The organism is Cognaticolwellia mytili (assembly GCF_002104475.1).
In the GTDB taxonomy this organism is placed as follows: Bacteria; Pseudomonadota; Gammaproteobacteria; order Enterobacterales; family Alteromonadaceae; genus Cognaticolwellia; species Cognaticolwellia mytili.
Window position 1 is genome coordinate 346,029 of record NZ_NBOF01000004.1, and the last position, 115,343, is coordinate 461,371.

General features: G+C 38.0%; 99 protein-coding genes and 2 tRNA genes (2 of these 101 cut by a window edge). 73 read left to right on the top strand and 28 right to left on the bottom strand.

Annotation, left to right across the window (positions count from 1 at the left end; all coding sequences use genetic code 11):
• The 9 genes from recC to B7C41_RS15120 form a co-directional block, all read left to right on the top strand.
• A protein-coding gene (gene recC / locus B7C41_RS15080; RefSeq protein WP_268875406.1) for an exodeoxyribonuclease V subunit gamma crosses the window boundary here: on the top strand, window positions 1-2,758 show its 3' portion. It extends 1,034 nt beyond the left edge of the window; only the last 2,758 of its 3,792 coding nucleotides appear in the window; its start codon lies off the left edge, out of view; its stop codon occupies window positions 2,756-2,758.
• Window positions 2,758-6,441: an exodeoxyribonuclease V subunit beta gene (gene recB / locus B7C41_RS15085; RefSeq protein WP_085299776.1), complete on the top strand. Its 3,684-nt coding sequence runs from the start codon at window positions 2,758-2,760 to the stop codon at window positions 6,439-6,441. The genes recC and recB overlap by 1 nt, the downstream gene beginning before the upstream one ends.
• Entirely contained in the window at window positions 6,434-8,563 is a 2,130-nt protein-coding gene (gene recD / locus B7C41_RS15090; protein WP_085299777.1) for an exodeoxyribonuclease V subunit alpha, read from the top strand. Before recB ends, recD begins: the two co-directional genes overlap by 8 nt.
• 69 nt (window positions 8,564-8,632) lie before the next feature.
• Complete coding sequence (locus tag B7C41_RS15095; RefSeq protein WP_085299778.1) at window positions 8,633-9,205, top strand: DUF3087 family protein; 573 nt, start codon at window positions 8,633-8,635, stop codon at window positions 9,203-9,205.
• 97 nt (window positions 9,206-9,302) lie between these two features.
• Entirely contained in the window at window positions 9,303-9,689 is a 387-nt protein-coding gene (locus B7C41_RS15100; protein ID WP_085299779.1) for a VOC family protein, read from the top strand.
• Window positions 9,690-9,827: 138 nt separating this feature from the next.
• Window positions 9,828-10,088 (top strand): DUF5062 family protein, encoded by a 261-nt coding sequence (locus tag B7C41_RS15105; protein ID WP_085299780.1) that lies wholly within the window; start codon window positions 9,828-9,830, stop codon window positions 10,086-10,088.
• A 198-nt stretch (window positions 10,089-10,286) separates the two neighbouring features.
• Window positions 10,287-10,514, top strand: a complete 228-nt coding sequence (locus B7C41_RS15110; RefSeq protein ID WP_085299781.1) for a DUF2986 domain-containing protein — start codon at window positions 10,287-10,289, stop codon at window positions 10,512-10,514.
• Between the two features lie 39 nt (window positions 10,515-10,553).
• Window positions 10,554-11,075 carry a P-loop NTPase family protein gene (locus tag B7C41_RS15115; RefSeq protein WP_085299782.1) on the top strand — a complete coding sequence of 174 codons (522 nt, stop codon included), beginning with the start codon at window positions 10,554-10,556 and terminating at the stop codon, window positions 11,073-11,075.
• A gap of 159 nt (window positions 11,076-11,234) precedes the next feature.
• Window positions 11,235-12,773 carry a hypothetical protein gene (locus B7C41_RS15120; RefSeq protein ID WP_143764413.1) on the top strand — a complete coding sequence of 513 codons (1,539 nt, stop codon included), beginning with the start codon at window positions 11,235-11,237 and terminating at the stop codon, window positions 12,771-12,773.
• A 143-nt stretch (window positions 12,774-12,916) separates the two neighbouring features.
• Here the strand turns inward: B7C41_RS15120 and B7C41_RS15125 are convergent, their stop codons facing one another.
• Together B7C41_RS15125 and B7C41_RS15130 are read right to left on the bottom strand one after the other, a co-directional pair.
• Window positions 12,917-13,372 (bottom strand): GNAT family N-acetyltransferase, encoded by a 456-nt coding sequence (locus tag B7C41_RS15125; protein WP_085299784.1) that lies wholly within the window; start codon window positions 13,370-13,372, stop codon window positions 12,917-12,919.
• Window positions 13,373-13,435: 63 nt separating this feature from the next.
• Entirely contained in the window at window positions 13,436-14,245 is an 810-nt protein-coding gene (locus B7C41_RS15130; RefSeq protein WP_085299785.1) for a crotonase/enoyl-CoA hydratase family protein, read from the bottom strand.
• Between the two features lie 219 nt (window positions 14,246-14,464).
• On the opposite strand from B7C41_RS15130, the gene B7C41_RS15135 reads away from it, so the two are divergent.
• The 6 genes from B7C41_RS15135 (at window position 14,465) to B7C41_RS15160 (ending at window position 22,083) form a co-directional block, all read left to right on the top strand.
• Complete coding sequence (locus B7C41_RS15135) at window positions 14,465-15,511, top strand: isoaspartyl peptidase/L-asparaginase family protein (protein WP_085299786.1); 1,047 nt, start codon at window positions 14,465-14,467, stop codon at window positions 15,509-15,511.
• A 91-nt stretch (window positions 15,512-15,602) separates the two neighbouring features.
• Window positions 15,603-16,049, top strand: a complete 447-nt coding sequence (locus B7C41_RS15140; RefSeq protein ID WP_085299908.1) for a CreA family protein — start codon at window positions 15,603-15,605, stop codon at window positions 16,047-16,049.
• Window positions 16,050-16,170: 121 nt separating this feature from the next.
• Entirely contained in the window at window positions 16,171-16,953 is a 783-nt protein-coding gene (locus tag B7C41_RS15145) for a hypothetical protein (RefSeq protein ID WP_085299787.1), read from the top strand.
• A 158-nt stretch (window positions 16,954-17,111) separates the two neighbouring features.
• Window positions 17,112-17,525, top strand: coding sequence for a CBS domain-containing protein (locus B7C41_RS15150; RefSeq protein WP_085299788.1), 414 nt, complete (start codon window positions 17,112-17,114; stop codon window positions 17,523-17,525).
• Window positions 17,526-17,756: 231 nt separating this feature from the next.
• Window positions 17,757-21,704, top strand: coding sequence for an ATP-dependent RNA helicase HrpA (hrpA, locus tag B7C41_RS15155; RefSeq protein WP_085299909.1), 3,948 nt, complete (start codon window positions 17,757-17,759; stop codon window positions 21,702-21,704).
• 79 nt (window positions 21,705-21,783) lie between these two features.
• Complete coding sequence (locus tag B7C41_RS15160) at window positions 21,784-22,083, top strand: PilZ domain-containing protein (protein ID WP_085299789.1); 300 nt, start codon at window positions 21,784-21,786, stop codon at window positions 22,081-22,083.
• Between the two features lie 117 nt (window positions 22,084-22,200).
• On the opposite strand, the gene nhaD is transcribed toward B7C41_RS15160, so the two are convergent.
• The 3 genes from nhaD to B7C41_RS15170 form a co-directional block, all read right to left on the bottom strand.
• The gene (gene nhaD / locus B7C41_RS15165; RefSeq protein WP_085299790.1) at window positions 22,201-23,445 is read right to left on the bottom strand and encodes a sodium:proton antiporter NhaD; all 1,245 of its coding nucleotides are present in this window, start codon (window positions 23,443-23,445) and stop codon (window positions 22,201-22,203) included.
• A gap of 181 nt (window positions 23,446-23,626) precedes the next feature.
• Window positions 23,627-23,935 carry a hypothetical protein gene (locus B7C41_RS20085; RefSeq protein ID WP_143764414.1) on the bottom strand — a complete coding sequence of 103 codons (309 nt, stop codon included), beginning with the start codon at window positions 23,933-23,935 and terminating at the stop codon, window positions 23,627-23,629.
• A gap of 112 nt (window positions 23,936-24,047) precedes the next feature.
• Window positions 24,048-25,238, bottom strand: a complete 1,191-nt coding sequence (locus tag B7C41_RS15170) for a class I SAM-dependent methyltransferase (protein WP_085299791.1) — start codon at window positions 25,236-25,238, stop codon at window positions 24,048-24,050.
• Window positions 25,239-25,398: 160 nt separating this feature from the next.
• On the opposite strand from B7C41_RS15170, the gene B7C41_RS15175 reads away from it, so the two are divergent.
• Together B7C41_RS15175 and B7C41_RS15180 are read left to right on the top strand one after the other, a co-directional pair.
• Window positions 25,399-25,668 carry an acylphosphatase gene (locus B7C41_RS15175; RefSeq protein ID WP_085299792.1) on the top strand — a complete coding sequence of 90 codons (270 nt, stop codon included), beginning with the start codon at window positions 25,399-25,401 and terminating at the stop codon, window positions 25,666-25,668.
• Window positions 25,669-25,779: 111 nt separating this feature from the next.
• Window positions 25,780-26,760 carry an NAD(P)H-quinone oxidoreductase gene (locus B7C41_RS15180; RefSeq protein WP_085299793.1) on the top strand — a complete coding sequence of 327 codons (981 nt, stop codon included), beginning with the start codon at window positions 25,780-25,782 and terminating at the stop codon, window positions 26,758-26,760.
• A gap of 54 nt (window positions 26,761-26,814) precedes the next feature.
• Here the strand turns inward: B7C41_RS15180 and B7C41_RS15185 are convergent, their stop codons facing one another.
• The 6 genes from B7C41_RS15185 to moaC all read right to left on the bottom strand — a co-directional run bounded on the left by B7C41_RS15185 (window position 26,815) and on the right by moaC (window position 29,628).
• Window positions 26,815-27,150, bottom strand: a complete 336-nt coding sequence (locus tag B7C41_RS15185) for an outer membrane protein assembly factor BamB family protein (RefSeq protein WP_085299794.1) — start codon at window positions 27,148-27,150, stop codon at window positions 26,815-26,817.
• 31 nt (window positions 27,151-27,181) lie between these two features.
• Window positions 27,182-27,757 (bottom strand): GNAT family N-acetyltransferase, encoded by a 576-nt coding sequence (locus B7C41_RS15190; RefSeq protein WP_158089144.1) that lies wholly within the window; start codon window positions 27,755-27,757, stop codon window positions 27,182-27,184.
• 409 nt (window positions 27,758-28,166) lie between these two features.
• Window positions 28,167-28,382, bottom strand: coding sequence for a DUF1653 domain-containing protein (locus B7C41_RS15195; protein WP_085299796.1), 216 nt, complete (start codon window positions 28,380-28,382; stop codon window positions 28,167-28,169).
• Window positions 28,383-28,417: 35 nt separating this feature from the next.
• Window positions 28,418-28,876, bottom strand: coding sequence for a molybdopterin synthase catalytic subunit MoaE (gene moaE / locus B7C41_RS15200; protein WP_085299797.1), 459 nt, complete (start codon window positions 28,874-28,876; stop codon window positions 28,418-28,420).
• Entirely contained in the window at window positions 28,877-29,125 is a 249-nt protein-coding gene (gene moaD, locus B7C41_RS15205; RefSeq protein ID WP_085299798.1) for a molybdopterin synthase sulfur carrier subunit, read from the bottom strand.
• Between the two features lie 11 nt (window positions 29,126-29,136).
• Window positions 29,137-29,628 (bottom strand): cyclic pyranopterin monophosphate synthase MoaC, encoded by a 492-nt coding sequence (gene moaC, locus B7C41_RS15210; protein ID WP_085299799.1) that lies wholly within the window; start codon window positions 29,626-29,628, stop codon window positions 29,137-29,139.
• A gap of 493 nt (window positions 29,629-30,121) precedes the next feature.
• Between moaC and B7C41_RS15215 the strand changes: the two genes are divergently transcribed.
• From B7C41_RS15215 to purU, 9 genes are all read left to right on the top strand, one after another.
• Window positions 30,122-30,667 (top strand): PEP-CTERM sorting domain-containing protein, encoded by a 546-nt coding sequence (locus tag B7C41_RS15215; RefSeq protein WP_085299800.1) that lies wholly within the window; start codon window positions 30,122-30,124, stop codon window positions 30,665-30,667.
• A 287-nt stretch (window positions 30,668-30,954) separates the two neighbouring features.
• Window positions 30,955-34,578, top strand: coding sequence for an Ig-like domain-containing protein (locus B7C41_RS15220; RefSeq protein WP_085299801.1), 3,624 nt, complete (start codon window positions 30,955-30,957; stop codon window positions 34,576-34,578).
• Window positions 34,579-34,673: 95 nt separating this feature from the next.
• Window positions 34,674-36,848 (top strand): type I secretion system permease/ATPase, encoded by a 2,175-nt coding sequence (locus tag B7C41_RS15225; RefSeq protein WP_085299802.1) that lies wholly within the window; start codon window positions 34,674-34,676, stop codon window positions 36,846-36,848.
• Window positions 36,845-38,218 carry an HlyD family type I secretion periplasmic adaptor subunit gene (locus B7C41_RS15230; RefSeq protein WP_085299803.1) on the top strand — a complete coding sequence of 458 codons (1,374 nt, stop codon included), beginning with the start codon at window positions 36,845-36,847 and terminating at the stop codon, window positions 38,216-38,218. The genes B7C41_RS15225 and B7C41_RS15230 overlap by 4 nt, the downstream gene beginning before the upstream one ends.
• A 43-nt stretch (window positions 38,219-38,261) precedes the next feature.
• Window positions 38,262-39,641, top strand: a complete 1,380-nt coding sequence (locus B7C41_RS15235; protein ID WP_085299804.1) for a TolC family outer membrane protein — start codon at window positions 38,262-38,264, stop codon at window positions 39,639-39,641.
• Window positions 39,634-40,284 (top strand): OmpA family protein, encoded by a 651-nt coding sequence (locus B7C41_RS15240; protein WP_235839733.1) that lies wholly within the window; start codon window positions 39,634-39,636, stop codon window positions 40,282-40,284. Before B7C41_RS15235 ends, B7C41_RS15240 begins: the two co-directional genes overlap by 8 nt.
• Window positions 40,285-40,298: 14 nt before the next feature.
• Entirely contained in the window at window positions 40,299-41,006 is a 708-nt protein-coding gene (locus B7C41_RS15245) for a transglutaminase-like cysteine peptidase (protein ID WP_085299806.1), read from the top strand.
• Between the two features lie 4 nt (window positions 41,007-41,010).
• On the top strand, window positions 41,011-42,933 hold the full coding sequence (locus B7C41_RS15250) for a bifunctional diguanylate cyclase/phosphodiesterase (RefSeq protein WP_085299807.1): 1,923 nt from the start codon (window positions 41,011-41,013) through the stop codon (window positions 42,931-42,933).
• Between the two features lie 225 nt (window positions 42,934-43,158).
• Window positions 43,159-44,037 (top strand): formyltetrahydrofolate deformylase, encoded by an 879-nt coding sequence (gene purU / locus B7C41_RS15255; protein ID WP_085299808.1) that lies wholly within the window; start codon window positions 43,159-43,161, stop codon window positions 44,035-44,037.
• Between the two features lie 686 nt (window positions 44,038-44,723).
• Here purU and B7C41_RS15260 read toward each other — a convergent pair.
• Window positions 44,724-44,800, bottom strand: a tRNA-Met gene (locus B7C41_RS15260).
• 190 nt (window positions 44,801-44,990) lie between these two features.
• Window positions 44,991-45,067 (bottom strand) — tRNA-Met (locus B7C41_RS15265).
• Window positions 45,068-45,416: 349 nt separating this feature from the next.
• Here B7C41_RS15265 and rlmKL point away from each other — a divergent pair.
• Genes rlmKL through B7C41_RS15285 form a run of 4 tightly spaced genes read left to right on the top strand, consistent with a single transcriptional unit; the run spans window position 45,417 to window position 51,487 of the window.
• On the top strand, window positions 45,417-47,546 hold the full coding sequence (gene rlmKL / locus B7C41_RS15270) for a bifunctional 23S rRNA (guanine(2069)-N(7))-methyltransferase RlmK/23S rRNA (guanine(2445)-N(2))-methyltransferase RlmL (RefSeq protein ID WP_085299809.1): 2,130 nt from the start codon (window positions 45,417-45,419) through the stop codon (window positions 47,544-47,546).
• A gap of 1 nt (window position 47,547) precedes the next feature.
• Complete coding sequence (locus B7C41_RS15275; protein ID WP_235839734.1) at window positions 47,548-47,778, top strand: glutaredoxin family protein; 231 nt, start codon at window positions 47,548-47,550, stop codon at window positions 47,776-47,778.
• Between the two features lie 3 nt (window positions 47,779-47,781).
• Complete coding sequence (uup, locus tag B7C41_RS15280; protein WP_085299810.1) at window positions 47,782-49,701, top strand: ATP-binding cassette ATPase Uup; 1,920 nt, start codon at window positions 47,782-47,784, stop codon at window positions 49,699-49,701.
• A gap of 25 nt (window positions 49,702-49,726) precedes the next feature.
• The gene (locus tag B7C41_RS15285) at window positions 49,727-51,487 is read left to right on the top strand and encodes a DUF3466 family protein (protein WP_085299911.1); all 1,761 of its coding nucleotides are present in this window, start codon (window positions 49,727-49,729) and stop codon (window positions 51,485-51,487) included.
• Between the two features lie 80 nt (window positions 51,488-51,567).
• Here the strand turns inward: B7C41_RS15285 and ilvN are convergent, their stop codons facing one another.
• Together ilvN and B7C41_RS15295 are read right to left on the bottom strand one after the other, a co-directional pair.
• On the bottom strand, window positions 51,568-52,068 hold the full coding sequence (gene ilvN, locus B7C41_RS15290; RefSeq protein ID WP_085299811.1) for an acetolactate synthase small subunit: 501 nt from the start codon (window positions 52,066-52,068) through the stop codon (window positions 51,568-51,570).
• Entirely contained in the window at window positions 52,068-53,798 is a 1,731-nt protein-coding gene (locus tag B7C41_RS15295; RefSeq protein WP_085299812.1) for an acetolactate synthase 3 large subunit, read from the bottom strand. Before B7C41_RS15295 ends, ilvN begins: the two co-directional genes overlap by 1 nt.
• Window positions 53,799-54,321: 523 nt before the next feature.
• Here B7C41_RS15295 and B7C41_RS15300 point away from each other — a divergent pair.
• Window positions 54,322-54,882, top strand: coding sequence for a DUF4136 domain-containing protein (locus B7C41_RS15300; protein ID WP_085299813.1), 561 nt, complete (start codon window positions 54,322-54,324; stop codon window positions 54,880-54,882).
• Window positions 54,883-55,236: 354 nt separating this feature from the next.
• Here the strand turns inward: B7C41_RS15300 and B7C41_RS15305 are convergent, their stop codons facing one another.
• On the bottom strand, window positions 55,237-55,740 hold the full coding sequence (locus tag B7C41_RS15305; protein ID WP_235839735.1) for a VOC family protein: 504 nt from the start codon (window positions 55,738-55,740) through the stop codon (window positions 55,237-55,239).
• 325 nt (window positions 55,741-56,065) lie between these two features.
• Between B7C41_RS15305 and B7C41_RS15310 the strand changes: the two genes are divergently transcribed.
• Both B7C41_RS15310 and B7C41_RS15315 read left to right on the top strand, forming a co-directional pair.
• On the top strand, window positions 56,066-56,746 hold the full coding sequence (locus B7C41_RS15310; RefSeq protein ID WP_085299814.1) for a hypothetical protein: 681 nt from the start codon (window positions 56,066-56,068) through the stop codon (window positions 56,744-56,746).
• An 83-nt stretch (window positions 56,747-56,829) separates the two neighbouring features.
• Window positions 56,830-57,177, top strand: a complete 348-nt coding sequence (locus B7C41_RS15315; RefSeq protein WP_085299815.1) for a DUF3718 domain-containing protein — start codon at window positions 56,830-56,832, stop codon at window positions 57,175-57,177.
• 21 nt (window positions 57,178-57,198) lie between these two features.
• Here B7C41_RS15315 and B7C41_RS15320 read toward each other — a convergent pair whose 3' ends face one another.
• The 3 genes from B7C41_RS15320 to B7C41_RS15330 all read right to left on the bottom strand — a co-directional run bounded on the left by B7C41_RS15320 (window position 57,199) and on the right by B7C41_RS15330 (window position 60,112).
• A complete protein-coding gene (locus tag B7C41_RS15320; RefSeq protein ID WP_085299816.1) occupies window positions 57,199-58,239 on the bottom strand; it encodes an energy transducer TonB in 1,041 nt (346 codons plus the stop codon).
• Between the two features lie 78 nt (window positions 58,240-58,317).
• Window positions 58,318-59,043, bottom strand: coding sequence for a substrate-binding periplasmic protein (locus tag B7C41_RS15325; RefSeq protein ID WP_085299817.1), 726 nt, complete (start codon window positions 59,041-59,043; stop codon window positions 58,318-58,320).
• Between the two features lie 130 nt (window positions 59,044-59,173).
• Window positions 59,174-60,112: an alpha/beta fold hydrolase gene (locus B7C41_RS15330; protein ID WP_085299818.1), complete on the bottom strand. Its 939-nt coding sequence runs from the start codon at window positions 60,110-60,112 to the stop codon at window positions 59,174-59,176.
• Window positions 60,113-60,324: 212 nt separating this feature from the next.
• Between B7C41_RS15330 and B7C41_RS15335 the strand changes: the two genes are divergently transcribed.
• From B7C41_RS15335 to B7C41_RS15350, 4 genes are all read left to right on the top strand, one after another.
• Window positions 60,325-61,278: a DUF2785 domain-containing protein gene (locus B7C41_RS15335; protein ID WP_085299819.1), complete on the top strand. Its 954-nt coding sequence runs from the start codon at window positions 60,325-60,327 to the stop codon at window positions 61,276-61,278.
• 161 nt (window positions 61,279-61,439) lie between these two features.
• Complete coding sequence (glnS, locus tag B7C41_RS15340) at window positions 61,440-63,122, top strand: glutamine--tRNA ligase (protein ID WP_085299820.1); 1,683 nt, start codon at window positions 61,440-61,442, stop codon at window positions 63,120-63,122.
• A gap of 428 nt (window positions 63,123-63,550) precedes the next feature.
• Window positions 63,551-64,525 carry a transposase gene (locus B7C41_RS15345; protein WP_085299821.1) on the top strand — a complete coding sequence of 325 codons (975 nt, stop codon included), beginning with the start codon at window positions 63,551-63,553 and terminating at the stop codon, window positions 64,523-64,525.
• Between the two features lie 344 nt (window positions 64,526-64,869).
• Window positions 64,870-65,763, top strand: a complete 894-nt coding sequence (locus tag B7C41_RS15350) for an MBL fold metallo-hydrolase (RefSeq protein WP_158089145.1) — start codon at window positions 64,870-64,872, stop codon at window positions 65,761-65,763.
• 115 nt (window positions 65,764-65,878) lie between these two features.
• Here B7C41_RS15350 and trpA read toward each other — a convergent pair whose 3' ends face one another.
• The 6 genes from trpA to B7C41_RS15380 form a co-directional block, all read right to left on the bottom strand.
• Window positions 65,879-66,706, bottom strand: coding sequence for a tryptophan synthase subunit alpha (gene trpA, locus B7C41_RS15355; RefSeq protein WP_085299823.1), 828 nt, complete (start codon window positions 66,704-66,706; stop codon window positions 65,879-65,881).
• Window positions 66,706-67,962 carry a tryptophan synthase subunit beta gene (trpB, locus tag B7C41_RS15360; RefSeq protein ID WP_085299824.1) on the bottom strand — a complete coding sequence of 419 codons (1,257 nt, stop codon included), beginning with the start codon at window positions 67,960-67,962 and terminating at the stop codon, window positions 66,706-66,708. The genes trpA and trpB overlap by 1 nt, the downstream gene beginning before the upstream one ends.
• Before the next feature lies 1 nt (window position 67,963).
• The gene (trpCF, locus tag B7C41_RS15365) at window positions 67,964-69,352 is read right to left on the bottom strand and encodes a bifunctional indole-3-glycerol-phosphate synthase TrpC/phosphoribosylanthranilate isomerase TrpF (RefSeq protein ID WP_085299825.1); all 1,389 of its coding nucleotides are present in this window, start codon (window positions 69,350-69,352) and stop codon (window positions 67,964-67,966) included.
• A gap of 8 nt (window positions 69,353-69,360) precedes the next feature.
• Complete coding sequence (gene trpD, locus B7C41_RS15370) at window positions 69,361-70,392, bottom strand: anthranilate phosphoribosyltransferase (RefSeq protein WP_085299826.1); 1,032 nt, start codon at window positions 70,390-70,392, stop codon at window positions 69,361-69,363.
• Window positions 70,393-70,394: 2 nt separating this feature from the next.
• Entirely contained in the window at window positions 70,395-71,021 is a 627-nt protein-coding gene (locus tag B7C41_RS15375) for an aminodeoxychorismate/anthranilate synthase component II (RefSeq protein WP_235839745.1), read from the bottom strand.
• Window positions 71,022-71,086: 65 nt separating this feature from the next.
• Complete coding sequence (locus tag B7C41_RS15380) at window positions 71,087-72,763, bottom strand: anthranilate synthase component 1 (RefSeq protein WP_085299828.1); 1,677 nt, start codon at window positions 72,761-72,763, stop codon at window positions 71,087-71,089.
• Window positions 72,764-73,145: 382 nt separating this feature from the next.
• On the opposite strand from B7C41_RS15380, the gene rnm reads away from it, so the two are divergent.
• From rnm to B7C41_RS15445, 13 genes are all read left to right on the top strand, one after another.
• Window positions 73,146-74,018, top strand: coding sequence for an RNase RNM (gene rnm, locus B7C41_RS15385; RefSeq protein ID WP_085299829.1), 873 nt, complete (start codon window positions 73,146-73,148; stop codon window positions 74,016-74,018).
• Window positions 74,019-74,064: 46 nt separating this feature from the next.
• The gene (locus tag B7C41_RS15390; protein ID WP_085299830.1) at window positions 74,065-74,685 is read left to right on the top strand and encodes an L-threonylcarbamoyladenylate synthase; all 621 of its coding nucleotides are present in this window, start codon (window positions 74,065-74,067) and stop codon (window positions 74,683-74,685) included.
• Between the two features lie 23 nt (window positions 74,686-74,708).
• On the top strand, window positions 74,709-75,578 hold the full coding sequence (locus B7C41_RS15395) for a segregation and condensation protein A (RefSeq protein WP_085299831.1): 870 nt from the start codon (window positions 74,709-74,711) through the stop codon (window positions 75,576-75,578).
• Window positions 75,579-75,628: 50 nt separating this feature from the next.
• On the top strand, window positions 75,629-76,204 hold the full coding sequence (scpB, locus tag B7C41_RS15400) for an SMC-Scp complex subunit ScpB (protein WP_085299832.1): 576 nt from the start codon (window positions 75,629-75,631) through the stop codon (window positions 76,202-76,204).
• Window positions 76,205-76,372: 168 nt separating this feature from the next.
• On the top strand, window positions 76,373-77,242 hold the full coding sequence (rluB, locus tag B7C41_RS15405; protein ID WP_085299833.1) for a 23S rRNA pseudouridine(2605) synthase RluB: 870 nt from the start codon (window positions 76,373-76,375) through the stop codon (window positions 77,240-77,242).
• 187 nt (window positions 77,243-77,429) lie between these two features.
• Window positions 77,430-78,581 (top strand): ribonuclease D, encoded by a 1,152-nt coding sequence (rnd, locus tag B7C41_RS15410; RefSeq protein WP_235839736.1) that lies wholly within the window; start codon window positions 77,430-77,432, stop codon window positions 78,579-78,581.
• 219 nt (window positions 78,582-78,800) lie between these two features.
• A complete protein-coding gene (locus tag B7C41_RS15415) occupies window positions 78,801-79,106 on the top strand; it encodes a YcgL domain-containing protein (protein WP_085299834.1) in 306 nt (101 codons plus the stop codon).
• Between the two features lie 3 nt (window positions 79,107-79,109).
• The gene (locus B7C41_RS15420) at window positions 79,110-80,216 is read left to right on the top strand and encodes a lytic murein transglycosylase (RefSeq protein WP_235839737.1); all 1,107 of its coding nucleotides are present in this window, start codon (window positions 79,110-79,112) and stop codon (window positions 80,214-80,216) included.
• Window positions 80,217-80,234: 18 nt separating this feature from the next.
• The gene (locus B7C41_RS15425; RefSeq protein ID WP_085299835.1) at window positions 80,235-80,777 is read left to right on the top strand and encodes a YcgN family cysteine cluster protein; all 543 of its coding nucleotides are present in this window, start codon (window positions 80,235-80,237) and stop codon (window positions 80,775-80,777) included.
• An 85-nt stretch (window positions 80,778-80,862) separates the two neighbouring features.
• Window positions 80,863-81,123 (top strand): DnaJ domain-containing protein, encoded by a 261-nt coding sequence (locus B7C41_RS15430; RefSeq protein WP_085299836.1) that lies wholly within the window; start codon window positions 80,863-80,865, stop codon window positions 81,121-81,123.
• 104 nt (window positions 81,124-81,227) lie between these two features.
• A complete protein-coding gene (locus B7C41_RS15435) occupies window positions 81,228-81,689 on the top strand; it encodes a hypothetical protein (RefSeq protein ID WP_085299837.1) in 462 nt (153 codons plus the stop codon).
• Between the two features lie 55 nt (window positions 81,690-81,744).
• Window positions 81,745-82,392 (top strand): hypothetical protein, encoded by a 648-nt coding sequence (locus B7C41_RS15440; RefSeq protein WP_085299838.1) that lies wholly within the window; start codon window positions 81,745-81,747, stop codon window positions 82,390-82,392.
• A gap of 64 nt (window positions 82,393-82,456) precedes the next feature.
• The gene (locus B7C41_RS15445; RefSeq protein ID WP_085299839.1) at window positions 82,457-83,377 is read left to right on the top strand and encodes a DUF6178 family protein; all 921 of its coding nucleotides are present in this window, start codon (window positions 82,457-82,459) and stop codon (window positions 83,375-83,377) included.
• A gap of 172 nt (window positions 83,378-83,549) precedes the next feature.
• Here B7C41_RS15445 and B7C41_RS15450 read toward each other — a convergent pair whose 3' ends face one another.
• Window positions 83,550-84,071 (bottom strand): gamma carbonic anhydrase family protein, encoded by a 522-nt coding sequence (locus B7C41_RS15450; RefSeq protein WP_085299840.1) that lies wholly within the window; start codon window positions 84,069-84,071, stop codon window positions 83,550-83,552.
• A gap of 597 nt (window positions 84,072-84,668) precedes the next feature.
• On the opposite strand from B7C41_RS15450, the gene B7C41_RS15460 reads away from it, so the two are divergent.
• From B7C41_RS15460 to def, 4 genes are all read left to right on the top strand, one after another.
• A complete protein-coding gene (locus B7C41_RS15460; RefSeq protein WP_085299842.1) occupies window positions 84,669-86,219 on the top strand; it encodes a Re/Si-specific NAD(P)(+) transhydrogenase subunit alpha in 1,551 nt (516 codons plus the stop codon).
• A gap of 11 nt (window positions 86,220-86,230) precedes the next feature.
• A complete protein-coding gene (pntB, locus tag B7C41_RS15465) occupies window positions 86,231-87,634 on the top strand; it encodes a Re/Si-specific NAD(P)(+) transhydrogenase subunit beta (RefSeq protein ID WP_085299843.1) in 1,404 nt (467 codons plus the stop codon).
• Window positions 87,635-88,017: 383 nt separating this feature from the next.
• Window positions 88,018-88,470, top strand: a complete 453-nt coding sequence (locus tag B7C41_RS15470; protein ID WP_085299844.1) for a GNAT family N-acetyltransferase — start codon at window positions 88,018-88,020, stop codon at window positions 88,468-88,470.
• A 116-nt stretch (window positions 88,471-88,586) separates the two neighbouring features.
• Window positions 88,587-89,090: a peptide deformylase gene (gene def / locus B7C41_RS15475; RefSeq protein WP_085299845.1), complete on the top strand. Its 504-nt coding sequence runs from the start codon at window positions 88,587-88,589 to the stop codon at window positions 89,088-89,090.
• Between the two features lie 55 nt (window positions 89,091-89,145).
• Here def and B7C41_RS15480 read toward each other — a convergent pair whose 3' ends face one another.
• On the bottom strand, window positions 89,146-89,961 hold the full coding sequence (locus B7C41_RS15480; protein ID WP_085299846.1) for a tetratricopeptide repeat protein: 816 nt from the start codon (window positions 89,959-89,961) through the stop codon (window positions 89,146-89,148).
• A gap of 374 nt (window positions 89,962-90,335) precedes the next feature.
• On the opposite strand from B7C41_RS15480, the gene B7C41_RS15485 reads away from it, so the two are divergent.
• From B7C41_RS15485 to B7C41_RS15570, 18 genes are all read left to right on the top strand, one after another.
• Window positions 90,336-90,611, top strand: coding sequence for an STAS domain-containing protein (locus B7C41_RS15485; RefSeq protein WP_085299847.1), 276 nt, complete (start codon window positions 90,336-90,338; stop codon window positions 90,609-90,611).
• A gap of 35 nt (window positions 90,612-90,646) precedes the next feature.
• Window positions 90,647-91,009, top strand: coding sequence for a response regulator (locus B7C41_RS15490; RefSeq protein ID WP_085299848.1), 363 nt, complete (start codon window positions 90,647-90,649; stop codon window positions 91,007-91,009).
• 5 nt (window positions 91,010-91,014) lie between these two features.
• Window positions 91,015-93,138: a chemotaxis protein CheA gene (locus B7C41_RS15495; protein ID WP_085299849.1), complete on the top strand. Its 2,124-nt coding sequence runs from the start codon at window positions 91,015-91,017 to the stop codon at window positions 93,136-93,138.
• Window positions 93,138-93,665, top strand: coding sequence for a chemotaxis protein CheW (locus B7C41_RS15500; RefSeq protein WP_085299850.1), 528 nt, complete (start codon window positions 93,138-93,140; stop codon window positions 93,663-93,665). Before B7C41_RS15495 ends, B7C41_RS15500 begins: the two co-directional genes overlap by 1 nt.
• 11 nt (window positions 93,666-93,676) lie before the next feature.
• Window positions 93,677-94,165, top strand: a complete 489-nt coding sequence (locus B7C41_RS15505) for a chemotaxis protein CheW (RefSeq protein ID WP_235839738.1) — start codon at window positions 93,677-93,679, stop codon at window positions 94,163-94,165.
• 25 nt (window positions 94,166-94,190) lie between these two features.
• The gene (locus tag B7C41_RS15510) at window positions 94,191-97,205 is read left to right on the top strand and encodes a PAS domain-containing protein (RefSeq protein WP_456236522.1); all 3,015 of its coding nucleotides are present in this window, start codon (window positions 94,191-94,193) and stop codon (window positions 97,203-97,205) included.
• 7 nt (window positions 97,206-97,212) lie between these two features.
• A complete protein-coding gene (locus tag B7C41_RS15515) occupies window positions 97,213-98,061 on the top strand; it encodes a CheR family methyltransferase (RefSeq protein WP_085299852.1) in 849 nt (282 codons plus the stop codon).
• Between the two features lie 29 nt (window positions 98,062-98,090).
• The gene (gene cheD / locus B7C41_RS15520) at window positions 98,091-98,756 is read left to right on the top strand and encodes a chemoreceptor glutamine deamidase CheD (RefSeq protein ID WP_085299853.1); all 666 of its coding nucleotides are present in this window, start codon (window positions 98,091-98,093) and stop codon (window positions 98,754-98,756) included.
• Window positions 98,757-98,772: 16 nt separating this feature from the next.
• Window positions 98,773-99,861 (top strand): protein-glutamate methylesterase/protein-glutamine glutaminase, encoded by a 1,089-nt coding sequence (locus B7C41_RS15525; protein ID WP_085299854.1) that lies wholly within the window; start codon window positions 98,773-98,775, stop codon window positions 99,859-99,861.
• On the top strand, window positions 99,848-101,041 hold the full coding sequence (locus tag B7C41_RS15530) for a methyl-accepting chemotaxis protein (RefSeq protein WP_158089146.1): 1,194 nt from the start codon (window positions 99,848-99,850) through the stop codon (window positions 101,039-101,041). The genes B7C41_RS15525 and B7C41_RS15530 overlap by 14 nt, the downstream gene beginning before the upstream one ends.
• Before the next feature lie 41 nt (window positions 101,042-101,082).
• Window positions 101,083-101,391: an STAS domain-containing protein gene (locus B7C41_RS15535; RefSeq protein WP_085299856.1), complete on the top strand. Its 309-nt coding sequence runs from the start codon at window positions 101,083-101,085 to the stop codon at window positions 101,389-101,391.
• Between the two features lie 3 nt (window positions 101,392-101,394).
• A complete protein-coding gene (locus B7C41_RS15540) occupies window positions 101,395-103,131 on the top strand; it encodes a fused response regulator/phosphatase (protein ID WP_235839739.1) in 1,737 nt (578 codons plus the stop codon).
• Window positions 103,132-103,365: 234 nt separating this feature from the next.
• Window positions 103,366-104,292: a GGDEF domain-containing response regulator gene (locus B7C41_RS15545; RefSeq protein WP_085299857.1), complete on the top strand. Its 927-nt coding sequence runs from the start codon at window positions 103,366-103,368 to the stop codon at window positions 104,290-104,292.
• A gap of 82 nt (window positions 104,293-104,374) precedes the next feature.
• Complete coding sequence (locus B7C41_RS15550) at window positions 104,375-105,535, top strand: response regulator transcription factor (protein ID WP_085299858.1); 1,161 nt, start codon at window positions 104,375-104,377, stop codon at window positions 105,533-105,535.
• Between the two features lie 2 nt (window positions 105,536-105,537).
• A complete protein-coding gene (locus B7C41_RS15555; RefSeq protein ID WP_085299859.1) occupies window positions 105,538-108,066 on the top strand; it encodes a hybrid sensor histidine kinase/response regulator in 2,529 nt (842 codons plus the stop codon).
• Between the two features lie 490 nt (window positions 108,067-108,556).
• A complete protein-coding gene (locus B7C41_RS15560) occupies window positions 108,557-109,993 on the top strand; it encodes an alanine/glycine:cation symporter family protein (RefSeq protein ID WP_235839740.1) in 1,437 nt (478 codons plus the stop codon).
• 121 nt (window positions 109,994-110,114) lie between these two features.
• Window positions 110,115-111,443, top strand: a complete 1,329-nt coding sequence (locus tag B7C41_RS15565; RefSeq protein WP_085299860.1) for a DEAD/DEAH box helicase — start codon at window positions 110,115-110,117, stop codon at window positions 111,441-111,443.
• 43 nt (window positions 111,444-111,486) lie between these two features.
• Window positions 111,487-112,140 (top strand): hypothetical protein, encoded by a 654-nt coding sequence (locus B7C41_RS15570; RefSeq protein WP_085299861.1) that lies wholly within the window; start codon window positions 111,487-111,489, stop codon window positions 112,138-112,140.
• Here the strand turns inward: B7C41_RS15570 and B7C41_RS15575 are convergent.
• On the bottom strand, window positions 112,137-113,039 hold the full coding sequence (locus B7C41_RS15575; RefSeq protein WP_085299862.1) for a GGDEF domain-containing protein: 903 nt from the start codon (window positions 113,037-113,039) through the stop codon (window positions 112,137-112,139). The two genes, B7C41_RS15570 and B7C41_RS15575, sit on opposite strands and share 4 nt — an antisense overlap.
• A gap of 429 nt (window positions 113,040-113,468) precedes the next feature.
• Between B7C41_RS15575 and B7C41_RS15580 the strand changes: the two genes are divergently transcribed.
• Window positions 113,469-115,343 carry the 5' portion of a monovalent cation:proton antiporter family protein gene (locus tag B7C41_RS15580; RefSeq protein WP_169712445.1) on the top strand. The gene runs 66 nt beyond the window's last position, so 1,875 of the gene's 1,941 nt are visible here — the first part of the coding sequence; its start codon is at window positions 113,469-113,471; its stop codon lies off the right edge, out of view.

Below are 115,343 nucleotides of genomic sequence, written 5' to 3' on the forward strand. Positions count from 1 at the left end.
GGTAAATATTGATGTTTTTGAGTCAGCCGTTGAAGACATAAATGTCAAAAAAAGTGACAGTGCTCAACCCCTTGAAACTTCTTTTGAAGAAAAAACTACAAGTAATATTTTAGCGCGAGTACAACAAGATATTCTGTCTTTGTCTGATGCTCGACCTAACGAACAAAAAGCCGAACAAAAGGCCAATGAAAAGGTTGAAGAAAAATCGACACTCATTGATGATTCAATCATCATCACTAGCGCTCACAGTGCTTTACGTGAAGTTCAAGGTTTACATGATTGGCTATTGCATCAATTTAATGATGATAAAAGCTTAACACCAAAAGACGTGTTAGTGATGTGTCCGCAAGTTGAGCAATACGCGCCATATGTTAATGCCGTGTTTACCCGTGGTTGGCAAGATATTGCAGACGAAGTACCGCCACTGCCTTGTTCTATTGCCGACAGGGTGAGTAAAGATGCTGAACCATTAGTTGCCGCTTTTGCCGAATTATTAAAGCTACCAGATAGCCGTTTTCAGGTTTCAAGTTTAATTGCCTTGTTGCGCTTACCGGCAATGCAAAATCGTTTTAGCATTAATTTAGAAGCTATTGAAAAAATTACCCATTGGCTTGAAGCCGCTTCAGTGCATTGGGGATTAGATAAAGCACATAAACAACAAATACTAGCGCAAAGCCAAGCAAAGAGTGGGCATGACTCTAGTACTGGTAATTCTTCTTCAGGTGGTGTTAATGGTACAAGCGATAGCTTTACGTGGCAGCAAGGATTAACTCGCTTAATGCGTGGTTTTGCTTTTGGTGATCACAGCGTGATTTATCAAGATCAAATGCTGTTACCTAATATTGAAGGTAGTGACAGCGAATTGCTCGGTAAGCTAATGCTGATTATTGAGCAACTGCAATTATCAGCCATAAGCATGTCAAAAGCGCGTAGTGCCGCACAATGGCAGCAGTTTTTATTCGATTTATTACAACAATTGTTTGAAGACGACAATGACAATGGCTTGAGTATTGTGCGCACAGCAACAGAGTCGTTGGTGGAATATTGTCAACATGCTGGTTATGACTGTGAAATTAGCTTGTCGGTTATTCGTGATTACTTAAATGCTCACTTTAGTCAGCCCGATCCCGGTCGTCAGTTTATGGTCGGGCAAGTAACGTTTTGTTCTATGTTACCTATGCGTAGTATTCCGTTTAAAATTATAGCGGTGTTGGGCTTGAACGACGGTGAGTTTCCGCGTCAACGTCAACCGCTAAGTTTTGATTTAATGTCGACAACACCTGCACAATTGGGTGATAGATCACGCCGTGGTGATGACAGATATTTATTCTTAGAAGCAATTATTTCTGCCAGACGGGCGTTGTATTTAAGTTTCCAAGGCCGAAATATTAAAAATAATAAAGAACGCCAACCGTCATTAGTACTAAAAGAGTTAATGGAGTACCTTGCTCGTGGTTACGGCTGGCGCTTGCTTGGCTTAAATGAAGAGGTGGATAAAGAGTCAGGTGAAGCGTTAGCTGAACACATCAGGCAGTTACCGATGCAGGCGTTTAGTGAGCAAAATTACCTTGGCCGTTATGCAAGTTTTGACGCCAATTGGTTAAATCTAAAACGAGCAAGCTCAGTTCAAGAAACTGATGCTACATTGAACTTACCTGAAGATAATGAACTAACTGACAGCGCAGTATTTGATAGTGCTAAAGTGGACAGTGCAATGATGGATAACGCTTCAGCAAGCGATATCGTTCGTTTTTATCAGCACCCAGCCCGTTATTATGGCCAGCGCTCACTTTACTTATATTTAGAGCAACATAATACCCTGATTAATGATATTGAACCTTTTGTGCCTGACAGGCTTGATAGTTATCTTTTAAGACAAGACTTACTCAATTACTATTTGTCGCCATCGCAAAGTAAGCAAAGCTGTGAAGATCTTTTACTAACAGCAAAACTTTCAGGAAACTTACCTGACTTACCGACCACTGATGATTTAATTCAAGGCTGGCAGAAAGACAGCGAAGACTTTAGTCACTTCATTCTTAACGAGGTAGCCGCGAATGAAGTTGCTAGCGTAGAATCAAGTGCAGAAATAGCCATTGAACCGATAGATTGCAGTGTTACCGTCGATTTAAGCGCAAGCAATACGCAGGTTTTTGATACGGATTTATATTCTGACGCTGAGTTAGAGACCTTAAAAACCGTGCTTCCCAAAAGTGTCACCGTTAATACTAAATTGCTTATTATTGCCGGTAAGTTAGTGTTTTATCGCAGCAGTAGTGCGAAAGCGAAAGACTTATTCACCTTGTACTTGCATCAACTTATTTTACAAGTTGCTCAAGCGGATGAGTCACAAACACACGCTGATGTTTTAGGTACGGTAGTTTCAAGCCATGGTTATTATTTTGATACTAAAACGCAAAAGCCAAGCGAGTTTTATTTCAGCGATATTGTTGATGCCAAATTACAATTGCAGCGTTTAATTGCAACGTTTTATTTAGGTCAGCATCAGCCATTATTACTTAACGGTGATATTGTCGAAAAAATGAGAAAAAGCAAAGTTTTTGAACAAGCTCAATTTGAACAGTTTTGGTCAGACAGCAACACCTTCCAAGCCTTTGGTGAAGATGCTTACATGCAATACTTTTGGCCAACATGCCCAAACTATGATGATATTTCACTGAAGTTACTCAGCTTATACCAACCTATGTTAGATGCCCTACAAGTGGTTAAGTCTTCAGTGAAGAAAGGAGCTAAGTAATGAGTAATGTAATGAAAAACTTAAATGCTAGTTCAATTGCACTGCAGGGAAAACACCTAATTGAAGCCAGTGCAGGCACAGGGAAAACTCATAACATTACTCGCATATTCCTGCGTTTATTACTGGAACGGGCATTACCCATAGAGCAAATATTGGTGATGACGTTTACCAAAGATGCCACTGAAGAAATTCGTGGGCGAATTGATGACTTTATTCGAGAAAGCTTACATAACTGGGATGATCTAATTGTTGCGGATGAGTATTTTATCGCGCTTAGTCAAAACTTAGCCGCAAATGGTATCGGCGGTGCAGAAGTTAAAGCACGTTTAACACAGGCATTACTGTACATAGATGAAGCGGCAATTTTCACTATTCATGGTTTTTGTAAACGGGTATTAAACCAATATGCTTTTGCTAGTGGCGTAAGTTTTAATGCCCAAATGGAAACCGACACTCAAGATATTACCTTAGAAGCTTGCCAAGATTGGTACCGTGTTCTTGCGCTAGGAACAGACACATCAGTAACTAATGAAACTAAAACAAGCCATTCAGATTTTAATCTAGTGACTGAGTTTTGGCCTGAGCCCAATAGTTTTATTAGCCAATTCTCGAAAGCACTCAATGGTCACAACGCCTTAAATGTGCAAGCGCCAGAAAATATTAGTGTTGAATTTAAAAGCTTGGTTGAACAAGCCATTGCTAGCTTAAATCAGCATAAAGACATGCTAACCGCATCGCTAATTGATGTTAAAAAGGGTGCAGACAGAGAAAAACGCCAGCAAGAGTTAGATGTACTGTTATCGTGGTTAGCCGAGCTTTCAGCCGATGTTGAAGGTCAACATGGCAAAATGCCTGACGCCTTTATTGATGGCAGGCGCTTTGCGCGTTCAAAAGTTAAAAGTGAATTAGTGGAAATATTTAGTTTTGTGAATGCGGTAAAGAAACAGCATCCTGCATTGGCTAAACACATTAATCGTGCGAAAGCATTATTAGTTGTCAGAATCGGTATTTACCAAATTCGCGAACAAATTATCCGTAAAAAGCTGCAAGCGAATGTTTTGGGTTTTGACGACCTGATTACCACGTTGAATAATTGCCTCAGTAACGAAAAGCTAAATGAACAGTCAGGTGAAAGTGATCAGGCATTAGCGAATAGTATCTTCAGCCAATTTCCTGTCGCACTGATTGATGAATTTCAAGATACCGATCCGCAGCAATTTTCGATATTAAAAGCGATTTATTACCATCAAGCACAAAGCGCTTTGTATATGATTGGCGACCCAAAACAAGCGATTTATGGTTTTCGCGGTGGTGATATATTTGCGTATTTATCGGCACGTGACGATTGTGATTATCAATGGCTAATGGATACCAACTGGCGTTCAAGTGCGGAAATGATCACCGGCTACAATCGCTTGTTTTATGGCAATAGCTTAACAGCGGCAGCGAATGACGTTTTTGGCTATAACATTCCATATCTACCTGTTAATGCATCGCCGAAAGCGGCAGGTAAAGTCTTTGCAGATAAAGAGTTTAATGCACTTCAGCTTGTGCATTTTAATGTTGAACAAGAAAGTAAATCTGGCAAAGATAAAGCCGTTAAGCAAAGCTATCGCGCCAATATGGCCAGCTGGTGCGCCAACGAAATAGTGCGCCTATTAGCTTGCCCTGAATTATCAATTGCCAGTGGCGATATTGCGTTACTAGTGCGTGACGGCACCGAAGCGGCCAACATTAAGCAAGCATTGAATGATTACGGTTTAGCCAGCGTGTTTATGAGTAATAGAGCCAATTTATTACAAAGTGAACAAACTAAGCAGTTGCTACAAGTGCTACAAGGCATTTTGTTTTTAGAAAACGATCGGTTATATACCGCGGCGCTAGCAAGCCCGCTAATGGGCTTTAATCGTGAAAAGTTAATTCAATTGCAGCACGATGAACAACAATGGCAACAGTTAAAAATTAGCTTTGAAAAGTTACGTAACGAATGGCAATTTAAAGGCTTTATCAGTATGGCGTTGCAGCTAATGCATCAGCACTTTCATATTGATGTTGAAGCGCATGACAACAGTAAAGCCGACCGAGCCTTAACCAACTTGCTGCATTTATTTGAGCTGTTGCAAAGTGCTAGCCAGCGCCATCGTCAACCGCAAGAATTACTGTTTTGGTTCGAACAACAAAGTCAGGTTGATAACCCTGAAGTTGAAGCCGAACTGCGTTTAGAAAGCGACGAAAACTTAATTCGTATTATCACTCAGCATGGTTCAAAAGGCATGGAATATCCGGTAGTTTTTGTGCCATTTGCTACGCGTCATAAAGACCCGCTTAAATTTGGCAATAAGAACGTTAGCTTAATTGAATTTCATGATAAAAACGGCGTGCTGCAACACAGCCTTGATGGTAATGAAGAAGCTAAGGCGGGCATGGCGGCAGAAGCTTATGCAGAAGCCATTCGCTTATTGTATGTTGCGGTTACTCGTGCTGAAAAACGTTGTTATATTTTAAGTACCGCGTTTGAACATTTTGATAAATCGCCGCTAGGGAAAACCTTAAAATGGTCAAGCGATACAGATATTGCTGCTGGCTTAGTGCTATTAGCACAAGACAACCCTAACGAAATTGCCGTAGAAGTTTTAGATGACTACATGGGCGATACTGAAGCTCAACTACAAGTAGCACATGATGTAAAACCTGACAGTGAACCGTTAGCCAGTGTTGCGCAATTTAACGGCAAAATTGAACGCGATTGGTGGCTAAGCTCATTCTCGGCGCTAAGCAAAAATTTACGCCATGATGGTGTTTCAGCACCAGATCGTGATAATCAAGAAGCTTCACCTGTCTCGAATGAATTGGATTATGGCAATAGTGCAATTGTGGAGAGCCGCAATGAATTGCGTTTCACCTTAACCAAGGGCGCGCAAACCGGTAATTTATTACATGACATTTTAGAGCACACCGACTTTTCAGCGCCAGATTGGCAAAAAAGTTGTCATTGGCCATTGCTTAAATATGGCGTTATTGATGTTGCAGAGGGAATTTTATCAGCACAAACGAACGGTGAAGAACTGCTAGTTCAGTGGCTAGAAGAAGTATTGCAAACACCATTTACCGGTAATCATCATTTGTCGTTAGCGCAGCTTGAGCAACAAGACACCTTGCGTGAAACTGAATTTTACTACCCAATGCAATCGGCAAGTAGCGGGCAGTTAACAAAACTGTTGACCGAACATCGTAATAATTACGCAGAGCCGAATAACGGTGCGAATGCACGGAAAAATCAACGAGTGCACTTACCGTCTTATCAACAGTTAAAAGGTATGATGCATGGTTTTATCGATTTAGTCTTTCAAGCCGATGGTAAGTTTTATGTTTGTGATTACAAGTCGAGCCATTTGGGTGATCAGTATAGCGACTACAGTCATGATGCAATGCGAGAAAATATTGAGAAGAGTCATTATGACTTGCAGTATCTTATTTATTCATTAGCACTGCATCGACATCTTAAATATGCCATGGCTGATTACGACCCTAAGTTGCATTTTGGCGGTGTTTATTATTTTTATTTACGTGGCATGAGCGATAAAGCAGAGCATCGAAATTGTGGCGTTTACTATCGTCAAATTTCACTGTCAGAATTACAGCAACTTGATGATATTTTTGCCGGAGAAACTACCAATGCCTGAACTAGCCGCTAATACCGCAACTGTCGACACTGGCATTAATCATACTGGCATTAATCACACTGCTATGAATAAAACACAGGTATATTCATCATTTAGCCATGCAGCAAAAACCTTAGCGGGTTTAGTTGCTGTCGATTACTTTTTTGCGAAAGAAATCATTCAATGCTTGCCGTTAACGTCGCTATCATCAGCGTCAACGTCGTCAAACCAACAGTGCTTTCATTTACTTGTTGCGCTTAGCGCTAGCTTGCGTGATGGTCATAGCTGTTTACCGCTAGATGCCGTGGCGAATAAACGCTTATTTGTTGACTTAGTTCGCCAACAAATAAGCCAAGTACCTTTTGGCTTAGCAGAGCAAGAACAACCAGCGATTAACAATGGCTTTTTGTTTGAAAGTACCACGGTGTTAACTGCCTTACTTGAACAATTATCTTTGGGTGAAGGTGCACAACAGCCAATCGTATTTAACAATGGTCGTTTGTATTTACGACGCTATTACCATTTTGAACAAGAGCTAAAACAAGCGGTTGCTGCGCGTAGAACTATCAAACCAATGTCTGAGCGTCAGGCACAAGAACAAGTAGAACTGATCAAAAATATTATTGCTCAGTTGTTTCCTGATTCAGTTAACAGCGATTCGAATGCAAGCATAACTGAAGACATTGACTGGCAAGCACTTGCTGTCGCTAATGCCATTAACAAAGACTTTGCTATTATTGCCGGCGGGCCAGGTACGGGTAAAACCTATACCGTTACTAAATTATTAGCGGCCTTGCTGATGTTGTCGTTAAATACTAAAGGCGATGAATCAACGCCAAGAATTTCATTAGTTGCACCAACAGGCAAGGCGGCACAGCGTTTGTCCGAATCAATTATTAATGCCGTACAAGGTTTTCGCGGTAGTATTGCTGATGATGTTTTAGATCTTATTCCTGAAAGCGCACAAACCCTGCATCGGTTACTTGGCGTTATTCCTGAGCAAGTAAATTTCCGTCATCATCAAGACAATTTACTGCCTGTAGATATTTTGCTAATTGATGAAGTCTCAATGGTTGATTTACCTATGATGACGCGGGTTTTTCGTGCTTTACCTGCCCATACAAAAGTTATTTTATTAGGGGATGCCGACCAATTGCCTTCGGTTGCTGTTGGTAGTGTTTTAGCTGACTTTGCGCCACGTCCTCATCCTGGCTTTAGTGACATTAATCATCAATACTTAACGCAAGTTACTGGCTTTGAAAGCCTAGCTAAACAAGCTGAAGATGCTGAATTAGCAGAGCAAAGCGCTGAGAAAAACTCAGAACAATGCCTAAAGCATTATAGTGTGGCTGATTGCGTAACCTTTTTAATGAAAAGCCGACGATTCGACGGTAAAGGCGGTATAGGTAGAATCGCTAATTATGTTATCAAAGGGCAATATCAAGAAAGTTGGCAATTACTAAAAGAAAGTAGTGAAGTTACAAGTAACGCGATAGACAGCGAACAGAAACAATTAACCTTGCTAAATGGCTCTGTAGAAGCTTGGTTAGCACCGTTAGTTAGCCAGTACTATCAACCACTGAGCGAATGTAAAAATATCGCTGATGCTTTTGATTTGTTAGCTAAGTTTAGAATTTTATCGTCAACGCGCAAAGGCCCACAAGGTGTTGAAAACTTGAATGCTTTGGTGATAGAAATACTACGAAATAAAAAAGCTATCCCTTATAAAAACTTTGCAGCAAGTAGTGATTTGTATCCGACACAGCCGATTATGATCAGTGAAAATGATTATCGCTTGGGCGTTTATAATGGTGATATCGGCTTGTTATGGCGTAATAGCCAAGGCCATTTAATGGCGGTATTTGAAAATGCTTCAGGAGAGTATGATTGGATCATGCCATCGCGTTTACCTAAATTTGAAACCGTATATGCGATGACGATACATAAAACCCAAGGCAGCGAGTTTGATCACGTTGCTATGGTGCTCCCTGAGCAAAAAGACAATAAACTATTGTCTCGTGAATTATTATATACTGGCATCACCCGAGCCAAGTCAAAGCTAAGTATCGCAAGCGCTGAAGGCATTTGGCAAAGTGGTGTTAGCCAGCAGGTGATACGCTATTCAGGGCTCGCCTTAGACTAAACACCGAAACATTATCGTCGTAAATAATAAGTAATTTTTTAGCAGTAATTAAGAGAATTTAGCATAATCATGATTTTAAAAGACATTGAAAAAGCCATTTACCGTAAACGCCTTAATATCGTTATTGTAAGTTTTATCGCCAGTTTATTAGTTTTATCGCTAGCTTATGGGCAAGGATTAATCGCTTTGTTTGCTGACAGCGTTAATATGCCCGTACCAGTAGCACCTGTAACCGAAGCTGCTGTTGAGTTATCGCCTGCAGCAGCACCAGAAAATAACTTTAAGCTTAACTTTTTCGGCGTATTAATGGCATTGTTAACGTGTGTATTTGCTTTACATCGCTTAAAAACTAGCGAGTTTTTTACTGAGGTTTATTATGTTTGGCAAGTAAAACAACAACAAAATTATATCTACCGTAAATTGAAAAAAATCAAAGCGGCTGCTAAAAATGATGATGTAGATGCGCTGATTATATTGAATTTTTATTATGCGAGTTTGAAACAAATCTACGTTTTAGATGACAATACCCTAACAATGTCTAAGCTCAATAAAGATATAGCTGAATTAGATGCGCAAATTCAAAGCAAGCAATTAACTATTTCAACAGAACAATATCAACAAGCAATGTTGGCTGCCTACTAACTTTATTAGTGAGATGATTTATTAGCAAAAATGCTTCATTAATTTGTCGGTGTTAGTATGCTTTCCATTACTAAATGCAATAAATAAGGAATATGCAATGATAGGTTACGTTACTTTAGGTACCAATGATTTAGACAGAGCTGTAGCTTTTTATGATGAATTATTTGCCACAATAGGTGCAGGTCGTTTTTTTGAAACTGAGCAATTTGTTGCGTGGTCAAAAGGGCCAGATCAAGCTGGTATTTCTGTTACCAAACCTGCCGATGGCCAACCAGCTACCGTAGGCAATGGCGTTATGGTTGCTGTCCAAATGAATTCTACTGATGAAGTTGACGCCTTTTACCAAAAAGCACTTGAGCTTGGCGCTACCTGTGAAGGTTCAGCAGGACCACGTGGTGAAATGACCGGTTTTTATGCGGGCTACTTCAGAGACTTAGACGGCAATAAACTTAATGCGTTTTATTTAGACATGCCAGGTGCTTAACGTTAGTATCAGTGGTATAACTTGAGTGTAATTTGTTAGCTATCAAGCCCAGCTATAATTAACCTTGAGCTTGTGCTTTAAAGCGTAATGATGAAGCTGATTATCAAAGCTAAAATAATAAAGGAAAATATACCGCGAATGAAGAAGTTAAAAAATGAGAGTGAACTATTAAAAAAAGCCATTGTTATTGGTGAAGGTTACGCAAAAAATCGTGGTTATAAAGGCTTTTCAGCTACCAATGCAGCGAAAGAGAAAATAGAAGCTTTATATCGTTTACTGGTAAATGATAAACTTATTCAGCCTTTACCAAAAGACGGTGAAGACTTAGCAAGCATGAAGCACAAATTAGCTTTATGGATTGCAAAACAATTACCTGCTGATCACCCTTTACTTAAATAAGCTAAATAAGCTAAATAAGCTAAATAAGCTAAATAAGCTAAATAAGCTAAGTAATTTCGATAGGTCAGTAATGGTTATTATACCAATTGAATCGGCGTAATAAGCCTATTCAATTTCCCAATTTGTACTAGCTAAATACAAGTAAGCTAAACACAAATTAAGTTAAATACATGCAAACAAAAGAAGCAAACCTGTTCTATGAATCGTAAAAAGAAAATCAATCAAGTCTTAAAAGCCAAGGTTAAAAAGATGAATGCTAAACAGCAAAAATCTAATAAGCCTAAGTATGTCTCTAAGGCTGAACGCGCTGCTATTGCAGCGAAAGAAGCTCAAGAAAACGCAACAGAGTCGAATGAAACTAGGTCGAACGAAACCGAATCGAGCACAACAGAAGCCAGCTCTGAAGCGACTTCAGTAGAAAGCTAAAGCTTTCAATGGTAGTGAAAATACAAGTAGGGCGGTTTTATGAAAATTGATAACAATCAAGTAAAGAAAATCGTCATATTTGGCAACTCGGCATCAGGTAAATCTAGCCTAGCCAAAAAACTTGCTTCAACACAGCAACTAGCCCATCTAGATTTAGACACCTTGGCTTGGCTTCCGCCGTCAGCATCGAAGTCAGCACTACCACCACAACGTCAAAGCATTGCTGTATCAATTGCTGAAATTAATGTCTTTATCAGCCAGAATCAAAGTTGGGTGATAGAAGGCTGTTACAGTGATTTGTTAACGCATACGCTAGCGGAATGTAGCGAAGTTGTTTTTATGAACCTTGCTGTTGAACTGTGTATCGAAAATGCAAAAAAACGCCCTTGGGAACCCCATAAATACGAGAGCAAAACAGCGCAAGATGCCAATTTAACTATGCTAATAGACTGGATAGCGCAATATAACCAGCGCTCTGATACCTTTTCAAAGTCAGCACACCAGAAGCTATTTGATGAATTTTTTGGCAAGAAAACTCAATATATAAGCAACCAACAATAGTCATTTACTAATCATTATAAGTATATGTTCCTAATGCTTTGAAATTATGTAATATTTATAATAAATAAATGTCATAGAACGAATTTTATTCGTGAATTTATACAACACACCGCTATTTTTAAACTTTTATTCATAAATCCGGCAACTTAGATCATGGTTTTGAAAAGACAATTAACTGAGGTGGATGCAGATCTACTTTCCAAGCTTATTTCAAATGATTCGAATCGTAATCAAAAAAAGGATTGGTCCCAAGAGAACCATGAATATTATTCTATAAATGAAAAAAATTCATTCCAGTATGATTACGAATCTTATATTAGGCGATTACGAAAATTAAGCATGGAAGAAAATTTTGATTCAAATATTGATTTTCATCAGCTTGTTGAACCTGAAATAATTGAAGAGAATAATTACAAATATTTAGTAAAGTATCGAATCACTATTCGGAATATGATCGTAAAGTGTAGGAGAAATCAGTTCATTATTCATGGTCTAGGTATGGATGAAATGATCGTTGAAGGATCAGTACTCAGTAAAGATCAGTATAAAGGTGGAATTTATTTATGCTTTGAAAATGTACTATTTGAGCCTTTAGTTCCTGATAAAAATAGTCATATAGTTGTTTCTTTGGGGGATGACTGTAGAACTCATTTTGAAAGCTGTGTATTTGATGATGTTGACTTGTATTTCAAAGCAGATGGCAAAAATATATTTGCGCACTTTGTAAAAAATAAATTCTTAAATCGACATACTACGTTAAACGGTGCTGCAAATTATGAAACTGAACGAGGTTATAGTTCGAATAATTATCGTATAAAAGCTGAAAGCCAATCAAAAATTTATGCTGCAAATAGGTTATGTGAGTTTGTCTATCAAAATGAAATGAAGGATGATGTTTATTCGAAACTTGCTATAGAAACAATGAATAAAATAGAGTCAGGAGATGATATTAATCAGAATGATGTACTAGCGTATTTCATCGATCAAGATCGAAGAGTTAAGATTGATTCCAATGATGTAGAATATGCAGGAAATAAGTCAGTCATTATTTCTCTAAGGGACAACATTGTTTCTGAATTGAAAATCGGTGGTAAAAGTTTTTACCTAATCGGTAAAAATAAGATAGACAAAATAACAATGAATTCTTCGCCTGAACATATTTACTACGGCCCATACAATGAACTGGATAAACTGGGAGTAAATGCGAGATCACATAAATCTATATTAATCTATTGGAAAGAATACGCTTTAAGAAGTAAAGACAAGTCCCAGGAGTTGATATTAAATCGTGAAATAATGAAAGCAGAAAGGCACCTTCTCCGGTTTGAAAAGACATCTTCATGTTTTCCATTCGATCCATCAAGTAAAGATCGTTTTATTCTTTGGTTTAATGAGTTTTCTAGCGATTTTGGAACAAATTGGTTTCGGCCAGTATATATAATAATGACTCTTAATCTGATTTTTGTAGCAGTACTATTTGGTGGGCTTGGATATTCTTTAAACACTTCTCTTCCAGTGATTCTAGATACGATAGGTATGTATTTTGAGCTTGTACTTCCAACTAAATCGGTTGCTGATGTACTTAAAGTTGAAGACCTAAATAGAGGTTGGGAAGCATTGAATATTGTTAAAAACATTATTGCTTCTGCATTTCTATATCAAATGGTTGTGGCATTTAGAAAATATGGAAGCAAATAATAAGCTTTCCAAGTGATCGTATTCTGTGGCTGTGAATAAGGGTGTTCGAAATATGTCTCAAGCTGTTCTATTAGTAATTCTAGCGTATAGCTGCTACTACTAAATAATAACCTCTTTAAGTTACAGTATCTGTTAAATATAAATTAAACATTACGCATCATAAATCGACTATTTTCATCTAATTGATAATCACCAAACGGCCCACAATATTCAAAACCAAAATTTTTATAAAGCGCTCTCGCAGGTTTGAAAAAATCCATCGAGCCTGTTTCTAAACTTATTTTTTTATAACCACGCTCGGTTGCGACACTTAATAAGTGTTTTAGTAAGGTTGAAGCGACACCAAGGTTTCGAGCATTAGTGGCTGTTCGCATTGATTTTAGTTCAACATGGTTTGCATTAAGTTCTCGCAGGGCCGCACAGCCTAATAACTCACCATTTTGCCAACAGCTGTAAAAGGTTATGGTTGGGTCTTTCAAGGCGTCTACATCAAGCGCATGCACGCTTTCTGCTGGCGATGTGGCGTACATATCCGTTAAATGCTCTTCAAGTAAGCGGATGACTTCACCACCCGCCAAATCATCACGTTTTATTTCCATAGTCTTATTTAAATACACCAATTTTATAGCTGCTAACTTAGTTCATTCCGACAAACGATAAACTTACCATTTTTTACGTGGTAAGAATGGCTTTTGTTGCTCTGCATCATGTGTTTGATTATAAACTTTTCGATGAACGTTTTTCCCCATTAACACTTTAAGCTGATAGTAAGACTCTCGAAATAAAGCCCAGCCTTTGCTACCTTGCCAACTTTTGTTATAAAGCTTTTTATTGGCGGCAAGTGCATCAGGTGATTTTGTCAGTAATGACTCGGCAAACGCTTGTGCATCAGCCAGTGGTGTTTCTGTTATTTCTGTTACTAGGTTTAGTGCTAGTGCTTGTTGGCCGGTAAATTCTTCTGCTGTCATGGCCAATTTTTTGGCTTGGTCAATCGGTATTAAATCACGCAGGGCAATAGTGCCACCCATATCTGGAATAAGCCCCCATTTTCCTTCTAGAATAGATAATGAACTGTCAGCTGTGGCAAATCTAAAATCAGCGCCTAGGGCTATTTGTAAGCCACCACCCCAACATCGACCATGAATGGCGCAAATAACAGGGGCGGGAATATCTCGCCAACCGGTGGAAACTATTTGGGCCAAATTCGCGCGCCAAGGCAAGGCTTTAAACAAAAGCTTTACCATACTGCTTGATGATTTCATGATTGATTTTACATCTAACCCTGAGCAAAAATCATCACCATTACCTGATACGATTACCGCACGAATACTACGATTTTTTTGTAATGCTTTGATAGCACTACGAATAGCAAGAAACATTACCATATCCAATGCATTAAGCTTGTCTGCACGGTTAAGCTTAACGTGGGCGATGTTATCGATAACTTCTACATTGACTCGTTGCTCGGTCATGGGCGTCCTTGTATTCCATTGTTAATTGGCAAATATGATTAAATTGTTAGTAATTAGTTTGATGATTTAACCATTGGTATGACCAGTACCTTAGCGAAAGTCGCTATTGATGTCTACTTTCTAGCAGCTAACCTTAAAGCGAATACTTGTAAATAAAGCTGATTTGTCGCACATTGTCGCTAGACCTTTATTTACAATCATTTTTCATGGCGAAATATAATGAATAAAAAGCTGCTTTTATCCAGTATTTTAACTTTAGTTAGCGCGCAATTATTTTTAGGTAACGCTGCGCAAGCTCATCAAGAACAAGCTTTTGCTATCGCAATTCATGGCGGCGCTGGCACAATAAATAGAAATAAAATGACTGATGAAAAACGCTTAGCCTATGAAACTAAGTTAAAACAGGCACGAGATGCAGGTTATGCTTTATTGGCTAAAGGTAAGTCTAGCCAAGCAGCAGTCATTGCCGCTATTCAAATATTAGAAGATTCACCGTTATTTAACGCTGGAAAGGGGGCCGTTTATACTTTTGAAGGCGAGCATGAGCTTGACGCTTCAATCATGAACGGTAAAACCTTAAATGCCGGTGCAGTATCTGGTGTAAAAACCGTTAAAAGCCCAATTGCCTTAGCCGAAAAGGTGATGGAAAAGTCAGTTCATGTCATGCTAAGTGGTGAGGGCGCTGATACCTTTGCTAAACAACAAGGATTAGCAAGCGTTGAAAATAGCTATTTTGATACTGATGCTCGATATCAGTCATTACTTCGAGCGAAAAAGAAGTTGGCTGAAAAGGAAAAAGAACTAAAAGATTTTCAAGCAGCCCATCAAACACTGGCTAATGAATACAAATATGGCACTGTTGGCGCCGTAGCGCTTGATAAATCAGGCACATTAACTGCCGGCACTAGCACAGGCGGCATGACCGCAAAACGTTTTGGACGTATTGGCGATGCACCGATTATTGGAGCGGGTACGTATGCGAATAATGACAGCTGTGCTGTTTCTGCCACGGGGCATGGTGAGTATTTTATTCGTTATCATGTTGCTGCAGATATTTGTGCGCGTATGCAATATCAGGGCATTAGCCTTGAAAAAGCAGCCGATGTTGTTATTAATGATGTATTAGTTGAAGCTGGTGGCTCAGGCGGCATTATTGCCATCGACCCTGCAGGCAATATTACTATGCCGTTTAATAGCACAGGTATGTATCGCGCGAGTAAGTCGTCAACAGGAGAAGAATTTGTTGGAATATTTAAAGATGATTAATAAAAACATAAACTTGAAAATAGGCGTTGCTGCAAAAAAATCAAACACGCTTGTAAAAGCATGTAATTTAAAAATTGCTGCGGCGGTGTTGATGTCAATGGCGCTAACGGGTTGTTCAGATGATGTTGGTAAAGTCAGTTTAGGCTTATTTACCACCAAAGATGTGGTGATTAACGCTAAGCAAGACCCAATTGTAAAAGGCGTAACTTGTCACATCAGTCATGTTGAAGCTGATTTAGACTTTTCTGATCCGTCAGACATGAGCATAGCTTGTCGACAAACCGGTGAAATATCAGCACAAGATTTGGCGCAAATTGATCGTTCAAAAAATGGTGAAGTGGTTTTTAAAGAATCAAAAAGTATTTTATTTAAAAGCCTAAAAGTCAGACGTATTTACGATGCTGAACATAAAACCCTTATTTACCTGTCTTATTCAACGAAGGAATCATCGGGTAGCCATCATCATTCCTTGTCTACTGTGCCTTTATATAATACCAAGGCGTGGGATTGGGCATTGGCACAAGATGTAAAAAATTAACCGTTGTGCTTTTAAAACTTAAAAGTAAGCGTCATAAATTAACCAAAAATGACTTTTATATTTCCGCCGTACCAGGCTGAAAATGAATATAAAACTCACTAAATGACAAGTAGTAAAAATTATGTTGGCAAACCTGTTTAGCCCGAAAGCAATTATTGATGAAAACACTAAAAACTGGATCCACGACACCTTTGCATGGGCTGTGGAAAATTTTGATATTAATGTGCTAAAAAATGACGCACGTTTGGTGCTACCGACTAATGATTTTTATCCGGGTAGTGTTAGTAGTATTGATGAAATGGCGCAAGCTATGTTCACTAATACCAAAAAATATGCTGGTATGCAGCAGTGGCCGGTACAAATTACCTCACGCGCAGCAGAAAGCCAGACTGCTATTGAAGATTTAACTTTAGGGAAAGTGGTTCGTGGTGATAACGCAGAGGTAGCACTAAGCGAAGGGAATGACGCCTTGAAATTAGGTTTCACACCTAATCAAGTGAACCAACCACAAGATTTAATTGCCGGTATTAGCCAAGCGCTTGCCAGTATTTTAGTGGTTTCTAATAAAGTATTACCGCCGGGTGGAAAAGAGTATTTACCGCAAGCGATTGACTTAGTTGCCTGCTTTATGGGCTTTGGCGTTATATTTGCTAATACGGCTTATCAATTTAAAGGCGGCTGTGGCTCGTGTAATAACGCCAGTTTGAATCGCCAAGCAGCGCTTACCGAGCCTGAAACATTATATGCTTTAGCGCTATTTTGTGTTTTGAAAAAAGAACCAATGAAAAATGTTAAAGGTCACTTAAAATCGCACTTACGAAAAGATTTTGTTAATGCTTATAAAGGTATTGAGAAGTCAATTTCTACCAGTACACAACCAGCCTTATTGGCGGTATTGAATTAATTAAGCCTTCGAAGAGTAGTAGGAATAAAAAATTTAGAAATAATTAGCTAAATGGATGATTTATTTGCAAATGCGTCTACAGTTAATGTTATATATTAGTGCTATTAAATATATTTGTACTTTTTTTGGGTATTTATCTTAATTTTTAGGAAACCTTCATGGAATCATTACAAGTAAAAGAATATATGAACCATTACCCTGTAACTTTCACCCCCGAAATGATGGTTGAAGAGGCAGCTTTACGTTTTTTAAAAACCAAACAAATTGGTGGCCCTGTCATTGATAGCAATAACCAATTAATGGGGTTCTTATCAGAAAGTGATGTTTTAGCTAAAATGATTGAAACTATTTACTATAATGAGCATATTACTGATGTTGCTGGTTTAATGCGAAAAGATGTATTGACCGTAAAACCCTATGACAGCGTTATTGAGCTTGGTCAGCAAATATTGAAAAATAAGCCTAAGGTATACCCAGTTGTCGATGATGATGAAAACTTACTTGGCACTATCTCTCGAAATGATGTACTTCGTGCTATCGATTTACATTTACGCTCAGGCTATAAAAGCTAGTTGATTTTGCGTTAATCAGTAATTATTACTGATAGCGCTTTATGCTTTAACTTGATATTTTAGTTAAACAAAAAATAGCAAAAGGCTACATCCGAAAGGGTTACGTATTCATTTGCTATTGTTTACCTGTTAAACTGTTTTTTTGTTATTTGTGTTGAGTCTGTTTTGTCTTCTGTTACCCCCGCTAATTCTGCTGCTACTGAAAAAAAATCTAATAAAACCAATAAAAATATCACGGTAAAAGCACTTTTTGACCGTTTACATCAAGTTAAACTGTCGGATAAAGCGCGGATAAGAAAACGCTTATTGGGCGTTAAAAAAATAACTCATGGCGACAAGCAGCAAAAAGCGCTACAACAAATTGCAGTGTCAATTGAGCAATCGATAGAGAACAAGCAAGTTCGCCGTGCTAATTTACCTAAGGTGAGCTACCCAGAAGGCCTACCTGTTTCTCAAAACGTCGATGTAATCGCTAAGGCCATTGCCGAAAACCAAGTGGTGATCATCGCGGGTGAAACCGGCTCAGGTAAAACTACACAAATTCCGAAGATATGTTTGCAACTTGGTCGTGGTGTTGACGGTATTATTGGTCATACACAACCACGTCGTATTGCGGCAAGAACAGTAGCAAACCGTATTGCTGATGAGCTTAATACTAAACTAGGTAATGCTGTTGGTTATAAGGTGCGTTTTAACGACCAAGTGAGTGAGCACAGTTATATCAAGCTGATGACTGATGGTATTTTGCTTGCTGAAATGCAAAAAGACCGGCTCTTGCGTCAGTACGATACTTTAATTATTGATGAAGCCCATGAACGTAGCTTAAACATTGATTTTATTTTGGGTTACTTGCGTCAAATATTGCCGAAACGTCCTGATTTAAAAATCATTATTACCTCAGCAACAATTGACCCTGAAAAGTTTGCGAAACATTTTTCGGGCGCCAACGGTGAACTAGCACCGATTATTGAAGTGTCTGGTCGAACTTTCCCCGTAGAGATGCGTTACCGGCCATTGAACGAAATGAGCGATGAAAGTAATGGTGATGCTGATATTATTTCAGGTATTCTCAATGCGGTAGACGAGCTTAGCTCTGACGGTCGTGGTGCAACGTCTGACGGTGACATTTTGGTATTCCTTAATGGTGAACGAGAAATTCGAGATACCGCACGTGTTTTAGAAAAGGCAAACTTACGTCATACCAATGTTTTACCTTTGTATTCGCGTTTAACCGTTGCTGAGCAAAATTTAATATTCAAGCCTCATAGTGGCCGTAATATTGTTTTGGCGACTAACGTTGCTGAAACCAGTTTAACCGTGCCGGGCATTAAATATGTTATTGATCCAGGTACTGCAAGAATATCGCGTTATAGTTACCGCACCAAAGTGCAACGTTTGCCGATTGAGCCAATTTCACAAGCCAGTGCCAATCAACGTGCGGGTCGTTGTGGCCGTGTATCATCAGGTGTTTGTATTCGTTTATATTCTGAGGACGACTACTTAAACCGCCCAGAATTTACCGACCCTGAAATACTACGTACCAATTTAGCCACCGTTATATTGCAAATGTTGTCATTAGATTTAGGTGAGATTTCAGACTTTCCTTTTGTGCAGCCACCAGATAACCGCAACATAAATGACGGCGTTCGTTTACTTGAAGAGCTCGCGGCAATTGATGCCAACGCGAATCAAGTTAAGTTAACACCAATTGGTCGCTCGTTAGCAAAATTCCCGATAGATCCGCGTTTAGCAAAAATGATTTTAACGGCGGCTGACTTAGGCTGTATTGAACAAATATTTATTATTGTTAGTGCCTTAAGTATTCAAGACCCACGGGAGCGTCCGCATGAAAAACAGCAAGCTGCCGACGAAAAACATGGCCGTTTTAAAAATAAACAGTCGGATTTTGTCAGTTTATTGAAACTGTGGAGCTACGTTGAAGAGCAGCAAAAGCAGTTAACCAATAATCAGTTTCGTCGTTTGTGTCAAAAAGAATTTTTATCCTACGTACGACTTCGAGAATGGCAAGATATCTACAGTCAATTGACGCATTCATTGCGAGAATTAAAAATTCCGATGAGCCGTATTGAATTAGATTTATCTGAAGAAGCTGAAAAAAATCCAGTAAACGGTAATTTAGATATTGTTCACCAAGCGATATTATCAGGGTTATTGAGCCATTTAGGCCAACAAGATGAAAACCGGGAATACAAAGGCGCACGTGGCAGCAAGTTCTTTATTTTCCCTGGCTCTGCGTTAGCTAAAAAATCACCAAAATGGTTAATGGCGGCTGAATTGGTTGAAACCAGTCGTTTGTTTGCTCGTATGGCGGCGAAAATTGACCCTTTATGGCTTGAGCCATTAGCTGAGCACTTAGTTAAGCGTAGTTACAGTGAGCCGCATTGGGAAAAGAAGCAGGGCGCTGTAATGGCGTTCGAACAAGTGACGCTTTACGGGTTAATTATTGTTGGTAAGCGTAAGGTCAATTTTAACAAAATTGAACCTGACACCTGTCGTGAAATTTTTATTCGAGAAGCTTTGGTCAATGGTGACAGCACCATTAAAGAAGCGTTCTTAAAAGACAATCGTCAACTGGTTGATGAAATTGAAGCCTTAGAGCAAAAGGCTCGCCGTAAAGACTTTTTAATTGAAGAGCAACAACTAGTCGATTTTTACACTGAGAAATTGCCTGAAAGCGCTATTTGTCAGCGCAGCTTTTTAGCCTGGTGGAAAAAACAGAAGCAGAGTGATGCCAAGTTACTAAACTTTACTAAAGCTTTCTTATTGAAAGAAACCGCTGTTAAGCTTTCTGCTAACGAGTACCCTGAAACTTGGCAGCAGGGGAGTTTAACCTTGCCGTTAAGTTATCATTTTAGTCCGGGTGATGCTGACGATGGTATTAGCGTTTTGATACCTGTTGGCATACTAAATCAAGTAGAAAACACTGGTTTTGATTGGCTAATTCCTGCTTTGAGACTTGAACTAATTACCGCATTGATCAGAGGTTTGCCAAAGTCATTAAGACGTAATTTTGTGCCCGCACCTAATTATGCGCAGGCGTGTTGCGCGGCAATATCAAATACAGACAGCACGTTAACCGTTGCGCTTGAAAAGCAATTATTGAGAATGACTGGTGTGCGTATGCCTGAAGATGCTTGGCAGGGTGTTGAACTAGTACCGCACTTATTAATGAATTTTAAAATTGTTAATGAAAATGGTAAGTTACTAAAACAAGGTAGAAACCTTGATGAACTAAAAGATGGTTTGCAAGGGCGCGTGCAAGCATCAATTAAAAAAGTTGCAGACAAAGGTATTGAACGTAGTGACATTGCTAACTGGGACTTTAAAGATTTACCTAAAAGCTACGAAAAGAAAGTCGCTAATATCACCATAAAAGCATTTCCTGCGTTGGTTGATAAGAACAAGTCAGTTGCTATTGAATTATTTGAGCACGAAAGCTTAGCAGAGCAAGCCATGTTAGATGGTGTCAGCCGTTTAATTTTATTAAGCATACCGTCGCCAGTAAAATATCTACAACAGAAATTGCCTAACAAATCGAAATTGGGATTGTATTTTAATCCATTTGGTTCAATTAACGATTTACTCGATGATTGTATTGTTGCCGGTTGCCAGTTCTTAGTAAATGAATATGGTGAATTGCCGCGCGCGCAACAAGAGTTTGAAGCTTGTAAAGAGCATGTGCGTGCTGAAATTGCTGATTGTGTATTAAGTGCCGCGATTAAAGTTGAACGCGTGTTGAGTTTAGCTCATGACGTACGTAAAAAAATGAAAGGCAAAATGTCATTAAATGTAGTGCAATCGCATGGTGATATTAAAGGTCAGTTAGAAGCGATGGTTTTCAAAGGTTTTATCACAGAAGCAGGTTATCAACGTTTAGATGATATTGCCCGATATTTAACCGCAATGGAACGCCGGTTAGAAAAGCTGCAAATCGACCCGAACCAAGATCGACTGAAAATGTTAGAAGTTGAAAAAACACAAAAAGCGCTAGATGCGGTTGTTGCACTACAACCTAAAGGGCAACCCTTGCGCAAAGAGTTAGTGCAAGGTTCTTGGATGATTGAAGAACTGCGAGTATCTCTTTTTGCACAAAACTTAAAAACGCCGTTTCCTATTTCCACCAAGCGAATATTGAACTACCTGAAAGAATATAGTTAAATTAAGTACAATGATTTGACAGTGATGATTACGGTGAGTATAAATAAAAGCCTAATTATAAAAATATATTGGAGTAGTAATGGTTAATTACGATGATAAACGTAACTTTTATCGGATGATGTTAAACAGTGAAGTGACCGTGACCATTATTGATGATGAAGCTAATAGTAAGGTTTTAGCAACTTGTCGTGATTTAAGTGCAACGGGAATTGCGATTGAAATGCCACATCCATTAGAAATTAATACCGCAGTGCGTATTAGTGTTGAATCTGCCAATAGTGCAGTGCAACCATTAGATGCGAAAGGAAAAGTGGTTAGGGTTACTGAAGAAGGTACTGACTGCTACTTAGTCGGTGTCAACATTTCTGAAATTGACTAATTATTACGAGTTTTAGTGAGTAAGACCCTGCAACATACTTTATATTTCAGGGTCAATAACCGAACTAAAAGCTATTCTACTTTTAGTAGCGATTGGTTTGTTATGAGCTTTAAATTATTAAGATAGTACCCAATTCGCAGCAAAATATACCCCAATGTAGCCAACGGTATAAGCAATGGTTAGATAGCCGATATTGCGCAGATAACTCATAAAACTCAACTCTTTAATTTTACTCATGGCAATAATACCCGCAGCTGAGCCTATGACTAAAATTGAGCCGCCAACACCTGTAGCATAAGTTAGCATTAACCATTCTGTTACTTTCATCTCTACATCTGCTTTTAACAATGCTGCTGTTAATGGCACGTTATCAATCACTGAAGACATAAAGCCGACGATATAGTTTACCTGCATTGCTGGTAAAAACTCGTATAGCTCGGTAAAGCCACTTAACACGCCTATTTCTTTTAAAATACCAACAAGTAACAATACCCCTAGGAAGAATAATAAAGCGTCGTATTCAACTTCTCGAATGTAATGCAGAACATCTTCATTTTTCTTCTTAGGTAACATGTTGGCGACTAGAAACATCACTGATAAACCAAAGAGGAAACTCAGTACTGGCGGTATTTGAAAGAATACGTTGAGTAGTAAAGTACCCGAAATAGTCAGCATAAAAATAATCGCGATAATGATGTCGGGCTTTTCAATTTTAAGTCGTGTTTTCGATAATTGAACGTTGCCCGAAAGCCCGAATGACAATAAACTCGCCAGAGTTAAAACGCCTAAGAAGGAAGGCAGTATTAGTATCAGTAAATTCGATATGGTGACTTTGTTTTCAAGGAAAATCATCAGTGTTGTTACATCACCAGTGATTAATGAAACACCACCACTATTGACCGAGAAAACAATTAGCGTCGCGTACTTTAAACGTTTCTTTACTTCGAGCTGCAAATTCATTACCACCGCAATTGCTACCAATGTTGCCGTGACATTGTCGGCAAAAGAAGAGAACACAAAAGCAAATATCGCGATGACGAACATTAAGCCTCGCTCTGAAATACTTTTAGGTAAAATGCGTTGCACTAAAGCGGAGATAAAACCTTTACTGTTTAAGTAGGCGACAAAGGTCATTGCTGACATGAGAAACAGCCATAAAGTCGCTATTTCTAATAAATTTTCATTTAGTTGATGATTAGTTTGAATACTGTCATTGCTGTTAATGGGGAATATGAAGGCCAATATCCAGCACAAGGTGCCGAAAAACAGCGTGGTTTTAGCTTTGTTTATATGAATTAAATCTTCAGTAATGATCATTATAAAACTGATAATGACTAAGATGAGAATAATCGTATTGATCATGATTTTTATTACCTGTAATACCAACCTCATTAAGTTTTTCGCACTTGTGCTGATTTATTTTAATCAGCAAAAACAAAGCACAAACTTAATGAAGTTAGATAACTAATTTTGGACATCGACTAAGCCCAATGAAACTTAATTAATTGGGGTAGTACGATGTAAGTGAGCTTAAACTTTTAACCTAAAAATTTAACGGTGGGTCACTATTACTTGAAAAAAGGCAGGTAAAACAGAAAATGGAAATTGAGTTAGCATTAATGTTGAAGCTAGTTTGACTATTGAATTCGATGGGTAAGCGATTGTGACTTGCTTCAGAAGATGAATTTTCACTGATGAAACATAGCTGACATTCATGCTCTGCAACAACAGCGTGTTCTTGAGCGTGAGCGATTGAGAATGTAGAGCTTAATAGCCATGAAAAGAGTAAAAAAGCGCGCAGCAAACAACTCAGTGCTGATGTTGGTATTCTTGAGTTGTTTTGTGAATTCATAAGGTCTAAATAATTTTATGATAATTAAGGGACTTAAAATTGTACTAAATAGCCATTGCTTTATGTTTCAAACACCTAGCTAGCACTTCACACTAGCTAGGATATTTATTTGTTACTCTACTTGGCAGACTAATCCTTTAAGGTAATAACCTTCCGGGTAGTTTGACGATACGGGGTGATCAGGTGCTTGATGAAGTCTATCGACAAAATAAGCCTTTCTTTTTGCATCTAATGCCGCGTCAGCCACTACTTTTTGAAATAAACTTGCTTCCATTAAGCCAGAGCATGAAAAGGTTAACAGCGTACCGTTAGGTTTTAGCAATTGCATGGCTAACATGTTGATATCTTTGTAGCCTCGACACGCACCCGTTAATTGAGCTTTAGACTCAACAAATTTTGGAGGATCAAGAATAATCATATCAAATGTACGCTTTTCATCACGGTATTGGCGTAATAGTTTAAAAACATCGGCTTTAACAAATGAAACGTTTTTATCTGTTAGTCCATTAAGCTCGACATTTTGTTTAGCAAGATCCAAAGCACTTTCTGAAACATCGACGTTGATAACTTCTTTTGCGCCATTGGCCGCACAATGCAGTGAGAAAGTACCAGTATAAGAAAAACAGTTTAATACGCTTTTACCTTTGGCATATTTACCCGCCGCAACTCTAGATTCTCGTTGGTCTAAATAAAAGCCGGTTTTATGGCCTTCAGCAACATTAACGTGAATTTTAATGCCATGCTCTTCAATAACGCATTCTGTTGAGTCTTGAGGCTCAGTTAACCAACCTGTAACAGGCTCTAAGCCTTCTTTTTTACGAACATCAACGTCTGAACGTTCATAAATATGACAACCAGGATAAAGCTCTTTTAGACATTCAACTAAGGTATAACGGTGAAAATCTGCACCAGCACTCAGGAGTTGGCAAACAACAAAATTGTCATACTTATCAATAGTAATACCAGGTAAGCCATCAGATTCACCCGCGATAAGACGATAGCCAGTTAAACCACCGTTTTCGATAAACCAATCACGACGAGCTTGCGCCTTTAACAATTTATTACGAAAAAAATCAGTATCTATTTCTTCGTCAATTTCAAAAGTCCAAACGCGAACTCTGATTTGAGATTCTGGAGAGTATGCGCCTTTAGCTAGCCAGTTTCCCTTATTGTCAAAGACATCAACAGTATCACCAAGCATTGGGTTGCCTTTGATTTTGTTGATGGCTTGAGAAAATATCCACGGGTGTTTTCGCAATAATGATTTTTCACGAGCAACTTTTAAATAAATTCTTGCTGACATATGCCTATACTTATAATTAACAATAATAATTGCGCGAGTTTAGTCAATGCATTAGTCGCGTGCAATGTTCTAGGTTAACTATTTCTCACTTATTGCGATAAATGAGAGTTTTTAAGCGAAAAATAACAAAAGCATGTAGTAAAAGGTAAGGTGAAAAATTATGAATGTAAGTTATATGGCGCATGTAAGCGGTAAAGTACAAGGCGTTTACTTCAGGGCTTCTAGCCAACAAGTTGCTATTGATCATGGTTTAAGCGGCTATGCACGTAATTTAACGGATGGTGATGTAGAAATATTGATGTGTGGCGAGCAACAAGAAGTAAACAAGATGCTTGAATGGCTAGCACATGGGCCTCCGCAAGCTGAAGTAGACAATATTGAAACGAAAAAAGTACCTTGGCAAGAGCACCACTTTTTCGCGATTAGCTAGCTTATGGTCAATTGTACTTAATATTCATCTGCAATGTGTGCAGAGCTATTGGTATTAAACGCTAGATAAGGCAAAATATTACATAATCTAGTTATTCCATTAGGAAGTAAGTTGCAATATTTAGCCATTAATGAACAGCAAATGCTGTATTTCTGTGAAACGAAATTGCCTGAAATTTCCAGTGATGAATGCTTGATTAAAGTTCGAGCGATTGGTGTTAATCGAGCAGATATTTTGCAAAAGCAAGGTAAGTATCCGGCGCCTGCCGGAGAGTCTGAAATTGTTGGCATTGAAGCTTGCGGGGATATTGTTGCCATTGGTAGTGAAACAAGGTTAAATGGTACTTTTTCTATCGATGATAAGGTTTTTGCTATTGTTCCAGGTGGTGCATATGCAGAGTATGTAAAAGTAAAAACAGCGCACCTTTTCAAATTACCGCGTAATTTTTCCTACGTTGAAGGCGCAGCCATTGCTGAAGCCTATTTAACGGCCTACCAGTGTTTATTTTTCATTGCTGACTTAAAGCCACATTCAAAGGTATTAATTCACGCAGGTGCAAGCGGTGTCGGTAGTGCTGCTATTCAATTAGCAAAAAGCTTACATTGTCACGTGACCGTTACGGTTGGCAATGACGAAAAAGTATCGGCTTGCAAGGTATTAGGGGCTGATGAAGTCATAAATTATCAGTTGACAGACTTTGTTAGTTACTCGAAAGAGAAAAAGCAGAATTATGACGTTATTGTTGATGTGGTTGCCGGGGCGTATGTAAATAAAAATATTAGCGTTTGCGCATTAGACGGGCACATTGTGATGTTATCAATGTTAGGCGGACGTTACGCTGAAAGTATTGATGTCGCTAAAATGCTGTTAAAGCGCATCAATATAACGGCAACAACACTTAGAAACCGCACTGATGAGTATAAAAATAAGTTAGTAAACGCTTTTAAAGCTGATTTTTATCAGCAACTTGAACAAGGAATAATAAGCCCTGTTATTTATCAACAGAGCTCGTGGCAAGAAGTTGAAAGTGTTCACCAATTGATGATGAACAATGAAAATATTGGCAAACTTATTTTAACCATAAATGATTAATTTTTTTGTGCTGGGTTTAATATTCTAAATACCGCAATTGAACATCATTACACGTTAAGAGCTTGATGCTGCAACTCCGGCAACACTAATTGCTGCTGCACCTGCTTGTTGAGTAGCAATTTGGCTGGTAATAACGGTAGAGTTTTGATGTTCACTAGCGATAATGCAAGTACCGTAGCCTAGTCCTTTAAGTTGGTTTTCCCAAATAATTTCGCCATCTTGAGCATTCAAACAATATAAATGCCCACCAGAATATGCGAATACGCTGTTGGCTTCATAGTAAACATTAGTGATTGTTGAGCTGCGTAGTTTCGTTTTCCATAACTCAGCACCATCTTTTTTATTTACACAAATCACATGGTTATTAATGCCTAAAAATAGTTTGTCCATAGCGTGTTCCTTTATTTTTATTTGTTAGGTTTTACTTGCCATTTTCCTGCCAATTACTTGCTAATAAACCGTAGTCATATTGATCAGTCCATTCATCACCCATAAGATAATGATCTTTAAAAAAAGCTTCTCTTTTAAAGCCTAATTTTTCCATGACTCGATACGAAGAAATGTTTCTTGGATCGCATTTAGCAACAATTTTGAAAAAACCAAGTTCTTTGATGATGTAATCAATCAGTAAGTTTGCCGCTTCTGTACAAATTCCTCGGCCAGCTGCTTTTTCGCTCAAGCGATAACCAATTTCAGCACGTTGATGCTCCCAATCTTCTATACGAAATACTACTTCACCAACAAGTGTGTCATCTTCTTGTAAGCAAATAACTAAACCGTTCCAATGTCCAGACGCCAAATTCCACGGTTTTGAAAGTTGCATTACAATTTCCATTGTTTCTTCATCACTTTCAGGCGGGCGAATATAACGACAATTTTCGGGATCTTGTCGATATACTTTTATTACAGGGTAATCTGCTTTGGTTGCCGGCCTAAGGTAAATGTTTTTAGATGATAATGCAGGAGCCAAATGTTGTTCATTTAACTCTATTTTCATAGCCATGTGCTTTGGTCTTATTATTGATGAGTGTTGGCTTTATTTTGCGCATGATATAATTGAATTGTAAATGATTTTTCTGCTTTCCACTGACTATCCTTTGCGAAGGACTACTGTATATTCGCTACCTTTGCAGATTATTAATCTATCTTTGCAAACAAACTAGATTTTTCATGATTTTTTTTAATAAAGTAAGTAATAGGCATAGTAAAAAGTTGCTTCATATAAGAACAAACGTTTTTGATAAAGCGATTCATTGCTAATAAGAAGGTTTTATTGAAATGATGTGTTAAGAAAATATAACGGTGTTTTTACGGGTTGTTGATTTATTGAAAGATGAAAATGACAATCTACTTTTAAAACTAAAAGGAAGTTAAAAATAACCCCCTATCAACTTTAGCTTCAGAAGCTAGCTTTCATCAGATACATATCGAAAGCGTTTGATGACTTTACCCTCTTTTTCAATTGTTTCGTCAAACATAGCAAGTGGCCTAACCCAAATTGCTCTTTCGCCATATTCAGGCTGATAAACGACCATGGCTTCTTCTGTTTCACTATGCGTTGCAATATGCAGTACTTGGTAAAAGTTACCTTTGAAATGTTGATAACGTCCGGCTTTTAGCATGGATAGTCTCGCTGTAGTTATTGTAAATAATAGTGTTATTTAGTCAGTTTTTTGTGCCATTGTTGTGAGGCATCATCATCACTATTTTTGGCGTCTAACCAGATGCTACCATCACTGGTTAATTCTTTTTTCCAAAAGGGTGCTTTAGTCTTTAAGAAGTCGATGAGGAATTCACAGGCGGCAAACGCAGCTTTACGGTGGGGGCTAGTTACACCAATAAAAACAATTTGTTCGCCAAGTTTTAAGTCACCAAATCGATGAATAATAGTCACTTTATTTAATGGCCAGTGCTCGCGTGCTTCAGCTTCTATATCAGCTAGTACCTTTTCTGTCATTCCTGGGTAGTGCTCTAAAGACAAGCCTTGAACATCAAGACCTTCGTTGAAGTCCCTGACTTTACCGATAAAGGTGACTACGGCGCCATCTTGGTTATCGTTTGCTAAGCATTGGTATTCATCTGCCACAACAAAATTACTCTGCTGTATTTTAATCATTTAACCCCCTGTAACTGGAGGGAAAAATGCTATTTCATCGCCGTCTTTTAATGGCTGTGACCAATCAGTAACTTCTTGATTAACGGCAACAAGTAAACTGTCGGCTGTCATTACTTTAGCCCATAATTCATTTTTGGCAGCAAGTTGTTGTCGAATATGATCAACTGTTAGGTTTTCACTTGCTTCTACTTGTAAACTGTCAGTTGATAATTGTTCGCGTAAGCGAGCAAAAAATAATACTTTAATCATCTCTACATCCGTTATTTAGTAGCAGGGTTATGAAGATAGTTACCAGATTTTCCACCACGTTTTTCGCTTAGATGAATGTTGTTAATAACCATATCTTTTTGAACGGCTTTACACATATCGTAAATTGTTAATGCAGCTGTGGAAACTGCAGTTAAGGCTTCCATTTCAACCCCTGTTTTTCCTGAAAGTTTACAAAGAGCAGTGATCTCCACACGGTTGTATTCCGGTTGAGCGATAATGTCGACTTCTATTTTTGTTAACATAAGAGGATGACAAAGTGGGATCAACTCGCTAGTTTTCTTTGCAGCCATAATACCAGCAATTCTGGCAGTAGCAAAAACATCACCTTTGTGATGCTTTCCTTCTACAATCATGGCTAAGGTTTCTGCCGACATTTCAATATAAGCTTGGGCAATTGCTGTCCGTTCGGTAACGTTCTTTTGGGTAACATCAACCATGTGGGCATTACCGTCTGCATTAATATGAGTAAAATTTTCGCTCATTAAAAATAGTCTCTTAATTATTAGCTATTCAGCTGTATGTAAATTATTGGCTTATATTACATGATATCACTGCTTATTTTGTGATTTATATTAAGGAAATTGTTATCTGATCATTGTTGTAATTTAGACGTTTAAGTTAAACTATGATAAAGTTAATATATAACTTGTTGGTGTAATGACTTGTAATATTAGTTTATTTCTACTTTTGATATTGTAATCAGGTAAGCGTAGATTGGTAGAAATAAATGATATTTTAACTAATGATTAAAGTTAAGTTGAGTGTAAAAAATTTACACACATAGTACTAAAAATTGTCGATTATTTTTACAATGTAGATTTTATAATATTTATTTTTACTTAAGTATAATGAAAATAAAAGAATTTATTAGTTGGTATTAAATTTGCATTTCGATTCATGTGTAAGAGTTTAATAGAATGTTTATCATTCTGAATGTTATCATTATCTTCTCTATTTAGAGTTTAAGGAAGCCGTATGAGTTCTAAAATCATAAAATTATTATTGATTGTATTTTTTTCAATATCTGTAATGAGCACTGCAAATGCTGGTTTAATTGTTGGTGATTTATATGCTGATGATGCTGGTATTCAATGGGAATATGTTGGTTTTTTTGATTTAGCAGATGGCCCTGATGCCTTTGGTATTGGTCCTATTCCTACGTCATATAATGGTGTTGATGCTGCAGTTTTTCTTTTTCCTGAGCTTTTAAGTGATCAAGTTGCAATTAGCTCGAATGATACTGGAATAGTAAATCATCAAGCTTGGTATGATACATACCTAGGTTTTTTGGTCGGTGCGTTTGGCATCATCGAAAAACATGAATCAGTATCTGTAACACTAAATAATGTGAATGGATTGTATGATGAAATTGGTGATACTTCTGCATTTGTTAACGATAGATCGCCTGCTGGGGATAATATAAACTATGTATTTAAATTGGTTTCCGTACCAGAACCGTCTTCAATCGCCATTTTTGGCTTTGCATTAATAGCATTCTCAGTTCGCCGCTTTAAGAAGTAATTAAAAACCGCTTTATTGTTATTTATTTTAACGGTATTTTAGTACCGTTAAAATAATATGCCTTTCATTTATAAGTTTTCACTTTATATTATTACTATAAAAATATTTACAGCATGAACTGTAAGTTTATTGCTAAAATTAATTACAATTTTCCTGTTGACTGTACTTAATTATTAACTCATAAGGTCAAGTTAGCTTTATTTTATTATGTCAAAGCCGTTATTAATCTATTCATTTACTTTTTAAAAGTTTCAAGATTAATAAACCATAAATAGAGACGTTATATCATGCAAAATTACATTAATTCGAAAGACGCTCAGGTTACCATGGTTAAAGGTGCTATTAGCACTGACTCTACTGTTAATAAAACTTTACAGGTTGGTGATATTGTTGAAGCTGGCGCTCGGCTGGTTTTATCAAAGAATAGTGAAATTTTGTTATCTTTTGATGATGGCAGTCAACAACGAGTGTATAACGCTTCTAACGAACTAGACGGCGCTGTTAGTGTTGAGATTATCCCCGCTAATGAGCCTTTAGTTGCGTTCGAAAACATCGATATTAATAATATTCAGAATGAAATATCAGCCATTCAAGACTTGATTGATTCCGGAGAGGATATTGAAGGTCCTGAAACTGCGGCAGGCTTAGTAGCTAACGAGGGAACAAGTTTTGTTACTTTAAATAGAGTAGCTGATGAAACCATAGCTCAAGCAGGTTATGACACCACAGAACAAGCCAATGCTACTATTCTTGTTAGTGACCCAGAAAGTTTATTAACTAATCTACCTACCCCTTCACTTGATCTATTAGATAATGATGAAGCTATTGCTACATTAGAGGACACTATAATAGCAGGTAATGTACTGACGAATGCTTCTAGTTCAAATGGTTCATCGTCGGTGACAGACTTTACTATTGGCGGTATTACGTTTGCTATAGGTACGACGGCGACATTAGCCGAAGGTGATTTAACCTTAAATGCAGATGGTAGTTATACGTTCGTTCCCGCTAGTAATTATAATGGTGCAGTGCCAGTCGTAACTTATACTGTGACAGATGGTGCAGGAGATGCAGATACCTCAACACTAACCATTTCAGTGACACCTGTTTCTGATTTAACAGATGATAATGAAATTGTCAGTACCAATGAAGATGCTAGCATCAGTGGTAATGTCTTAGATAATGGTGAAAGCGCAGACAATCCACTATCATTAACAGGCTTTACTATTGGTGGTGTGACGTATGCCATTGGTGCAACGGCGGCCTTAGCGGAAGGTGATTTAACCTTGAATGCTAACGGTAGCTATACTTTTGTCCCTGCTGATAATTATAACGGTGCAGTACCTGTTGTGACTTATATTGTGACAGATGGTGCCGGTGATATAAATACCTCAACATTAACAATTTCAGTGACGCCTGTTTCTGATTTAACAGATGATAATGAAATTGTCAGTACCAATGAAGATACTAGCATCAGTGGTAATGTATTAAGCAATGGCTCAAGTGCAGATAATCCATTGTCGGTGACAGACTTTACTATTGGCGGCATTACGTTTGCTATTGGTACGACGGCGACATTAGCCGAAGGTAATTTAACCTTAAATGCAGATGGTAGTTATACGTTCGTTCCCGCTGATAATTATAACGGTGCGGTGCCAGTCGTTACTTATACTGTGACAGATGGTGCAGGTGATACAGATACCTCAACACTAACCATTTCAGTGACGCCGGTGTCAGACTTGACTGACGATAACGAAGTGGTTAGTACGCCAGAAGACACGAATATCAGTGGTAATGTATTAAACAATGGTGCAAGCGCAGACAATCCATTGTCGGTGACAGACTTTACTATTGGCGGTATTACGTTTGCTATAGGTACGACGGCGGCATTAGCTGAAGGTGATTTAACCTTAAATGCAGATGGTAGTTATACGTTTGTTCCCGCTAGTAATTATAATGGTGCAGTGCCAGTCGTAACTTATACTGTGACAGATGGCGCAGGAGATACAGATACCTCAACACTAACCATTTCAGTGACGCCGGTGTCAACTCCAATACCAACACCGAATACCGCGCCAGTTGCTGAAGATGATAGCTTTAGTGTTGATGAAGGAACCAGTGTTTCTGGTAATGTTATTAGCCATAACGATGGTGATGGCGCTGTCGATAGTGATCCTGAAGGGGATACACTGAGTATTACTCATATTAATGGCGTCGCGTTAAGTTTTGATGCCAGTGTCGATAGCGGTTATGTCACAGTGAATGTTGAAGGTGGCACGTTACGTATCAATGCCCAAGGTGATTTTACTTATACTCATACGAGTAGTAATACTACCCCAGCTAACTTTAATTATACCATCAATGATGGAGCATCAAGTGCTGATGCGACGGTAACTATTGGTGTTACACCAACACCGAATACCGCGCCAGTTGCTGAAGATGATAGCTTTAGTGTTGATGAAGGAACCAGTGTTTCTGGTAATGTTATTAGCCATAACGATGGTGATGGCGCTGTCGATAGTGATCCTGAAGGGGATACACTGAGTATTACTCATATTAATGGCGTCGCGTTAAGTTTTGATGCCAGTGTCGATAGCGGTTATGTCACAGTGAATGTTGAAGGTGGCACGTTACGTATCAATGCCCAAGGTGATTTTACTTATACTCATACGAGTAGTAATACTACCCCAGCTAACTTTAATTATACCATCAATGATGGAGCATCAAGTGCTGATGCGACGGTAACTATTGGTGTTACACCAACACCGAATACCGCGCTGATAGCAGAAGATGATCGGTTTGTTATAACCGAAAATAATGCTGTTTCTGGTAATGTTATTAGCCATAACGATGGTGATGGAGCGGTTGACACCGGCACTTTTGGCAATACCTTAAATATCACCCACGTTAATGGCGTCGCGTTAAATTTTGAGGCTGCTATCGATAGCGGTTATGTCACGGTGAATGTCGAAGGCGGCACGTTACGTATCAATGCCCAAGGTGATTTTACTTATACAAGTCTTACAGGAACTCTTGCTCCAAATGATTTTCCGACTTTCGAATATACGATAAGTGACAGTCTATCAAGTGATAATGCGACTGTGACTATCGACTTCTCCCCCGATGCTTTTGATGATCGTAATTTCGTTGCTTTTAAAACCAATGAAGTTAATGGTATTACGGAAAGTACAAAAAGTCGGGTTAAAGGTAATGTTATAGATCGTGAAAGTTCGGGTGATCAGTCAGACAGTTCACCCGACGGCATAATTAGTTTGATGAAAATTGATTTTGGTGGACAAACTTATGAATTTCAATCTGGAATCACTGAGCTTGACATCGCATATGAAGTTAATGGTGTTGAAGTTGGTATCTTACATATTGAAAGTTCTGGGTATTACTTATTTACTCTTAATGCAGGGGTTGATGCTAATCTTATTCCAGCATCACTTGAGTTTGTTTACACCATTCAAGATGGGGATACAATAAACCCTGAAACAGATCAGGCAACGTTAACTATAGGTTTTTATAATGTTGGACCGGCTAGTACTCCTGGAACTTTAATTGATGACGGAGGACTGATTGACTTATCATTCAATGACGAAAATATTGATATTGTTATAGGAAACGAAGAAGGAAACTCTATCATTTCACCAGACTTAAGTGATCTTTTTGCCAATGAACATGCTGATGTTATCGACGATTATATCACCACCGATGAGCATCAAGATAAAGAAAATACGATTGCTAATGATGAATTGCCTTTAGCTGATATTGAGCAAGCAGAAGCAAAATTAGATTCGGAAGCAACGGTAGTCAATGGCTTCTTAGCTGAAGGAGCAACTTTACAAAGTGATGCATCAGTTGAAAATGTTCCACAACTAACAGAACTAGACTCTACCGATATTTTATAAAATGTAGTGAATATTAGTAAATGATTACAATGACCTAATGATGTAATATAGTAATATGTTATTAGGTTAGACGTTTTTAAGGAAGATAATACTCAGTGCAATCTACCGTGCAACCATCAGCTCAATGGACCATTAACGCCGCTCAAAACCTAAGCTCAGATCCTTTATTGGATAGCTTGGTGCTGTTAACTGAGCATTTTGGAAATCCATGCTCTGGCGACGCTCTTTCCGCTGGCTTACCTATTAATACTACTAACCTTACCCCAGAGTTACTACCGCAAGCCGCTTCTCGTGCGGGGTTAAGCGCTAAACTGGTACGTAAAGGTTTAAACGAACTACCGTCAATGTTGCTGCCATGCATATTGATGTTAAAAGATAAGAAAGCATTGGTATTGCAAGAGCTTAATGTTGAAAAAAATAGAGCTATTGTTTCTCTACCTGAAACGGGAGGTGAAGAGCAATTAACCATTGAAGAGTTGGAATCGAGCTTTGTTGGTTATTTATTTTTAGTCAAACAGCAGTATCGCGGTGATCGAAATTTTGACGTTTACGTTGATAACGCTAAAGAACATTGGTTATGGCAAAAAATTAAAAATGTTTCTTCAATCTATCGAGATGTGATTATCGCTTCAATAATGGTTAATATATTTGCCTTAGTTTCGCCATTATTTGTGATGAATATTTATGACAAAGTTATTCCTAACTTGGCTTTTGAATCACTCTGGGTACTTGCCATTGGCGCTGGTGTTGCTTACATTTTTGATTTTATACTAAAGCAATTACGTGGTTATTTAATTGATGTTGCTGGTAAAAAAATTGACATTGAAGTGTCGTCAAAACTATTTGCCAAAGTCATTGGTGTGCCACTTGAAAAGCGCTCTCCTAGTGTTGGAGGCATGGCGAAACAATTAAGTGAATTTGATAGCGTTAGAGAATTTCTGTCTTCCGCTACGATAAGCGCTTTAGTCGATTTGCCTTTTGCATTATTGTTTATGCTTTGTATTTGGCTTGTTGCCGGAGATTTAGTGCTATTTCCGCTTGTGGCTGCGGTTCTCATTATTACTTATACCTTGTTAAATCAGAAGAAACTTCGGCTAGCGGTAGAAGAGAGTAATAAATTTTCTAGTTTACGGCATGGGCATTTAATCGAGTGTTTAAGCGCTCTGGAATCTATCAAAGCCAATGGTGCTGAAGGTGTAGTACAAAATGCTTGGCAGCAGATGATAGGCCACACTGCAAATTGGCTGCTTAAATCTAAAATTATTACCAACTCCGTACTTAATTTTGCCAGTTTTATTGTACAAGTCTCTGTCGTTGGGGTTGTTGTCTTGGGTGTTTATCGTGTCTCTGATAATCTAATTTCAATGGGGGGAATTATTGCTTCAGTGATGCTAACGGGCAGAGCAATATCGCCGATTGCAAAATTGGCGGGTTTAATGACTCGCTCAAATCAAACTTTTAGTGCTTTAAGGCAACTAGATACCTTGATGGCAGAAGATGGCGAGTTTGAAGATAAGGCACACTTGGCCAGCAAAACTAAGCTTTCAGGAAGTATTAGTGCGGAAAAAATATCTTTTAAATACCCGAATGCTGACCAGACATTTTTACACCAGATGTCAGTCAATATCAAGCAGGGGGAAAGGGTTGCTATTGTTGGGCATAATGGCTCAGGTAAAACAACCTTAGCAAAACTGTTACTGGGCCTTTATCAACCAACGCAAGGCAGTATACAGTTTGATGGTTTGAACCATCAACAAATTCATCCAAGTGATTTGCGTAGGAACTTTGGCTATTTACCACAAGATATAACACTTTTTCATGGCTCTATTCGTGACAATATACTTTTTGGCACCAGACAGGTCACTGAATATCAGCTTATAAGAGCTGTGCAGCTATCCGGTGTTAATGTTTTTACTGATAATGACTCACAAGGCTTAGATCAGCAAGTCGGTGAAAGTGGTAGTGCGTTATCCCGTGGACAAAGACAATCAATCGTGTTAGCTCGAGCAATATTGAACTCGCCACAAATATTATTGTTAGATGAACCAACGGCTAGCTTAGATGCTAGAGCAGAAAAACAATTTATAAAATCCATTAATGCGACGGCAAAAGATAGAACCTTATTGCTGATCACCCATAAAATGGACTTATTAAAAATGGTCGATCGAATTATAGTCTTAGAAAAAGGAAAACTCGTTATTGATGGACCCAAAGATCAGGTGCTAGCCAAGCTAAAAACTGGCCAATTACATCAAGAGATGAGCCAATGAAGGTCAGTCAGCAAGATTTAGAAATGGCAGATGATGTATACGGAGCTATGCTGACGGAAGTTCCTAGCCTACACCGACTAACTATTTGGGCGATGGCTGCGTTATTGGTGAGTTTTCTTATTTGGTCTTATTTTTCTTCGCTACAACAAGTAACGTCCGGCATGGGGAAGGTTATCCCTTCAACACAGGTGCAAATTATACAAAGTTTGGATGGTGGCGTGTTGCAACAACTCTTTGTTCAAGAAGGTATGCAAGTTAGTAAAGGGCAACCGATAGCTAGAATTGACGATACACGCTTTCGCTCAGATTTTGCGGAGCAAAAACAAGAAGTCAGTAGTTTAAGAGCCAATGTTATTAGGCTTAGGGCTGAGCTAGCAAGTGTATTAATTGGTAACAATGCACAGTGGCAACGACAAATAGAAATAAATAAAAAGCTACCCGTTTATCCTGAAGATCTTAAAAAAAATGCCCTGTTAATGGTGAAAAGACAGCAAGAAGAGTATATCGGCAGGCTTGATAATTTGACTAATCAGGTAGCGATTCAAGGTCAACAAATACAGCAAAGAGAACAGGAAATAGCTGAGTTAGATTCGAAAATCAATACCTTGCAAATTAGCTATTCGATAGCGACTAAAGAACTTGAATTAACTCGACCATTAGCAGAGAAAAACATTGTTTCTAAAATTGAATTATATAAATTGGAGCGTAGTGTTAATGAGCTAAAGGGGGAGTTGGGTGCGGTACGTTTGTTATTACCAAAATTAAAATCTGCACGGCAGGAGTCTATATTAAACCGTCGAGAAACTGTTTTAGTTTATAGAACGGAAACGAGAGCAGAGCTTAATGAGCTGCAAAATACATTATCAAGAATTAATGAAGCACAAGTGGGAACACAAGATAAAGTTAATAAGGCACAAATTTTATCCCCCGTTGTCGGTACCATAAAAACAATACATATTAATACCTTAGGCGGTGTAGTTAAGCCAGGAGAAACTATAGTTGAAATTGTTCCAACTGAAGATAAGTTAATGGTTGAAGCAAAAATAAAACCGCGAGATATAGGTTTTATTTATCCTGGGTTGCCAGCCGTAGTTAAAATTACCGCTTATGATTTTACTCGATATGGTGGGCTATCTGGTAAGGTTGAGCATATTAGTGCTGATACTACGCAAGATGAAGAGGGCAATAGCTTTTATTTAATTAGAGTACGTACAGATGCCTCAAGTATCAAAAATAAAAATAATGAGGAAATGGCAATCATTCCCGGAATGTTAACCCAAGTTGATGTTATTACCGGTGAACGAACAATATTAGAATATATTTTGAACCCCATTTTACGAGCAAATGAAGCGGCATTGAGGGAAAGATAATGCTTCGTTACGAAAGAAAAATAACATAATGTATGGAATCTTTATGGGTAAAGTTATTAATAAAAAAATAATGGTTGGCGTGGTTAGTTTATGCGCATTATTTCCTGGTTCTATCAATGCGCAAAGTTTAGAAGAAGCTGTTGCTCAGGCGCTTGATTCGCACCCTGAAATTCGACAGTCTTTTGCTCGGTTTAAATCAAAAGAAGAGGATGTGAATAGAGCCTCTGCAGGTTATTTACCCACTGTTGATTTAACCGCTGGGTATGGTTATGAATATACCAATACCCCAGGTAACCGTAGAAGTGATCTTGGTACTGGCGATGGTGAAACTGAATTAGCACGCGGTGAGTTTGGAATTAGCATTAGGCAAATTTTATTTGACGGTATGCTTACCATGAGTGAAGTTGAGCGGACAACTTTTGAAGCCGATGCTGAAAGGTGGACATTATTCGCTACAGCAGAAGATATTGCTTTACGGGTAAGCAAGGCTTATTTGAATTTCTTACAAGCAGAACAAGTCGTTGAGCTTTCAGAGAAAAATATTGCAACGCACCAAGAAATCTATGCCCAAATTAAAGAGCGCACAGATTCCGGCTTGGGAAATATTGCTGATTTATCTCAAATTACCGGTAGATTAGCTAGGGCACAATCGAACCTGATATCTGCGCGTAATAACCATTTAGATGCAAAAACGCAATTTATCCGCTTAACCAATACTCAGCCTGAAGCGTTAGTTTTACCCGTGCCCGATGCAGATATGTTGCCTAAAAATAAAGGCAGTGGTTTAAAGTTAGCTATAGAACGCCATCCCGTCATAAAGTCTGCTTTGCAAGATATTAAAGCTGCACGCTCGTTCAAAAAAGCAGTTAAGTCTAAGTACTATCCTACTTTATCTTTAGAGCTTGCAGCAAATGCTGATAACGATATAGCAGGAGAAAGTGGCCTCAACCGGCTAGGACCTAATGTTGGCGGACATCGTAATGATGCAACAGCTATGCTGCGCTTAAGATATAATTTTTATGCTGGTGGCAAGGATGTAGCAAGTGAACGAGGGGCTGCTTATAAAGTATCAGAAGCACAAGAAATTAATTACAGTGCACATCGACAAGTGACCGAGAGCTATGAACTTGCTTGGAATGCCTATGAAATGTTGGGTTTACAAAAGGAATATATCAAACAACATATTATTACCTCGAATGAAACTCAGCTAGCTTATAAAGAACAATTTAGTTTAGGACAAAGAAATTTACTGGACTTACTTGATACTGAAAATGAACTTTTTGGCGCTCGCAAAGATTATTTAGAAGCAAGTTTTAATGAGTTAAGTGCTAGATACCGTTTATTAAATGCAACAGGACAATTGCTTGATTCATTACGAGTAACACGCTCAACAACATGGCAAGGGGAGCATGATTATGAGTAAGTATCTTTCAATAAATTGTGAATCGAAGTTTGCGACTGCATTAAGGCGGATGATTATTGTTTTTAGCACTGTACTTATAACATCTTGTGCTCAGAGTGACATCATTATGCAAGAAGATACGGTAGTACAAACTCATAATTTAGATGACTATGATCATGACGGTGTCATTGAAGCCAGAGATAAATGCGATGGTACTGTACTAGGAGCTAGCATTGATAATGCTGGCTGCGGTAGTCAAACGCCAAGCACAGAACCACTAAAAATTAACCTCAAGTTTGCTAATAACTCTTATTCTTTGCCAAATAACGCTGATGAGCAAATAAGAAAGTTGGCTGAACTCCTCAAAAATACTCCCAATTTACAAGTAAATATAGAGGGTCATACCAGTAACGTAGGTGGAATTGCTCTTAATCAGCAGCTGTCTGATAAAAGAGCTAAAATTTTAGCTGCCGTACTTATTAATGATTATAATATTCCTCCCGAACGGGTATCTACTATCGGCTATGGCTTCGAAAAATTAGAAGCGAAAGGTGATACAGATGAAGCTCATGCGGCTAACCGTCGAACTATGGCAGAGTTGACTCATGTTAAATATGTTGATGACATGAAATGGACAATTTATACGGTTGTTGAAACACTGTAAGTGCCATGAGTAATATGAAGATAAAACGCTTTTTTTTCGTGACGCTATTAAAGCCAATTAAAATACTTCTCTTCAGTATGGCATTGATATCAATACTTAATGCAAGCCCTGAAAAGCCACTTGATAGTAAAAAAATAGTAGCAGCGTTGGAGAAAAATTACGGTGCTAGAGCCGGTAAACGTGGTAAAGCTTGGATAAAATTGATGGAGCCGGAGCCATCTACAACTGAAATAGAACAGTTAAAGAAGGTGAATCGTTTTTTTAACTTATTTCGGTTTATTGACGATATTAAGCTTTGGGGAGTAAGCAATTATTGGGCAACGCCAGTCGAATTTATTGGGGTGAATGGCGGTGATTGTGAAGATTACTCTATAGCGAAGTATTTCACCCTATTAGAGCTAGGGGTGCCGGATGAAAAAATGCGTATTACTATGGTTAAAGCGACTAAACTTAATCAATACCATATGGTGCTTGCATACTATGACACACCAGCCTCGATGCCGTTAATATTAGATAACCTGGATGGCGTGATTAAACCAGCTAATCAGCGTAATGACCTTATTCCTGTGTATAGCTTTAACGCTAGTCAACTGTGGTTAAACAAGGAAAAAGGGCGAGGAGTACTCAGTGGAAAATCATCACAACTTAAAAACTGGCGCGATTTGCGTCAACGTATAACGACTTCAAAACTTAAACAACCAAAGCTAAAGATGGAGTTTTAATAAAATGACCTTATTTAGAGAAATAAACTCATTGCTGTTTGGACTTTTCTTGTTAGTCATGTCTAGCCTAGTTTATTTTCAGTTTACACAAACGCGTGATTTCATGGAACAACAGATGGAGTCGGATTTAAATAATACAGTCACCTCACTTGGCTTAATGCTACAGCCTCATATTGAAACTGGCGATATGGCTACTGCAGAAACCTTAGTTAATGTTATTTTTGAAGGTGGATTTTATCGTAAAGTTACGCTTAAGTGGCTAGTAGATGGTAAAGAACAGGTTTGGGAAAACCCCGTTATTATTGAAGAAGTACCGCAATGGTTTGTTGAATTAGACTTATTTGAAAAACAAACAAGAGAAACTTTGATCACTTCGGGTTGGTTGCAATTGGCAACGCTTGAAGTTGAAGGACACCCGGCATTAGGTTATCGAGGACTGTGGCGAGTCATGAATGATACGTTGATGATATTATCGTTATTATTCATCATTTCTATTGTTATTTTAAGAATTAGGCTTAACCGTATTTTAAAGCCTTTGCAGAATATAGCGTTACAAGCGAAAGGAATCGCTCAGCGAAAATTCGGCCAAGATATGGCGCTGCCAAAAACAGCAGAATTGAAAGATGTTGTTGTTGCAATGAATTTAATGTCAGGGCAACTTAAGCAAGTTTTCTCAACTCTAGACCAAGAAGTTAATGAACTGAAAAAAGACAAACTAATTGATCAAGTGTCTGAATTGCCAAATCGTCAATATTTAACAGCCCAAACTCATAACTGGCTTAATGAACCAGGCTATGGTGGCCTTATTTTGGCACAATTTGAATGGTTAGAAGATATTCATAGTAAATATGGCTATCAAGGCCGTGATGAGATTATAAAAGCATTGTCAGATAGAATGAAAGTGGAACTACCAATAATAGCTGACTGTATTATTGCGCGTATTACTAATACTGAGTTTGCATTTTTGATCACCAGAGGCGAGCATCACCAAATTGAAATATATTTACAAACGTTGATCCGAATAATTAATCAAGAAATTACCAAAGCAGGTTGTACGCCAAACACTAGGTTTGCTCTGGGGGTTAGTCAGCGTATTGATGATATGAAACCATCTGATTTAATGTCGCAATCTGACAATGCTTTACAGTTTGCACGCAGAGAAAACAAGATAAGCCATTGGATTGATGTAAAACAGCCACAAAAATATAACAGAGAGCAGTGGCGTAATAAATTAGAAGACGCTATTGATAATAGTCATTTTGTTTTTCAGTGGCAATCAGTTACCAAGATGGAATCACCTGATGTAATACACCGTGAAATATATTGTCGTTTGAATATTGATGACAAAGTAGTGAGTGCAGCCGAGTTTATGCCATTTATTGAGCTATTGTCATTAGGTAGTCAACTTGATAAGTGTTTATTAGAGACGATCGAACAACAAAAAATATTAGAATTAACGCCACAACCTGTTGCAATAAACCTCACGCACGATAGTTTACTTGATGCAGATTTTTTACTATGGATAAAAGCGTTTCTTAGAAAATCAAATCATGTTGATCGTATACTTTTTGAAATGCCTGAGTCAGCAATTATTCATTCATTTGAGCAATGCAATAATGTCGCACAAGCTATAACCTCAGCAGGGGCAAAAGTAGGAATAGATCAATGTGGACGACAAATTGGCTCACTTGATTATCTACAAAAAATACAGCCTTATTATATTAAACTGGATCAATCGTTTTCTTTTTATGAGAAGTCTAACCAGAGTAACGAGTTATGTCGTGCATTAATTAATGTTGCCAAGGGCTCAAACATTCAGGTAATTATTACCGGCATTGAAGATCAAGCGCAACTGGATAACTTTTCATTGTTAAGACCTGATGGTTACCAAGGGTATATATTGCCGCCAGAAGAGCTTTCTCTATAACAGTTTCACTAAATGGCTAGGCTAAAAATAGAAGATGTTAAATTCATTTGTTGGAAATCAATGTTTACTATTGAATGGCAAATGTGCTGATACGTTTAATTTTTCTGTCTAAAGTTGTGACAGAGCTATGTTATTTTGTCAGCTACAATTTATTGATGATAGTTTTGTAAATCAATATATCGGTAATTATTACGTTAAAACTTTAAATAAAAAATAGGATCAAAAATGTCCGATATCAAAACAGTATCGCAAACTCATATTATTACAGCAGACTGCCCTAGCCAACCCGGAACTGTTGACGTAGTTACACGTTTTTTGTTTGAACAAGGGTTTTATATCAATGAAATTCATTCGTTTGATGATACCGATGAAAAGCGCTTCTTTATACGAATAGAGTTTAGGCCTGATTCAGCAATGTCATTTGATCGAGAAACTTTTTGCAGCGAATTTGAGCAAAGAGCTAGCGAGTTCGATATGCAATGGCAATTAGCATCACGCCCAAAAAAATCTAAAGTGGTAATTATGGTATCGAAACACGATCATTGCTTAAATGATTTGTTATATCGTTATCGCACTGGTGATCTTGATATCGAAATTCCAGCAATTATTTCTAATCATCCGGACCTCGAAGACTTGGCAAAATGGCATGGTATACCATACTATCATCTACCTATCAGCAAAGAAACGAAAGTTGAGCAAGAAGCTAAAGTCTGGCAAATAATTCAAAGTTGCGAAGCAGACCTAGTTGTTTTAGCACGTTATATGCAAGTGCTTTCCAGCGATATGTGCAAAAAGCTTGCAGGTAGAGCGATTAATATTCACCATTCATTATTACCTGGTTTTAAGGGGGCGAGACCATATTATCAAGCCTATGACCGTGGTATAAAATTAGTGGGAGCGACTGCGCATTATGTAAGTGATGACCTTGATGAAGGGCCTATCATAAGTCAAGGAGTTGAAACAGTTGATCATGGCTATTATCCTAAAGACTTAGCGGCAAAAGGACGTGATATTGAATGTTTAACGTTGTCTCGAGCAGTACGTTGCCATATTGAGCACAGGATCTTCTTACATGGCAAGAAAACAGTAGTATTTTCAAAGTAACCTAAACTCTGGCTAATGAGAATGGAAAAAAATCATTTCAAAGTATTACCAAAGCTTTAATCTACAGTAGTGGCTTTTATGTCGAGTTCAATGCGCTTAAGTGTGCCCAATAACGAGCTATTGATGACTTGAACAGCGTAGAAATGGATTTTAATAGTGCTACTGTAGCACTTTGCTTACCCAGAGCTCAGGTTAAGTAGATATAATCAATGACAAGCTCTATAAATATTTAACTAAGCTTCGTCGTTGATTTTTACGTAAAGGAGAGTTAATAGTGAAAATCGATATCTCTATAGAAGTTGCATTTATCTAGTTTAAATTATTATAGAAAATTTATTGTTGGAATCGTTATTTTTGAAACGAATAAATTAATAACACTATAAAAGAGATTGGTTGCGGGAGCTGTTATTTCTGAAGAGGGTGAACTGACGATTTTAGATCGTACGCCCAATATGATGTGTATTTGATCTCTAACACCATAAAAGAGATTGGTTGCGGGAGCTGTTATTTCTGAAGAGAGTGAACTGACGGCTTTAGATCGTACGCCCAATATAATGTATATTTAGTCTTTGACACTATAAAATAGATTGCTTTCAGGAGTTGTTATTTCTGAAGAGAATGACTGACGATTTTAGGTCGTACGCCCAATATGATGTGTATTTGGTCTCTGACACTATAAAGTAGATTGGTTGCGGGAGCCAGATTTGAACTGACGACCTTCGGGTTATGAGCCCGACGAGCTACCAGGCTGCTCCATCCCGCGTCCGAATGACTTGATAATTAATACCAAGAAAGCCTATAACTATTTAATTCTGTTATAAAAGAATTACAAATTTAAACTTTTGTAAGAAGTTGGTTGCGAGAGCCACTATTTCCGAAGAAAGTAAACTGACGACCTCAGGTCGTACGCCCGATATAATATTTATTTAGTCTCTTATACTATAAGAAGAGATTGGTTGCGGGAGCCAGATTTGAACTGACGACCTTCGGGTTATGAGCCCGACGAGCTACCAGGCTGCTCCATCCCGCGTCCGAATGACCTACATGAAGTAGGAAAGCCAAGTTGTTTTAATTCAAACTTAAGAATACTTTTAAATCGCAATTACTTGCTCCTTGAAAGCGAGGCGTATAATAAGGATACCTTAGGTGATTTGCAACCTGTTTTAAGTTTATTTGGTGCTTTATTGTCATTTGTTTTATGGTTGCTGCATTTTTGCTCTTTAATGACTCGTATTTCGCACAATCTTTATAGATTTATAAAAAGTTGCCAATATTTAGCTAGCTATTTATGGTTACTTTGCTCAAATTTGTAAAATGGCTATAAGTAAAGAGGCTCTTTAGTTTATAATCGCGGGCATAAATTAGATTGGAAAACCTTTATGCAGCAATTTTTAGCATTAACCTCCCCAGGAATTGAAATATTACTGGCACAAGAACTTAAAGATTTAAAAGCCGAACAAGTTGTTCAAAAGCCTGAAGGTGTTTATTTCAACTCAACAATTGAACATGCATATCATATATGTCTGTATTTGCGTTTAGCTACTCGCGTATTGCTAAAACTAGGCGAGGGCGATGCAGCAAATAAAGAACAACTATATACAGCAGCCAAATCAATCGCTTGGTCTGAAGCATTCTCTGTTGATAAAACCTTCGCTATCGACTTTGTTGGTACGAGTGATGAAATTAGAAATAGTCAATTTGGTGCACTAACGGTTAAAGACGCTGTTGTTGATCATTTTCGCGAGTTAAATGAAGAACGGCCATCTATTGATAAGTCAGCGCCACAAATTAGTTTCCAAGCAAGACTGTTAAGAGACAAGGTTGCAATTTATTTAGACTTTTCTGGACGAGGCTTATTTAAGCGTGGCTATCGTGAAAATACCGGTGCCGCACCATTAAAAGAACATTTAGCCGCGGCAATCATTACACGTTCAGGTTGGTTGGATGATACAACTAAACCATTAGTTGACCCTATGTGTGGTTCAGGTACCGTTCTAATAGAAGCTGTATTAATGGCGGCTGGTTATGCTCCTGGTATTGATAGAGTGCAATGGGGTTTTGATTATTGGCTAGGACACCAAAGTGAAGACTGGAAGTCTGCAAAATCTGCGGCAATAGAAAAGTCGCATGTTGGTTTAACGCAGCTTAAAACTAAAGTATTCGGTATTGATCTTGATAGTAGAGTACTAAAAACAGCTCAGCAGAATGCTAAAAATGCTGGAATACAAAGATTTATTGAGTTCTCATGCAAAAATGCTAGTGAAATGAAAAATGCTTTTGGTCCAAAAGGCACTATTTTATTCAACCCTCCATATGGTGAACGAATTGGTGAATTACCAGAACTTGTAGAATGTTTTGCTTTACTAGGACAGAAATTCAAGTCTCATTTTATCAATTGGCGTGTAGCGGTATTAACGGCGAACGTTGAACTGTTAGCCATGATGAAAATGGTCAGTTTTAAACGTTATAAGTTTAAAAATGGCCCATTAGATTGTCAGTTTGCCATTTATAACTTAGATGAAAAGCAAGTGGCTAGTAGTAATGTTAATGCTGAATTTGAGCAAAAAGACTCAGCGTTTGCTAATCGACTACTAAAAAACAAGAAAAACTTAAAAAGCTGGCTTAAGCAAGAACAAGTTCAGTGTTACCGTTTATATGATGCTGACATTCCAGAATATAATGTTGCAGTTGATGTTTATGCTGATCATCTTGTTATCCATGAATACGCTGCGCCAGCCAAAATTGAGCCAGAAAAAGTGGCTAAGCGTTTACAAGAAGTGGTTTATTTTGCGCCGAAAGTACTTGAAGTGCCAACTGATAAGGTGGTTATTAAAACTCGTAGTAAACAAAAAGGTAAAGACCAATATCAGCGTGTTGAACAATCTAAAAAATCGATGGTTGTTGATGAGTACGGTGCAAAACTAAAGGTGAACCTGTGGGATTATTTAGATACGGGCTTATTTTTGGATCATCGAAAAACACGTCAAATAGTGGCGAAAAAAGCGAAGAATAAATCACTTTTAAATCTATTTTCTTATACCGGCTCGGTATCTTTGCAAGCTGCTCTGCATGGCGCAAGCACTGTAACCACCGTTGATATGTCAAAAACCTACTTGAGTTGGGCAGAAGATAACTTTTTATTAAACAACTTAAGCGGTCATAAATATCAGTTTATTCAAGCCGACTGTTTGCAATGGTTGAAGAATAATGAACAGAAATTTGATGTGGTATTTATTGATCCACCAACATTTTCTAATTCAAAGCGCATGGGTGAAAGTTTCGATGTTCAACGTGACCACGTAAGTTTAATTACTGACGGCTTGAAGTCTTTAGCTGAAGGCGGTGAATTAATGTTTACCAACAATAAGCGCAATTTTAAAATGGATTTCGACGCTATATCTGCATTGGGTTTAAATGTGCAAGAGTTGAGCGATAAAACGCGAGATAAAGATTTTCAGCGTAACAAACACATTCACAATAGTTGGTTATTTACCCGTAAGGCTAATTAGTATGTTGGCGAAGTTTAATTTATATGGCACTGAAGGTTGTCATTTGTGTGAGGATGCATTGGCATTGTGCGAGCAAGTAATGCCAGAAGCTGATATTAATGTAGTCGATATTATTGATGATGAAAAGTTAGTGGAATTGTATCGTATTAGTATTCCGGTGTTAGAGCGTTTATCAGATCAGGCGAAATTATTTTGGCCATTTGAACAGAAGCAAATTTTGGAGTTGTTGTAATTTATGGAATTAATTCGTATTTCACAAGGTGAGTTGGCCTTTGGTGAAGACAAAGTCTTAGATAAAGCAGACTTAAGTGTACAAACAGGTGAGCGCATTTGTTTAGTCGGCAGAAATGGCGCCGGAAAATCTACATTAATGAAAGTATTAATGGGCTTGCAAGTGCTTGATGATGGTCAAGTGCTTAAGTCTAGTACTATGCAAGTTGCGATGTTAGAGCAAGATCCACCAGAATCTTCAGATATTAGTGTGTTTGACTATATCGCCCAAGGCGTAAAGAAGAATGCTGATTTAATCAAACGTTATCATGTCATTATTCATGATGTAACTGAAGACCCTTCGGAAGCCAACCTGAATAAATTGGCGAATGTGCAAGAACAACTTGAGCTCGCTGATGCTTGGCAAGATGAACAGCGTATAGAACAAGTGATGACTACTTTGTCTTTAAATGCTGATGATAATATTTGTGATTTATCAGGTGGTTGGCTACGTAAGCTTGCATTAGCTAAAGCGCTTGTGACAGCACCAGATATTTTACTGCTTGACGAACCGACCAACCACTTAGATATAAAAAGTGTTTTGTGGTTAGAATCATTCTTAAAAGACTTTGCTGGCACGATACTGTTTATTAGTCATGATAGAGCGTTCATTCGTGGTGTATCGACACGTATTCTTGATCTCGATCGCGGCATTTTGAAAAGCTACCCAGGTAACTATGATTTATACATTGAGCAGAAAGCTCACGATATACAAGTTGAATCACAACAAAATGCACTATTTGATAAAAAACTAGCTGAAGAAGAAGTTTGGATCAGACAAGGCGTAAAAGCTCGTCGTACGCGTAATGAAGGTCGAGTAAGAGCGCTTGAGAAACTTCGAAATGAACGCCAAGCTCGTCGCGATGTACGTAATCAAAGCACGATGAATATTACCCAAGGTGATCGTTCAGGTAAATTGGTGTTTGAATCAGAGCAAGTGTCTATCGCGTTCGATGATAAGGTCATCATCAAAAGCCTAGATTTATTGATCACACGAAATGATCGCTTAGCATTTATCGGTGCAAATGGTACGGGTAAATCAACCTTGATTAAAATGATCATGGGTAAACTTGAAGCTACAAGCGGTAAAATGCGTTCAGGTGTTAATTTAGAAATTGCTTATTTTGATCAGCACCGTGATGCCTTAGATGTGAATAAAACTGTACAAGAAATTGTTGGTGAAGGTAAGCAAGAAGTCATGGTGAACGGAAAACCACGACACGTATTGGGTTACTTACAAGACTTTCTTTTTAGTCCTAAACGAGCAAGAACACCTGTTCGTGCTTTATCTGGTGGTGAGAAGAACCGATTATTATTAGCAAGATTATTTTTACGTCCAAGTAATTTACTAATACTGGATGAGCCGACCAATGATTTGGATATTGAAACATTAGAATTATTAGAAGAAGTCGTTGCAAATTATGCTGGAACGGTTATTTTAGTCAGCCATGATCGTGATTTCGTTAATAATTGTGTAAGTAGTTGCCTATATTTTGATGGTACTGGGCATATTACCCAAATAGTGGGTGGTTATGATGATGTCGACGAATACGTTGCTTATAAAGATAAACAACGTGAAGCAATGGCTAAGCCGATAGTTAAATCGAAAGTAGATGAAGAAAAAAGTAAAGTGGCAACTGCCGTTGTAAAAACAGAAGCGGCTAGTAAGAAAAAGCTTTCTTTTAAAGAAAAGAGAGAGTTGGAAGAGTTACCCGGACAGATAGACCAACTTGAAAATTTGATTGATGAATTACAACAGCAAGTCAATCAAGCTGACTTTTTTAGCCAAGATCAAGCGCTAAGTAATAAAATATTGAACCAGTTAGCAGAAAGTGAGTCCAAACTTGAAGTTGCCTACGCTAGGTGGCAAGAATTAGATGAATAATAACAATAGTGAGTTTAGTAGTTACATGAACAAATTTTTTAAATCGATTTTAGCGCTAGGTGTTACTAGTGCATTAGGAATATCCGCTGTTAATGCTGCAACATACCAAGTTATCGATAAAGGTGATGTATCCTCATTAAAATATACTTATTCACAACAAGAAAATAATAGTGGTGAAGCTGCTATTTCAGGCACTGATATTTATAATTTTCCTGTGCAGTTTCAATATTTAGATGTAGATGATTATGATGCGATAGTTTCATTAGCTGAAAATGGTCATGAGGCAGTTCATGAATTAGTAGACATTGAAGATGAAACCGCTTTACGCAATGGAACGCCAACGGCAAATGATTTATCGTGGGTTATTCGATTTTTAAAGGCAAGAACAGGTAATAGTCTATATCAAGAGGTTGGCGATGTATTTGCCATGACTAATTTTACTGGCCAAACGACACTTTTTAATGTTTTTGACGAAAAGTTTGTTGGTTCTGACGTTTATACACGTTCAACTAAAGAATTTATTAGTGGTATCACTAATGAAGGTTGGGTATATGGTACTGCGTCAGCGCCTTATTTACCGTTAGACTTTACTGAAAGTGATAATGATGAAGTGACTCATTGGGTACGTGAATTTACTACTCGAGGTTTTTTCTCGCCGGATGGTGGTGCCAATATCATTGAAATCATTCCACCAAGTGAAATCGACTTACCTGAAGCACAACGCTTTGGTGGCGAGTCAGCAATATTGGACATAAGTGAATCTCATTTCGCTGTTGGTTTTGCCAGTACCAGTATTGATCAAAATGCCATAGATTTCATTACTGATGAGACGGGAGGATGTGCAGATCCAAACGTGGTCGACGATATTCCATTTAAAGTTTGCGTTCAGCGTATTATTGCCAATATTTATAATACAGAAGCGATAAAATGGACAATTGATGCCGAAGGTACTGTATCTTCAGAAACTTTAGGTCATTTAGTAACCCCACACGAAGATGATGAGCGTGAATATGTAAATTATGCGCAAGCAATCAACAATAGTGGTGTTGCTGTTGGTTATGCTCATGGTTGGGTTGATGAAACAGAAACAAATCCTAGTGTAAGAGAATCAAGAAGTTTCTACGCGGTAGTGTATAAAAATGGGCAAGTGACAGATTTTACCGATGACCATGGTAAATATTTTGATTCTCGAGCTTATGATATCAATGATGCTGGTATTGCTGTAGGTCACGCAAATGTTTTCGTTAATGGGAATCAAAGAACTAAATTTTATCATGTTGATACCAATGCTGAAAATATGGAAATGATATTACCAACTGATTTTTTTGTTGGCAGTTCAAGTACAGCAAGAGCGATCAATGAAAATGGCATGATTGTTGGCGAAGGTGAATTTGAAACTCATAACGATAATGCAAGTAACCCAAGACGTACTCATGGTTTTTTATATGATACTACGGCTAAAACTTTTACTGACCTTAATAGTTTCTTAGCATGTGACAGTGCTTATACTGTTATTGAAGCGCGTGATATTAACGATGCTAATGAGATTTCTGCTACAGCACTAGTTAAAGTACCTCGTCGCGACTCAAAAGGTGAGTTAATGTTAGATGAGAAAGGTGAACAGTTAACTGAAGATGTTGTTCGTGCGGTGACATTAAAGCCAATAGCCGGTGAAATTGAAGACTGCAGTACCGTTGAAGAAAAAGTCGAGCGTCAAGGTGCCGGATTTGGTATTTTAAGTTTGATGTTTTTAGTGGTTGTGGGCATAAGACGTCGCTTTAATTAGTTAAGTCTTGTTAAGGTTTTAAAAAGCCAGCGATGTTGCTGGCTTTTTTATTAACTCATTAACAAGCTTTAGTATTGTTGTTACTTTACTCGTAAGGCCTTCTCACCACGAGCAATACCGACACAACCAGAGCGTACTGATTCAATAATTTCAGTTTCATTACCAAGGGTACTAATAAATGCATTTATTTTTTCGGCGTCACCGGTTAATTGAATTGTGTATACCTGCTTACCGATATCTATAATTGCCCCCCGAAAAATGTCTGTAATACGCATCACTTCAGTGCGTGACTTATCATTCATTGCTAATACTTTAATGAGTAGTATCTCTCGTTCGACATGTTGACGTTCAGTTAAGTCAGTAACTTTAAGTACATCAATTAGTTTGTTTACTTGCTTAACGATTTGTTCAAGAATCTTATCATCACCTTTGGTGACGATGGTAATGCGTGATAAGCTCGCATCTTCTGTGGGAGCTACTGTCAGGCTTTCAATGTTAAAAGCACGCTGTGAAAATAAGCCAACAATACGTGACAACGAACCCGCTTCATTTTCTAATAGTATCGCTAATATTCTACGCATTATGCTTTAACTCCTTTTTTGATCCACATTTCATCTATCGCACCAGTACGTATTTGCATTGGGTAAACATGTTCTTTTTCGTCAACTAAAACATCAACAAAAACGAGCTTGTTCTTGATAGCGAAAGCTTTAGTGAGTTTTTCGTCAAGTTCATTAAGTGAATTTATCTGTATACCAACATGTCCGTAAGCTTCAGCTAATTTTACAAAATCTGGTAATGACTCCATATATGAAGATGAGTGCCGTCCGCCATAAACCATGTCTTGCCATTGCCTTACCATCCCTAAAGAACGATTATTTAATGAAATAATCACTACCGACAAGTTATATTGCAAGCACGTTGAAAGCTCTTGAATATTCATTTGTATTGAGCCGTCACCAGTGATGCAAATAACATGGCTATCTGGAAATGCCATCTTTACCCCCATGGCCGCGGGTAATCCAAAGCCCATGGTTCCTAGTCCGCCAGAATTTATCCACTGGCGAGGTTTAGCAAATGGGTAATATTGCGCTGCAAACATTTGATGTTGACCTACGTCAGAACAAACATAAGCTTCACCATTTGTTGCCTGGTACATGGCTTCTATTACGCGTTGGGGTTTAATTTTGCTTCCCTTAACTTCGTTTTCGTAACCTATACTTTTTACCTTTCGCCATTGCTCTATTTGTTGCCACCAGTCTTGATTATCTTTCTCGTTGACCGAAAAGTCAGTTGCTTCAAGCTCGGTGAGTAATTGCTTGATGACAATGTCTACTAGCCCAACAACTGGAATATGTGCATTAATGGTTTTAGATATTGATGTTGGGTCGATATCGACATGTACTATGGTTGCATTAGGGCAGAATTTTTTTACATTGTTGGTTACTCTATCGTCAAACCTCGCACCTAAAGCCAGAATAACATCGGCATGTGCCATTGCTTTATTTGCTTCTAAACTGCCGTGCATACCTAGCATACCAATAAAGTTATCGTGTAAGCCGGATATGCCACCTAGACCCATTAATGTATTAGTAATGGGGGCGTTAAGTTTTTCAACCAGAACTTGAAGTAACTCAGCAGCATTGGCAATGATAACGCCACCACCAGAGTAGATAACTAAACGTTGTGCTTGCGATATTGCTTGTACTGCTTTTTTTATTTGACGGTGATGGCCTTTAACCGTTGGGTTGTATGAGCGAATTGATATTTCAGTAGTCATTGAGAATTCAGCGCTTTGTCCAGGCATTAATAGATCTTTAGGTAACTCGATAACAACTGGACCTGGTCGCCCTGTGCTAGCAATATAGAATGCTTTGGCTATTATATTTGGAATTTCGGCAATATCGCGACAATTAAAACTGTGTTTTATAATGGGGCGTGAACAGCCAACAATATCCGTTTCTTGAAAAGCATCATCGCCAATTAATCCTGTAGGCACTTGACCTGATAGCACAACCATAGGGATGGAATCCATATAAGCCGTTGCTATACCAGTTATACAGTTAGTAGCCCCAGGCCCTGATGTCGCTAAAACTACACCTACTTCACCGGTTGCACGAGCAAAACCATCCGCCATATGTGTAGCTGCTTGTTCATGGCGCACTAAGATATGTTCTACATCCTGTTGCTTAAAAAGTGCATCATAAATATCTAATACCGTACCGCCAGGGTAGCCAAATAGGTATTTCACATTTAGTGCTGAAAGTGCTTTTACCACTAATTCTGCACCACTATATCGCTCTGTAGTCATATTCAATTCCTTGCTTATCTAATAAATTTATATAAAAAAACCCTCGGTCTTTGCAGAGCGAGGGTTTCATTTTGGTATATTTTAGTTTACTTTTTATACACAATGTTGCCCACGCAATGGCTTAAAGACCATGACGACGATGAGAAGTGATTTAAGTGTATTTGATAAAAGCATTGCTAGCGGTAAAATAAATTATTCAAAAAAGTAATAGTTATAGTTTTAAGGTGTTTGCATACAAGTGTCAATGAAAAGTTACGATTTCGTCAATAATTCTTCTATTATGGAGGATGACAAAAAATGTACATGCCTTTAAACCTTACAGGGTCTATAGGGTAAAATGTAAGTTACAGGTATGTTTTACATAGCAGATAAAACTCAGGTACTTGATTTTATTTATAAGTTTGTTGGTATTGTTATAATAAATTAACAGCGATTAAGTTACATAATTCAACAAATTTTCATAACTGATATGTTAGTCTACTAGCTATAAATTGTATTTCATTGAAGTTGACAGGACGGATTTATGTTAAAAAATAAATTAATAATTATACTCGCACTTATTGGCAGTATTGCAGGTTGTGCGGCAACTCAGCAGGCGAGAGTGAATTTTGATCGGAATAGTGAAATATCAACGACGAGTTACAAAACATTTTCATGGTTGAAAGAAACTAAGATTTTGGCTGAACCCGTTGATGTTAATCCTGTAATGAAAGTTAGAATTGATAATGCTATCGAACAAGCATTTATTGCCAAAGGTTATCAGTTAATTAATAACGTAGAGCAAGCAGATTTTACTATATCTTACACTATGGGCAGCCGTGAAAAAGTTAGAGTTGACTCACTTCCTACAAGCTACCGTAGTCGTTTTTTATGGGGACATAGGTACTATGGCAGCATCGGTATAAGTAACGAAAATCAGGTCAGAAAGTATACTGAAGGTAAGTTAGCTATTGATGTTTATGATGTTAAAAGCCATCAGCCGGTATGGCATGGTTGGGCTGTTAAACGTATAAAATCTGCCGATCAAGACAACCCAAGTAAAGCTATTAAGACTGTTGTTGAACAAGTTGTTGCGCAGTTTTAATTATAAATGTAAGCACAAAAAAAACGCAGTTTTCTGCGTTTTTTTACTTATTTTTACTAGGGGCTGTCAACCTTACTTGTATTTTAAGCAGTTGGCTGATTTTAATGTTGGTAGAACATAATGAACGAGGTTTGGTAGTTCCAAATAAATGAAATGTTAATACAGCTAGCGCTAAAAAAAGCCATTGCCCAAAGGGCCGTTGCTAGAGTCGACTTACTTTGGGTTGAAAATAGCTAATTAAGGTAACCAAATTACACCACTTTCGCCTTAATTAAGTCGATTATATTTCTCTGCTGAACTATTAAACGAAGATCAATCGCACCTAAATATAATAATCAATGGCCTCAAAAAACGCTAGTTTCTTGAAGGGTTGTAAGAAAATTCGATACGATTACCGCTTGGCTCTCGGATCATCATATGAATAGTTGGTCCATTACCATTCAATTCAGGTGCAAACTCGATAATCAGGCCAGGGACTGACTTAAACCGCTTGTGCAATTCATTTAAAATAGCTTCACTGGTAACGCTTAAAGCAAGATGGTGTAAGCCGACATTGTTTTTACGATCAAATGGAACCGTATTATTAATATCCTTTGTTTGCCAAAGTGTCAAAAATAGCTTGCCATCAGTTACAAATATAGACGGATAATCAGGGTAGCCACCAGCTTCTTTCCAACCTAAAGTCTTAATAAAAAAATTACTCGATGCCTGTAAATTTTTAACAGTTAATCCGAGGTGATTAATCCCTTTCGTCATTACTTGTTTTTGGTTAATAGTATTGCTGTGGCTTTCAGTGGCCTTTGATATCGTTGGCGTAGATAACACTATCAACAACAAAGTGAAAATATATTTATTCATTTTATGCTCCAATTAATTACTCAACCTGAACTCTGGATAATGAGTGCTTGATGTTTTATTTTATTTTATTCTATTATCAAGGCGAGATGTTGATGAATAGCGTACTACTTATCAACACTTTAACGCAGAGAATGGGATAAAAGACCATATTGAGTAAGTGCTGCCTATCCAGAGTTCAGATTACTTATGGTAATTGACCGTGAAAAGTTAATTTGCTATTCAATTTAATTTAAGCCGTAGCTTATTTATAATTTACTTTAATTTCAGATGGTTATTTTGTTTTTAATGTTTTTATAGCAATGCTTAATTAAAGATAAGGATATAAATGAAAATAAAATTATATGGATTACTTACAAGCCTACTGTTAACTGCGTGTTCAAATACATATGTGCACCTGGTTAATGAAGGTTATTCTGAAAAGGAAATAAAGGACCTAACTGGTAAGTTGAATCAGCTACCGATAAAAATTGTCAACTCACGTATTACTATCCCTAAAGAATTTTCTCCTAGTACTATTTCTACGCACCCAAGTTTTACTGATATTAGTTTACTAGCTGAGATCAATTCAGTGCTCGTTTCATCAAATTTTGCTAGCTTAGCGCATTTAACCTTTGCCCAAGGAAAACACTTCTATAGTGAAAATCATCTTGGTTTGTATTTACGCAATGAAAGTAATATTACTCCCATCATGCCTGCATACTTAAGAACACAATCTTGTGCGTTTGCTGATGGCACTATCATGTTTTCTAACGATGAAGAGTTCGTGCTTGAATTTGAGAAAGGGCCTTATGAGGAAGACTTCATACTCATAAAAGGCCTATATAACTTTGATGGCAAGCGTTTGCAATTATCGACTCATACAGGTATCTCTCAATCATATGCCTTTTCCCAAGAAATGAAACAGACTCAATTTGGAGAACGTCCCGCCGATGTATTTACCCCTCAGAAGCAACTAAAAACTTTGAAGGCGTTAAATTGTCAGTTTTTGATCATTTATATGGATTAGATCAATGTTTATATTTAATCATATTTTGAATACGGTCTAAACTTAGTACAGAAAAGGGCGTTTATGTAAATGATGAGGTACCTATGAAATTTCGCTGTACTGTTCTTATTATCATTAGTTTTTGGCTATCCTTTGTACCTACTAGCAATAGTGCAAACTTAGCTCAAAATATTTGTGAATATATTGCCATCGATGACAAAGGGCGATTAAGAAAGCTACTTAAAACTAATCGCTTAAAGTTGCGTACCGTGTTTCATGATGTGAAATGTGACAACAAAAATCTTTTAATTTTTTCTGCTTCAAAAAAAGCATCTAGAATAGGTAAGTTATTAATTAAAAAACTTCCCAAAGACATCATAAAAATTGAACTGGATAATTTAGCCAAGCTATCTCCATCATTAGCAGATCTAGCTAAAACTCGTATCAATTAAAGTAATACCCTTTACCTTTTATTAAGTGTTGAAAGGGTATTCTACTATGTTAAAGCTAGTATCATTTTCACCAAAAATGAACAGTTTGCATTGTTGCCATGAATTTGGGATCTTCCAAGTGTTATTGTTTTCAATTGAGTAAACATGACGCTTATTGGCACAGCGAATATCCATTTTCGATAACTTGCCATTGATATTCGTTAACGAGAATTCATTTCGAACCAAGGCATGATGCCAATAGTCGTTTTTCTTAATATTGGCATTAACAATCAACTCTTTGTCGGAAACAATAAAATTATCAATACGCTTAATTATATCTTTATAGCTTTGTAGTTCTGTTTGAGATTGTGGTATTTTTTCGATGCTTTTAAAGGTGCTGTAAGCATATTTCAGCCGATTTAGTTTTACCTCTAACAAAAATCGTTGCTTGAGTACTGATAAACGTTGTTGATTATTTTTTTCACCTGCTGGAATTTTTACACTATAGAGATGAGAAAGTTGCAATGCGGGATCACCAATTTCACTAGCATATTGAGCATGAAGTAGTTGCAGATAGTTATTTTCAGACAAGTGCAGATACTTTATTTTTTTAAAACGCGCGAGGAGTGCTTGTGTTTTTGAATAGTTTTTTTCTTTCAGTGCTTCTTGTGTCTTAATATATAAGTCTTTGAAGCGCTTCGTTGCGCCAGAAGTTCCATTTTTTCTCATGTTAAAACTAAATTGCACATTATTGACACATTGCTGAACGGGATGACCGTTTTCTATTGCAGGCTCATATTGCCATTTTATTAGAGCTTTTTTCGCTGCTAGGGTGAGATCTTTACTTCCTGATGTTTCTTGAGTAATAACATTTGAAACACTGCCGTCTTTCTCGATAATAAAGCTAAATTTTGCCCAACCTTCACGACTGCTCCTTGCGGCATCTGCAGGATATCTAGGAGTAACACGAACTTTGGGAGTTGGCTCGATAGATGTGCTTAAATACTTGGATAGTTCAATGGCTGTTGTGTAATTTGAGAAAAAAATAGCGGGTAATAGACTAATAGTGTAAAGCTTATTCATTTTAACATCCGTGTATTTTCAATAGCTTAACATTAGATTAACATAAGCAAATTTTTATTGAAATATATAAGCGCAACTTTACTCCCTTCGTGTAAGCCATAACTTAAATGCTCTCTTAACAGCATTTATTACAGTAGGATCCGAGTTTTTGCTTAGCGCCATGCAATGCTCAGTATTGGTGTCTTGATGTAACTGAAAACCAACGACGAAATCATCGATGGTGAAATTGGTATGCTGTATTCGATAAATTAAAGCATCTTTAGATTGAATAATTGCATCTATTCTTCCTCTAAGTAACTTCTGTATATTATTTTCTTCGCTAGATGATACGGTTAAGTTTTGGCCCTCAATAAAACCACTGTTCAACATGTAATCGTGGCTATTATCATTACGTAATACGCCGACTACCGCGCTACTAATTGATGATAAGCTACTTATGTCAGTTTTATTTTTCTTCAATTTATATATGTTTACTGGCGTTTTCGCATGAATGGGGCAGAACCATATGAAATTAGGAGTGCGTTCAGATGTTTTATAAATAGAATAAATTAAAACATTAGGCTTATTTTTAGCTAAATAATAACTGCGGGCCCACGGGTAAACATTTATTTGATATTGAATTGGAGAGCTATCGAAGATAGCTCTAATTTTATTGGTAACAATGCCTGAAACCTCATCGTTAACATCAGTGCCTTGAACAATGTAAGGTGGCCAATGTTCACTAACAATTTCTAATACTGGCTCTTTTGCTTGAACATGCGCGCAAAAGTAGCTAAGAATTATTAGAGTGTATAAGAGTCTCAAAGAAGGCTTCCTATTGTTTTGCTATAAAGACATGAAAATAAGTTAAAGACTTTCGCCTGAATATATTTAATTAAATTATATTAAAAAAAAACAACCGAGGATATAGAGTTAAATCAATCAATAGGTCTTTTTAACCTTTAGTTATTAGTTTAGTTAGTATCGCCGCCGTTTCAAGTGGTTGCTCCATCGGAAAACAATGGTGATTACCAAACTTCTGCCATTGAATACTTTTATTCATTTTAGCAGCTCGTTTTACAGCTGTAGGGATGAAAAAATAAGTTTTGTTAGCGACTAAAATATTAACCGGCAGCTTAACTTTTCTTACTGCCTGCCAAAGTCCTTTCGGGTATGAGCCAAATATTGATGCTTCCCATTTTGGTGAGCAAGATAGCTCTACAGAGTTATCAGTGCTAGTGGTGGTTGAGTAATGGCAATAGTCATTAATGACTTGTGGGTGCCAAGGTTTATAAAAGGACTTAATTGCAATTTCACTTTCCATGACTTTTACGCTTGGCCATGTATTCGTGCGATTACTTACCGACTTTACCAAGGCTCTATGACGCCAAACACCGGTGACTCGCATTAATTGTTGGGCAATAATCATTTCGTTTTTGAAAAGTACCGGATCTAATAAAATAATTTCACTAAAAAGATCTGGATATTTTTCGGCGGCTAAAATCGTTAAAATTGCGCCCATTGAATGGCCTATACCAATTAATGGTCCATTTTCTTTTACGTTTGCTTGTTTATATATGGCGTCAGCCACAGTATCTGCCATTTTCCCCCAATGAGGCATTTTTTTTGTAGGCTGAGTTGATAATCCATGGCCTGGAACATCCGTCAACCAAATAGAGCTGTCATTAGGTAATTGAGATGCCATAGCTGCCATGGTCATGGCGGAAAAACCTGTTCCGTGCAATAAATGAATACGTTTCCCTGTTGCCTCTCCTGCACGGTAATAGCCGTTGACTGTCATTTGGCTTTTGGACTTTTGCTGCCACCTTTGGAACTCTTTGAATACAAGTGATTTGGTGACTTTTGATGATGTTGGGCTTATAGATTCTGGCATAATGGGATTTTTACGAATATCGCTATTTGGTTATTACAACATAGCAATTAACTGGTCTGATGTGAACGGTATTTTTTATAAGTTGTCAATTTGATTTTTATCGATTTTTACTGTAAATTTTTGAATTTTAAGTAGTTAGGCATGTTTGGTTGATAGCTTCTCTTGTTTAAAGTACCAAATCAATAACCTTTAAAAGGCGGACGAGGATCATAATGGCATATTTAGACATTTTTAATAAATTAGTTGTCACGACTTTATTGTATTTTTTACTATTGCCCATTGGTGCAGCTTATGGTGACAGTGTTAATGCAAACCACTTGGCTAAGCAATGTTATACCAATGAATGGAATCAGCAAGCTCTGCTAGATTTAGCTACAAGAAAATTTAATATTGAAAGTGATGTTGAACGTAACGAATTGGCTTTACAGTTAGTTAATTGCTTGGCAGTTCCACAAAGCAATATTCGTGATGGCGTTGCATATGCGGGACTTTCTGCGTGGTTAAGATCAAATCAATTACCCCAAAATACTTACCAAATGATGTATGAAAAATTATTGAATGATTTTGGTCAAGAAACTATTGATGATAATAAAATTTATCAGCCTTTTATTACGTTGATGCTGGCTGAATTAGCGCGAGTTGATAGAAAAACACCTTACCTGCCAGCAGATCAACGCGAGTTATTAGTCGTAAAAAGTGCAAAGTACATGAGCAATATTACTGATTACAGGGGATTTGATAACGTTGTTGGTTGGCGACATAATGTCGCACACACTGCGGATTTATTTTTGCAGTTAGCCTTAAATCCTGAAATAAACAAAAAACAATTGTCGACCATGCTTGAAGCAATCGGCCAGCAAGTTCTTCCTAAAAATGGCCATTTTTATACTTATGGCGAACCTAAGCGTTTAGTAATGCCATTGCTTTATATTTTTTTACAGGAGCAACATACAGAGCAAGACTGGAAAAATTGGTTGCAGCAATATATTACAAAAGCGCCAACGGCCAATTGGCAGCAGACATACAAGAATAATCAAGGCCTAGCAAACTTACATAATGCACGTGAGTTTTTAAATGCTATGTTCGTATTGATTGCGGATAGTAAAAACACACAACTTCAAATGCTAAAGCCAGCGCTAACTGCAGCAATAAAATCGCTACCGTAATATTTGAGCAAAGAATATAACTGAAGTCGCCTATCAATGCTTAGGTTTGCCTAGTAGCTAATTGCAAAGTAATCTTAATCTTTAGGTGCGCTCTGGTTAAATCTGTTGATATAATGCCGCCATAATACTATTTAAATTTTCATATTTTAGGGGTTCTGTGGATGTCGGAAGTTGAAAACCGTCCAACCAATTTTATTCGTCAAATTATTGATGCCGATCTTGCTAGTGGTAAGCATAGCAGTGTGCAAACACGTTTTCCGCCGGAGCCAAATGGCTACCTGCATATTGGTCATGCGAAATCTATTTGTTTGAATTTTGGTATTGCTCAAGATTACAACGGCTTGTGTAATTTACGATTTGATGACACCAACCCAGAAAAAGAAGATATTGATTACGTAAACTCTATTCAAGAAGATGTGAAATGGTTAGGTTTTCAGTGGGCTGGCGATATTCATTATTCTTCAGGCTACTTTGACCGGTTATACGGTTATGCGGTTGAGCTTATTGAAAAAGGCTTAGCTTACGTATGCTTTTTAAATGCTGAAGAAACTCGTGAGTACCGTGGTACGTTAAAGCAACCAGGTAAGAATAGCCCGTACCGTGATACGTCAGTTGAAGAAAATCTCGCATTATTTGAAAAAATGAAAGACGGTGGCTTCAAAGAAGGTGAATGTGCATTACGTGCGAAAATAGACATGGCATCAAGTTTCATGTGTATGCGTGATCCAATTATTTATCGTGTTAAATTTGCTCATCATCACCAAACAGGTGATAAATGGTGCATTTACCCAATGTATGATTTTACTCATTGTATTTCTGATGCTATTGAAGGTGTTACGCATTCAATTTGTACTTTAGAGTTTCAAGATAACCGTCGTTTATATGACTGGGTTATTGAAAATATTTCCATTGAAACCACACCACATCAATATGAGTTTTCGCGCTTAAACCTTGAATACACGGTGATGAGTAAGCGTAAACTCAACAATTTGGTTGAAGAAAACTTAGTTAGCGGTTGGGACGACCCACGTATGCCAACTATTGCAGCTTTTCGTCGACGTGGTTTTACCCCAGCTTCAATGCGTGAATTCGCCAAGCGCATTGGTGTAACAAAAATGGATAATACCGTAGAAATGAGTGTATTAGACGCTTGTATCCGCGAAGATCTAAATGACAACGCGCCACGTGCAATGGCGGTGCTTGACCCGATTAAACTCGTGATTGAAAACTACCCAGAAGGGCAAGTTGAAAACCTTGATGTGAAAAATCATCCAAGCGATGAAAGCCAAGGAACACGTGTAGTGCCATTCGCGAAAGAGCTTTACATTGAAGCGGAAGATTTTAGAGAAGAAGCAAATAAAAAGTACAAACGTTTAGTGCTTGATAAAGCCGTACGTTTACGTGGTGCCTACGTGGTAACAGCAACAAGTTGTGACAAAGACGAAGCAGGCAATGTAACAACCGTTTACTGTAAGTATGATTCTGAAACGTTAGGTGCAAACCCAACAGATGGCACTAAGCCAAAAGGTGTTATTCACTGGGTTGCTGCTGAGCAAAGCCTTGATGCTGAAGTTCGTTTGTATGACCGCTTATTTACGGTGCCGAATCCAGGTGCAGAAGAAGACTTTCATGCGGTGATGAACCCTGAATCATTAGTCACTATTGCTAATGCGAAAGTTGAACCACATTTAGCAACAGCTGAGCCAGAAAAAGCCTTTCAATTTGAACGTCAAGGTTACTTCTGCCTTGATAACAAAATTTCAGCGCAAGATATGGCTGAAGGAAAGTTAGTGTTTAACCGCACGGTTGGTTTACGTGATACTTGGGCGAAAATCTCAGGTTAATCAATGTAGAACACAGACGGTTAATATATTAAAAGCTCATAAGTTAACGCTTATGAGCTTTTTTATGTACACGATGTACGGTCAGTTTTTTGTTCCAGACAAAAACTAAGTACCTACATCCATTTAGGCAATGCCATGATCACATGGTCGTTCTTAGCTGTCCCTAGCTTCACGACATTAATACGCCCTGTATGTCGATGTGAAGGAATGGTGATGTTCACGATGAACGGTCAGCTTTTTGTTCCAGACAAAAACTAAGTACCTACATCCATGTATGCAATGTCATGATCACATGATCACATGATCACATGGTCATTCTTAGCTGTCCCTAGCTTCACAGCAAAATTAAAAGGACACTCATTCTAAATTGAGCAGTCCTAATCTTTGCACTAAGCTAAAACCACACCCTTATTCAAATTCGGTGAGTTATGGCAACGCCAAGAAAGCAACAAATCAGTTTAGCCGATACACCTTATTATCATTGCGTCGCACGCTGTGTTCGACGAGCATTTTTATGTGGTGAAGATAACGTCTCAGGGCAAAGCTATGAACATCGTAGAGGTTGGGTAGAAGATAAACTGCACTTTCTTACCCAAGTCTTTGCTATTGACGTTTGTGCCTATGCGGTGATGAGCAACCATTATCATGTGGTGGTATTTATCGATGAAGCGAAGGCAAAGCAGTGGAGTATGCAAGAAGTACTTGAGCGTTGGCATCTGTTATATAAAGGGACATTGCTTACTCAGCAATATTGTCGTGGTGAACATTTAACTAAACCGTTACTTGATATCGTTAAAGCAACGGCTGAAGTTTATCGAAAACGTTTGATGAAAGTTAGTTGGTTTATGGGTTATATCAATGAAAGTATTGCCAGAAAGGCTAACCAAGAAGACAACTGCACTGGTAGATTTTGGGAAGGACGATTCAAATCCCAAGCGTTATTAGATGAAACCGCGCTTGCCGCTTGCATGGCGTATGTTGATTTAAATCCCATTCGAGCCAAGATAGCCAAAACGCCAGAAGACTCCGCTCATACTAGTGTAAAGCTACGTTGTAAGCCGGCAGAAAAAGGCCAACAACCCAAGGCATTATTACCGTTTATCGGTAACCCTAGAAAAGCGATGCCTAAAGGCTTACCTTTTGAACTTGCCGACTATCTACAATTAATTGAATTAACCGGTCGCTGTATCAAAGAAGATAAACGTGGTTACATTGAAGAAAACCAACCAAAAATACTGAGTCGGTTAAACATATCTGCGGAAAATTGGTTAATCATCACCACTGAATTTAGCACACAGTTTCATGGCGCAATTGGTCACGAAGATGTTCTGAGTGATTATTGCCAACGCAATAAAATAAAACGACGACATAATTTGAGTCATTGCAATAAACTCTTTGCTTGAAGTCGCAGCTTAGCCATCAAAAACACTTTCAAAGTTTATCAGGCGTTACCTGAGGATAGTGATTGCCGGTTTAGTAGCATTATGCGGTTAAATAAAGTGTAATGACTGTTTTATTGACCTTATTATGATCAAACAATCAATATTGTCATCGCTGCTGATGGGATATCAATGTTAGTTATTACATTTTATTTAAAGTGAGTGTCTTATCGTTAATCTTAGTTATTACATTCTATTTAAAGTGAGTGTCTTATCGTTAATCTTCATCTTTAATCTATATGTTAAATCGAGCTTAAGTGAAATTTATAATGAAAAATATTATCCTTACTAAAAAACTATTATTTTTAGTGTTAATAGTAATTAGCCATCTTTCATATTCAGAAGATGACTTTTCTTTTGACGATCGTGGTGCAAGCTATAACCCGATGACCTATGTGCAAACAATAGAAACTGGCAATGGCGCCTATACAATTGAATTTAAAAATGAAGAAGAATCTTATTACACGAACTTTATTGTCACTTCAAAAGGTGTCGTAGCCTTCGACCCTTTATCTGATTCAGCAGCACAAGAATATAGTCGGATAATAAAAAAGTATTCTCCAGGTAAGCCGTTATTGGCGATCATTTATTCACATCTTCATACAGACCACATTGCTGGTGCACGTATTTTACGTAAAAATTTTGGCAGTGATGTTCCTATTATTGCTCATGAACGGACGTTAAAATATTTCAAACACAGAAACGTACCATTCATTGATTTGCCTACTGAAACAGTAACGGATAAGGGGAAAATTTATAAGTTTGGAGATAGGACAGTTGATTTGCGCTATTTAGGTGATGCGCATACAGCATCAATCCTTGTGCCGATATTTCCAGAACTAGAATTGGTTTATGTCTGTGATTATGCGAGCAACGATGTTGTCGGATGGACTGACCTTCCAGGTATTGATATCGATGAAATGATGACTATGCAGCGTCGAACATTAGAGCTAGAGGTTGCGATGGTAACTTTTTGTCATGGGCCACCTGACACCATTGAAGCTGTTAAAAGACAGCTTGATTACTATGAATCCGTACTTTTTGAAAGTCGTAAAGCACTCGAAAAAGGTTTGACAGAAGATCAAGCGGCAGATTTAATTGATCTTCCTGAATATAAACACTTTCGAAATTATAATGATTGGTTTAAAGAAAATGTACGTGCAATGTATCGTTGGGCTGATTTAAAGAGCCGGAAAAGATAAGCAGATAAATAGTTAGGAGAGATTGTCGCAGTATATTGTGAGTTATTCTACAACGTTGCTAAATAAAGTAGCCTAATCAAATACCGTTAGATTAGGCTATCCCATTCCGAAACAACTAAAGCTTAGTCGCCACCTTCATCGCAGCAACAAATTCAGATAATGCTTTTAGCATAGCGACATTATCATCTAAGTTATTTTCAATAATTTTTACCACTGCTGAGCCACTAATAGCACCTTTAGCACCTGTTGCTAACGCTTCAGTTACTTGTGCAGGTTTTGAAATACCAAAACCAATTACTGACGGTGCTGCTTGAAAGTTATCCAAGGCACTAATCAATTTATGGCCGGTCATTTCAGCTTCAGTTTCTGTACCTGTTACACCAACACGGCTAAGCACATAAGTATAACCAGCGCCATATTGAGCTACCTTTTCTATTGTCGCTTCACTGGCATTTGGTGGCGCGATAAAAATTGGTGCGACACCATTTTTAATAGCTGCTTCCCTGAAAGATTTACTTTCACGAATAGGCAAATCAGCAATAAGTACTGAATCAACACCTGCTGCGGCAACATCTCGGTAGAAATTATCAATACCACGGGCAAACACTAAGTTTCCGTAGAGCAATAAACCAATCGGCATATCAGGTGCGTACGCACGAACACGGGCTAAAATGTCTAAACAAATATCAGTATTGATATTTGCATTTAAGGCTCTAAGCGCCGCCATTTGAATAGTCATACCGTCAGCACTAGGATCTGAAAATGGAATACCCAACTCAAGCGCATCTGCGCCTGCATCTATTAGTGTTTTAATAATTTCAAATGACTGCTCGGCATTTGGATCGCCAATGGTCACGAAAGGAATAAAAGCGCCTTGGTTTTTCTCTGCTAAGTTTTTAAAAGCAACATCGTAGCGTGTACTTATTTGGTTAGCTTGGCTCATTATGATTCTCCTCTGTGTTTTACTTTGCTGTCATCGAGAGTACTTTGCTCTGCAGTTTCCGGAGAAATAATAGCGTTTACATGAGCTAAATCTTTATCGCCACGTCCTGACAAGTTAACTAAAAATACTGTTTCTTTAGTGACTTGATCAGCCATTTTTAATGCTTGTGCTAACGCATGTGAAGACTCAAGTGCAGGAATAATACCTTCATTGCGGGCTAGCAATTGAAATGCTTCAAGCGCTTCATCGTCATTAATTGGTACATATTGCGCACGACCTGAATCTTTTAATTGTGCGTGCTGTGGGCCAACAGCAGGGTAATCTAAACCAGCAGATACTGAGTAAGACTCTTCTATTTGACCATTATCATCTTGCATAATGTAGGTGTAGTTGCCGTGCAGCATACCTTTAGTACCTGCAACAAGGGTTGCGCCGTGGTGTGCAGTATTTATACCTTTACCACCAGCCTCAACACCAATTAATTTTACGCCTTCATCACCAATAAAGTCATTGAACATGCCAATAGCGTTTGAACCACCACCAACACAAGCAATAACATAATCAGGTAAACGACCTTCTTCCGCTAACAATTGCTGCTTCGCTTCTTCGCCGATCATTTTTTGAAATTCACGGACAATTGTTGGGAACGGGTGTGGACCTGCAGCAGTACCTAACAAGTAATGTGCGTTGTCGTAATTGGCAGACCAGTCACGTAATGCTTCATTCACCGCGTCTTTTAGTGTGCCACTGCCAGCAGTAACAGGAATAACTTCTGCGCCCATTAGCTTCATGCGAAAAACATTTGGCTGTTGACGCTGACAATCAACTGCGCCCATATAAACTTTACATTTTAAGCCCAATAATGAACAAGCAATAGCCGTAGCAACACCATGTTGACCTGCGCCAGTTTCAGCAATTATTTCTGTTTTACCCATGCGCTTTGCTAGTAAAGCCTGACCCAATACTTGGTTAGTTTTATGTGCGCCGCCGTGTAGTAAATCTTCACGTTTAAGGTAAATTTTTGCTAGTGGGTTTTTAACAATGTTACGACACAAGGTTAGTGGCGTAGGGCGGCCAGCATAGCTAGTTAGTAGTTTGTTAAATTCAGTTAGAAAAGCTTCATCAGATTGCGACTCGATAAAAGCTTGCTCTAATTGTTCTAATGCTGGCACTAAAAGTTCGCCAACGAACATACCGCCAAATTCCCCAAAGTAAGCGGGTAATGTTTTCTTTTCTGTATTTTTTGTAACAGTCATCTTAATAATTCCGTATTTGCGTGAATACTGAGTTAAGTTTTTCACGGCTTTTTACGCCTGGACTATCCTCAACACCTGAGTTGATATCCAAACCAAATAAATCTTGAGCGCTTTGTAGTGCTAATGCGCTATTAATGTTGTCTTGGCTTAATCCACCTGCGAGCATACACTTAGACAATAGTTGCTCACTTTCAGTTAACGATTGCCAACCAAAGGCTTCTCCGCTGCCAGGGTTTTTGCCATCAAGCACCCAGTGCTCAACATGCGCTAACGTTAGTGGTGGAATGGCGTTTTCAACTTTTACTGCTTTCCAAATTTGGCAGTTGCTTGGTAATGCCGCTTTTAATTGGTTGATAAATTCTTGATTCTCTTCGCCATGTAATTGCACGGCAAAAAGTGCTAAAGCTTTTGCATGTTCAACTATATTACTAATGCTTTCATTAACATAAACACCAACATAATTTAGGCTAGGCACACGGCTAACGATGTTTTGGGCTTGTGATAACGAAATACAGCGTGGCGACTTTTCAGCAAAAATTAAGCCGCCAAATTGCGCGCCAGTAGCAACGGCACTTTCGGCATGCTCTGCTGCGGTTAAACCACAAACTTTATTATTGCCGTAAATAAGTGTTCGACAAGCTAAATCAATATCATCTTGTGCCATGACTGAGCTACCCACCAAGAAGCCGTCGACTGCTGGCGCAAGCTCTCTTACTTGGTCGTTGGTATAAATACCTGATTCAGAAATCACAATGCGATCTGCTGGAATTTTCGGCGCAAAATCAAAAGTACGTGAAATATCCGTTGATAGATCTCTTAAGTTGCGATTATTAATACCAATAAGTTTAGCGTTAAGTGCTATTGCTCGTGTTAGCTCTTCGTCATTTGATACTTCGGTAAGAATCGATAAATTTAATGATTTAGCTACTGCTGCTAATGCTTGATATTCCGCATCACTTAATACACTTAGCATTAATAAAATGGCGTCAGCGCCATAATAACGCGCCAAATAGACTTGGTAAGTATCAATAAAAAAGTCTTTATTTAATACTGGACACTTTACGGTTTCGGTAACAATTTTTAAATAATCAAAGTTGCCTTGAAAGTACTTTTCATCAGTGAGCACTGAAATAGCCGCAGCGTATTTATCGTAAACTTTACAAATACTGGCGACATCAAAATCGCTTCTAATTAAACCTTTAGATGGTGAAGCTTTTTTACACTCTAAAATAAAACCTGCGTTTGCATTGCCTTGTTTTCTATCAAGCGCGGCATACATATCTTTTTCGCTTGGCTGTAACGAACTTTTAAAGCGCTCTAAAGGAAAGTCGATTTTTCGTTGCGCTACTTCAATGCGTTTGTCAGCAACAATTTTTTCTAATACATTCATTTTTAAAACTATCCTTGGTTTTTGTCGCTACTGTCGCTGTTTGATAATAAAACTAATTGCTCTAAGCTTTTTAGCGCTTTTCCTGAAGCTAGTACATCTTTTGCTAACGTCGCGGCAGCTTTTAAGTTGTCGGCTTTACCATGTAAGTAGAGTAGGGCTGCACAGTTAATAATAACGGCACTATTATGAGCGTTTTGCCCATGACCCGATAGAATAGCTTTAATAATGTCGGCATTTTCTTGTGGCGTGCCACCTTTGATATCAGCTAACTCATAACGGCTTACGCCGAAATCTTCAGGGGTTACTACTTTATGCTCTAGCTTGCCTTTGTTAATTTCACAAACATGTGTTTCGCCATGTAGGGCTATTTCGTCTAAACCACTGCCATGTACAACCCAAGCGCGTTCAACACCTGTAAGCATAAGGCTTTTTGCCATAGTAGGAATTAATGTTGGCGTATAAACCCCTAATAGCATGACTTTTGGCGCTGCCGGATTTACCAAAGGGCCAAGAATATTAAACAAGGTTCTAATGCCCATGGCTTTACGTACTGGCCCTGCATGTTTAAAGCCCGGATGATAAGCCGGAGCATAAAGAAAGCATAAGTTTGTTTGTTGTAAACATTTGCTCGCCGTTGCTGGCGACATCATTAAATTGACACCAAAGGCTTCTAATAAATCAGCAGAGCCCGACATACTTGAAACACTGCGATTGCCATGTTTTGCCATAGGTAGGCCACAGGCCGAGGCTAAAATAGCCGCGGTAGTCGAAATGTTGATGGTATTTGCACCATCGCCACCAGTGCCTACGCAATCACTAACCGCATGTGCTTGTGGTGGAAACGGTGTGGCATATTCTCTTACTGCAACGGCAGCACCGGCGATTTCTTCTGGTGTTTCACCTTTAATTTTTAGGGCAGTAAGTACGCTAGCGAGTAATTCAGGCGCAATATTACCTTGCATTACCTCACTGAAAAATGAATGAGACTGTGCTTGTGACAGTGATTGACCATTAACGAGTTGTTGTAGAATATTTTCCATGATTAATCCTTGCTCTGCGCTTGCTTGGCTATTTTATTTTGGCACAAACAGTCAAGGCTTTGCGCTAGTAATGTGCTACCAAAAGTGGTTAAAATTGATTCAGGGTGAAATTGAAAAGCAATGATGTTATCTTGCTTTTGCGCGATAGCCATTGGTAGTTTTTCACCATTATCAGTAATTAAATATGCTGTAGTTTCAAGTGCTTCAGGCATTTTTAAACCGACTAATGAGTGATAACGCGCAACGGGCAACGATTGCTGAATGCCATTAAATTCGTCACGCTCGGTATGGGTAATATTTGAAGCTTTACCGTGCACTATCTCAGGCGCTCTGCCAACATTGCCGCCATAATGCTCAATTAATGCTTGATGGCCAAGGCAGATACCTAACACCGGAAATTGACCAACAGCAAGTTTGATTAACGCCATTAAACAACCAGCATTAGCTGGTGTTCCAGGCCCTGGTGATAACACTAAAATCACGCCAGCAGGGTTTTTGTTTTGCTTTTCCTTTAACTTTTGAAAAATAAAGTCAGCACTCAAAGTGTTGCGATAAATTGTTAATTGGTAGCCTAAGCAGCGAAACTCATCAACTAAGTTATAAGTGAACGAATCGAGGTTATCTATCATTACAACCTCAGGTAAAGAGCTTGGTAAAGAGTCTGGTAAAGTATCAGACGTTAGTTTCGCTAAACTCATGATTGAACCTCCTTGTTGTTGCCGCTAATAATTAATTCTTTATTTTCAGCTTCAATAACCGCACTGATCACCGCTTGCGCTTTTTGTCTTGTTTCATTCGCTTCAGATTGCGGGTCAGAATCAAATACCACGCCTGCACCTGCTTGAACTTGTGCAATGTTATTTTTAACAAAGGCAGAGCGAATAACGATACAAGTATCCATATCACCATCACCGGTTAAATAGCCTACTGCACCGCCATAACTACCGCGACGTTTGCCTTCAACCTGTCGAATCAGTGATGTTGCTTTTACTTTTGGTGCGCCGGAAAGGGTGCCCATATTCATACAGGCTTGATAGGCGTGTAATGCATCTAGTTCGGTTTCTAATGTGCCGCAGACACGAGAAACAAGGTGCATAACGTGCGAGTAACGGTCAACTTTAAGTAAATCAGCAACGTGGCGAGTTCCCGGTTGGCTTACTCTAGCAATATCGTTGCGGGCTAAATCGACTAGCATAATATGCTCAGCCAATTCTTTTTTATCTAGGCGTAAATCAAGCTCTATTCGGCTGTCTAAGTCTGGCGACAAGCTTCCGTCAGCGTTAAAACCACGAGGACGTGTACCAGCGATAGGGTAAATCTCAACTTGTCGATTACTTTGTTGATATTTTAAAGCGGATTCAGGTGATGCGCCAAACATACAAAAGTCACTGTCTTGTAGATAAAACATGTAAGGACTTGGGTTGCGACGTTTTAATGCTTTATAAGCATTAAGAGTATTAGAGCAAGGCAAGCTAAAAGTGCGAGAAGGCACTACTTGAAAAATATCGCCGGCTAAAATGTTCTCTTTTAAATTATTGACGATTTGGCAAAACGCTTGGTCATCAATATCACAAGTTAAGCTGTCGTCAGTTGTACTTTGACTTGAAGTTGTTGAAGCTTTTAATGACAGTGTTGCGGTAACACTGTTTGCCAGTGTCGCTTTAATTGCCGCAACTTTATTTGTCAGTGCTGCCTTTGCCTCTTCATAGTGTTGACCAGAGAATAGGTTAGCAATAACTTCACTCGATTGTTTTTCATGGTCAATAACAATCAAGGTTTCAGCAAGATAAAATACAAAATCAGGACAGGTGTTTTCACTATCAGCAACATTGGGTAGCTGTTCACTGACTGCCATCATATCAAAAGCAAAGGCACCACCTAAAAATACCGCGAAAGGGTGGTCAGTTATATTAGTTAACTGTTGAAAAAGGCGTAAGCTTTGAAATGGGTTGACGGCAAGTAGTCGAGAGCGCTCATCTAGTTCTTCTGGCGTAGCCAAAAAAGTCGCGGTAAAAGCATGACTATTTGCAGTTTCAGTAATATCGGCATGGGTTACGAGTATTTGTTTGGCGAAAGCTAGGGCATTTTCGCCATTTTTACTGAGTGCAGTAAAAGATACGTTATTGCCATGACAAACAATTTTAACAGCAGTATCAGCAAGTAATAGACTTTTAAGTTGGTGCTTTTTATCGATTTCCGCCGATTCAAGCAAAAGGGTGTTTTCTTTTAAATTACCACTTTCATCACCACATAAAGTGTGGAAAACAGCAAGCGGATCGCTTTGGTAACTTAAGTGTTCAGTGAAGCTAGTAACCGCACCTAATTGCAGGTGTTGTTCGGTATTTTTATCTTGTTGGTTATTCTTGTTCATTGTTATCGGTATTCCTAAATAGTTTTAAATATGGTCATCCAGCGTAAATAGGCAAAAGCCACCATAAAAACCAACGTTTAACTTTAATTCGTAACATAGTTAATCTCTAAAATTTTAATTTATAAATGAAAAGTCAATTGATTCTTGATCAATTAAAAGCAAAAAACCCGCAATAAAGTGCGGGTTTTCGGAATTCTTACTTACAAGTAAACATCACAACCCACTTATGTAGAGTTATGCCACCACCAAATCAAAGAAATAGTTTGCTTTACTTGTATCATTATCTGTTATATCTCAGTAAAATTGTTTTATTCACTTGCCTAATAAGCGACTTAGCATTGCTTAAGGCATTTAAGTCCCTATAGAAGAACCGATCACAGTTATGTTGTCAACCACTGATTTTCAAAATGATAAAGATTTATCAAACTTACGCGTTGATTTACATAGTCATACTAATTGCTCTGACGGCGCACTGACGCCGCAAGAGCTAATAGAACGGGCGGTTAACTTTCAAATTGATGTTTTAGCCATTACTGATCACGATACGGTCTCGGGTCTTGATAGTGCAAAACAAACTATTTTAGACAAAAATATTCCATTAACATTAATTGATGGCATTGAAATATCAACCGAATGGCAAGGCTTTGAAATTCATATTGTTGGTTTAAATATAGACCCAAACAATGAAGCATTGTTGTCATTGATTGAACAACAACAACAGCGTCGAGAAACCCGTGCAATTACCATGGGCGAAAAATTAACCAAATGTGGCTTTCCTGATATTTATCAGCAAGCAAAAGCGTTAGCCGGTGCAGGCTCAATTACTCGTGCTCATTTTGCCAGAGTATTGTTGCAACAAGGTGCGGTGAGTAAAATGCAGGCAGCCTTTGACAAATATATTGGCAAAGGCAACCGAGCTTATGTAAAACCGAATTGGTGTAGCATTGAAGAAGCAGTGGCTATTATTCATGCTGCGGGCGGTGTAGCAGTGATGGCGCATCCCATTCGATATGATTTATCAACTAAGTGGTTACGCCGTTTAATTGTTCATTTTAAGGCGGTTGCAGGTGACGGTCTAGAAGTGGTTTTACCACAAATGAACGACGCTCAGCGAAAATTAATGCTAAGCTTTTGTTTAGAATATGAGTTACATGCATCAATGGGCTCTGACTTTCATCAGCCAAGTCGTTGGAGTGATTTAGGTCGTAACTTAAGAATGCCTGAGCATGCCAAGCCTATTTGGCAAATTTGGTAGAAGCTGCTACCCAGTCAATAAATTTAGTTATTAATCGGAGCTCATAATGAGTCAGTTTTTTTATGTACATCCTGATAACCCGCAAGGTCGGTTAATGAAGCAAGCTGCTGCTATCATTAGCCAAGGTGGCGTTATTGTTTACCCAACCGATTCTGGTTATGCCTTAGGTTGTCATATTGGTGACAAAAAAGCCTTAGACAGGCTTTGTAAAATAAGAAACATAGATAAAGAGCACAACTTTACGCTGATGTGCTGTGATTTGTCAGAGCTATCTGAGTACACCCGCGTTGATAACAGTGCTTTTCGATTATTGAAAAATAATACGCCTGGTCCTTACACCTTTATTTTTAAAGGCTCAAAGGAAGTGCCAAAAAGATTGTTAAATCCAAAACGTAAAACCATTGGTATTCGTGTGCCTGATAATGCAATCGCGCAAGCCTTGTTAGAAGAGCTAGGCGAGCCGATCATGTCAACAACGCTTATTATGCCGGGTGAAAGTACTGCTGAATTTGACCCTGAGCATATTCGCGATATTTTAGAGCATCAAGTTGACTTAATCATTAATGGTGGTCATTTAGGTGAGCATCCAACAACGGTTATCGACTTTTCAAATGATGACGTTGAAATTATTCGTGTTGGCGAAGGCGATCCAACGCCGTTTCAATAAGTCGGTAAAATAGTCAAAATATAATGTCAGATACTACTGAGTCAACATTGGAAAACGCCGTTCTTGATAGTACGAAAGCGTCAGGCGTTATGCTGCAACAAGTGCTGCCTTTTGCTTTTCTACGTGGCGAAGCCATTGTTGATAAACCACAAGATTTATTTATTCCGCCTGATGCCCTAGAAGTTATTCTGGAGATGTTCGAAGGGCCGCTTGATTTATTGTTGTATTTAATCCGCAAGCAAAAATTCGATATTTTAGACTTACCCATCGCGCCAATTACCACGCAATACATGGCATATGTTGAGCTAATGAAAGACATTAAGCTGGAATTAGCGGCCGAATATTTAGTGATGGCATCAATTTTAGCCGAGATTAAATCTCGGTTGTTACTACCCAAGCAAGCAGTAGAAGAGGAAGAGGGCGATCCTCGTGCTGAGTTAGTACGAAAATTACAAGAATACGAAGTAATTAAGCAGGCAGCAGAAAATATTGATGAGTTGCCACGCTTAGGCCGAGATAACTTTATGGCTCAAGTGGAACTAGCTGACAATTTTGTTCCTCACATTGAAAACACTAATGTTGACTTGCAGGAGTTAGTTGCGGCTTTACAAGGAGTGATCAAACGAACACAAGCTTTTGAACATCATCATATTCAAAAAGAGTCGTTATCAACTAGAGAGCGTATGGCTTACATACTATCAACGCTTAAAAGTGCTAGTGATAAAAAGTGTTATGTTGATTTTAGTGACTTATTTACGCTTGAAGAAGGTCGAAATGGTGTCGTGGTAACCTTTTTAGCAATATTAGAATTAATAAAAGAATCGTTAATTGATTGCCTACAAACTGAGGTTTATGGGCGCTTACGGGTTTGTTTACCTAAACTTGCAGAGTAAGTTCCTAAACTCTTAAGTTTTAATATTTTCCAAATACAGTACCGAGAAATATGAACGACAGAATACGCTTTAAAGATATCGATGATGATAAACTACAACGCTTGGTTGAAGCGGCTTTGTTTGTTGCTGATAAACCGTTATCGGTGCAGTCACTTAAACGTGATTTTTTAATAGAATATCGTGTTAGTAATCTTAAAATTCGTGATATAATTCTTGCCATTCAAGCCCATTATAAAGGGCGTGGTGTTGAACTTAATAAAGTCGCATCAGGTTACCGATTTCAAACACCAACAGAATTGAGTGAAGACTTAGCGCACCTCTATAAAGAAAAAGCGCCGAAGTATTCACGAGCACTATTGGAAACATTGGCGTTAATTGCCTATAAACAACCGATAACGCGTAGCGAAATAGAAGATATTCGCGGCGTTGCTGTTAGTAGTAATATAATTAAAACACTGACAGAAAGGGTATGGATTAAAACGGTTGGACATAAGGAAGTACCAGGTCGACCGGTGTTATACGCAAGTACCCAAGAATTTTTGGATTACTTCTCGTTGACCTCACTCGAGCAATTGCCTGAACTTATGCCAATGGCAGAGTTAACCGGCGAACCGAGTAAAGTATAAATTTTAAAACGAATCTAAACTTAGTTAAGGCCAGATTAAAACTGAGTTAAAGTTTAGTTAAACGCAAGGGGCAATATTCCCCTTACACTTAAAGAGACAGAGACGTAGTGAAAGTTAGTTGCATAGCAATACTTTCATCAAGTTACTGACGTAAGAGAGTTAAGACACATGTCTGAAAAATTACAAAAAGTATTAGCGCGTGCAGGCGCAGGTTCACGCCGTGAAATGGAAACTTATATTAGCGCTGGCCGTGTCAGTGTTGAAGGCAAAACTGCCTACTTAGGTGACCGTGTTGAAGGTACTGAACTTATTCGAGTTGATGGTCATCAAGTAAAACTGAAGCCTTTAGAAGAAGACTTGTGTCGTGTACTGATGTACAACAAGCCTGAAGGTGAGATGTGTACACGTAAAGACCCAGAAGGCCGTCCAACAGTATTTGACCGGTTACCTAAACTTGAGGGTAGCCGTTGGGTTGCTGTTGGTCGTTTAGATATCAATACTTCAGGTATGTTACTTTTCACCACTGATGGCGAATTAGCTAGTCGTTTAATGCATCCGTCTAAACAAGTTGAGCGTGAATACGCAGTACGTGTTTTTGGTGAAGTAAACGAAGCTATGCTACAAACCTTACGTCATGGCGTGAAGTTAGAAGATGGCCCTGCGAAATTTCAGAAAATAACTTACCGTGGTGGTGAAGGTCGTAACCATTGGTTCCATGTGGTGCTTTCTGAAGGACGTAACCGTGAAGTTCGTCGTTTGTGGGAAAGCCAAGACGTACAAGTGAGTCGCTTGATTCGTGTACGTTACGGTGACTTAGAAATGAAACGTCAATTACCTTTAGGTGGTTGGACCGAATTAGGCTTAAACGATGTAAACTATTACAGAAAGCTCGTTGATTTAGCACCTGAAACCCAAAGTAAGGTTAAAGTTGACGAAAAAGCGATGGATAATGCAAAAAGTCGCAGAATTCGTCGTTCAGTGAAAAAACATCAACATCGCAGCCAGCAAGCTACGCGACGTAAGCCTACTAAAAAGTAAAATTTAAATGACAGGTTATTGGAGGTATTTATACTTTCCTTTAACTCTGTCATTTTTCGTTTTGGCAAATACTAGTAAATACGATATTGTAACGATAAATAAGTTATCGCGATTTACAATACTCGCTTTAGCCTTTCGTTATAACAGTCATATAAAGCTAAGGTATACAGCCTAAATAGGATATTAAGTGCAAGCAGTTCTTGAAAAAATCTATGTCGAAGACGCTCAACAATTAAACCTAATTTGCCAATCATATGCGCAAGCCGACCTTCTCGCGATTGATACCGAGTTTGTTCGCACACGTACGCTTTATCCAAAGTTAGGCCTTATTCAGATAAATGATGGTAAAACATTGGCTTTAATAGACCCTGTAGCATTGCCTGATTTAACACCGTTTTGGCAGTTAATGGAAAACCCAAATATTGTCAAAGTATTGCATGCTTGTTCTGAAGATTTGGAAGTATTTCTGACCGCGGGTAATTGTCGTCCAGTTAATTTAATCGATAGCCAAATCATCATGGCGTTTTTAGGCCATGGTTTGTCATTGGGCTACGCTGCAATGATAGCGCATTACACCGGTATTGAATTAGACAAGTCTGAGTCACGTACCGATTGGATGAAAAGACCATTAACTGAAAAACAGCTTGAATATGCTCAAGCCGATGTTGAACACTTATTTAACATCTTACCAAAATTAATGGCTGAAATTGAGCAGTCAGGTTGGTTAGCGGCAGCGCAGCAAGAAAGTGAGTTGATGATTGAACGAAAATTCACTGCTATTGATGAATCGCAAATGTATAAAAATATAAAGATGGCGTGGCGTTTAAACCCACAACAACTTTATCGCTTACAACAACTAACCACTTGGCGTTATCAGCAGGCGAAGCAAAAAGATCGTCCTATTGGTTTTATCGCTAAAGATCATACCTTAGTGGCCTTGGCGCAACACAACCCTGATAATGTTGGTGCTATGGCGCGTATTGAAGGTGTTGAACAGCTAGATATTAGGCATAAAGGCAGAGCAATGCTGTTTGTGTTAAAGCAAGCTGAACAGCAAGCTAATGCTGAATTGCCAGCGCAAATAATTAGGCTTGATGAATATCCAGGTTATAAGCAAAACTTTAAAAAAGTTAAAAGCTTTATTGCCCTAGTTGGTACTGAAGCTGAGTTGTTAATTGAAAACTTAGCCTCTAAAAAGCAAATTAATCAGTTTCTCTCATGGTATTTTAAGCTTAATGGCGCGGAAAACAATGTTCATTTAGTCGATATTATGCAGGGGTGGCGCAAGCCATTACTAGGCGATAAGTTACTGGCTTTTGTTGAAAACGATTTCAAATAAACTAGCGTTTTATGCCTGAGTATTTAAATATCTCAGCGCTCAATGAACAAATGGCTTAAAGAAATTGTCGCATTAATTAATCAATAGTTATGGCGTGTAAAATGTTACATAACTATTAAGATGTTGTCGTCTTGATGTGATAGCGTTAAGCAGACGTTTTTTAAAAATATTATTACTATTAATAATTCCCCTAAACCACTTTAATCATAGGTCTCCATTATGCTGTGTAGTGTTTATAAAAGTGCTAAAAAAGCACAAACCTATCTTTTTGTTAATAAAAGAGATGATTTTTCCGCTGTCCCCGAAGCGTTAATGAAAATGTTTGGTACGCCAACGTTAGTCACCGTAATTAATTTAGCGACTAAAACTAAGTTAGGCTTTGCTGAGCTTGATAAAGTGAAAGAGAACTTAACTCTGCAGGGCTATTACTTGCAACTGACACCAAAAGAAGATGACATGCTAAAAGCGCATAAAGCTGAAATGAAAAATGACAGCAGCGAAGCAAGCAGCCAGGGCGAGGAATAGTTAATGAAGCAACGCACACTCGTTAAATCGCTTTCGTTATCACTTTGTATCGCTTTATCTTCAATGCCGGCATTTGCTAATGCCTTCGTTGATCCACAAAGTAAAGCCGCGACTGTGGCTAAATCGACTAAATCAGCCAAGCCAGTAAAACCAGTAAAGCCAAGTTTTGATGCGTACATTGCTCAATTAAAGCAGGAGGCACTTGCTAAAGGGTTTGAACAAAGCCTAATTGATGAATCATTTGCTAAGGTTGTATTTCATAAGCGAGCGGTAAAAGCCGACCGTAATCAACCTGAAAAAGTTGAAACCCTTGATACATATTTGCCAAAACGTTTGCCAGAATGGAAAATAAAACGTGCTCGCGCTATGTATAAAAAGCACCAAGTCTTGTTAACGAAAGTAGCGGCTGAATATGGCGTACAAGCACGCTTTATTGTTGCGCTATGGGGCTTAGAAACAAACTTTGGTAAAATTATGGGCAACTATAATGTTATCTCTGCTTTATCAACATTAGCTTACGAAGGGCGCCGAGAAGTGTTTTTTAAAAAGCAATTATGGGCAGCACTGAAAATTTTACAAGAAGGCCATATTGATATCGCAAACATGAAAGGTTCATGGGCCGGTGCGATGGGGCAAAATCAGTTTATGCCTACGTCATTTGTTGGCTACGCCGTTGACGGTGATGGTGACGGTAAAAAAGATATTTGGGGCAATCAAGCCGATGTGTTTTCATCAATGGCTAATTACTTGAAAAAAGAAGGCTGGAACGACGATCTTACTTGGGGTCGTCAAGTGAAGCTGCCAAACAATTTTGATAATGTATTTGCTATCCCTCAAAATACGGGTGGTCGAAAAAATTGGTTAAAGGCTTGGGCGAAAACTGAAAAAACGTTAGCGCAATGGCAAGCATTGGGTATTCGTCGCACTGATGGCACGAACTTACCAAATGTTGATATTAAGGCTGCGTTAGTTTTTCCTGATGGTGAAAAAGGCCGTGCTTACCTTGCGTATAATAATTATAAAAGTTTAATGCATTGGAACTTGTCGTACTATTTTGTTAGCTCGGTTGGACATTTATCTGACCATATTAAATTTCCACCTATTCAATAAATAGCAATAAGTAAGAATATGAGTAAAAAGAATAAGCGTTCAGTAGTTAAAAAAGTGGCTATCGAACCATTTTGGGAAACCAAATCATTAGATGATATGACGAGAACCGAATGGGAATCGTTGTGTGACGGCTGCGCTAAATGCTGTCTACATAAATTCATTGATGATGAAAATACTACTGACGAAACGGAATTAATGCCAACAACACATATTGTTGAAGGTGAGCAAATGAATTATTCCAATATCGCCTGTTATTTGTTGAATGATAAAAGTGGCCAGTGTTCTAAATACGAACAACGTACCAAGTTAGTGCCAGATTGTGTGCAGTTAACGCAAGAAAACTTAGATGATGTATTTTTCATGCCACCAAGTTGTACTTATCGTCGCTTAAAAGAAGGCAGAGGCATGCCTTCATGGCATCCGCTGTTGAATAAAGGCAAAAAGTCGGCAATGCATAAAGCAGGCATGTCGGTACGTGGTAAAATAGTGAAAGACGATGATGTTGATATTGAAAGTTTTCCTGACCATATTGTCGTATGGCCGCTGCACGATATAGATTAAGTTTATAACGTTAATCATATCAAGCATTTCAACCGTATTTATGTTGTTTAGCATCTATTAATAAGTAAAAGATAAGAGTAGTTTTATGGACCATTTTGAACAGTTAGGCGTAAGCAGAACATCAACCACCGTCGAGATTAAAAAAGCTTATAGAAAACTAGCGAATAAATATCACCCTGATAGAAATGATGGCGTGGAAGCAAAAGAAAAGTTTCAACTGATCCAGCAGGCATATGATGTTATTTCTGATCCAAAAAAGCGCTCTTTATACTTAAAAAATAACTATACCGTTATTACCGACCCGCGTGAAATTGCCGAGTCGTTTTGGCATAGCGCCCTAAACTAAGCTTTACAATTGGCTTTATCGTTAGTTTTATAATGTGTGTTAAGAATATTTGTCGAAAGAGTCTTCGATAGGCTCTTCATATGATTTTCCCTTAGGAATGAAGAATGCAAAGCGAAAAAAAAGTACCTGACTATTTAGCTGATGATTTTTCTCTTTATTTAGAGAACATGGATTCATTGGCAGATCCTGAAAACCCAGAGCTATTAGCAAATTATTTATCTAATTTGTTCGAACAATTAAAGCAAATGCCGTTATTATTTAGTGGCATGATTGACCAACTTGCTATGGCAATTTCGACTAAAGTTAGAATTGATAGTAAAAACTTGGCAAAAGTAGAACTTAATGATGAGCCTGCTTGGGGTGATATAAAACCTTTTGTTGGCGTACATAACGATGCCAGAGCCTGTATTACTGAAATAATGGCCGATGCAGAGCAAGATTTAAAAACTGCTATTTTGCTTATTCATTTTTATAATAGCTATGATGCGACGCCGATGGCAGCAGAAGACGATGAAAATGATTCGTTCGATGACGACGAATTTAATGACTATGATGAGAATTACTAAAGTTAATTAATCAGTTTTATATAATCAATGAATAACTACGTTTTAAGGAACTACTTTGACAAAAAATGCATTAATTCTTGCTAGCGACATTATTGAAGAAGCCCAACATAGCGGCAGACGTGCAGGTACCTCATTAGAAGCTATCGCTGCTGAGCAAGGTGATGAGACTATGCTTGCTGTAATGACAGAAATGGATATTCTAACGGTTGCCAAAATTGTTAGAGAGCACGATGCCACCATTCCTTCAATTGCCACATGGTTAATGGACGCTGAGTCAATTAAACAGCTGTTAAATGTTGAACCGTCATATTGGCAAAATTTAGATGAAGATCACGTGTTTTGTGCGCAAACTGAAGCACACAGTTTACTTACACAAATTTTTCTTTCTTCTGATGATGAAGAAAAAAAATTGGAAGTTTTAAATGCCATTGTTGAAGATGATTTCGGGCTTTTATACTTATCGTTACCTTTTGTTGGTCATGATTTTTCTGAATTGGAAGAAGATGAAGAGCAAACTTCCGGCAGCATTGAGGAATTATTAATGAAAATTAAAGCCTTGAGTGAAGAAGCTTATCGTGAAGTAATGACAGTTAGTACTAATGGCACATTGGAAAATATTGAAAATTCATTAAGACAAAATGCTAATAAGCAACGCGTCACCGCAGTTGAAATGGATACCGATGATATGTTTGCGCCGCTTTAGTTTTCAAGGTGACTCTCGACTATATGTGTTTAGCAGTACCGTGTTAATTGATTAGGATCCATCAATGAAAATAGCAGAGTTAAGAAATAATCCGTTCCTTCTTCTAGTGTTAAAAGACGGTGAAAGTGACGGTTATTTTAGTACAGAATTCATCCAAAAAACCAAGCAACAATTGACCGACATGTCGTTGAGAATAGCCTCCGATAATTTATCAATAATCTATGCCGACCAAATAAAAAAAGGCTGTGAAATTGTGCTTGGTATGAGCAATTTAGGCCTATTATCGCTTTGTGATAACGACACAGATAAAGCCAAAGAGATCATTAAAAGCCAAGGCATTGTTTATTGCTTTCGTGCTGGTTGGGCTAAATATGCACAGCTAAAAAAAGTATCACCGTCATACTTTGAAGAAATATCAATCACGCGTTATGCCTTAGCCATTACGGACACCTCTGATATAACCTTGATGCATACAGCGTTTATGAATGAAGGGTACAAAAGTGCCAAGCTGCTAGAAGTATATAAAAGTATCGCTGCTAACTACTGCGCAAATAGTTTACTGATTGATGAAGACGAAGAAATTTTGAAGTTTGAATTACAAAAGTTTCTCAATACAGCCATTGCATTATTACTTATTGATTCGGATAAAAAAGTATTTAGTAGTTCTTTGTATCAAAAATTAGATACCTACCTAACAAATACCGATAAAGATATATTGCTAGCAAAAGTAGAGACATGTGTTGCAAGTTTTATCGAGCAGTTATCAATCGTTGTTAAAGGTTATTTACAGGAAATAGACTTTTTAAATTTTACTGAATTTAAAGGCATCATTAAAGAGCAAACTAATGTCTCTATTTATATTCAAGAAATATTAGAATTGCCTATTACGGTTGCTAATGAATTGAATGAAGACTTCGAAGGTGGTTATGATCATCATGCTGACGACGATGAAGATTTAGCCTACTTAAGACCTGATAATTTGTAATAGCAATATTTAATCAGTAATATTCTAGCTAAAGCTTTTCAATAATAGTGTCTTACATGGGCACTATATACTTTAATTTTTTAATATAATAACTAAGAATCAGTACGGCTATGACTTAGTTATTTTTAACCGCACTATTAGCCGCACCATTAACCGCAGACATATCAACTAGCTATTTTACTGGAGCCAACTCTGCTAGGTAGCGCTGACCGTTTTCAACATAGTGCATGGCAGATTTCGTGAACATTGCTTGCGTTGATTCATCGAGTGCTTTTACTACTTTAGCCGGTGAACCTAGTGCTAGGTGTCCGTCAGGCACTTCCATGTTTTCAGTAATTAAGCTGTTAGCGCCAATTAAACAATTTCTTCCTATTTTAGCCCCATTAAGTATCACGGCATTCATGCCAATCAAGCTATTTTCTCCAATGGTACAGCCATGTAGCATAACTTTATGGCCAACCGTAACATTACGACCGATGGTCATCGGAAATTTAGCATCTACATGCAAAATAGAGCCGTCTTGAATATTGGTATTCTCACCTATATCAATTTTTGCTAAATCAGCTCTGATCACAACATTAAACCAGATACTTGCTTGGCTGCCTAATTCTACATCACCAATCAAGGTGGCATTTGGTGCAATAAAATTATTATCGCTAAGTTTTGGTTGCAGATTGGCGAGTCGATAAATCATTGTCACTTCCTTATTGTTAATTACTCTCTCATCTTAATCTATTTGCACTACAGCGCAAATTAGACGTTAGGACGAATTCAAGTTACCACAGATAGTGATTAGTTATAGTGAAATCAACTAAATTTGTCGTATAAAAAACAGGCGATTAATGGTAAAACAATAGTCGAATAAGAATAAGTATATACCCAAGCCACTTGAAGATGCAGGATTCAGCAAGTCGAAAAGGGTTAGCACCAAGGCATTGATTGAAGAGAATAGTTATTCTATTGTCGAAATCAACAACGCTGGAGGTGACCCTTTATCGGCTTGTCTTATGGGAGCTAAGCTAGAAAATCAGTTCAGCGTTGCAGTACTTGATAAGGTTCCCACATGGATGTGGGGCATTAGGATAATGCAGGAACAATTATCGGGAGTAACCATTACCTACGTGCTGCGACTTGCTCTGATTTCCTAGCTTAACTCTGAAACAGCATCTTCGAGCAGCTTGGGTATAAGTGTTTTAATGTTCAGTTGATTGCATTTTCTAATAAAACTTTGCGCCGATTTTAGCTAATTTACGCTGTTGTTAAGGGGATGTGGTGATTAAAAGGGGGAATTATGATTATTGGTATACCGAAAGAAACCTTAACGGGTGAAAGCCGAGTAGCAAGCTCGCCAACCGCAGTAGCTGCGTTACTAAAACTTGGTTTTGAAATACAAGTACAAAAAGGTGCTGGCACAAAAGCAAGTTTCACCGACCAAGAATTTATTGATGCGGGTGCCACACTTGTTACTAAAAAGAACGTTTGGCAATCAGATATCATTTTTAAAGTTAATTGCCCCAATATTGAAGAAATAGCGTTAATGAAAGATGGCGCGCACCTAATTAGTTTTATTGCCCCAGCACAAAACGAAGTGATTTTAGCTGCTTTAAAAGAAAGAGAAATAACCACTTTAGCCATGGAAATGGTACCACGTATGACACGTAGCCAGTCGATGGATGCCTTAAGTTCAATGGCGAATATTGCAGGCTATCGCGCAGTTATTGAAGCCACTCATCATTTTGGCCGCTTTTTAACTGGGCAAATTACCGCCGCAGGTAAGATGCCACCAGCAAAAGTCATGATTATTGGTGCGGGTGTTGCTGGCCTTGCTGCCATTGGCACCGCAGGTAGTTTAGGGGCCATTGTTCGTGCATTCGATACCCGCCCTGAAGTTAAAGAGCAAATTGAAAGTATGGGGGCTGAATTTTTAGAACTCGATTACGAAGAGCCAGAACCTGATTCACAAGCAGAGGGCTCAGGTGATGGTTACGCAAAAGAAATGAGTAAAGCCTTTATAGATGCAGAAATGGCGCTGTTTGCTGAACAAGCAAAAGATGTCGATATTATTATTACTACCGCAATGATCCCTGGAAAACCAGCGCCGAAATTGATTACAGCTGAAATGGTTGAATCAATGAAAACTGGCAGTATTGTGGTTGATTTATCGGCTGCAGGTGGCGGTAACTGTGAATTAACGCAAGCCGGCAAAGTGGTTAATGCCAATGGCGTTAAAATTATTGGCTACACCGACTTAGTTTCTCGATTGCCTAATCAATCTTCGCAGCTTTATTCAAATAACTTGGTGAGTTTAACTAAACTGTTATGCAAAGAAAAAGACGGGACGCTTAATATAGATTTTGACGATGTTGTTATTCGTAACATGACGGTTGTGAAGCAAAATGAAATTACTTTTCCTCCGCCGCCAATTCAAGTTAGCGCAGCACCTGCTGCGTCAAAAGTTGCCGCCAATCAACCTGCTGAAGTTAAAGCTGAAGAGCCGATTAGCCCGATTAAAAAACATGCATTTATTGTGGCAGGGGCATTACTATTTGCTTGGGTAGCAAGTGTTGCTCCGGCTGACTTTTTATCTCATTTCACCGTATTTGTTTTAGCCTGTGTTATTGGCTACAACGTAGTATGGAATGTTAGCCATTCGCTACATACGCCTCTGATGAGTGTCACCAATGCCATTTCAGGCATTATTGTTGTTGGCGCAGTATTGCAGGTCGGCAATGAAAACCCATTAATACAGTTACTCGCCGGTGTCGCAATACTTATCGCGACAATCAATATTGTTGGTGGCTTTGTCGTCACTAAACGCATGTTAAAAATGTTTAGAAAATAAGGGGCACTGGTATGGAGCTTTCTCAAGGGTTAATCAGTGCAGCTTATATATTAGCTGCGTTATTGTTCATTTTTAGTTTATCTGGTTTAAGTAAACAAGAAACCGCTGAAACCGGCAATTGGTATGGCATTGTCGGTATGGCAATTGCGCTTATCGCAACGATTGCAGACCCGCGTGTCGATAATGTCTGGATTATTTTAGTCACCATGGTGATAGGAGCTAGCATCGGCTTGCAGCTTGCTAAAAAAGTTGAAATGACACAAATGCCTGAACTTGTCGCCATCTTGCATAGTTTTGTTGGTTTAGCGGCGGTACTAGTCGGTTTCAATAGTTACTTTGAAATGGATCATTCAGCGTTGACTAATTTTACCAACCAACAACAAATAGCGACTAATATTCACCTAGTTGAAGTATTTCTTGGGGTATTTATTGGCTCTGTAACATTTACCGGCTCAATTGTCGCTTTTGGTAAATTGCGAGGTATCATAAATTCCTCATCGTTAATGTTACCTCACCGCCACAAGCTTAATTTAGCCGCTGGTGTCGCGTCATTTATGTTGATGGTACTTTTTGTCCAACAAGGTGGTGGTGACGGTGCACTATTTTTAATGACCTTTATTGCCTTAGCTTTTGGTTGGCATTTGGTGGCATCAATTGGCGGAGCTGATATGCCGGTGGTTGTTTCAATGCTTAACTCTTATTCCGGCTGGGCAGCAGCGGCAGCAGGGTTTATGTTAAGTAACGACTTACTCATTGTGACCGGCGCGTTAGTTGGCTCTTCGGGAGCAATTCTTTCTTATATTATGTGTAAGGCAATGAATCGCTCATTTATCAGTGTTATTGCCGGCGGTTTTGGTACGGACGCGGTCGTAAACGACGATGTTGATTATGGGGACTATGTTGAAATTAATGCTGATGCAGTAGCTGATATGCTTAGTAACGCAAAATCAGTCATTATTGCTCCAGGCTACGGTATGGCGGTGGCACAAGCACAGTATCCTGTTTATGAAATGACAAGGGCGCTAAAAGAGAAGGGGATCGATATTCGATTTGCTATTCACCCCGTTGCAGGGCGTTTACCTGGTCACATGAACGTGTTATTGGCTGAAGCGAAAGTACCTTATGATATTGTATTAGGCATGGAAGAAATTAACGATGATTTTGCTGAAACTGATGTGGTATTAGTTATTGGTGCAAATGACACCGTTAACCCATCTGCGGCAGAAGATCCTACTAGCCCAATTGCAGGTATGCCTGTGTTAGAAGTGTGGCATGCGAAAAATGTTGTCGTGTTTAAACGTTCAATGAGTCCCGGCTATGCGGGAGTACAAAACCCATTATTCTATAAAGACAACACAAAAATATTCTTTGGTGACGCAAAAGCTTCCTGTTTGAATATTTTAGATAAGCTTTAATGTGCGAGGATGTTTGTTTAAGTGATTGATTTAGCCAATTGCATCGAGAGTCCGTTGTATACGGGATTTTTTATGTGTTCTAATAACTTATTTTTTAATTTATTGATATTATAGGCTATTATGTTTAGCCAAACTAAATCGGGAGTAAGTTGTATTGATAAGTCTCAACGTTACATTTTGCCCTGCATGATAGACAAGTCTATGTGGGTAACAGAACAAGCGCTTAAACGAGGCAACAACTTACTGTACTGTATTAAAGATAAAAAGTTTATCTTTCAGGCAACACTATTCAGTATCTTGAAAAGATAGTCTAGTGTTGCCTAGCCGCAGTAGAAAGCTTTTAACCAAAAAATATCCATTATATTAAATTTTAAGGAAGCTGTATGGAAGCATCGCTTTGTCATGTAACACTGCGTCAAGTAACAAAAGCAAATTATGAGCAAGTTTGTGAATTGGATGTCTCAAAAGAGCAAGAGGATTATGTCGCTTGTAATATGTGGTCACTTGTTGAATCTATGTACAATGATGGCTATGAAACGAGAGCAATTTATATAGCAGAAGAACCGGTTGGTTTTTTTATGTGGGTGCAAGAGTCTACGATTAAAATTTCCATTTGGCGTTTTATGATTGATAAGGGACATCAAAACAAATCAATAGGCCGTGCGGCACTAAGTTTAGCCTTAGCGGAAATAAAAAAAGTTCCAGGGTTACAAGAAATTGAAATTTGTTATAATCCTAAGAATCCAGTTGCTAAGGAGTTTTACGCTAGCTTTGGTTTTTGTGAAGTTGGTATGGATGAAGACGACGAGGATATGCTAGCAGTTATAACGCTTTAAAATGTAATAACCAATAAAGTATATCGTTGTGACTTCCGCTATACTAAATTATGTTAAGCAATCAATAATTAACCTATATTTGGGCGCTGTAAACCTACACTATATATCGAGGGAAAATGGCCGTTTTAGAAATAATTAAAGCTCCTAACGAAAAATTAAGAGTAAAAGCACAAGACGTTATTGATATTGAAAAAGTTCAAAGTCTAATTGATGATATGTTAGATACTCTATACGACACAGAGGATGGTATCGGTTTAGCTGCTACGCAGGTTGGTAGGTCTGAAGCCATTATAATGGTTGATATTTCTGAAGAAAGAAACTCACCTTTAATACTTATTAATCCAAAAGTGATTAGTGGTGAAAACCTTGAAAAAGGACAAGAAGGGTGTTTGTCCGTACCTGGATATTATGCTGATGTAGAGCGATTCACTAGCGTAAAAGTTATCGGTTTAGATCGAACAGGCAAAGAGGTGGTTATTGAAAATAATGATTTTCTTGCCATAGTATTACAACACGAAATTGATCATTTAAAAGGTAAACTGTTCATTGATTACTTGTCGCCATTAAAACAAAAGATGGCTTTAAAAAAGGTAAAAAAATCGATAAAAGTGGCCAGTTAAACGCTATTCGCTCTTTAATAGGAGCTAAACTTTAGTGATAAGGAAATTGATAGTATTAGATCGTCACGTCACTTGTAACTTTTTTGGATAGTTTTAATGCGGTTTGATAAAGTGCGGGTTCATTAGTCTTGAAGTATTCAACACGTTTAATTGCTTGTGGCAAAGCCAAATTAGCGGCATTGATTAGCCATGACAAACCTATTGCATGGTTCTCTTCAATGCCTTCCGCTAAAAAGTAGGCTCGGCCTAACGCACCCATTGCGAGCACATGGCCTAAGTTCGCTGCTTTTTTAAAGTGAATAAAAGCCTGTTCATTATTATTGGAATTTCTCATTTCTAGAGCGAGGAAGTAAATTTCATTTGTTTCCTTTTCTACGCCAATCTCGACATCGTTATTTTTGGACGAAACGTTATTAGCTTTTGAGCTAACAGGGGATTGTTTTACTAAGGAGTCATTAATAGGAATTGAATCAAAAGAAGTGCTATCAGTATCAATAAAACAACTGTCATCAAAGATATCTTTAAATTGAGTTGTAGACTTTTTATGAGTAATTAGTTCAACTATAACTGCATCATAACGATTATTTAACTGTGAAATAGTTTGCTGTTGTTGAGCTATTTGTTGTTTGAAATAATCGATTTCTTGTTTTTGCTGTTCTATTTGCTTGGTAAATTGAGCATTTTGATTTAGATGATTCTCACGCATAATATTGATATGACTACGATGGGTTTCATCTATACGGCTTTGTTGTTGGCTATTACTTTGTTCAAATCGCTGTAGAATAGCCAAAATATTTTTATCATAATTTTCCTTCATTTTTTCAAACCATTTAAATACTTGGCTCGGCGCTTTTAAATTACCATCTGACATCAAACACTCCTTGTTTTGTTTATGAACTTAAAATAAAGGCTAAAATGTTAAGTTGTAACAAATATATATTTGCTTTATCACCTTTTATCAACTTATATCAACTTAAGGCGTTTTACAAAATAATAACTAAATTTTAATATACTAGTGGGCTTAATAATAACAGCTTATAAACTATAAAAGTGAATATATTTTTGATAGCTTGAATAGATATATTCGTGTAAAATCTTTGAAAATGGCATTAAAAGTGACAAAAATCACATAAATGTCACATAGATTGTTCAAAAAACACCTAGGTAGTATGAAATATCACCTAGGCGGTACATAAATGGAACGTAAGTTCAGTGAAGAGCGATAATACGATAATAAGGATATCCATGTTTCAATTTCCTCCCCAGTTAACCATTGTGCAAGTGGAAGCTTGTCGAGTTGCTCTGCTAGATGAAGTAAGCAATAACGATATTGTCGAATTTGACGATAGCGCTGTTGAGCGTGTTGATACTCTAGGCGCGCAGCTGATACTTGCCAGCGTTATTTATATAGCTGCACAAAATAAGCAACTTATTTGGCAGTCTACATCGAAAGTAATTAAACAAAGTTTTGAGCAATTAGGACTCGAAGATGCAATTTTACAGCAATACCTTGCTGGTTAAATCTTGCTGTTTTTAATATTTGTAAAGGAATTGGTATGTCGAAAATTTTAGTTGTTGATGATTCTAACTCTATACGCGATATGGTTAGTTTTACACTGAAAAGTTCTGGTTATCAGACGGTTGAAGCACATGATGGCCAAGATGGGTTATCAAAAGCACAAATGGGAGCATTCGATCTTGTTATTACTGATGTCAATATGCCCAATATGGATGGTATTACGTTATGCCAAGAATTGAGAAAGTTAACGAGTTTTCAGTACACTCCTATTTTAATGCTAACCACTGAAAGTTCAACTGATATGAAGCAACGGGGAAAAGCAGCAGGAGCAACCGGTTGGTTGGTCAAGCCTTTTAATCCAGAGAAATTATTAGCCACCATTAAACGTGTAGTGCGGTAATTATTATGAGCATTGACCTGTCTCAGTTCATCCCAACGTTTTTAGAAGAAAGCTTCGAAGGCATTGAGTTAATGGAAGCAAGTTTATTAACTTTAGAGCAGGGAGATGCTGAAACTATTAATGCAATTTTTCGTGCAGCTCATTCAGTAAAGGGCGGAGCAGGTACTTTTGGTTTTAATCATGTTACCGAGTTTACGCATTTGGTTGAAACTTTGCTTGATGAAATGCGTGATGGTCGCAGAGATATCAGTCAAAAAGACATAGAGATATTGCTCAATGCCGTTGATTGTATGCGCATCCTTATTGAGGCTATACGAGATGAGAGCACTTATGATGAGAGTAAAATTGCAGCAACCTCGAAATTATTAGCAGCAACGTTAAACGATAGGTCACCTTCTGACGAAAGAATCGACGAAGATATTCATGAAAGTAGCATTGAAAACTTAAGTGAAGAGGCGGCCACTACTGATTTAGAGCCTGGATTGCAACGTTGGTCAATTAGTTTTATTCCAGAGCATCACTTAGTGCAAACGGGTAATGATCCCTTACTACTGCTAAATGCTTTACGAGAGCTTGGTGAGATGTCGGTTTTGGCAAACTGTAATTCAATACCAAGTTTAACGGAGTTCGATGGCACAGAGCTTTATATATCATGGAACATTATTCTGCTAACCGCTGTCGGTAAAGAGGATATCGCTGAAGTTTTTGAATGGGTGGAAGATGATTGTCAGTTGATCATTAGCAAAGATGAGCAGATAGATAAACAATCACTAGAAATTACCGAGATGACAAACAATGTTTTGTCAGAATCTGTGAAAGAAGCAGAATCACCTGCATCTAAAATTGTAGAAAATACAGGTGCGGAAAACCCGAAAGTTGCAAGTCACGCTCAAGCCCATAAACCTAAAGTTGAGTCGAGCTCTATCCGCGTTGGTGTTGATAAAGTTGATAGTTTGATTAACTTGGTTGGTGAACTGGTAATTACGCAATCTATGCTGTCAGAGTTAGGCAATGACTTTGACACCTCTAAAGTCGAGCGCTTGAATGCTGGTTTAGAGCAATTATTACAAAATACTAAAGAGCTGCAAGAGAGTGTTATGCGGATACGCATGCTGCCGATAAGCTTTGCTTTTAATCGTTTCCCTCGATTAATTCATGATTTATCTAAAAAAATGGATAAAGAAATTGAGTTGTTGATAAGTGGGGAGCAAACCGAACTCGATAAAAGTGTGATGGAGCAAATTGGCGACCCGCTAGTGCATTTAGTGCGTAATGCTGTTGACCATGGCATTGAAGCGACGGATGTACGAGTAGCAAATGGCAAGCCAGAAAAAGGCACTGTGAGCTTAGATGCTTATCATCAAGGTGGTAGCATTGTCATTGAAATTAAAGATGACGGTGGTGGTATTGATAGAGAAGCAGTTTTAGCAAAAGCTAAGGAAAGAGGTTTGATTGATGAATCAAGCTCACTAAATGACGCGCAAGTATATGATTTACTTTTCGAACCCGGTTTTTCTACCGCGAAAGAGGTTAGTGACATTTCTGGTCGCGGTGTTGGCATGGACGTTGTTAAACGTAATATTCAGTCATTGGGTGGTCGAATACAGATAGAGTCTGAACTAGGATTGGGCAGTACATTCAAAGTGTTTTTGCCGCTTACACTAGCCATTTTAGATGGCCAATTGATTAAGGTTGGACGAGAAGTTTATATTATTCCGTTAATTACTATTGTTGAATCATTACAAACGCAAGAGTCATTAATTAACAGAACATCGGGTGGTATGGTGTTATACCGATTGCGAGAAGATAATGTCCCCGTTATCCCCATCTATAAATTATTTAATATTCCTGCAGAAAATAAAGAGATTAAAAACTCTTTACTTGTTGTTGTTGAAGCTGATGGACAAAAAGTCGGTTTAATGGTCGATGATTTATTAGCGCAACAGCAAGTTGTGGTGAAAAGCTTAAATGATAATTATCAGCAAGTAGAAGGAATTTCGGGCGCAACTATTTTAGGGGATGGTTCAGTGGCAATGATTTTAGATGTACCGAGCATGATAACGATGGCCTTAAAGGTTGCCAAGACACAGCAAGAAACTCATATCATGACTGAAGAGGCTATGCACTAATGGATATTCAGACACTAGCCAATGAAATTCCTGTGCAAGGAGAATATGCCCTTGAAGGCATCGACTTTATTTCTACCGGTGAACAATATCTGACGTTTTCATTAGGGCAAGAGCAATATGCTGTCAATATATTATCGGTAGAAGAAATTAGAAGCTGGGAACAGCCTACCCACATTCCTAATGCACCAAAATTTGTTAAAGGTGTGATTAATATGCGAGGAATAATTGTCCCCATCATTGATTTACGGCTTAAGTTTGGCATCGGTGATGCAAAATATAGTAAAACAACCGTAGTAGTGGTTTTAACTGCTCAACATATGACTAAATCTCGCACAATGGGGTTTGTTGTCGATGCTGTTTCTGATGTGCTTAATGCCGAGCAAGATGATATTAAAGCAGCACCTGCATTTGGTGGCAACTTAGCACAGCATTATATCGAAGGTATTGTTAATGTGGATGAAAATGTGGTGACCTTACTCAATGTTAATGCATTACAAGTCATTGCCAAGCAGAAAGCTAACTCGTAAAGGATATCATTATGGAGCAAGAAAAAGAGTATCTTACTTTTATCCTAAATGGTGAAGAGTTTGGCGTTGATATTTTGTGTGTGCAGGAACTTCGCGTCTGGAGCGCTGTCACCCAGTTACCTAACAAACCTGAATATATCAAAGGCGTGATTAATCTACGTGGTGTGATTATCCCAATTATAGATCTTCGTCAACGATTTGGTTTAACACCGTTAGACTATAACGAACAAACAGTTACTATTATTTTACGCAGCGCTGATACTACAAAACCTATGGTAGTAGGCATAGTGGTTGATGCCGTTTCAGAGGTTTATAAATTTGCGTTAAGTTCAATTCGAAAGCCACCAGCGTTTGGTCAAAAAATTGATAGCTGTTTTCTCGAAGGTTTAGCATCAGTGGATAATAAGCTGATTATTTTACTTAATAGTTTGTCATTACTCGATCAAAATGAACTCTATCAAGTAGATAGTGCTATTCATAATAATGCTGTACCTGTTTAATCGTTAACCAATTGAGTTAAATGTTATGACGCCAAAACAAATTACTTTAGTACAAGCACACTGGGAAAGCCTACAGGAAGATTTGTCACAGTTGAATGCAATATTTTATCAGCATTTATTCAAAGCTCAACCAAGCTTTAAGGCGACATTAATCAATAAGGCAAAAGCGAACAAGTACAGCGTAATTGAAATGCTTAGTATTGAAATACCCAATTTAACAGCGATAAAAAAACGTAAAGAAAAAGCAAGTGTTGAAGGTGAGAACCTTGAGTTGTTAAGTTTGCAAGAAAGTGTGCTACAGGCGTTTATCGATGCTTTAATTGAATTTAATAAAGATAGCTTTCCTTTTGCGCTAAAGCGAGCGTGGACTGCAGTGATCCAACACTTAACGCCGCAACTTATAGAGTCAACACTACCACAACAATTATTTGAACATATTCAATCGACAGGGAATTTAACGACAATGAGCCAAAGTAATGACATTTTAGCAGCACAAGACAACGCGGTGCAATTTGCGGATATGTTAGCGAAAATTAATGCTATCAATAAAGTTCAGGCCATTATTGAATTCAATATGGATGGCACTATTATCACCGCTAATGATAATTTTTTACAAACATTAGGCTATTCTTTAGCAGAAATCCAAGGACAGCATCATAGTATGTTCGTCGAGCCTAGCTACGCAATCAGTGATGAATATAAAATATTTTGGCAAGACTTAAATAACGGTAAATTTGAGTCAAAAGAATATAAACGCCTTGGTAAAGCGGGTAAAGAAGTTTGGATACAGGCTTCGTATAACCCTATCTTAAACGAAGATGGTGAACCCGTTAAGGTGATTAAATTTGCCACCGATGTGACTGAACAAAAGCTTCGTAATGCTAATTTTTCAGGTCAAATTGATGCGATTGGAAAATCACAAGCGGTGATTGAGTTTAATATGGACGGCACCATCATTACTGCCAACGATAACTTTTTAAATACTGTCGGTTATACCCTAGAAGAAATTCAAGGTCAGCATCATAGTATGTTTGTTGAACCAGAGTTTAAAGTCAGCGCAGAATACAAGTTATTTTGGGATAGCTTAAATCGTGGTGAACATGAAGCAAAAGAATACAAACGCTTAGGTAAGAACGGTAAAGAGATTTGGATACAAGCGTCTTATAACCCTATCATGGATTTAAATGGTAAACCGATGAAAGTAGTTAAGTTTGCCGCTGATGTCACAGAGCAGAAACTGCTTAATGCCAATTTTTCTGGGCAAATTGATGCTATTGGTAAATCACAAGCAGTGATCGAGTTTAACATGGATGGCACCATCATTACCGCCAACGATAACTTTTTAAATACTGTTGGCTATACCTTGGAAGAAATTCAAGGTCAGCATCATAGTATGTTTGTTGAACCAGAGTTTAAAGTCAGCGCAGAATATAAATTATTTTGGGATAGCTTAAACCGCGGTGAATATGAAGCAAAGGAATACAAACGCTTAGGTAAGGACGGTAAAGAGATTTGGATACAAGCATCTTATAACCCAATCATGGACTTAAATGGTAAGCCTATGAAAGTAGTTAAGTTTGCTGCCGATGTCACCGAGCAAAAACTGCTCAATGCTGATTTCTCAGGGCAAATTGATGCTATTGGTAAATCACAAGCAGTGATCGAGTTTAATATGGATGGCACGATTATTACGGCTAATGATAACTTCCTGTCGGCAGTCGGTTATAGTTTGCCAGAAATTCGAGGACAACATCATAGTATTTTTGTTGAACCTGAATTTAAAAACAGCTTAGATTACCAACAGTTTTGGGACAAACTTAATCGCGGTGAATACGACAGTAATGAATATAGACGTATTGGTAAAGGCGGTAGAGAAGTATGGATCCAAGCATCTTATAATCCTATCTTAGATTTAAATGGTAAGTCATTTAAAGTAGTTAAATACGCCACTGATATTACTGCGCGTAAGCATGCGATTGCAAAAATTAAAGAAACCTTGATCACTATGGCACAAGGCGACTTATCTCGAGGCATTGAAACTGATTTGGTTGGTGAATTCAGTATTATTGGTGATTCAATTAATGACTTCATGGGGGTTTTAAATGAAATGGTCAGTGATATTCGTGATGCTTCGACCAATGTTTTTGATTCTGCTCGTGAAATTGCTCAAGGCAATAATGAATTAAGTCATCGAACTGAATCTCAAGCATCTTCTTTAGAAGAAACGGCCTCAGCAATGGAAGAGTTGACCAGCACGGTGCAGCAAAATGCTGAAAATGCCACTGAGGCAAGTAAGTTGTCGTCGTCTGTAATGACTAGAGCTAGTAATGGGGGCGAAGTCGTCCGTAATGCTATATCTGCAATGAGTGATATTAATAAATCAAGTAAAAAAATAGCAGACATTATTAGTGTTATTGATGAAATAGCTTTCCAAACCAACCTTCTTGCCTTAAATGCAGCCGTGGAAGCTGCAAGAGCCGGAGAGCAAGGCCGTGGTTTTGCTGTTGTTGCAGCAGAGGTACGCAACTTAGCACAACGTTCTGCCGGCGCTGCAAAAGAAATTAAAGGCTTGATAAATGATAGTGTTGAAGCTGTTGGTCAAGGTACTAAGTTGGTTGATGAAACCGGAAAAACCTTTACTGAATTAGCTTCGGCTATTGAAGAAGTTGGCAACATGATTGGTGATATCGATAGTGCAGGTAAAGAACAGTCGGTTGGTATCGGTGAAGTAAGTGCTGCGGTAAGTCAAATGGATGAGATGACCCAACAAAATGCTGCTTTAGTTGAAGAGGCTGCGGCATCAAGTAAATCGATGGAAGAGCAAGCTCAAGTACTATTAGAACAAATAGCGTTTTTCACCCAAGAAGAGCCAGCTGAAAGCAAGCCTACAAGAAGACATTCTAGAACGGTAAATAGGGATGATACAAGCCACAGACCTAAACCTAGATTATCGGCAGTAGAAGAAAGATCACGTCCGGTATTTAAAGAGCGACCAAAAGGGAACTTGGTGAACAGCGATCACGAATGGGAAGAGTTTTAGACTGATAATGACCGCTTTACACAGAGATGATTCGGCTAGCCTAAGCGAAGATGATTTTAATTATATATGTCAGTTTGTCTATAAGAGTGCTGGCATCGTACTTAACGCATCTAAAAGAGAGATGGTTTATCGGCGGCTCACGCGCATCGTACGTGAGCGAAAAATAGGCTCATTTTCAGAGTACTGCCGATTATTGAGAGCTCAGTCAGAGCAAGAAGAAAGTTATTTTATTAATGCTATTACGACAAATTTAACGAGTTTCTTTCGCGAGCAGCATCACTTTGATTATTTGAGTCAGCATGAGCTTCCAAAATTGCTTGAAACAAAGAAAGAGAGTAAGCGTATACGGATTTGGTCATCAGCTAGTTCAACCGGTGAGGAGCCTTATAGCATTGCTGTTACGCTTTTAGAAGCGTTGGGTACTCAGTCAAGTTATTGGGATGCAAAAATATTAGCAACAGACATTGATAGTAATGTTGTAGCTAAAGGTAAAGCGGGAGTTTATTCGCTGAAGAACGTTGAAGACATGCCTAACAATTTGAAAAATAAATATTTTAAAAAGGGACGAGGCGAGTATGAAAGCCAGGTTAGAGCCGAAAACATCATAAAGGAATTAATTACTTTTAAACAGCTCAACTTATTAGACTCATGGCCAATGCAAGGCCCATTTGACATTATTTTTTGTCGCAATGTCCTTATATATTTTGATAAAAAGACGCAATCTGCATTATTTGAACGTTATTATAATTTGTTAGCTCCCGGTGGTTTATTACTGCTGGGGCACAGCGAAAGTTTAGGGTTGTACCAACAGTATTTTGAAAATGTTGGTCGGACGATTTTTCGTAAACCTTTTTAGCTTTAAACAGGGAATAGTTAGATTTACTTATGGCTGTATTAAAAAGTAATCGTGCCAACGTAGCGTATTCGAAAGAGCAGTGTTTGGCTGAGTTTACGCATATAAACCATTATTGGGATGGTAAGCACAGTGCTGTTGTTGCAAAAATTCTTCCTGGGGAATTTTATGTTTCTAAAGAAAACACACCCATTGCGACTACGCTCGGCTCTTGTGTATCGGCATGTATTTGGGATGTGGAATCCCAAATAGGAGGGATGAATCATTTTATGTTGCCACTAACCGATAGAGAGGCACATGAAGTTGATTGGGGGCAACGAGGTATGCACTCTGACGCCACCCGTTATGGTAACTTTGCCATGGAGTACCTCATCAATTTGATTTTAAAGAACGGTGGTAAAAAGAAAAATCTGCAGGCAAAAGCTTTTGGTGGTGCGAAAGTTTTGAAAAATATGACAAATATTGGTGAACGTAATATTGACTTTGTTTTAAGCTATTTAGAAGATGAAAAAATACCACTTATAAGTTCAGATTTAGGTTCTGTTTATCCACGAAAAGTTATTTTTGAACCGCATACCGGCCGAGTGTTGGTTAAAACTATTGATAATTTACATAATGACACGATAACACGACGAGAGAATGATTATCGCAATCAATTGCAAGGCTCATCAAGCGATGGCGAGATAGAACTTTTTTAAATGGAGGTGCAGCGATATGGAGAAAATCACGGTACTTATTATTGATGATTCATCAGTTATTAGAAATATTGTTAAAGAACTATTAAGTGATATTGATGATATTGAAGTTGTCGGAGAAGCTAAAGATCCGTTGGTGGCACGTGAATTAATTAAGCAACTTAACCCCGATGTTTTAACCTTAGATGTTGAAATGCCCAAAATGGATGGTATTACTTTTTTAAGTAACTTAATGCGTTTAAGGCCTATGCCAGTAGTGATGTTATCAACGTTAACAACTAAGGGTGCTGATACAACACTGAAAGCATTAGAACTTGGTGCTATTGACTTTATTGCTAAACCAAGCTTTGAGGCACTTGTTCGTCAAAAGGGTAGTTTTAAGGATAGCATTGTCGAAAAAATAAGGTACGCAGCTAGTATTAATGTGCAAAATCTTACTTTTTCTAGGCAGGTGTTTGTTCAAGAAAAACCGAAAAAACTTTTATTTAACGGTAGCTGTTCGAGTAATCATTTGATTGCAGTTGGCGCCTCTACTGGTGGTACTGATGCAATCAAAAAATTGCTGATGTGCATGCCGGCCAATGCGCCGGCAATTGTTATTACTTTACATATTCCTTGTGTATTTAGTACTCGTTTTGCCGAACGTATGAACAAAAACTCATTAATGACCGTACGGGAAGCGAAACATGGCGAAGAAGTAAAAAGTGGTCACGTATATATAGCGCCAGGTGATAAACATTTGAAAGTAGAATCAAAAGCTGGCGTACTATCTTGCATTTTAGAAGACTCTCCCGAAGTTAATCGACATAAACCTGCTGTTGACGTGCTGTTTAATTCTTTAAAGCCCATTGCCAACAATGTTCAGGCTGTGATCCTAACAGGTATGGGAGATGACGGCGCACAAGGGTTACTGGCATTAAAATCTCACGGTGCTATGACTATTATTCAGGACAAAAATACTAGTCTTGTATGGGGTATGCCAGGTAGTGCTTTTAAGCTCGAAGCCCATCAAAAACAATTACCAATCTCAAGTATTGCCAGTGAGCTTTTACAAAATGCCTCGCTTGGTTGGTGTAATAAAAAGGAAAGATACGATGAGAACATTTAAGATAACGGTATTAGTTGGCCTGACCATATCGAGTTTGTTATTGGTAAATATGCTGCTAATAAATTTATCAGTAGTATCATCAAATTACCTTTCTATTTTTCTAGTCTTGTGCCTTTTATGTGTTTTTAGTTGGCAATTAAAACTACGAAAAAATTTTGCAAAAGTAGCGCCTGCCAAAAATGATGCGAGTAACGATGATATTCACCAAATAGAACTAAGTTTTCAAAAGATAAATCTTTTATTGAGTAAACAAGTTTCTATAGTCGACAACGAAGTTAGTCGGGCAAATACTCTTGTTGGCTCTGCAGTTGGAGATATATCGAATAGCTTTAAGTGCTTGCAAGAATTATGTCAACTACAGCAAAGTTTAATTAGTCAAATTGTACAAAATATTACTAGTGCAGAAAATAATGAAAGCTCAATGATTGACTCATTTGTTCAGCATACCAACGATACTTTGCAAGAGTTTGTCGACGTTATCATTACTACCAGTAAAAAAAGTTTGGAGACCCTTTCATATACGGATGAAATGATTGCGCAGTTTGATAGTATTTTTTCCTTACTTGGCCAAGTGGAGAACTTAGCCAGCCAGACTAATTTACTTGCGTTGAACGCCGCTATTGAAGCAGCTCGAGCTGGTGATGCAGGTCGAGGCTTTGCGGTTGTTGCCAATGAAGTAAGAGCATTGTCCATCAGTTCAACAGAATTGAATGAAAGCATTCGCAATAAAATATCAGGAACACAAAATATTATTAGTCAATTGCGTTCGTCAGTAGAAATGATGGCCTCAGCTGATATGACACCAACATTAAAGGCGAAAGACAAAGTTATTGAAATGATTGATTATATGGGAAAGACAAGTGTGAGCACAGGTACCGTGATTCATGAGCTTTCTTTAATCACACCACAAATATCTGAACATGTTGTTAACGCTATTCGCTCATTACAGTTTGAAGATTTGACTAATCAAACGTTAACCTCAATCAAAAGTAACCTAAGTTCAATCAGTGTATTAAACCAACTACTAGAAAATATTGAAATAACGCCAGATGCGATGAGTGAGCAACTGATTAATTTGCAAATGAAATGCCATGAGATCATGACTAGTACTACGAAAAAGGATGAGAGTAGAAGTGTGTGCCAAATGTCGATGGCAGAAGGAGAAGTGGAATTATTTTAATTTCACTAGAAAATATTTCACATTATTTATAAGGGCTCAATATGACAGTAAAAAAAATGCTTGAAAACGATGATAGTAAATTATCGATTGTTGTTGATGGTAAGTTTGATTTTTCACTCTATCAAAATTTTCGCGATGCCTACATCGATTTTCAAGGACGTAATGTTGATATTGTTTTAGATCTATCAAAAACAACTTATATGGATAGCTCAGCGTTAGGAATGATTTTACTATTAAAAGAGTATGGGGATAAAAACAGCAATAGAATTGTGATTAAAAGCCCAAATGAAACGGTTAATAAAATATTGGAAATTGCACAATTTCATCGTTTATTAACTATAGAGATTTAATGTATGACAGCAGTTGGCACTATGTTGGATAACAAACTAGCTTTGGTCGTTGATGACTCAATCACGCAATCTAGGGTTTTAAGCCATCTGCTTACTGAGGAAGGCTATCAGGTTATTTCTGCGGTGAATGGCCTGGATGCTTTTGAAAAGTATGTGAAATACCAACCTGATTTAGTGTTGATGGATATTAATATGCCAGTAATGAATGGTTATGATGCAGCGAGAAAGATTAAAAATCACTCAAATCATGATGCCCTTTGCCCTTTGGTTTTCATTACTAATGAAAGTACTGATTCTGCCTATATTAAAAGTATTGAGGCTGGTGGTGACGGTATCTTAGTTCGCCCTTTTTCTCATCAAGTGTTTAAAGCAAAAATAAAGTCTATTCAACGTATAAGTGACTTATATAGTCAGCTTAAAAGACTGCAGCAAGAACAAGATACGGATGCAAAAATTGCCGAAAAGTTGATGTCGGGTGTTATTGAAGCGAGAAATTTTGGACTTGATCGTATTGGTACTGTTAAAAAAGCAGCAGCATTATTTAGTGGCGATATTCAGCTTAGTGCGCTATGCCCTAATGGTGATGTTAATGTTCTACTGGGAGATTTTACTGGTCACGGCTTACGGTCATCTATCGGTGCCTTACCACTGGCAGAAACTTTTCGAGCGATGACTGGCAAAGGATTTTCATTGCTTGAGATCATCACGCAAATTAATACTCAACTTTTTAACCTACTGCCAGCTGATTTATTTTTAGCTGCTACATTTGTTACTGTTTCATCGCATGAAGAGTCAATATACATTCTAAATGCAGGCTTACCTGATGCGTATGTATTTTCAGAGGAAGGTGCAATAAAACATAAAATAGCCTCGAGTCATCCGCCTATTGGTGTTGTATCAACGCTTTTATCTGACACCCAAGTGTCAGTTGTTTCCGTACATTCTTCTGATCGAGTCATACTGCTGAGTGATGGCATTGTTGAAGCAAGAAATAAACTTGATCAAATGTATGATTATCAGCGATTTGAGCGAGCAGTTATCAAAGGAATTGATCGTGGAGATGTATGTCGAAATGTACTTGCTAGTGTTGAAAGTTTTTGCCAAGGCATGGAGCAAGAAGATGATATTTCTTTAGTAGATATACCGTGTGACGGATGGCAACAAAACTATGCCCTTGCAAGTCAAGTTGATGATAGTGTTTTAGGTGAAAACTTAACCAGCATTTATAGAGGGCTTCCGCCTGTCTGGGAGTGGAGACTTTCATTAACAGGGAAGTCATTAGCAACAGTGAATCCAATCCCGATTGTGATGAACCAAATATATGCGATAGAAGGAGACAAAGAGCATTGGTTGAGTTTACAGACCATTTTGACCGAACTTTTTGTTAATTCGTTAGATCATGGCGTATTAGGGCTAAGTTCCGATTTAAAAGTTTCACCCGAAGGATTTTCCGAATACTATCGCGAACGTAAATCGAGGCTTAAATGCTTGGATTCAGGCTTTGTTGATATTTTATTAGAGTATTACCCGTTAACTAGTGGTGGACGATTAAAAGTAATAATAAAGGATAGCGGCAATGGTTTTGATGTGGTGGAGTTATTTAAAAATAATGTTGAGTTGCCGGATTCTGATATGACTTTATATGGCAGAGGGATTGAGCTAGTTGAACAATTGGCTGAAAGTTTAGAGTATTTTGATGATGGCCGAACAGTAGAAGCATCTTATCTTTGGGCTAAATGAATTTATATCCATACTTTTATATCCAAGTAGCGTGAGTATAAAAGTATGGGGTCGAATGTATAGATTGATACACAGTGGGAAGACATTAATTGCATTAATTTTTTTTCATTGTCGAAACTAATAAAGCTCCAGATAGCTATTGATGTTTGGGCGCGTGAGCGTTGTACAGTTTTCCTAGTTTAGTGGTAAATGTGGTTTTAAGTAGTTTTGATATCTTAAATTAAGGAGTTATTTTTGAATATTTTAGTCGTCGACGATAGTAGTTATCAGTGTCAGTTGATTATTGCCATGATAGAGGATAGTGGCTTTAAAGCAGTATGTGCGAATGGCTATAAAGAGGCGCTAGAGCTTTTAAAGGAAAATAGCGTAGATCTAATTTTGATGGATATCGAGATGCCCGATATGAATGGTTTTGAACTGACAAAAATTATACGTTCGACATATCCAGAATGGATGCCTATTATTTTTCTAAGTGCCAATGATAGTGAAGTTTACTTGGCTAAAGGTATTGATGCTGGTGGTGACGATTATCTAACTAAGCCAGTAAAACAAGTAGTATTAGCAGCTAAAATTCGCGCAATGGAACGAATTTCGTTAATGAAGTCTGCTTTGGACCGGGTAAACAAACAGCTTGAACTACTCAGTTGTATTGATCCCTTGACACAATTGCTTAATCGTAGAGGCATAGATTCTATGCTCAATAATCTATGGAAAGATAATATAGAGCAGAAAGCTGAACTTTCATTAATGATGTTAGATATTGATTGCTTTAAACTTTATAACGATAACTACGGACATCAAAAAGGAGATGACTGCTTAGCACAAGTATCGAATATTTTTAATCACGCATTAGATCAATCAAATGGCGTTATTGGTCGCTATGGTGGAGAAGAATTTATTATTGCCTTACCCTGCACACCAATAGCAAGTGCACGTTTTAAAGCACAAGAGATTATTAATGTTTTACTTGCTGCCAAAATTGAACACCAATACTCAACTGTGTTGCCGTATGTATCGGTCAGTATCGGAATATCTTCTACTTGTACTGGCGCAGCCAATATTGAAGCGCTAATAAAACAAGCTGATGGTGCTTTATATCAAGCAAAAGCAAATAAAAAAAATCAGTATGCTGTTTTTAATAGCATTGATACCAACACCTAAAGTTATAAGAAGTTCCTCTAAAGCGGTTTAACTAGGTTTAGTTTTTTGCATTAGGGATAGATAAATTATTAAAGAGAAATTTATGTTAAAACCGAAAGTATTAATTATTGATGATGATGGTGCGTATTTGGAGCTTTTACAAGAAGCACTTGAAATCGACTTTACCGTTGTATGTGTAACAAACCTTACTGACGTCAATATTATTACCGCTGAAGCAGAGGCTTTTGATATTGCCTTAGTTGATGAAAATATAGGTTTGGAAAAAGGTTCACAATGGATAAAGCAACAAGTTGACGGTAAAAAAGTCGCTAAGTCATTTGTATTATATTCTGGTTTAGCAACAGAGGAAGCTATTCTTAAAGGCTTAGCGTGTGGTGCTGATGATTTTTTAGCTAAGCCTATCTCACTGCTAGCACTAATCCGTAAATTAAAGCGGCTGATTGAATATCAAGATAAAATCAACACTTTTGAAAGTGAGCTGTCGTCGAAAGACAGGGTGATTAATATTTCAATGGCGCAGGCATCGAAATATGGTAGCTGCATGCAGTTAACTTCTAAATTAAATCAGTGCTTTAGTTTAGAAAAAATTAGAGATGAGGTGTTCTCTTACCTCTATTCGATGAATTTACAAGGCTGCATTGGCTTCTATCCTATCAATGAATCGGCAAGTTTTTACAGCTCAAAAAATGGCGTTTGTTCACCTGTTGAAGTTGATGTCATGAAGTTGTTGAAAATAAAGCCACGACTATATCGTTTTGGCTCTCGCACCATATTCAACCATGATCTCGTCTCTATTCTTATTTTAAATTTAGAAGATGGCACGGTTGATACTGACATTTATATTGATGCTCTTGCTTCAGTGATTGAATGCGTCGGGGCAAGAATTGCTTTTATAACTTATCAAAACTCACTAGTGGGTGTGCAAGAAAAGATTCAACAAGCTGTAATACAAACTAAAAAAATGTTGGTAGTTTCTAAGCAGCATCAGCAGGAGGTTATGAGTGAAATTGTCACTAATATTGGTCAAAGCTTTCATATCTTGGATTTGAGTGATGAACAAGAGCAATACTTAACCAATCTTGTTCATAGTGCGCTAAAAAAACATACACAAGATGATATTAATTTTTTAGAGGTTGGGCAGTTGCTTGATGATGCACTACACAGTGTTGATGAATTAAAAGTGCTAAATTCTCGCCAAGTTGATGAAGGTGAAATATGTGACGAGGACGATGAGTTATTTTGAATATGTCGGAAAATATCAGCTTATCAAATATTCCATTTGCAGTGCTGTGTACTGATTTCAACGGTATTATTACTGATTGTAACGACCAACTCTCTTCCTTGTCCGGTTATAGTCGTGAGCAGTTAATTGATAAGCCTGTCGAGCTGCTTTTACCCGTTAACTTGACTGAATCACATTTAAAATGTCGTAAATCTTATGTTAAAACGACAACAACTGTTAATCATCCAAGGCATATTTTATTGCTGAATCAATCAGAACAAAACATACCTTGTACCATTCAAGTTATTGTGGAAGAACACGGGTATGTTATTTTTCTTACGGAATATCTCGAAGCGGTAAACTTTGATCATGAGCCAACGACTAAAGATGTCAAACAGGTTTTAAGTGGTATTGATGAGGCATTTTGGGAATGGAATATTGCCAAAGATGTGATGTTTTATTCAGCTCACATGATGGCAATTCTAGGTTATGGTCAGGATGCTTATACTGGTCCTGCAACATTAGGAAAAGAACTGGTCACTAAAGATGTTTTGAAAAATATTTACACCGTATTTGATGACCACTTATTTTCTCGAACCCCGTGTGTGAATATTACGTTCCCGATTAAAACAAAATTGGGCATCACTAAATGGCTTTGTATTGTAGGAAAAATATTGGCTTATGATAATGGTAAGCCGAGCAAAATGTTTGGCTCTGTTAAAGATATAACCGAAAAATATCAACTTGTTGAAAGACTAAAAGAAAAAAATAATTATTTAGTGCTAGCTGAAAATCTAATCAACTCAGGTCATTGGCGCTATGATACCTTTACTGGTGACTTGTTTTGGTCAACAGGGATTTACAGCATACATGGTTTAGAGCCTAGTCAATATAAACCAGATATTAACAGTGCTATTAATTTTTATATTAGTGAGCAGCGACAACAAATCAAAGATCAAATGAAACAAGCAATCGAATTGAAGCAAGGGTTTCATTTTAAAAGCGTGGTTAAGCATGCTTCAGGTCAATTCGTAAAAGTAGAAGTTTTAGCCGAAGTAGAAGTTGATACTGATGGTGAGGTTTTTGGTGTTTTTGGTGTCTGTAGAGATATTACCAAATCAGAAGAAACCCTAGAAAAGCTTAGGCTGTTGGCGTTGGTGAATAAAACATTCAAGGTGCCGATCTTTTTTATTGATGAGAATGATAAGATCATTTATCAAGACATTTCTCCACAGAATAACGCAGAAAATACCGTGTTGTTCAATTATATTAATTTTGGAATTACTGATTATATTGAGTATAAAAGGAAAGCTAAACGTCATGGGCAGGTGAAGCAAAGCAGCATCAGCTTTGATAAATATAATTCGGTATTTGATTTATCGGTAACCTATGAACACAATGAAGGTATCTTCATTTGGATTGTTGAAGATATCACAGAACAATATCGTCAAGATCAGCAACAGATCATCAGTAATCGACTCGCTTTACTCGGTAATACCTTCGGCAATGTTTCCCACGACATTAACAATGTTTTAGGTGTTGCTTTAGGCGCAACCGAAATGCTTGAATTGAAGTTCTCCCAAGGGGAGAGAGATATTTCTGATTACATTGAACGAGTTAAAAATGCAATTGATAAAGGTAAAAGTGTTACCGAGCGTTTATTAGCGTTTACCCGTAAACCAACAGTTAAAATTGTTGAATTTAATCCTATTCAAGAAATTGAAGATAATCAATATTTGTTTAAACAGTTATTATTACCAACCATTGATTTCAGCCTTGATATTAGCAATGCGGCGTGCGTGATAACGTTTCCACAAGGTGAGTTTATTAATATTTTGTTGAATCTTGTTTTGAACTCACAGGACGCTATTCAGGAACAAGGACTTATTGGTAAAATCAATATATCAGCTAATCTGACTGGAGAAAACCGCTTAGAAATTCATGTACAAGATAGTGGCATTGGGATAAATAATGAAAACATATCGAAAATTTTTGACCCATTTTATAGTAGTAAATCGGTAAATAAAGGTAACGGTATTGGGCTAGCTAATGTTTACAGTACGATTTACAAACACAATGGTTCAATATTGGTGGAAGGTAAAGGTCAGCTTGGTGGCGCGCATTTCACACTGATTTTTAACTGCAAACCTAGGCATCATTTGAATCTTGTAGAAAGTAATCGTAAGCCAAAATTGAATATGGCGGGTAAACGCGTACTTATTCTTGACGATGAGCAAAGTATTGCTGAATTTGTTGCTCTATATCTGGAAAATGAAGGCGTAATTACAAAATATGTCACTAACAAAGTTGATTTAATTAGTTTATTAAATAATGAACAACGTTTTGATATTTTTATTACAGATATGATTTTACCTGATATGTCTGGCCGAGAAGCGGTAGATTTAGTAAAAGTAAAATTTCCAAATATTTGCATATATTCGATGAGTGGTTACATCGCAGAAGAAGATAATCAATGGCCTTATCCTGTTTTGCGTAAACCATTTAATTCAAAGGAGTTATGTAGCTTCCTGTTCGAACAATATCGGCTATAGACCTTATGGTTGCTTAGAGTCTGTTGAACTTTTGTGGTTAATTTCGTTCGAGATAAAAGTATTTTAATTAAGGCGAGTAGTGTGTAGCTTAGCTACGCTAAGCAAATGCTACTTACAGCCTTTGTATTTTGCTCACGCTAAGTACCTACCTCCGTATAGACAACAAAGCGTAAAATTTTCAGCCGAATCTTTTGGACAGTGTTTTTTGGAAATTTTACAGTGTTGCCACCTTTTTTTGTGGAACAAGTAAATGACAAAAGCTCTGCGTTGTATATCCTCAAAAAAATACTGACGCAAACAATCTTTAAAGATCATAATCCTTAATGAAAATCTTCCTATGGATACTGGATATTTAGCAGTCTTACGCGATTGAATGTGGTTTAAGAGCACTTTGTAAAGGTAAGCGCAATAAAACCAGTTATCCATCTCGCTATTTTTGTTAAGCTGCACTTGTTGATATAAATTATAGTAATATCTTTTGGAGAATAATGTGGTAGAACCAAGTGTAATAGCCCCAAGCTTTATTGAAGTGTGGATAGGAACTATCAATGGCTATTTGTGGGGGAGTATTCTTATTTATCTGCTCACTGCTTGTGGTATTTGGTTTACATTTCGCTTAAAAGGTATTCAATTTACTCGTTTTTTCCATATGTTTAGTATTTTAAAGTCGAGTCGTAAAAGTTCTAGTCAAGGTATTTCCTCTTTTCAGGCATTATGTACGTCCTTGGCCGCCCGTGTTGGTACTGGCAACTTAATGGGCGTAGCGGTTGCTATTTCATTAGGCGGTGCAGGTGCCGTTTTTTGGATGTGGTTAATTGCTTTAGTTGGCATGGCAACTGCCTTTGCTGAAAGTGCCTTAGGGCAGTTATATAAAGAAAAAGATAATAATGGAAATTTTCGTGGCGGTCCGGCTTATTATATGAGCAAAGGTCTAAAAAATAGAAAACTTGCTGTTACGTTTTCTCTATGCTTATTCTTTGGTTATGGCTTTGTATTTAGCGCGGTACAAGCAAACTCTATTACTGACGCTTTTAGTGGCTCATACGGTTTTAATCCCTTGTACACAGGTATAGCAATTACGTTCTTTGCAGGATATATCATTTTAGGCGGCCTAAGAAATATTGCTCGATTTGCCGAGTTAACGGTGCCTCTTATGGGAGTGGCGTATTTAGTAGTGTGTTTGACTGTTCTTGGTTTAAATATAGATAAAATCCCAGGTATTATTAGTGATATATTTGCTTCGGCGTTCGGTTTGAAAGAAGCGGGCAGCGGCTTAGTTGGTGCAGCTATTGTACAAGGTATTAAGCGTGGTTTGTATTCAAACGAGGCGGGTATGGGTAGCTCTCCTAATGCAGCAGCAGCAGCAGAGCCATTTCCTCCACACCCGGTTTCTCAAGGTTACATACAAATGTTAGCTGTATTTTTTGATACGATTGTTATTTGTTCATGCACTGCGTTTTTAATCTTATTATTTCAACCAGAAGCAGGCCAAGCACAAGGTATTCAATTAACGCAACAGGCACTTGCCTTTCAAGTGGGAGAATGGGGTAGTGACTTTATTACGATTGCTATTTTGTTATTTGCTTTTACCTCAATTGTTGCAAACTTTGCATATGCAGACAATAACCTTAAATACTTGAACATGGATAACTTTTATGGTCGTTGGTTCTTGCGGGTTGGATTTTTACTTATGCTGGTATTTGGCTCAGTTGCTACGTTGCCCGATGTGATTGCTTTAGCTGATTTATCTACCGGATTAATGACGATTTTTAACGTGACGGCATTATTCATGTTGTCAAAAGTAGTGATATCAATAGCTAAAAATTACCATCAGCAGCATGATAAAGGCTCATTACCGATTTATGAACCTGATGATGAAGAGCAAAAACGCTTTAATTTGACCCAAGGTATTTGGTATAAGAAGTAGTTATCTAACCATTTAAATACAACAGTGCAGAATAAAGCTGCTATAATCCGCGCCTTAATATTTTGACGTGCTTATCATCGGATAGGTACGTTGTTTACGATAATGACGAAATGGTGATGTGATGAGTGTGGATGCAATAGGTTTATCAGCTAATTTATTAAAAGCGGTAAAAGCATGTGGTTATAAAACGTTAACCCCGATTCAGCAACAAGCTATTCCTGTGATCCGCACTGGTGTTGATGTTTTGGCAAGTGCGCAAACAGGAACTGGAAAAACGGCAGCTTTTACTTTACCAGTTTTAGACTTATTAGCTCGCAAGGTTAAGTCGTCTGTTGATGGTTTTGACACTACGACTACCGTTAAAGCGTTAATATTGACACCAACAAGAGAGTTGGCCGCGCAAGTTGCTGACAATGTGAAAACATACAGTGAATTTTTACCTTTACGTAGTGGTGCTATATTTGGTGGTGCTAATATGCCACCACAAACTAAAATGTTGAAAAACGGTGTTGATATCTTAGTGGCAACACCAGGACGTTTAATTGAACACCTTGAACAACGTAACCTTGACTTATCACAAGTGCAGTTCTTAATACTTGATGAAGCTGACCGTATGCTAGATATGGGCTTTTACAATGATATTGAACGTATTTCAGCGATGATTAAGGCAAAACACCAAACATTGATGTTTTCGGCTACCTTTTCAAATAAAGTTAAAACACTCGCTAAGAAAGTACTTAAAACACCTAAAACTATTGAAGTGGCACGTCAAAATTCTACGTCAGGTAAGGTTAAGCAGTCAGTTTACTGGGTCTCTGAAACGCGTAAAGCTGAATTGTTATCAGAGTTAATTGGCGTTAATAATTGGCGCCAAGTGTTAGTTTTTGCCGGCACTAAAGAAAGTGCAAATATTCTTGCGAAAGAGTTAAAACTTGATGGTATTAAAGCGGCACTTTGTCACGGCGACAAAACCCAAGGCGCACGTAATAAAGCACTTGAGCAGTTTACAGATGGTACTGTACGTGTTCTTGTTGCAACAGATGTTGCCGCTCGTGGTTTAGATATTGCTGACTTACCTTATGTAGTGAACTTTCACTTACCATTTTTAGCTGAAGATTATGTTCATCGTATTGGACGTACGGGCCGAGCGGGTAAATCAGGTACGGCTATTTCTTTAGTAAGTCCTAAAGATGAGCAATTTTTAGATAACATTGAAGAATTGATTGGCCGTAAATTCGAACGTATTATTGTACCGGGTTATGAGTTAGATCGAGCATTACCGGGTCAATATGATGCGAAAGAAGATGCTCCACTTAAGAAAAGTCGTTATAAAGCGACACAAGAAAAAAATCAAATGCTAGCGCGTAAAAAAGAAAGTGAAACTCCTGCTGCAAAACGCCGAGCAAAATCTCAAAAGCAAAAAAATAAGCTTGTTGGCAAGAGACGCTAAAAGCGGTTCTTCCAATTATCTTAACTATTAAAAATAGTATTTCATGCACGAAAACGATAACTTTATAGAAGTACCATTTGAAAGTAGGCATCAGTGCTGGTTCTGTGCAGAACCAGCCGCTAGCCATTTCACCTTTCCCCACCAATATCACCTTGTTTTCAATTGCCAGCATCCAACGTTAACCGTACCAAGTTGCTCAGAATGTGTGAACGCAGCACTTAAAGCTAAAGTAAGAAATATTTGGCAAGTTGATCAGTATGTCAAAAAATTCCTGATCAAGAAATATAGGAAAGATCTAGCCATTGGTCTGAACTGGACCCAAGAAGAGTTGGCTAACTCAGGCTTTGAGGGCGGAAGTTTCGCTGGCTTTCAAAAAAGTGCATGGTTTATGTATGAGGTGGCAAAAGAGCGGGTGAGTTTTCGCGGCTGGCCGCTGGTAGTTGATGGTATTGAAATAGAAAAAGATGATGGCAGTGATAGTTTTAAATTTGATGGCGTTTGCTACCCGAGCATTGAAGAAGCCATTGACCATTACAGTGAGAACTTTCGTTTAGACGCTATGTTTCTCCGTCAAGTATTGGCAAAAATTGGTATAGGAAAATTTGCTCAAGCGGTAAGAATTTGCCGCTTGTACATTGGCGCTACGCCCGATGAGAAATCACGCGCATTACGTGATTTCGAATCAAAGCTGATTTAGCTGGTTATTTTGGAGACCACACTGAGCTTTCTTGGCGTATTTACTTTTTGAGAATATAGCGCTGTATCAGCTCGTTGGAAAAAACTGATTGCAGTATCAGCTCGATTCATAAAAGCTAAACCTAAACTACTGGATACACCATATTTAGCTAAAAATGCGTCATCTATGAGTGCTTGATAAATTCTATTTTCAATAGCAGCTAATGATTGCTCACAGGCATCTTCAACAATGATAGCGAATTCATCTCCACCAAAGCGAAAAACACTGTCAGTGCCTCTAACACTTTGGCGCAGGGCGTTGGCAAAGTGCTCTAAAACATTGTCACCAACAGTATGGCCAAATGAGTCATTAATCGCTTTAAATTTGTTTAAGTCGCAAAGAATAAGGCCTACTCGAGTATGACGACGAGTCGCTTGTGCCATAGTGCGTTTGAGTTGTTCGTCAAAACTTCGTCGATTTCCAAGTTGAGTTAGGGCATCTTGCATGGCCAGTTGCATCGCTTGGTGATAGCAAATAGCATTATTTAATGGGTTAATAAGCAATTGATGCAACTCAGTCAAAATTTTGAAATTAGTCATGCTAATAGGAGCGTTTACTGAGTAGCTTAAAAGACCAATAAATCTCCCATCGATTTTTAATTCAAATTGTCGTTCAGCTTTTGCATGACGACTACCTCGAGCGGTTGCACTTATTTCATTATGCTTAAAATAAAGTCCTGTAATATCAACATACCTTGCTACTTCAATGGCAAAAATATCGATTAACTCTTTGACATCCAAAGTAGTTTGTAACTGCTCTAATAAAGCAAGATTACGCTGACTTTGTTGATCGCCATGTTGAAATAACGTGAAAGCGTTAAACTTTGAATTTGGATGATTAACAATATTTACTGTGCGCATATAGTGTTCCGTTTCGTTGGGGTCTATTACTTCATAGTTCTACAAGCAAAATTTATACCTGTTTTAAATTTAGACGCCTTCATTTACTTTTTTTGATGTTAAGTTGTTGTTTCTAAGTATTTTAATTTCTTTTTTTTATTTTTTTTGAAAAGCAAAGCTATTAATAATGTCAATAGATTGGCTCTATAAAGATTGGTTTAATCTTACCGAAGGCGGTGCCCTTTAGTGGTAGAGGCATTTAAACTAATTTTCGATAAATCGTTTGATTAAATTTTTACAGGATCTTTATTGAAATAGTAGAAAATATCTTAGACAAACAGCAATTTAGGAGGCTAAACTGACTAAAGGTACTAATAACCATTGTTCAGCTATTGCTCGCTTCTCATTTCGTAAGGATTTTATGTGACAGGACATTTAGAATTACTCGCCATGCTAACCAGCGCCGTACTCATTGTTTGGCTATTTCGTCGACTGCATTTACCAGCAATATTGGCGTATTTGGTTGCTGGCGTTTTAGTCGGTGAGCATGGTTTAGGTTTAGCGCAAGAACATGTGAACTACGAGCATTTTGCTGAGTTGGGCATTGTCTTCCTATTATTCACTTTGGGCTTAGAATTTTCTTTACCAAAATTAGTTGCTATGCGGCATTTGGTTGTCACCGTTGGTAGCTTACAAGTCACTATATCGTTAGTGCTTTTTTTGGTTGTGGCAATGTTTTTAGGGCAAAGTTTTGCAGCTTCTTTGACTATTGGAGGGATCCTCGCACTTTCATCTACTGCTATCGTTATTCGCCAATTAAGTGAAAGTGGTGGTATGAAGAAAAAGTCGGGGCAACTTTCTGTTGCTGTATTACTCTTTCAAGATGTTGCGGTTGTACCCTTACTCATTGTTATTCCACTACTCGCACAAGGAGGAGATTCATCTTTCCTTCTCGCGTTATTATTTGCATTAGTAAAAGGAGTATTTGTCGTTTCATTATTAATGCTCTCCGGTAAGTGGTTATTACCTCGTTTGTTCAATTTAGTTGCGCAAGTAAGAACGGATGAACTCTTTGTTTTAACTACTTTACTAGTAACCTTAGTTGCTTCAGCGTTAACGCAGTGGTTTGGGCTTTCAATGGCTTTAGGGGCTTTTTTAGCCGGAATGATGCTTGGAGAAAGCCAATATAAGCATCAATTAGAAGCTGATATCAGGCCTTATCGAGATATATTACTTGGGTTGTTTTTTGTTACCGTTGGTATGAAGCTCGATGTTAATGTTGTTTTCTCGTCGCCCCTGACCATTATCTTGCTGCTAGTTAGCTTTATGGCGGTTAAAGTCGTGGTTGTTGCCATGTTGGCAAAACGAGCAGGTGAGTCACCAAAAGATGCTTGGGCAGCAGGTATTATGCTTGCACAAATGGGGGAGTTTGGTTTTGTACTGATTGCTTTAGCGAGCCAGGTTGAAATTTTACCCGAAACAACTGCGTCTATTTTATTGGGTACAGGTGTGCTGAGTATGGCGATAACTCCTTATATGGTGGCACATGCTCGTAGTTGGGCACTTTGGGTTAGCCGAGAAAAGCAAATTGATACGAAACCTCTAGAGCAATTAGCAAAAAGTACTAGCTTGAATGAACATGTTATTATTTGTGGATTTGGCCGTATTGGGCAAACGGTTAGCCGTTTTTTAAAGCAAGAATCGATAGATTTTGTTGCTATAGATATTGATCCGCTAAGAGCGACAAAAGCACGTGATGCGGGTGAAAATGTATTGTTTGGCTCTTCAAGACAAGCTGAATTACTGCACGCTGCACAACTATCAAAAGCTAAATTAGTGGTCATCGCCTTTGGTGAAGATAAACAGTCAATTGATGTTATTCAAAAGGTACGTTCATTAGCACCAGATGTGCCTATTTTAGTTCGCACTCGCAATGATGATCAGCTAGATGAATTACATGCAGCTGGTGCTAATGAAGTGGTGCCAGAGAGTCTAGAGGGTAGTTTAATGCTAGTTTCGCAAGTCCTTTCCCTAACGGGGGTACCATTTTCAAAAATTGTGCGTCGTGTACAAAAAGAGCGAAAAAATCATTACAACCATTTACATGGTTTCTTCCAGGGGGAACATACTGACATGAGTCCTAATGCTATTGATCGTATTGAATTTGCTCATGCAATATTGTTAACTACTGACTCATTTGCGACAGGTCGAAGCATTTCATCATTAAAATTAGACGAGCGTCGAGTGATTGTCGTTGCGCTGCGACGTAATGACATAGAGTCAGAAGAGCCTTCGCCCGAAACAGTATTACAGCCTCAAGATACG

Bases quoted from the DNA above. Each gene is read 5' to 3' on its own strand.
- B7C41_RS15535 (WP_085299856.1), top strand. From the start codon at position 101,083: ATGACAGTAAAAAAAATGCTTGAAAACGATGATAGTAAATTATCGATT.
- B7C41_RS15380 (WP_085299828.1), bottom strand. From the start codon at position 72,763: ATGAACAAGAATAACCAACAAGATAAAAATACCGAACAACACCTGCAA.
- B7C41_RS15310 (WP_085299814.1), top strand. From the start codon at position 56,066: ATGAAAATAAAATTATATGGATTACTTACAAGCCTACTGTTAACTGCG.
- B7C41_RS15575 (WP_085299862.1), bottom strand. From the start codon at position 113,039: ATGCGCACAGTAAATATTGTTAATCATCCAAATTCAAAGTTTAACGCT.
- B7C41_RS20085 (WP_143764414.1), bottom strand. From the start codon at position 23,935: ATGAATTCACAAAACAACTCAAGAATACCAACATCAGCACTGAGTTGT.
- B7C41_RS15445 (WP_085299839.1), top strand. From the start codon at position 82,457: ATGAAAATAGCAGAGTTAAGAAATAATCCGTTCCTTCTTCTAGTGTTA.
- B7C41_RS15295 (WP_085299812.1), bottom strand. From the start codon at position 53,798: ATGACTACAGAGCGATATAGTGGTGCAGAATTAGTGGTAAAAGCACTT.
- B7C41_RS15220 (WP_085299801.1), top strand. From the start codon at position 30,955: ATGCAAAATTACATTAATTCGAAAGACGCTCAGGTTACCATGGTTAAA.
- B7C41_RS15565 (WP_085299860.1), top strand. From the start codon at position 110,115: ATGAGTGTGGATGCAATAGGTTTATCAGCTAATTTATTAAAAGCGGTA.
- B7C41_RS15140 (WP_085299908.1), top strand. From the start codon at position 15,603: ATGTCAATGGCGCTAACGGGTTGTTCAGATGATGTTGGTAAAGTCAGT.
- B7C41_RS15315 (WP_085299815.1), top strand. From the start codon at position 56,830: ATGAAATTTCGCTGTACTGTTCTTATTATCATTAGTTTTTGGCTATCC.
- B7C41_RS15305 (WP_235839735.1), bottom strand. From the start codon at position 55,740: ATGAATAAATATATTTTCACTTTGTTGTTGATAGTGTTATCTACGCCA.
- B7C41_RS15570 (WP_085299861.1), top strand. From the start codon at position 111,487: ATGCACGAAAACGATAACTTTATAGAAGTACCATTTGAAAGTAGGCAT.
- B7C41_RS15130 (WP_085299785.1), bottom strand. From the start codon at position 14,245: ATGACCGAGCAACGAGTCAATGTAGAAGTTATCGATAACATCGCCCAC.
- moaE (WP_085299797.1), bottom strand. From the start codon at position 28,876: ATGATTAAAATACAGCAGAGTAATTTTGTTGTGGCAGATGAATACCAA.
- B7C41_RS15230 (WP_085299803.1), top strand. From the start codon at position 36,845: ATGAAGGTCAGTCAGCAAGATTTAGAAATGGCAGATGATGTATACGGA.
- B7C41_RS15425 (WP_085299835.1), top strand. From the start codon at position 80,235: ATGAGTAAAAAGAATAAGCGTTCAGTAGTTAAAAAAGTGGCTATCGAA.
- B7C41_RS15135 (WP_085299786.1), top strand. From the start codon at position 14,465: ATGAATAAAAAGCTGCTTTTATCCAGTATTTTAACTTTAGTTAGCGCG.
- B7C41_RS15285 (WP_085299911.1), top strand. From the start codon at position 49,727: ATGAACAAATTTTTTAAATCGATTTTAGCGCTAGGTGTTACTAGTGCA.
- B7C41_RS15275 (WP_235839734.1), top strand. From the start codon at position 47,548: ATGTTGGCGAAGTTTAATTTATATGGCACTGAAGGTTGTCATTTGTGT.
- rluB (WP_085299833.1), top strand. From the start codon at position 76,373: ATGTCTGAAAAATTACAAAAAGTATTAGCGCGTGCAGGCGCAGGTTCA.
- scpB (WP_085299832.1), top strand. From the start codon at position 75,629: ATGAACGACAGAATACGCTTTAAAGATATCGATGATGATAAACTACAA.
- B7C41_RS15330 (WP_085299818.1), bottom strand. From the start codon at position 60,112: ATGCCAGAATCTATAAGCCCAACATCATCAAAAGTCACCAAATCACTT.
- B7C41_RS15495 (WP_085299849.1), top strand. From the start codon at position 91,015: ATGAGCATTGACCTGTCTCAGTTCATCCCAACGTTTTTAGAAGAAAGC.
- B7C41_RS15125 (WP_085299784.1), bottom strand. From the start codon at position 13,372: ATGGAAATAAAACGTGATGATTTGGCGGGTGGTGAAGTCATCCGCTTA.
- trpA (WP_085299823.1), bottom strand. From the start codon at position 66,706: ATGAGCCAAGCTAACCAAATAAGTACACGCTACGATGTTGCTTTTAAA.
- B7C41_RS15540 (WP_235839739.1), top strand. From the start codon at position 101,395: ATGACAGCAGTTGGCACTATGTTGGATAACAAACTAGCTTTGGTCGTT.
- B7C41_RS15550 (WP_085299858.1), top strand. From the start codon at position 104,375: ATGTTAAAACCGAAAGTATTAATTATTGATGATGATGGTGCGTATTTG.
- recD (WP_085299777.1), top strand. From the start codon at position 6,434: ATGCCTGAACTAGCCGCTAATACCGCAACTGTCGACACTGGCATTAAT.
- B7C41_RS15100 (WP_085299779.1), top strand. From the start codon at position 9,303: ATGATAGGTTACGTTACTTTAGGTACCAATGATTTAGACAGAGCTGTA.
- B7C41_RS15335 (WP_085299819.1), top strand. From the start codon at position 60,325: ATGGCATATTTAGACATTTTTAATAAATTAGTTGTCACGACTTTATTG.
- B7C41_RS15240 (WP_235839733.1), top strand. From the start codon at position 39,634: ATGAGTAAGTATCTTTCAATAAATTGTGAATCGAAGTTTGCGACTGCA.
- B7C41_RS15525 (WP_085299854.1), top strand. From the start codon at position 98,773: ATGGAGAAAATCACGGTACTTATTATTGATGATTCATCAGTTATTAGA.
- B7C41_RS15480 (WP_085299846.1), bottom strand. From the start codon at position 89,961: ATGTCAGATGGTAATTTAAAAGCGCCGAGCCAAGTATTTAAATGGTTT.
- B7C41_RS15460 (WP_085299842.1), top strand. From the start codon at position 84,669: ATGATTATTGGTATACCGAAAGAAACCTTAACGGGTGAAAGCCGAGTA.
- B7C41_RS15320 (WP_085299816.1), bottom strand. From the start codon at position 58,239: ATGAATAAGCTTTACACTATTAGTCTATTACCCGCTATTTTTTTCTCA.
- B7C41_RS15175 (WP_085299792.1), top strand. From the start codon at position 25,399: ATGAATGTAAGTTATATGGCGCATGTAAGCGGTAAAGTACAAGGCGTT.
- B7C41_RS15395 (WP_085299831.1), top strand. From the start codon at position 74,709: ATGTCAGATACTACTGAGTCAACATTGGAAAACGCCGTTCTTGATAGT.
- B7C41_RS15420 (WP_235839737.1), top strand. From the start codon at position 79,110: ATGAAGCAACGCACACTCGTTAAATCGCTTTCGTTATCACTTTGTATC.
- ilvN (WP_085299811.1), bottom strand. From the start codon at position 52,068: ATGCGTAGAATATTAGCGATACTATTAGAAAATGAAGCGGGTTCGTTG.
- B7C41_RS15245 (WP_085299806.1), top strand. From the start codon at position 40,299: ATGAAGATAAAACGCTTTTTTTTCGTGACGCTATTAAAGCCAATTAAA.
- trpCF (WP_085299825.1), bottom strand. From the start codon at position 69,352: ATGAATGTATTAGAAAAAATTGTTGCTGACAAACGCATTGAAGTAGCG.
- moaD (WP_085299798.1), bottom strand. From the start codon at position 29,125: ATGATTAAAGTATTATTTTTTGCTCGCTTACGCGAACAATTATCAACT.
- B7C41_RS15375 (WP_235839745.1), bottom strand. From the start codon at position 71,021: ATGATAGATAACCTCGATTCGTTCACTTATAACTTAGTTGATGAGTTT.
- B7C41_RS15170 (WP_085299791.1), bottom strand. From the start codon at position 25,238: ATGTCAGCAAGAATTTATTTAAAAGTTGCTCGTGAAAAATCATTATTG.
- rlmKL (WP_085299809.1), top strand. From the start codon at position 45,417: ATGCAGCAATTTTTAGCATTAACCTCCCCAGGAATTGAAATATTACTG.
- B7C41_RS15500 (WP_085299850.1), top strand. From the start codon at position 93,138: ATGGATATTCAGACACTAGCCAATGAAATTCCTGTGCAAGGAGAATAT.
- B7C41_RS15215 (WP_085299800.1), top strand. From the start codon at position 30,122: ATGAGTTCTAAAATCATAAAATTATTATTGATTGTATTTTTTTCAATA.
- B7C41_RS15470 (WP_085299844.1), top strand. From the start codon at position 88,018: ATGGAAGCATCGCTTTGTCATGTAACACTGCGTCAAGTAACAAAAGCA.
- B7C41_RS15195 (WP_085299796.1), bottom strand. From the start codon at position 28,382: ATGCTAAAAGCCGGACGTTATCAACATTTCAAAGGTAACTTTTACCAA.
- purU (WP_085299808.1), top strand. From the start codon at position 43,159: ATGTCCGATATCAAAACAGTATCGCAAACTCATATTATTACAGCAGAC.
- B7C41_RS15505 (WP_235839738.1), top strand. From the start codon at position 93,677: ATGGAGCAAGAAAAAGAGTATCTTACTTTTATCCTAAATGGTGAAGAG.
- nhaD (WP_085299790.1), bottom strand. From the start codon at position 23,445: ATGATCAATACGATTATTCTCATCTTAGTCATTATCAGTTTTATAATG.
- recB (WP_085299776.1), top strand. From the start codon at position 2,758: ATGAGTAATGTAATGAAAAACTTAAATGCTAGTTCAATTGCACTGCAG.
- trpB (WP_085299824.1), bottom strand. From the start codon at position 67,962: ATGACTGTTACAAAAAATACAGAAAAGAAAACATTACCCGCTTACTTT.
- trpD (WP_085299826.1), bottom strand. From the start codon at position 70,392: ATGGAAAATATTCTACAACAACTCGTTAATGGTCAATCACTGTCACAA.
- B7C41_RS15190 (WP_158089144.1), bottom strand. From the start codon at position 27,757: ATGAAAATAGAGTTAAATGAACAACATTTGGCTCCTGCATTATCATCT.
- B7C41_RS15145 (WP_085299787.1), top strand. From the start codon at position 16,171: ATGTTGGCAAACCTGTTTAGCCCGAAAGCAATTATTGATGAAAACACT.
- B7C41_RS15450 (WP_085299840.1), bottom strand. From the start codon at position 84,071: ATGATTTATCGACTCGCCAATCTGCAACCAAAACTTAGCGATAATAAT.
- uup (WP_085299810.1), top strand. From the start codon at position 47,782: ATGGAATTAATTCGTATTTCACAAGGTGAGTTGGCCTTTGGTGAAGAC.
- B7C41_RS15115 (WP_085299782.1), top strand. From the start codon at position 10,554: ATGAAAATTGATAACAATCAAGTAAAGAAAATCGTCATATTTGGCAAC.
- B7C41_RS15530 (WP_158089146.1), top strand. From the start codon at position 99,848: ATGAGAACATTTAAGATAACGGTATTAGTTGGCCTGACCATATCGAGT.
- B7C41_RS15110 (WP_085299781.1), top strand. From the start codon at position 10,287: ATGAATCGTAAAAAGAAAATCAATCAAGTCTTAAAAGCCAAGGTTAAA.
- def (WP_085299845.1), top strand. From the start codon at position 88,587: ATGGCCGTTTTAGAAATAATTAAAGCTCCTAACGAAAAATTAAGAGTA.
- B7C41_RS15185 (WP_085299794.1), bottom strand. From the start codon at position 27,150: ATGGACAAACTATTTTTAGGCATTAATAACCATGTGATTTGTGTAAAT.
- B7C41_RS15555 (WP_085299859.1), top strand. From the start codon at position 105,538: ATGTCGGAAAATATCAGCTTATCAAATATTCCATTTGCAGTGCTGTGT.
- moaC (WP_085299799.1), bottom strand. From the start codon at position 29,628: ATGAGCGAAAATTTTACTCATATTAATGCAGACGGTAATGCCCACATG.
- rnm (WP_085299829.1), top strand. From the start codon at position 73,146: ATGTTGTCAACCACTGATTTTCAAAATGATAAAGATTTATCAAACTTA.
- cheD (WP_085299853.1), top strand. From the start codon at position 98,091: ATGGCTGTATTAAAAAGTAATCGTGCCAACGTAGCGTATTCGAAAGAG.
- pntB (WP_085299843.1), top strand. From the start codon at position 86,231: ATGGAGCTTTCTCAAGGGTTAATCAGTGCAGCTTATATATTAGCTGCG.
- B7C41_RS15485 (WP_085299847.1), top strand. From the start codon at position 90,336: ATGTTTCAATTTCCTCCCCAGTTAACCATTGTGCAAGTGGAAGCTTGT.
- B7C41_RS15490 (WP_085299848.1), top strand. From the start codon at position 90,647: ATGTCGAAAATTTTAGTTGTTGATGATTCTAACTCTATACGCGATATG.
- B7C41_RS15390 (WP_085299830.1), top strand. From the start codon at position 74,065: ATGAGTCAGTTTTTTTATGTACATCCTGATAACCCGCAAGGTCGGTTA.
- B7C41_RS15150 (WP_085299788.1), top strand. From the start codon at position 17,112: ATGGAATCATTACAAGTAAAAGAATATATGAACCATTACCCTGTAACT.
- B7C41_RS15105 (WP_085299780.1), top strand. From the start codon at position 9,828: ATGAAGAAGTTAAAAAATGAGAGTGAACTATTAAAAAAAGCCATTGTT.
- B7C41_RS15095 (WP_085299778.1), top strand. From the start codon at position 8,633: ATGATTTTAAAAGACATTGAAAAAGCCATTTACCGTAAACGCCTTAAT.
- B7C41_RS15435 (WP_085299837.1), top strand. From the start codon at position 81,228: ATGCAAAGCGAAAAAAAAGTACCTGACTATTTAGCTGATGATTTTTCT.
- B7C41_RS15515 (WP_085299852.1), top strand. From the start codon at position 97,213: ATGACCGCTTTACACAGAGATGATTCGGCTAGCCTAAGCGAAGATGAT.
- B7C41_RS15235 (WP_085299804.1), top strand. From the start codon at position 38,262: ATGGGTAAAGTTATTAATAAAAAAATAATGGTTGGCGTGGTTAGTTTA.
- glnS (WP_085299820.1), top strand. From the start codon at position 61,440: ATGTCGGAAGTTGAAAACCGTCCAACCAATTTTATTCGTCAAATTATT.
- B7C41_RS15160 (WP_085299789.1), top strand. From the start codon at position 21,784: ATGGTTAATTACGATGATAAACGTAACTTTTATCGGATGATGTTAAAC.
- B7C41_RS15430 (WP_085299836.1), top strand. From the start codon at position 80,863: ATGGACCATTTTGAACAGTTAGGCGTAAGCAGAACATCAACCACCGTC.
- B7C41_RS15415 (WP_085299834.1), top strand. From the start codon at position 78,801: ATGCTGTGTAGTGTTTATAAAAGTGCTAAAAAAGCACAAACCTATCTT.
- B7C41_RS15250 (WP_085299807.1), top strand. From the start codon at position 41,011: ATGACCTTATTTAGAGAAATAAACTCATTGCTGTTTGGACTTTTCTTG.
- B7C41_RS15300 (WP_085299813.1), top strand. From the start codon at position 54,322: ATGTTAAAAAATAAATTAATAATTATACTCGCACTTATTGGCAGTATT.
- B7C41_RS15510 (WP_456236522.1), top strand. From the start codon at position 94,191: ATGACGCCAAAACAAATTACTTTAGTACAAGCACACTGGGAAAGCCTA.
- B7C41_RS15345 (WP_085299821.1), top strand. From the start codon at position 63,551: ATGGCAACGCCAAGAAAGCAACAAATCAGTTTAGCCGATACACCTTAT.